Here is a 115,343-nt window from a genome sequence, read left to right on the forward strand (position 1 = left end):
CAAGGCAAGTTCTTTACGTGTTACTCACCCGTCCGCCACCTTACTATCACCGAAGTGAATTCAAGTAGACTTGCATGTGTTAAGCATTCTGTCAGCGTTCATCCTGAGCCAGGATCAAACTCTTCATTAAAACTTTATATTTATTGACTAGGTCAATTATCAACACTTACCGTTATTAAACACCAAAATATGGTTGTTTGCTTGTCATATATCTCTATTCTGTTGTTAATGTCCTTAGTTCCGTATCTCACGGACAAGATTAATTATACCTTAGAAATTAAAATATGTCAACATATTTTTTTATTATTTTTACGAATTTATAGTTTTTCTTTATTTTTCAATACTTTCTATTTTATTTTTTATTTTCTTAGTATATTTCTTTTCAAAATATTCATTAAAATTTTTAAATTATTTAAAAATAATTTTACAATATTAAATAATTATTAATATATTTAATTTAATAATATTATTTCTAAATATATTTTTTAATATCAAAAACTTATATTATTAATTTAAAGTTAATATTACTAAAATTTCTTTAAAATTATTTTAATATAAGAGAAAAATTTTTCAAATATATTAAGATTAAATATTTATAAACCATAATTTTATAAAATTAAAAACTTAAGTAATATTTTTTAATATTTTGTTCAACTATTTTTGCTTGTTATTAAAATTTTTTTATTTTTAAAGTATTTTATTTATTAGTTTCTTATCAAAAATCAAATTATAATTTTCTTAAAATATATAAAAAAGAGTTATTATATTTAAATATAATAACCCTATAAAATTAGTTTTATTTAAAATTTTTCTTATCTTCTAAATATTGGAATTATTTCTTCTTCTTCATCATAAGAACCTGGATAATCTTTCTTAGAAAGTTTATTTTCATATTCTAAGAAATATTTTCCATTTTTAGGAACTGTACAAATAATATTTTCTCCTAAATAAATAATTTTTCCTTCTTGAATAAACATAGCACCACTAAGAAAATCCATTATTCTTTTTTTAGTATTTTCCTCTACATCTGCTAAATTTATATGAACATACTTATTTTCTTTTAAGTATCCTACATATTTTAAACATTCTTCAAATCTTTCTGGTTTAAAAAAAGCTATTTCGCAATCCATGATATCACTCCTATACTCTTTCTATTATTGATATTATTATATCTTTTTCCATTAAATCTGTAGTAAAACCTGCTGCTCTTTTATGTCCTCCACCATCAAAAATTCTTGCAACATTATTTACATCTACTTTTTCTTTACTTCTTAAACTTCCTTTTATCTTTCCATTTTCTTCTTCTTTTAAAAATAACGCCACTTCACATCCGACATATTCTAACATTTTTTCAACAATACCATCAGTTTCATCTTTTTGAATATTCTCTTTAATTATAAAATCTCTACTTAAAGTAAAATATACCAATTTTTTTTCTTTAATTATATTCATTTTAGAAAGTGCTAGTCCTAAAACTTTCATATATCCTAAAGTTCTACTTTTATAAATATGATTTATAATCTTATCTTTATCAATTCCTTTTTCTAATAATTTGCTTGCAACTTCAAAAGTTTCCTTTGTTGTACTTTCATATTGAAAACTTCCAGAATCAGTAGTTATTCCCACATAAAGACATTCTGCTATAGTTTTGTCAATATCAATTTTTAAAATATCTGTTAAAACTTCATATAAAACTTCACTTGCAGAAGAACTTTGTTTAACAAAATTATAATCTCCAAAATTTGAATTACTTATATGATGGTCAATATTTACTAAAAAAGCATCTTTTTTAAATTCTCCAACTCTACCTATTCTTTTAAAATTTGCTGAATCTATAACTATAAAAATATCTGCTTTAGGCTCATCTTTTAAATTAATATATTTTTCAATTTTATCTGCTCCTTTTAAAAATTTATAATTATAAGGAACATTATCTTCTATTATATATCTTATATTTTTTTTAGGATATTTATTTTTTATGGCCCAATATAAAGCTAATCCACTTCCTATTGAATCACCATCTGGATTTACATGAGACGATATAATTATATTTTTACTTTTTTCTAATTTTTCTAAAAACATTAAGTTTTTTCCCCTTTCTTTAAAAAGAAAATTAAAATTTTATTTTGATATTATACCTTAATTTTTTTATAATTTCAAAATTTTTTTATTTCATTAATATTTTTTTTAATTTTTCATAAGAATTTTCTGGATTATGCCCTAATTTTTTAGCCATTAAATTCATAACTACTATTTCTACCATTGCTGCAGCATTTCTACCTGATGACATATAAATCTCAGCTTTATAGACCTCTTTATCTAAAATTTTATCTTTTCCTGTAGAATAATTTACTCTTGTTAAATAATCATCTGATTCTTGTTCTTTAATCTCTATTATAGCTTCTATATTTTTACTTAAAACAACAGAACTCATTCCATAAAGAGTTTTTATATCAATTATCCCTAAACCTCTAATTTCCATAAAAAATGGTAATTTAGAAGCTGTACCTACAACAACTCCATCAGCACTTTTTCTAAACTTCACTAAATCATCTGCCACTAATCTATGCCCTCTATGAATTAATTCAAGAGCTGTTTCACTTTTACCAATACCACTTCTACCTGTTAATAAAATTCCAAAGCCATACATTTCTAAAAATACTCCATGAACTGTTAAAGTATCTGCTAAGCGTTGTTCAAGGTATGTATTTAAACTTGCTATAATTCTTGAAGGATTGCTTTCAGGAGATTTTAACACTATTTTTTTATTTTCTCTTACTAACTCTTTAAAATCTTCTGGTATATTTAGGTCTCCACAAATTATTATTCCTGGAAAATTATATGAAAAATATTTTTTTAAATTTTCATCTCTCTTTTCTTGAGGTAATCTTTTTAAATATTCAAGTTCTACTGAGGTAATAAGTTGTAATCCTTTATTTTCATATATTTCTTCTTCTAGATTAAAAAATCCTGAAAGAGCCATTGCTGGTCTTGTTATACTTGTTGAAGTTATATAATTTTCTTTTAAATACTCTTCTCCATATAATATTTCTAGTGGATTAAATTTTATAAATTCTTCCATAGAAACTTTTTTTTCTTCCATATTTTCTCCTCTTTTTTTTCTTTCTCTTTTCTCTTTTATAATTCTTTGTGACTCTTCCATAAAATATTTTGCAGAATTAACACCCATTAATCTTAGACGAGAATCTATAGTAGCTGTTTCTATAACAACAGCTAAATTTCTACCTTTTCTACCTGGTAAAGTTATTTTTTTAATTGGGTGGTCTAAAATATATTCAAATACTTCATCTACTCCCAATCTATCATAAAACCTTTTTTCATCCCAATATTCTAAATCTATTATTAGTTCTATTCTTTTTCTCATCTCATTGGAAATAATTCCAAAATTTAATGTAAGGTTTATATCTTCTTGGTCTTCTCCCATTAAAAGATAATAATCTCTCTCTGGTTGTACTTTAGCTCTTGTATTAATCCCTATTAAACCTCTATCAGTTTCTTTAACTAAAATATTTTTATCACTTATAAATTTGTGTCCTCTTTCAATTAACTCTATAGTAACACCAATTTTAAGGTCCTTTTCTCCTCTAATTAATACACCCATTCCATAAATATCCAATAAAATAGCATCATCAATTATTGTTTCTCTTCCTAAAATATTTCTTAAAAGATTGTTAAAGTCTCTTATAAACTCTGTAGTTCTATTTTTAGTTCTTAAAACCACCTTATTATAAATCTTAGCCCTTTCTAAAATACTTTCTATATATTTTGTTTTACAACTTAAAATAAGAGCAGGAAATTTATGTGAAAAATATCTATCTAAAATTTTATGTCTCTCTTCTGAAGATAGTCTTAATAAATATTCACTTTCTCTATGTCCCATTACATGAACGGACCTTTTTAATTCTTCTTTATCAACAAAAAATCCTGTAAATTCATATCCAACTCTATGAATTTCATTCATATATATTCTTTGATCCAAATCTCCATCTACTAAAACTTCTAAATTAAAATGTTCTATTATATCTCTAAGAGTAACTATTTTTGGTTCATCTAACACTTTTTCCTCCTAGTTATTTTGATTTATCTATTTTTATTTCTCTTATTATTTTACTATTATCAAGAAAAGAAAGAGTAACTTTCTCAGTCTTATTAGTTGTTTTATTTACAATATTATTTATCTCAAATAAATAAGAAAATTCTTTATAAAATAAAAAACAAACAGCAATTCCTATTATTGTATTTGCTACGAAGAAAAATATTGGTTTTAAAATTTTTAACATAATTCCACTTCCTTTTTAAATTTTTCACATGTATAAAAAGAACCACAAACTATTATTATTTTTTTATTTAAACTTTTTGCATAAGTATAAGCTTCTTGCATATCTTCTATTGATATAAAAACTTTATTTTTATCTGAATAATCATAAAGTTCTTTAGCTGATAATCCTCTAGGATTTTCTTTTAAAGAAGTTAAAATTATATTATTACTCATTTCCTGACAAACCTTTAACATTTCTTTTATTTTTTTATCTTTTAATATTGATACAATAAGAACAACCTCATCTTTCAAATACTCTTTTTCTATTATTTGTTTTAAATTTTTTATTCCATCTATATTATGAGCTCCTTCTAAAATAGTAATAGGATTTTTTCTATAAACTTCAAATCTACATTGCCAAATAACTTCTTTTATTGCTTCTTCTATTATAGACTTCGGAACTTCTAATTTACATAAAGCTTCATAAGCACATAAAAAATTTTTTACTTGATAATCGCCAAATAATGAAAGTTGATATTTTTTATCTTCTAAAAAAATATCTGTATTAAACTTTTCAAAATTTAATTTATAATCTACAGATTTATATTTTTCAATAACATCTACAAAATTTTCTGTTTTTTCTTTTATTGCTTTAAGAAAATCTTCTTGATTATCGCCTATTATTACATAACTTTTCTCTTTTATAATTCCAGCTTTTTCTCTAGAAATTTCATAAATAGTTTTTCCTAAATATTCTATATGGTCTAAAGAAACATTTGTTATTATAGCTATATCTGATTGAACAACATTAGTAGCATCAAATCTTCCTCCCATTCCTACTTCTAAGATGGCATATTCTATTTTTTTTCTAGAAAAATATAAAAACATCATTGCGGTAGTTACTTCAAAAAATGTTGGAGTTATTTTTAATTCTTCTATTTTTTCTTTAACTATTTTATAAATTTCTGATATATCTTTATCTGATATATCTTCTCCATCTACTCTTATTCTTTCATTAAATTTTAAAATATGTGGAGAAGTATATTTTCCAACAGAATAACCTGCTTTTAAAAGAACTGTTTCTATTATTGTAGAAGTCGAACCCTTTCCATTGGTTCCTGTAATATGGATAATTTTATAGTTATTTTGTGGATTTCCTAATGCTTCACAAATTTTTTGTATATTTTCTAAACCTAATTTTATTCCATGTAATGAATAAGAATATAATTCATCTAAAAGTTCTTGCATTTCCAAAATTATCACTTCTCCTCTTTATTCTTAATACTGAAATTATACCATATTTTTTTACTTTTATAGAATATTTTTATAGAATAATCAATTATTTTCCTGTATAATATTTATTAAGAAATATAATCCATTAAGGAGGTACGTTATGGAAAAAAACTTTGTTCATTTACATCTACATACTGAATATAGTCTTCTTGATGGAGTAGGAAAAATAGAAGAGTATATTAAAAAAGCAAAAGATTTAAAAATGAAAAGTATAGGTATAACTGACCATGGAAATATGTTTGGAGCTATTGAAATGTATCAAAAAGCAATTTCTAATGGTATTAAACCTATCATTGGAATAGAGACTTATATAGCTGAGTTTGGTATAGAATCTAAAGAGGGAAAAATATTTCATCTTGTATTACTTGCTATGAATAATATAGGATATAAAAATCTTATGAAAATAAGTTCTTTTGCTTATACAAAAGGTTTTTATTATAAGCCTAGAGTAGATAAAAAATTTTTAAAAGAACATAGTGAAGGAGTTATTGCTCTTTCAGCTTGTATGCAGGGAGAAATCTCAAGAAAAATTTTAGACAATGAAGATGAAGAAAAAATAAATAATTCTGTTAAAGAATATATAGATATTTTTGGAAAAGAAAATTTTTATATTGAAGTTCAAAGTAATGGTTTTCAAGAACAAAAAGAACTTAATAAAAAATTATTAAGTATAGCTCAAAAGTTTAATTTAAAAATTGTAGCTACAAATGATACTCACTATGTCAATAAAGGTGAGGAAGTTTTACAAGATATTTTACTTTGTATTCAAACAGGAACAAAAATTTCTGATGAAAAAAGAATGAAAATTGATACTGATGAACTTTTTTTTAAAAGTCGTCAAGAGATGATAGATTCTTTGGGAGAAGAATATATCGAAGCTATTAATAATACAGAAGAAATTGCTAATCGTTGTAATTTATCTATTGAATTTGGAAAATTTAAGTTTCCTTATTATGAAATTCCAAAAGAATTTTCTTCTACTTACGATTATTTAAAAAATTTAGTTTATAAAGGATTAGAAGAAAGATATCCTCTAGGACTTTCTGATACTATTTTAAATAGAGTTGAATATGAATTATCAGTTATAAAAAATATGGGATATTCTGAATACTTTGTAGTTGTGTGGGATTTTATTAATTTTGCTAAGACTAATAATATTCCTATTGGACCTGGAAGAGGTTCGGCAGCTGGAAGTTTAGTTGCTTATGCACTTAAAATAACAGAGTTAGACCCTTTAAAATATCATTTAATTTTTGAAAGATTTTTAAATCCTGAAAGAATATCTATGCCAGATATTGATATTGATATTTGTCAAGAAAGAAGACAAGAGTTAATAGATTATGTAACAGATAAATATGGTCATGATAAAGTTGCACAAATTATCACATTTGGAACTTTAAAAGCAAGAGCTGCCATAAGAGACATAGGAAGAGTATTAGATGTTCCAATTTCCAAAATTGATAAAGCAGCTAAACTTATTCCTTTCAATTATACTATTAAAGAATCATTAGAGGAAATTCAAGAATTTCATGATTTATATCAAACTGATTCTCAGATAAAAAGAGTTGTAGATTTTTCAAAAAAATTAGAAAATAAAGTAAGACATTCTTCTATTCATGCTGCTGGTATAGTTATCACTAAAGATTCTTTAGATGAAACAGTCCCTTTATATCAAGATAAAGATTCTGTTATAGCTACACAATATCAGATGAAAGAGTTAGAAGAACTAGGACTTCTTAAAATGGATTTCTTAGGACTTCGTAATCTTACGAATATTCAAAGAACTATAGATTATATAAAAAAAGATTTAAATATAGATATAAAACTTTCTGATATTCCACTTGATATAAAAGAAATTTATCAAATGTTATCACTTGGAGATACTTTAGGAGTATTCCAATTAGAGTCTATTGGAATTAGAAAAATTTTAACAAAACTTAAACCAGATAAATTTGAAGATATTATAGCCTTACTTGCTCTTTATAGACCTGGACCTTTAGGTTCTGGAATGGTTGATGATTTTATAAATTGTAAAAATGGAATATCACAAATAAAATATCCTCATGACTCATTAGAAGATATTTTAAAAGAAACTTATGGAGTTATTCTTTATCAAGAACAAGTTATGAGTATTGCCAATCGTATGGCTGATTATACTTTAGGAGAAGCTGATTTACTTAGACGGGCAATGGGAAAGAAAAAATTTAATATAATGAATGAAAATAGAGAAAAATTTATTAATCGTTCATTGAAAAAAGGTTATTCAGAAGAAATTGCCAGTGAAATTTTTGATTTAATTTATAAATTTGCTGGTTATGGATTTAATAAATCTCATTCAGCTGCTTATGCTTTAGTTGCCTATTGGACAGCCTTTTTTAAAGTAATGTATCCAAAATATTATTATGCTGCTTTAATGACTTCCGAGATGAAAGATATAGAAGATATTGCTCTTTATTTACAAGATGCTAAAAAACATGGAATAAAAATAGAACTTCCAAATATTAATAAAGCTGAATCAAAATTTATTGTGAAAGATGATAAAATTATCTTTTCTCTTTCAGCTATAAAAAATGTTGGAGAAAAGGTAGCTGAAAATATAAAAAAAGAATGGGAAGAAAATGGAGATTACAAAACTTTTGAAGACTTTGTAATAAGAACAAAGGCTTATGGAGTTAATAAAAAGACTTTAGAAGCTCTTATCTTCTCTGGGGCTACTGATATTTTACCTGGAAATAGAAATGAAAAATTAATGTCACTTACTAAAACTATAGATTATGCCAACAAAGTTTTAAAAGAGGATGAAATTCAACAAATGAATCTTTTTGGAGAGGCAAAATCTACTATAAATTCTTTTTCTCTTATAAATTCTCCTGATTTTTCTTTAGATGAAAAATTGGAAAAAGAAAAAGAAGTCCTTGGATTTTATTTTAGTGGACATCCTTTAGATAAATATTCTAAGCTTATAAATTCTTTTGACAAGGAGGATATTAAAAACTTAAAATCTGAAAATGACAATAAAGAAATTAAAATTTTTGGTATTTTAAGAAATATAAAAAAAATTGTTACAAAAAATTCTGGAGAAATTATGGGAGCCTTTGAAGTTGAAGATTTTACTGGAAGCATTTCTGGTATTATTTTTCCTAGAAATTTTTCTGAATATCAAAATAATTTTTTAGAAGGAAATAAAGTTTGTATTATTGGAAACATTCAAACTGATTATTTCAATGGAAATGAAAGTAAAAAAATTATTGCTAAAAAAATTTTATTTATAGAAGATATTTTAAATGAAAAATTTTTAAAAGGATATATTCTATTGAAAGAAGAAAATAAAGAAATTTTTCCTAAATTAAAATCAATTTTAAAAAAACACATTGGGGATATTCCTATATTTTTTGCTATTAAGACTAATACTAAAAAAGAAGTAAAACCTTCTAATTTTAAAATTACGATTTCTTTAAATTTTATTGAAGAAATTAATTCTTTATTTGGTGAAGGATGCCTAAAATTTAGATAATTAAGTTGATACTTATATTCATTTGTGATAAAATAATGAGAGATTTTATTTTAAAATTTATAGGAGGAGTCGTGGAAAAAGACAATATTTTAATTGATAATCTAATTGATATATTGAATAAAAATGAATTATCAGAAATAGATTTTCAAGATAAAGATTTAAAAATAAAAGTAAAAAAAGATATTATTGTTGAAGAAATTGTTGAACAAGAAGAAATAATTGAAGAATTTTCTAAAGAAGATGATGATTTTATTTATATAAAATCAAATAATATTGGAAAATTCTTCTTCTATGATAAAACAGGTGTTCCTTTAATTTCTGTTGGTCAAAATATAAAAATAGGTCAAACTATTGGATTTGTATCTACTGTGGGAATTAAAACTCCTATAAAATCAGAAGTTGCTGGTTATGTTGAACAAATACTTCTTAAAAATGGTGAAATAACTGATTATGGAAAAAATCTAATAAAATTAAAAAAAGTTCTTGATTAATATTGAATTAAAGTTATGGAGGAAACAAATTGAAAAAATTACTTATTGCTAATAGAGGGGAAATTGCTGTTAGAATTATAAGGGCTGCTAAAGAATTAGGAATTAAAACAGTTGCTGTTTATTCAGAAGCTGATAAAAATAGTCTTCATGTAAAAATGGCTGATGAAGCTGTATGTATTGGACCAGCTCCAGCTATTGATTCTTACTTAAAAATACCTAATATTATAGCAGCTGCTGAAATAACGGGAGCTGATGCTATACATCCTGGTTATGGATTTTTAGCTGAAAACTATAGATTTGCAAAAATTTGTAGAATACATAATCTTATTTATGTAGGACCTAACCATGAATGTATAAAACAAATGGGAGATAAAGCTACAGCTAGACAAAAAGCTATTGAAAATAATGTTCCTGTAACTAATGGTACTGGAATTATAACTGATATCGAAGCAGCTAAAAAAGAAATTCATGAAAGAATAGGATATCCTGTAATGATAAAAGCCACTGCTGGTGGTGGTGGTAAAGGAATGAGAATAGCTAGAAATGATAAAGAACTTGAAAAAAATATTGTCGCTGCTCAAAATGAAGCTGAAGCTGCTTTTAATAATCCAGATGTTTTTGTAGAAAAATATATTGAAAATCCAAAACATATTGAAATTCAAGTTGTTGGAGATAAACATGGAAATATAATTCATCTTGGAGAAAGAAACTGTTCTATTCAAAGAAGAAACCAAAAACTTATAGAAGAATCTCCATCTTTCAGACTTCCTGAAAAAGTTAGAAAAGCTATGGGAGAAGCTGCTGTAAGATTAGCTAAGTCTATTGAATATGATTCAGCTGGTACATTAGAATTCCTTGTTGATGACCAAAATAATTTTTATTTTATGGAAATGAACACAAGAATTCAAGTAGAACATACTGTTACTGAAGCTGTTACTGGTTTAGACATAATAAAATTACAAATAAGTTTAGCTGAAGGAGATAGATTAAATATATCTCAAGAAGATATTATTCCTTATGGACATGCTATTGAATGTAGAATAAATGCTGAAGATACTGAGAATGGTTTCATTCCTTGTCCCGGAGTTATAACTAAATATGTTGTTCCTGGAGGAATTGGTATAAGAGTTGATTCTCATTCTTATCAAGGGTACGAAATTTCTCCTTACTATGATTCTATGATAGGAAAGCTTATTACTTTTGGTATGGACAGAGATGAAGCAATAGCTAGAATGGAAAGAGCTCTTAAAGAATTTGTTATTGAAGGAGTTGAAACAACTATTCCATTCCATTTAAAAGTTTTAAAAAATGAAAACTATTTAAAAGGAAATATAACTACTGCATTTATTGAAAAGGAATTTGGTTTATAACAACGAATAATAACTATAAAATACAATAAATTAAAGGAGGATTTACTATGAGTAACTTAGGAAATATAAAAATTGCTGATGACGTTGTAAAAACTATAGCAGCAAAAGCTACAGAAGATGTTGAAGGTGTATATAGATTAGCTGGTGGAGTAGCTGATGAGTTTGGTAAAATTCTTGGTAAAAAAAGAGGAGTTAATGGGATTAAAGTAGAAGTTGGAGAAAAAGAATGTAGTATAGATACTTTCATCATCATTAAACATGGATATCCTATATCTGAAGTTGCTAAAAAAGTTCAAGAATCTGTTTTAGAATCTGTTTCTCGTTTAACTGCTTTAAAAGTTATTGAAGTTAATGTTTTCGTACAAGATATTAAAATTGAAGATGACAAAAATGCTAAAGAAGAAAATGAAACAGCTGGAGAAATAGAATAATTTTAAAAGGACGTGATTTTATGATAAAAAATATTATATTTTTCTTTGCATGGATTGGAATATTCTTATTATCTATGTTTGGAATTATTTACATAGTAAGTCCTGAATTTTTAGTATCATTTAATATAAATACTCTTATTGGAAATACTTTTATTTTAACTATTTCTATAGTTTACTTTATTATTTCTTTATTTAGATTTATCACTCTTTTCTCACGAACTAAAGGCTACTCTATTACAAGTTCTCATGGAGAAGTATTAGTATCTACAGAATCTATTAAAAGTATAATCAAAGAAACTTTAGAAGATGATACTGAAATTAAAAATCTTAAAATTTCTTGTGGTAAAAAAGGTAGACATTATAAAGTAACTCTTTTTATAGATATGAATACTCAAAGAAGTATTGCTGAAAAAAGTTCTGAAATTCAACAAAAAGTTAAAGATGAATTATTTAGAAGATTAGAACTTGAAATTCAAATAGTAGAAATTAAAATTTCTAAAGTTTCTATAAAAAATCAAAGTAATTAATGAATAAAAATTTGTGGGGTGATTAAATGCTTGAAGAATTTATATATTCTTTAATAGAAAATAGAAAGAAAATATTTTGGGGAGCAGTATTTTTTGTAATCTCCATATTATTTATTGCTTTCGGTTTATTCTCTACAATTTTTATTGTTGTAATGACTATTATTGGATATCACTTTGGAGATATGGATAATAAAAATATAATAGTAAAACTAAAAAATATGCTAACAAATTTACTTAACAAAATAGATACAAATTAATATAAAGGGGTAAAAATGACTAGAAAAGCTGCTAGAGAGCAATTATTCAAATTAATATTTGAAGCAGAATTAAAAGAAACTTCTTTAAATGAAATTTTTAATTCTTTTTTAAAAAGAGTTTCTGAAGAAGAAATAGAAATTAGTGAAGAATCTTTAAATTTTATAAAAAAATATGCTTTAGGTATTTCTGAACATTCTGATGAAATACTTAAAAAAATTGAAAATACTATGGAAGGTTGGAGTTTTGAAAGAATAGGAAACATTGAAAAGGCTCTTTTAAAAGGTGCTGTATATGAACTTTCTTATGAAAATACTCCTAAAGAAATAGTTATAAATGAAACTGTTGAACTTGCTAAAAAATATGGAGACACTAAATCTTCTGAATTTTTAAATGGTGTATTAGCAAAATTTGTATAAAAATAAAGGGTTGTTACTAAAAATATTGTAATAACCCTTTTTGTTTTTTAATTTTTTATATAAATTTTTTATCTTTCCACTTTCCACTTTTCCATCTAAGTAACATTGCTATTCCTCTAAACCATTCATCAGCTGCATTGGCTACCCAAATTCCTACAAGTCCCCAACCTAATTTTAAACCAAAAATATATGAAAAAGGAACTGCTACTATAAAAATAAATATTATTCCCATAAACATTGGAAATTTTATATCTCCAGCTGCATGAAGTGAATTTATTATTACTATATTAAAAACCCTTCCTACTTCTAAAACTATCATAAGTGGAAAAACTTTTAAAGAAGCTTCTAAAATCTCCTGATTATCTGTAAATATTCTCATTATTTGACTTCTCATAGCCCATACTATAACTGTTACAACAAAAGCTAAAAATATTGAAATATATAAGCTTCTAAAACATTTTTTATATGCTTCATCTGTTTCTCCAGCCCCTACAAGTTGTCCTACTTGAATAGCTGTTCCATGTCCTAATGCTATAGAAAATGTCATTATAAAATTAGCTAAAAGCATTAAATAAGTACGAGAAGTTATCATAACTGTTCCCATAGTATTTATCATTGACATTATTATAAGTTGTCCTACATTCCAAGCTAAATTTTCACCAGCTGTTGGAATACCTATTGATAAAATATTTTTTATTACATGGAATGGAAATGGTTTTAAGAATTTTTTTCTAAACTTAAATTTGCAATAGTGACTCATAACTAAAAATCCTACCACACAACCAATAGCCCTTGAAACTACTGTAGATATTCCAACTCCTGTAGGTCCTAATATTGGCATTCCAAACCAACCAAAAATAAACATTCCATTACCAAAAATATTTAATAAATTTACTCCCATATTTACAAATAACATTTGCTTTGGATTTCCATGGCTTTTCATCACAGCTCCACAAGTAAGAGTCACAGCTTGAAATATACACATTCCACCAACTAATTTAAAATAAGTTTTACCTATTCCTATAAGCTCTAAAGGTAATTTTATTTTCTCTAAAATAAATTGTGAAAATCCAAAATATATTCCTCCTAATAATAAACCTAATACTAAATTTACTATTAAAGAAACTGTTATTACTTCTTGAACCTTTTTCTTATTTTTAGCTCCTATAAATTGAGCACAAAGAATAGTAGTAGCCAAATTTACAAACCCAAAAATAACATTTTGAATATTTAAAACTTGACTTATTCCCCCTACAGCTCCTACAGCAGCATCACTATAATGTTTTAACATTATAGTATCTATATTTCCTACTATAGTTACAAGAAGTAATTCTAAAAAAATAGGGATTGTTAAAGATACCAAAGATTTTATTTTTATTTTACTCATTTTTTCTCCTAAATTTTATTATTCAAAAAAAATAAGGATTACTCCTTTGAGTATCCTCATTTTTTATTTTCCATAGATAATTTTATCAAAAAAATTATTTTTATTCAAGATATTTAAAATTATTTTTTATGATTTTCTACATATGTTTTTAATCTTTCTAAAGCTACTCCTAACCTATCAATTTCAGAAACTAAAGAAATTCTAAAATAATTTTCTAGTCCAAAAGATATTCCAGGTACTAAAGCTACTTGAACTTCTTTTAATACATCCATTGCAAAATCAAAAGAGTTTAAATCTGATATACTTGAATAATCAGCAAATATATAGAAAGCTCCTTTAGGTTTTACAACTTTAAATCCTAATTTAGAAAGTCCTTCAGCCATAAATTCAGCTCTTTCTTTATAGATTTTTCTTACATGTGACCTATCAGAATATTTTGTTAAAGCTGACTCAGCTGCTGCTATTGATACAGCCATTGGTGAACTTAAAGTAAATAATGTTGTATTTAAGAATGGTTTTCTATATTCTAATGGTAATATTGTATAACCTATTCTCCATCCTGTCATTGAGTGAGATTTTGAAAATCCATTTATTATTATTAACTTATCTTTTATTTTATCAAAACTTGCAAATGATGTAAATTTACCAAAAGAAAGTTCACTATAAATTTCATCAGCTACTACAAATATATCTTTATTAGCTAAATAATTAATAATATTATTTATTTCTTCATAATCCATTACATTTCCAGATGGATTACAAGGGTTACAGAATAAAACTATTTTTGTTTTATCTGTAATATATTTTTCTAAAAGTTCTGGTGTTACTTTGAAGTCTGTTTTAGATATGTCAACAAATACAGGTTTAGCATAACACATTTCTATCATTGGTAGATATCCAGCATAAAATGGAACAAAAACAATTACTTCATCATCCACATTTAAAAGTGCTCTAAAACATGAAGATATAGCTTCTGAAGCTCCAACATTAACTATTACATTATCAGCTACAAATGAGCTTCCATATTTTTTATTATAATAATCTGCAATAGTTTTTCTAATTTCTGGCCCTCCTCCTGTTGGTGGATAACCTAATTTATGTGTTAAAGCATAATTACAAGCGTCTTCTACTATTCCTTTTTCTGTAAGTATATCTGGTTCTCCTATAGTTAAATCAATAGAATTTTTATATTTTCTAGATTCTTCATTAAGTAATCTGATTAAAGAATACTTAAGTTTTGCTACATTCTGGTTTATTACCATAAATAAAACTCCTCCTACATTTTGTTTTTTATTTTCTTAAATCATCAACTAATTGAGTTTTTTCTAATGTTTTTTCATCAACAGTTTTTATAACTCTAGCTGGATTCCCTGTTACTACAGCTCCTGCTGGTACATCTTCTATTACTACAGCCCCTGCTCCAACAACAGCTCCTTTTCCAATTCTAACACCTTCTATAACAACAGCATTAGCTCCAATTAAAACTCCATCTTCTACTATAACAGGTGTTGCTGAAGGTGGTTCAACTACTCCAGCTAATACAGCTCCTGCTCCTATGTGACAATTTTTTCCAACAGTAGCTCTTCCTCCTAATACAGCTCCCATATCTATCATTGTTCCATCTCCAATAATAGCTCCTATATTAATAACTGCTCCCATCATTATAACTGCATTGTCACCTATTGTAACTTTATCTCTTATTATTGCTCCTGGCTCTATTCTAGCATTGATATTTCTTATATCAAGCATAGGAACTCCAGAATTTCTTCTGTCATTTTCTATATATACATCTTTTATAGTTTTTTTATTATTTTCTAATATTTTTTCTATTTCTGTTGATTCTCCTATAATTATATAAGAACCATCACCTTTAAAAACTTTAGCTGAAGTTTCTAAATTATTTAATTCTCCGTTTATATAAGCTTTAACAGGTGTTTTTTTAGTAGAATTTTTTATAAATGCTATTATTTCTTCTGCTGTATTTACTCCGTTCATCTGTCCTCCTAATTATAAATTACTAAATATATCTTTCATGCTGTAAAGACCTGGCTCTTTTCCTACAAGAAATTTTGCAGCTTTAATAGCTCCCATTCCAAATATTTTTTTAGAAAGAGCTGTATGTTTTATCTCTATTATTTCATCATTTCCACAAAATAAAACAGAATGTTCTCCAACTATTGTTCCACCTCTAACAACATGAACTCCTATTTCATTTTCTTCTCTTTTTTTAATTCCTTCTCTTCCATAAACTCTTTCCATTTTTTCAGAACAACCTTTTTCTATAACTTCTAACATAGTTTTTGCTGTTCCACTAGGAGAGTCAACTTTTTTATTATGATGTTTTTCTATAAGTTCTATATCATAATTTCCATATAAAATTGGAACTATCCTTTCTAATATATCTTGCATTAAATTTACACCTAAAGACATATTAGAAGATATTAAGATAGGAATTTTTTTAGAAGTTTCTTTTATTTTTTCTAAAACTTCATCAGAGTATCCTGTAGTAGCTATTACTAAAGGAATTCTATTTTTTTCTGAATAATTTAATAAACTTTCTAATCTAGAAAAATGAGAAAAATCTATAATGACATCTCCTTTTTCTGTTGTAAGTTCATCAGCAAAACCTGTAATTTTTATCTCTTTATCTTGAAAAGCTAAGTCTGAAACTACTGTTCCCATAGCTCCTGTTCCATGTATAATTAACTCCATTTTTTTACCTCATGTCTTTCTATTATTCCATATAATTTTTCTTTATTTTCTTGATACATTTCTCCTAGAGGTAATCTACATTGACCAACTTCATATCCTAAATAATTCATTGCCTCTTTTACAGGAACTGGATTTGTTTCTATAAACATTCCATTAGATAATTCATTATATCCTAGTTGTAATCTACAAGCTTCTTTTATATCACCTTTTAAAAAGCTCATTACCATATTATGAATAGTTTCAGGAATAATATTAGCTGATACAGATATCACTCCTTTTCCTCCTACTGATAAAATAGGAACTGTTAAATCATCATTTCCTGAATATATATCAAGTTCTGGAACTTGTCTTGCTACTTCTGTAGTATAAGACATATTTCCACTAGCCTCTTTTATAGCTACAATATTTTCAATACAAGCTAATCTTTTTAAAAGATTTATAGATAAGTTTACACCAGTTCTACCAGGTACATTATACAATATTATTGGTAATTTTACAACTGAGGCTATTGATTTATAGTGTTCATATATTCCATTTTCATTTCCTTTATTATAGTAAGGAGTAACTACTAATAGAGCATCTACGCCTAATTCTTCAACTTTTTTACTAAATTCCACAGCAGTTTTTGTACAGTTAGAACCTGTTCCAGCTATTACTGGTATTCTTTTATTAATTTTTTCTACAGTGAATTTTATAACTTCTAATCTCTCTTCCTCTGTCATTGTTGAAGCTTCTCCTGTAGTTCCAACTACAACTATAGCATCAGTTTTATTTTCTACATGAAATTCTAATAATTCCTCTAATTTTTTATAATTTACTTGATTATCATTTGTAAATGGTGTTACTAGGGCTACCCCTGAACCTGTAAAAATTGACATTTTTTTCTCCTTAAGCTAATTTATTTTTTATATCTCTAAATAATTCGGCTATTTGAACAGCATTAGTAGCTGCTCCTTTTCTTATATTGTCAGCCACAGTCCATAAGTTTACACTATTTTCTGTACTGAAATCTCTTCTTATTCTTCCTACTAAAACTTTATCTTGTCCACTAGCTTCAGTAGCTAAAGGATATTCATTATTTTTAGGATTGTCCACTAATATTATTCCTTCATACTCACCAATAACTTTTTTTACATCTTCTATATCAAATTCACTATTAAGCTCAGCTGTAATTGATACTGAGTGAGAATTTATAACTGGAACTCTTACACAAGTAGCTGTTACAGGTAAATCTGGAAGTTCTAATATTTTTCTTGTTTCATTTATCATTTTTATCTCTTCTTTTGTATATCCATTATCCATAAATACATCTATATGTGGTAAACAGTTATTTACAATTTGATGAGGATATACTTTAGGAGCTAATCCTTTTAATCCATTTTGTAAATCCTCTACACCTTTTTGTCCTGTACCTGATACAGCTTGATATGTATTGTATATTACTCTTTTTAATCCATATTTTTCAGCTAAAGCTTTTAATGGAGCCATACATTGAATTGTTGAACAGTTTGGATTTGCTATAATTCCATGATTTGTAAATGCTGCCTCTTTATTAACTTCTGGTACAACTAATGGAACTTCTGGATCCATTCTCCAGGCTGAAGAGTTATCAACTACTAAACATCCTTTTGAAGCTGCTATTGGGGCATATTTTTTACTTATATCTCCACCAGCTGAAAATAGAGCTATATCAATTCCTCTATCAAAACTATTTTCTGTTAATTCTTCTACTGTATATTCTTTTCCTCTAAAAGTTATTTTTTTACCAGCACTTCTTGCTGAAGCAAATAAATATAACTCTGTTATTCCTAAATCTCTTTCCTCTAAAACTTTTAAAAATGTACTTCCTACTAATCCTGTAGCTCCTACAATAGCAACTCTCATATTTATCCTCCTCAAATTATTCTCTATAAATTAAATTCTTCTGCTACTACTTCTACTGCTTTATTTATATCTTTTCTTTCTATACTACATGAAACACTTATCTCTGATGTTGTTACTTGATAAAAATTTATTCCTGCTCTACTTAAAGCTGAGAAGAATTTACCAGATACTCCAGAGTTATTTATCATTCCTACACCTACTATTGAAATCATTGATAAGTTATCATTATATCCTAACTCTATACAAGGTAATTCCATCTTTATTCTTTCAATAGCTTGGTCTAATAAATATTTTTCTCCTTCTACACAGCTAAATGATATTTTAGCTTTATTGTCATTTGAAACATTTTGAGAAATCATATTTATATTTAATCCCACTTCATTAATTATTGTAAATATTTTTGCTATTTTTTCACTAGAATAATTAATATTTGAAAGAGTTGTTACTATTATCTCTTTTGTTATACTAATTCCTGTTACTAATTTATCCTCTAAAACATCATTCATATCCATTATCCAAGTTCCTCCTGTCTCACTTAAAGTTTTTCCAACAAAAATAGGAATATTATATTTTTTACCAATTTCCACAGCTCTTGTCTCCATTACTCCAGCTCCAAGATTAGCCATTTCCATCATTTCTTCATAAGAAATTTTATCTAAAAATTTAGCATTTTTATAAAGTCTTGGGTCAACACTATAAATTCCCTCAACATCTGTATATATTCTACATTCACATTTTAGAGAAGCAGCTAAGGCAACAGCACTTGTGTCTGACCCTCCTCTTCCTAATGTGGTTATATCTCCATGGTCATTTATTCCTTGAAATCCAGCTACTATAACAACATTATTATCTTTTAAATATTCTTCTATTTTTTCTGTATCAATATTTTTGATTTTACTTTTTGTATGAACTCCTACAGTTTTTACATTAGCTTGATACCCTGTTAATGATACAGCTTTTTGTCCCAAAGAATTTATAGCCATTGATAATAAAGAAACTGTTTGTTGTTCCCCTGTAGATAAAAGAGAATCTAATTCTCTTTGATTTGGTGAATCAGAGATTTCTTTTGCCATAGCAATAAGGGCATTTGTTGTTTTTCCCATTGCTGAAGCAACAACTATAATTTCATTATATTTTGTTTTCTTTAAGTTCACTATATATTCAGCTATCGCTTTAATTTTTTCAATAGTTGCTACACTAGAACCACCATATTTTAATACTACTCTCATATATTATCTCCTTTTTCATTTTAAAATAAAAAACCAACAGACTTATCTGTTGGTTTATATTTCATTTTGAGATAATATAATTTATTTTTAGTATCACAACAATGAATAACACAACAGAAAGCACAACATTGAATATCAATGACAGTTATATGGATATTCTCCATATTCCCAACCTAAAAATCCTCCCTATAATTTTTAGATTTCGGCAAAATCCCCTTTCATTATATCTCAAAGTTAGGTAACTCAACATAATTACTTTTGTCATTTGCTCCTCAATCCGTTTCCTATTTTATTGTTGTCATTTTATAACAATTTCTATAAAAAATAAAATATAAATTTTATATCTTAAACTATATATTATATAAATTTATTTTTTATAATTTTTATTGTTTTATAGATTTTTTTTTGCTATAATTCTTATTAATTAATTTATGGAGGTTTTTATGAATAATATAATTTTAAATAATATAGATAAATATAATGATTGGTTTATAAAAGTTAGAAGAGATTTACATAAAATTCCTGAGTTAGATTTTGATTTACCAAAAACAATAAAATATATTTCTTCAACTTTAGATGAACTTAATATAAATTATAAAACAAATATTGGAAAAAGTGGAATTGTAGCTGATATCCCTGGAAAAGATTCTTCTATTACTATTGCTTTAAGAGGAGATATTGATGCTTTACCAATATTAGAAAATAATGATTTTGAATTTAAATCTGAGCATATTGGAAAAATGCATGCCTGTGGTCATGATGTTCATAACACAGTTTTATTAGGAGTAGCCAAAATTTTATCAGAAATAAAAGATGAAATTCCTTGTAATATCAGACTTATTTTTCAACCAGCAGAAGAAACTACTGGTGGAGCTCTTCCCATGATAGAGGATGGAGTTTTAAAAAATGTAAATGCTATATTTGGACTTCATGTTGACCCTTTTGTAAATGTTGGAAGTATAGGAATTAAATATGGGCCTATGTTTGCCTCTTCTTGTGGAGTAAAAATAAAAGTTATAGGAAAAAGTACTCATGGAGCTTTTCCAAGTGAGGGGGTTGATGCTATAGTTACTACAGCTCAAATTATTAGTTCTATTCAATCTATTGTTTCAAGAAATACAGATGCTAGAGAATCTGTAGTTATAACTTTTGGTACTATTAATGGTGGAACAAAAGAAAATATAGTTGCTGGAGAAGTTGAAGTTACAGGAATTTTAAGAACTCTTTCTACTGAAAGTAGAGAATACAATAAACAAAGAATCAAAGAAATGGCTGAATTTGTAGCAAAAGGATATGGAGCTACAGCTATTGTTAATTTTAGAAATAGTTATAATGCTTTAATAAATCATGATGAATATGTAGATATTGTTAAAGAAGTTGGAAATGAAGTTTTAGGAAAAGAAAATGTTATTACTAAAAAATATTCAGAAATGGGAGCAGAAGATTTTTCTTATTATCTCGAAAGAGTACCTGGAGCTTTCTTTTATTTAGGTATTAGAAATGAAAGTATTGGTGCTTGTGAACCATTACATAATGATAAATTTATGATAGATGAAAATGCTATTAAGGTTGGAGTAAAAGTCCAAATAGCTAATATTTTTAAAGCTTATGAAAATTTAAAAAATAATTTAAAATAAAGGGGAAAATATGTGGGAAATCTTAGAAATAATCTTTTTTATAATATTATTAATATTTATTTTTCAAAATATGAAAAGGAGAAATAAAATTAGAGCTGGAGAAAAACTTACAGGAAAAATTGTTGAAGTTACTCCTCTAAAAAGACTGATAATTGAAATTGGAAATAAAAAAGAAAAAAAGAAAGTTCAAACCTTAGAATCAGGTTTATTCCAATATTCTAAAAAAAATATTGGTGAAAAAATTGAAGTTTATTATAACAAAGAAATCTACAATAAGTGTTCCTTAGTAGAATTTAATAAATGGGACTTAAAAAAATCTATAAAATTTTTCTTAATTTTTGTTATAATTTATACTATCATTTGGATTTTTATTAATATTTTATAAAAAAAAGGATTGTTATTTTAATGTACCTAAAATTCTTAAATATCTAAGTAATAGGATACTTATTATAACAATCCTTTTATTTCTAAATCATAAAATTTTTATTATTCTAAATTAATTCTCTATTTTTATATTTATAAAATAATTTTAATTTTTAACTATTTATCACTTTTAGGTAAATCTCCTATAGTACAAATACGCCCATTTCTTCTTCCTATATCATTTATAATTTCATCATATTTATCTCCATCTTTTGTAATTCCACAAGCACTTTTAGCTATATTTTGAAGATGTTTCCAATCTGTAAATGAACGAGCCATTACTGTAGAAGCTTCTTGATTTCCTCCACCATGAAGAGCCATTGCTGTCCAGTTTGAACCTCTAACCATATGTTCTATAAAACGAACTGCTCTTAATCTATCAAATGAATCATATTCTGGATTTCCAGGATTGAAAGCCCTTCTACAAATTTCTCCAATTTCTGGTGAACGCATATCAAACTCTGAAGGAGCTGTTTCTCCAAAACCAGCAATAATATCTCTAGCATAACGAACAGCATCAAATGGTATTTTTGTACATGTATATTTACATGTATGAGATAATAATGGATTAGGAATCCAGAAACCACTTGGATGTTTAAATCCTTCAATTCCTGAAGCTATTGATAAAGCATATACAGTTTCAGCAATCATAGCCATTTCTGTAAGTTTTGTTTTTATATGTCCAGCTTTTTGAACTCCTACCATCTCGGTTATTAAACTTGCAGCTCCACAAAGAGCTGTACATCCACCAGCTTTACATCCACCAGCAGTTAAACGGTGAACAGCTGTAAAATAACTTAAAAGACGGCCAACATATTTTGTTTCTCCACACATAAATACCCTTTCATTAGGTACAAATACTTTATCAAAATAAACCATTGCTTGATGGTCAGCATATTTTTTACCTAAATCTATACCTTCAATATCTCCACCTATTTCAAAAAATCTTTTATCTTGAGGAGTACGTCCTAAAACAAAAGTGATGTTTGGAGAATCGGCTGGTATAGCACAAGCTAAAGCAAAGTCTTTATCTTCTGGTTGCATAGCTGTTGTAGGTACTATAATAATTTCATGTGCAAACAAAATACCAGTTTGATTACATTTATATCCACTAATTATAATACCATCATCTCTTATTTCATCAATATGAACATAAGAATTTCTATCTGGTTGTTTATGTGGTGGTAAAGTTCTCAATCCTTTTACATCAGTAACTGTAACTGTACAAGTTAAATCATTCTTTTGAACATAATCTAAAAATTTCATAAATCTATCAAAATAATTAGTACCTAAATCTTGGTCCATATCATAAGTACATGGTCCTAAACCAGCAAAAGCTTCTGAACCTGTACAACGATGAGTACAACATCCTATAACTTCAGCCAATGCTCTAGCTGCTCTTGTTTTTCTATTGGCATCTTCTGGAGAACTTAATGGTGCATTATAAATACTTACATCTTCTCCGTTTAAATGAGATTTAACAGTTATTAAATCTTTCCAACTAGGATTACTTTGTAATTCATATACCTTAGATATTGCATTAAAACTAGCAGATAATACAGGATATGTAGTCAAGTCTTCTATTTTTTCTCCTAAAAACCAAACATTCATAGGCTTTCTTGCTCTTATGCTATTTTGATATTGTTCTCTTGTCATTAGTCCCATAATCATACCTCCTTTTAATCCAATTAATCAATGTATAAATTTTACTTTTTGACGCAAAAAAAGATTTAAAAGTTTTGTTTTTGCATTTTTTATTTAATTTTTACACAATTTTCTAAAACCATGAAAATAAAATATTATAAATCTTCTTCTTCTTTTCCTAATCTTTTTCTTTCATACATTCTTCCCATATAAAAAGCTATAATTCCAACTCCTATAGCTGTTTGAAGACAGAAAAATAAACTTTCTACCTCTCCAGGTAACTCTCCTCCTATTGCTTTTTCTAAAATAGGAGTAAACCATGGTTCATACTCATTATTTATATTTTCTATCATTGTACTACCTGCATTATCAGAACCACCAAATTTTGCATTTTTTAAAATAAAAAGAGGAGTAAATACTGTTAATATCACTATAATTAATAAGGTAACCACTATTTTTTTATCTTTTTTCATGAGCTTCTCCTTTAAAATCCTATATTTCTTAATTCTTTTCTAGCGTAATTTTCAAGACCAATCATAATAATAACTGTTAATATTCCTTCTACAATAGCAAGAGGTATTTGAGTTGGAGCAAAAACTCCTAAAAATTTTATGCTTGAAACTAAAACTCCTCCATCTGTTGAAGGGAAAGCAAAGGCTAATTGAAGACTTGTCACACAATATGTTATTAAATCTCCTAACATAGCTCCAAAGAATATGGCTATTCTTTTATTAACTTTCAATTTTAATAATAATTTATAAATAACAAAAGTTACTATAGGTCCTACTATACACATAGAAAATATATTAGCACCTAAAGTAGTAAGCCCCCCATGAGCTAAAAGTATAGCTTGAAATAATAAAACTATAGTTCCTAACACACTTACTGCTAATGGTCCAAATAATATTGCTCCTAAACCTACTCCTGTCATATGTGAGCAACTTCCTGTTACTGATGGAATTTTTAAAGAAGAAATTACAAATATAAAAGCTCCTGACATAGCTATTAAAGTTATATTTTTTCTATTAGCTTCTATACTTTTTCCTAATCTTTTAGTTCCTAAATATAAAAATGGAATAGAAATAATTCCCCAAGTTATACAAAAATTTAATGGTAAATATCCCTCCATTATATGCATTCCATAAGAATTTAGAGATATAACAAGCATCAATAAACAAATAATAAAAATATTTTTATCTGTTTTCATTTTTTCCTCCTAGTATATTTTTTATTTCTTTCATAGTTTTTGGAAACTCATCTTTATTCAATAAGCCTCTTGATTGTAATTCTTCTGATATTTCAAATAATATAGGTTTTCTCAAGTAAAGTTTTTGCAAAATCTCCTGATTTTTAAATATATTTTCTGGAATGTCACTAGCAATTACTTTTCCATCTGAAAAAATTATTATTCTATCAGCAAATTTATAAGCAAAATCTATATCATGAGTTGAAATAATAAGAGTTTTTCCCTCACTATTTAATTCTTCTAAAGTAATTTCTAATTCTTTAATACTTTTTTGGTCTAGCTCTGAGGTAGGTTCATCAAAAATAATAATTTCAGGTTCCATTACCACAATGTCAGCTATAGTTAGTCTTTTTTTCTCACCTCCACTTAAATAATGTGGTGGTGTCTTTAAATATTTTTCTAAATTGAATTTTTTACCTATCTCTACCACCTTTTTTTCTACTTTAGAATTTTCTTCACCTATATTTAAAAGTCCAAAAGCCAATTCATCAAATACTGTTGTACCTATTATTTGACTATCAGAATTTTGAAAAACAATTCCTATATTTTTTCTTAAAAAATTTATATCTTTTTTATTTTTTTCTATTTTTCTCCCTTTAAAAAAAATCTCTCCACTATCCGGTATGTATACTCCATTTATATTTTTAAAAAAAGTTGTCTTTCCAGACCCATTATTTCCAAGTACAGCTACTTTTTCCCCTTGAAAAATTTCTAAAGATATTCCATCTAATACTTTTTTATTTTCTTCATAGGAATATGTTAAATTTTCTATTTTTAAAATTATATCTTTCATCAATTCCACCTATTTTTTTCAAAAATAAATACTAAAATCAAAAATACAATAGACAATAGCATACAAATAAATATCTTCTTTTGAAATTTTTCCTTTCTCTCAAAAAATATCAATTTTCCATTATAATTTCTTGCTTCCATTGCTTCATAAAAAACTATACTTTTCCTAAATGAAATTAAAAAAATATTAGAAATTATTTTACCAAAAGAGTTTAAAGATAATTTATAATTTATAAAACCAAGTCTTGATTCTATAGCTACTCTCATTTCATAATAAGTATTTAATAATATAAAAATATATCTATAAGTTAAATACATTATTTCTATTATAATATCTGGCATTTTTATTTTTCTTAAAACTTTTATTATTTCTTCAATAGAAGTTGAATATATAAGCATATACATTGAACTAATGCCACTTAAGACTCTAAAAAAGATTTCAATACTTTCATATAATTTTTCTTTTGTAAAATATATATAATTATTAAGAAAATAAAAATTATAATCTCCTATTTTTTCTTTTGAGATATTAATATTTATAACAATTATTGTAAAAATTAAAAATAAAAAGGGAATTTTCCAAGAATCTATATATCGTTTTATAGGAATTTTTCCAAGATATATTGTTATATAATTGGTAATTAGAAATATAAAAAGTGATACTAGAATATTATTTAAACCAACAGATAAAAATATTAATATTATTGGATAAAAAACTTTTAAGTATGAATTCCAATCTCTTATTTGAGATTTATAACTATAATATTCAAAATATTTTTCTCTTTTATCCACAGAATAATTATTTTTTCTTTTTAATATAAAATATAGAAAAAATATTGTAAGAAATATTATTAATAACTTCATTTTTCTCCTAAAAAAAAGCACACAACCCTAAAAGAATTGTGTGCACTAAAAAATCATACTAATTATTCACAGTATGTTATTCCTATATTTCCCCACCCAAAAATATAGTTTCTATTATGCGACCTGACTTATATAATTTCTTATAATCACAGTAGGGGTAAGCCTGTATCAGATTTCCACTGATTTCCACATTCTAAAGTTTTATTATAATCTATTATTTTTTGTTAGATTTTCTCCAAATTTTCATTTTTTCAGCTTCTCTTATTAACTCTTCTCTAAATTCTGGATGAGCTATATTAATTAAAGCTTCTGCTCTTTGCCAAGTAGTTTTTCCTTTTAAGTTAGCTTTTCCATACTCTGTTACAACAAAATGAGTATTTGCTCTTGTATCTGTTACTATTGTTCCTTCTGTTAAAGTAGGACGAATTCTTGATTGTAATTTTCCATCTTTTGTTTTAAATGATGAAGAACAACAAATGAAACTTTTTCCACCTTTTGATAAGTAAGCTCCCATAACAAAGTCTAATTGTCCTCCAGCTCCACTTATATGTTTTGTTCCAGAAGATTCAGCATTTACTTGTCCAAATAAGTCTAAATCTACAGCGTTATTGATAGATATAAAATTATCTATTTGAGATACAACTCTTACATCATTTACATAATCTACTGGAGCTGCCATAATTTCTGGGTTATCATTTAGATAATCATATAAATCTTGTCCTCCAGCTGCGAAAGCAAATGTTTGTCTATATCTGTCTATTGTTTTTTTAGAACCTGTTATTTTTCCAGCTTTTGCCATTTCAACAAAAGAGTCAACATACATTTCTGAGTGAACTCCTAAATCTTTTAAATCTGATTTAGCTATTAATGACCCAACAGCTGTAGGCATTCCTCCAATACCTAATTGAATACAACAACCATCTTGTAATTCCTCAACTATTAATTTAGCAACAGCATTATCTACATCAGTAGCTTCTCCTGGTCCTGGTAATATTGAAACATTAGGATTATCTCCCTCTACTATCATATCAACTTGTGATACATGAATTGCATGCTCATATCCTCCATGACAAACTGGTAAGTTTTTATTTACTTCAACTATAACCACTTTAGCTGTTTCACAAACTGCCATTGAATGACTTGGACTTACACTAAAGTTAAAATATCCAAATTTATCCATTGGAGTAACTTGTAATATTGCCACATCTATTTTTTGAAATCCTTGTCTATAGAATCCTGGAACTTCTGAATATCTAATTGGAGAATAGAAAGCTTTTCCCTCTCCTACTCTTCTTCTTTCAATTCCACTTGCATGCCAAGTATTCCATGTAAAGTGATTTTCTCCACCTTCAACTTTAAATATTTCTGGTTGTTTTAATAAAACTCCTCCAAAAATATTTACATCCTCAACTTCCATTATTCTTTTAGCAAAAGCTCTGTCTACTGCATCTGTAGTTGTTCCACACCAACCATAGTCTACAAAATCTCCTGATTTTATAACTTTTGCTGCTTCTTCTGCTGATACTAATTTGCTTTTATATTCATTTTCAAAACTTGGTAACAAAGTAATACCCCCCTCTTTTGTCTTTGATATTTTTATTTTATCACAAAAAACTTAACAATACAAGTATCCATATCTTACTTCTTAAAAATGTTCTTCTAATCTTTTTCTAAACTCTTGTGAGTTTAATGGTATTTCAATTTCTTTCTTTTCCCAAGAAGAAAGATAAGCACCATTTATTATATATAGAGATTTTAAAGCATCTTTTGGAGTACATAATATTTTTTTATTATTTTCTAAAGCTTCTATAAAATTATTTACAATTCCTGCTTGTTGAATTCTATTATCACTGTCATCAAAATATAATTTAGTTTCTACATAAGAAATTTTTCCAAATAATTCTTTTGTAGTTTTAGAATACTCTCTCTCATCTATTTCTAATTTTCTAAAAATTAATTCAGAATCATCATTTAAAATTATTTGCCCTTTACTTCCTATTATTTCTAATCTATTTGTTCCTGGAAATTCTCTAGAAGAAGCTATAAATTGTCCTGTAGCACCATTTTCAAATTCTAATTGAATTGTAACATCATTTTCTACTTGTATGTCTCTTTCTTTTCCACAATAACAAAATCCAGTAACTTTGACAATATTTGGTGATATCCAAACCAATAAATCTAATTGATGAGAAGCTTGTGTCATTAAAAGTCCTCCCCCTTCTCCTTTATAACTTCCTCTCCAAGAACCAGAATCATGATAGGCCTGTGTTCTATAAAGATTAGTTATAATCCAACAAACTCTTTTAATCTCCCCTACTTCTCCATTTTCTACTAGTTCTTTTATTTTATTAAATGCTTTACTTGTTCTTCTACAATAAAGAACTCCACTTTTTATATTTTCTTTTTCATCTAATAATTTTACAAGTTTTTCAACCTCATCAGAATACACACCAATAGGTTTTTCTATTAATGGATGAATATTTTTTTCTACTGCCTTTATTGCCATGTTAGGATGTAAAAAATGTGGAGTACAAATCATTACCATATCTATTAAACCACTGTCTAACATTTTTTCATAATCTGTAAATAAAGTAACATTCTTAAGAGAATATTTCTCACATATATCTTTCATATGTATTTCATTTCTACTTGAAAAAGCTATTACTTTACAATTTGTTATTTTATTTTCAACTATTAATTTTATATATTCTTCTGCTATTGCCCCTATTCCTGCTATTCCTATCCTTACCATATTTTTCCTTTCATACTTTGATTTATATTAAATATTTTTACATTATAACATATTTTTATCTCTAAATAAAAATTTTATTTTAATTTTCTCTTACTTATTATATTTAATCTAAATTTCTATTATTAAATATTTTATGTTATACTATATTATAATAATAAGTTATAGAGGTGAATTTTTTATGCTAAAAACTAAAACTATTGTCCTTGATAATAAGGAAAGTATTGTTTACAGAGAATATGGAACTGGTAATGAAATATTAATCTTCATTCATGGAAACATTTGTTCTGGAATATTTTTTGAGCCTTTTTTAAATTATTTTAACAAAAATAAATATAGAATCTTAATACCTGATTTAAGAGGTTTTGGAGAAAGTAGTTATTTAACTAAAATTAATAGTATTTCTGATTTTTCAGATGATTTAAATGATTTTTTTTCTAAATTAAATATAAATAATTTTACTTTACTTGGTTGGTCAGCTGGTGGACCTATATGCATGAATTATTCTTCCTCTTATCCTATGAAAGTTAAAAGTTTAATACTCATTAATAGTGTTGGAGTTAATGGTTACCCTATGTATGATGAAAATGGAAAAAAATATATATCAGTTGAAGAAATTAGTCAAGAAAAATCTCAAGTTCTACCTGTTCTAAATGCTATTAAAAATCAAGATAAATTATTTATAAAAAATTTATGGAATAATGCAATATATATTTATAAAAAACCTAATTGTCAACAATCTGAGATAGAAGTTTCAGCTTCTTTAAAACAAAGAAATCTTCCAGAAGTATATCTTGCTTTATCTAATTTTAATATGACTTCTATTTTATTTCCTAATATTCCATCTTTAATTATATTTGGAGATAGTGATTCTATCATTAAAAAAGAAGATATTTTTCTTACTGCTAAATATTTAAATACAAATAACATAATAAAAATTTTAAATTGTGGACATTCTCCTTTTATAGACTCTCCTAATGAGCTTTTTAAATATATAGATAATTTTATTAAAAATTTTAAATAAAAAATTATGATTTTATATATAATAAAAAAGAAGTTATAATATTTCAATAACTTCTTTTTTATTCTTTACTTATCTAATAAATATAATTCTATTATATTAACCATATGGTCTCTTAATCTTCTATAATAGTTTAACATATCCATATAACCTATACTTTGGGATACAGAAATTCCTAATTTAGAAACATTTTGTAAATGAATATCTCTTCCTTTTCTAAATTCTTTTAAAACTTCATTTGCTTTTTCATTAGCTATAACAAATTTTGTTTTATCTTTATTTATATATCCTTGATTAATTAACTCATATATTTCAACAATACCCTTATTTAAAACTTTTAATCTAATTCTTTCATTTTCTGTAAGCTTTATTTCTGAATCAGCAAATTTATTTAAAACTTTACCAATTCTTACTCCATAATCACTTATAGTTTCATATTCATCACAAATTTCTATATTTTTTCTAGTATCATCTTTCATCTCATCATTTATTTCAGAAGTTAATACTAAATAGTTAATATCTGTAATCTCTTTTTGATATAAATCCATTCTCTCTTCAATAACTTGTAATTTTTTTAATTTATCTTCTGATAAAAATCTTTGTTTATTAGTATCAAAGAAATCTGTTAAAATTTTTAACATATCTTCAATTTCTGTATGCATATTTAAAACTTCTTGTCTAGATTGTTCTATAACAACTGATGGAGTCTTTAACATCAATTTATCTAATTGAGTTACTTTCTTCTCTATATCTACACCATCATCTTTAACTATTTTACATAAAAATTTAGCTAACTGTCCAATAAATGGTGTAAATAATATAACATTTATTACATTAAACATAGTATGAGCTGTTGCAATTCCTAATGTTAAATTAGAAGTAGGATTTACTAAAAAATCTAAGAACTCTAAATAATATGGAAATATACTAATAGCCCAACAAACCCCAACTATATTAATTATAGAATGAGCATAAGCAGCTCTTTTTGCATTAGAATTAGCACTAAGAGAAGCTAAAAAAGCTGTAATTGTTGTTCCTACATTCTCTCCTAATACTAAAGCTACAGCTGTAGGATAATTTATTAATCCTTGTGCTGCTAAAGTAATAGTTATCCCTAAAGTTGCTGATGATGATTGAACTATTGCAGTTATTAAAGCTCCAACTATAGCTGCTTTTAAAGCTCCAAAATATGAGTCAGCATTGAATAAACTAAATAAACTTACAAATTCTGGCATACTTCTAATTGGTTTTAATCCATTACTCATTAACTCTAATCCAAAGAAAATCAATCCTAATCCCATTACTGTTAAAGCTCTTGTTTTCCATTTCTCACTTTTAGAAAACATATGGAATATTGCTGCTGCTCCAGCCATTGGTAAACCATATTTTCCTATATTTAAAACAAGAATCCAACCAGTAATAGTAGTACCTATATTAGCTCCTAAAATTAAACCCAAAGCTTGTTGTAAAGTTAATAAAGAAGCATTAACAAATCCTATTGCCATTACAGTACTTACTGATGAAGATTGAACAAGCATTGTTACAAACATACCAACAGCCACAGCTAAAAATCTATTAGTTGTTAAAACTGTTAATATTTTTTTTAACCTTTTACCAGCAATCTTTTGCATCCCACTAGACATATTATCCATTCCATATAAGAATAGACCCAGTCCACCTACAACTTTCATTACAATTTCTAAATACATTTTTCCTCCCAAGTTATTTTTTTGTATTTATTTTAATTTTTATTAGAAATGATATTATATGATTAATTTTTTATTTTATCCTTTTAACTCTTTTATATTTTCTAAAATCTTATCATATTTATCTTGATATTCTTTTTGAATTCTTCTATCTCTTTCTAAAATATGTGCAGGTGCTTTTGATGTAAATTTCTCATTTGATAATTTAGCATTTATTTTTTCTAATTCTTTAGAAACTTTTTCTAATTGAGCTTCTAGTTTTTTAATTTCAGCATCAATGTCTAAAAGTCCTGTAAGTACCATATAAACTTCTGAATCTTTTGCTACTCTAAATCCACTTTGAGTAGGTTTTTCTATATCTTTTCCATATGCAATTTCTTCTAAATTACAAAGTTTTGTTATGAATTTATAATTTTCTTTTATTATATTTAATTCATTTTCATTAGATGATTTTATAACAACTTTAGCAAATTTAGCTGGTGAAATTCCTGCTTCAGCTCTAATATTTCTTAATGAAGATACTATTTCTTGAATATATTCAAAAGCTTTATCTACATTTTCATCAACTAATTTTTCATCACATACTGGATATTTTTGTAACATAACAGTTTCTCCAGATACTTTAATTATTTGCCAAATTTCTTCAGTTAAGAATGGCATAAATGGATGTAAAAGTCTCATTCCAGCTTCTAATATTGTCCATAATACATATTGAGCTGTTATTTTAGAATCCTCATCTTCAGAGTTATATAATCTTATTTTAGCTAATTCAACATACCAATCACAGAAATCTCCTCTTAAGAACTCATATACTGATTTTGCTGCTTCATCTAATTGGAATTTATCTAACTCTATTGCTACATTTCTACTTGTTTCATTTAATCTTGAGAATATCCACTTATCAACTAATTCATATTTTAATTTAGATTTATCTACTTTTGTTACATCAAAGCCATCTAAGTTCATTATAACAAATCTTGATACGTTCCAAATTTTATTAGCAAAGTTTCTTCCCATCTCTAATAATTTTTCAGAGAAGTGTACATCTTGTCCTTGAGATGTATTATAAAGCATTGTAAATCTTATAGCATCAGCTCCATATTTATCTATTAAATCTAATGGGTCTGGTGAGTTTCCTAAAGATTTAGACATTTTTCTTCCAATTTCATCTCTTACTATTCCATGTAAATATACATTATGGAATGGTTTATCTCCTTGAGTATACTCTCCAAACATTATCATTCTAGCAACCCAGAAGAATAATATATCTGCTCCTGTTACTAATGTTGATGTTGGATAGAACATCTCTAATTCTTTTGTTTTTTCTGGCCAACCTAAAGTTGAGAAAGGCCATAAAGCTGATGAGAACCAAGTATCTAAAACGTCTTTTTCTTGTTCTAATGTAACGTCTTTTCCATAAAATTCTTTTGCTTGAGCATAAGCTTCTTCTTCTGTATGAGCTACAAATATTTTTTTATCTGGTCCATACCAAGCTGGTATTCTATGTCCCCACCAAATTTGTCTTGAAATACACCAATCTCTAATATTCTCTAACCAGTTGTAGTAAACTTTTTCCCATCTCTTAGGCATTATTTTTACTTCACCATTTCTTACAACTTCTAGAGCTTTTTCAGCTAATGGTTTCATTTTTACAAACCATTGATTTGATACTCTAGGCTCTATAGCTGTATGACATCTATAACAAGTTCCTACATTGTGAGAATATGGTTCAAATTTTACTAAATATCCTTGTTCTTTTAAATCTTCTCCAATAACTTTTCTTGCTTCAAATCTATCTAATCCAGAATATTTTCCATATCCTTCTACTATTTTAGCGTCATTTGTAAATACATTGATTATTGGTAAATTAAATTTATTTCCTATTGCAAAGTCATTAGGGTCATGAGCTGGAGTTATTTTTAAAGCTCCTGTTCCAAATTCCATATCAACATATTTATCAGCAATAATTTCAATTTCTCTTCCTATTAATGGAAGGATTGCTTTTTTACCAACAAATTTTTTATATCTTTCATCATCTGGATGAACAGCAATAGCAACGTCTCCAAGCATTGTTTCTGGTCTAGTTGTAGCTACTATTAAATATTCATCAGTATCCTTTACTTGATATTTAATATGCCAGAATCCACCAGCTTGGTCTTCAAATTCTACCTCATCATCAGCTAAAGCTGTACCACATCTTGGACACCAGTTTACCATATATTCACCTTGATAAATTAGTCCATCATTATATAATTTTACAAATATATCTCTTACAGCTTTAGAAAGTCCTTCATCCATTGTAAATCTTTCTCTATCCCAATCAAGTGAAGCTCCTAGTTTTCTTAATTGAGAAGTTATGATTCCACCATGTTTTTCTTTCCATCTCCATGTTTCCTCAATGAATTTCTCTCTTCCTAAATCTTCTTTTTTTAATCCTTCTTCAGCTAATTTCTTTTCAACTTTATTTTGAGTAGCTATTCCTGCATGGTCCATTCCAGGCATCCATAAAGTGTTAAATCCTGACATTCTCTTATATCTTATTAAAGTATCTTGAATGCTGTTATTTAAGATATGTCCCATGTGTAATATTCCTGTTACATTTGGTGGAGGAATCATTATTGAATAACTTTCTTTTCCTTCATCCATTGTAGCTGCAAAATATTTTGATTCTTCCCAGTGTTTATACCATTTTTTCTCTATTTCACTAGGAGAATATATTTTTTCTAACTCCTTCATTGAAACTTTGCCTCCTATATTTTAAAATTTTTAATTTATTTATTATTTTGTAGTTTCTTCTTCTGTATGTGGATTATATTCTTCTATAATTTCTCCAATAAAATCTAAAATTTCTTGTTTTCCACTATTTTTTAGTGAAGAATGGAAAAATACATCTTCATTTGAAAATTCCAATTTTGTTCTAATATCTTTAAGACATTTAAATTTTTCATTATTAGATACTTTATCCATTTTAGTAAAAATAATTTTATAAGGAACGTTGAAGTGTTCTAACCACTCCAACATCTCTATATCTTCACCACTAGGTACTCTTCTTATATCTAAAAGTACAAAAACAAGTTTTTTTCTATTACTTGCTAAATATCTTTCCATTGTTTGTCCCCATTCAGCTTTCATAGCCTTAGGAACTTTTGCAAAACCATAACCAGGTAAATCTACAAAAAACACATCTCTATTGATTAAAAAATAATTTATAAGTTGTGTTCTTCCTGGAGTTTTACTTGTTCTAGCAAGTTTATTTCTTCCAGTTATACTGTTTATTAAAGAAGATTTTCCTACATTTGACCTACCTACAAAGGCAAACTCTATATTTCCAATCTCTTCTGGATAATCCTTCTCATATACAGCTGACTTTACAAATTCTGCTTGTTTTATTATCATTTTTTCTCCTATAATAATCACTAGTCTTGTTTAAAAACTAACTTCTCAACATCATCATAAGTTTTAGCATAATGAATTGTAATATCTTTTTTAACTTCTGCTGGAATTTCATCAGCATCCACTCTATTGTCTTCAGGTAATATTACTTCTCTTATGCCAGCTCTATAAGCTCCTATAACTTTTTCTTTAACTCCACCTATAGCTAATACTTCTCCTGTTATTGTAATTTCTCCTGTCATAGCTATATCTTGTCTTATTTCTCTTCCTGTTAAAACAGATAATATTGCTGTAGTAATAGTGATTCCTGCTGATGGTCCATCTTTTGGAGTAGCACCTTCTGGGAAGTGTAAATGAATATTTTTATTTTCTAAGAAATCTTTTTCATCAATATTATATTTTTTGAAATTAGATTTTACATAAGTAAATGCAACTTCTCCAGATTCTTTCATTACATTTCCTAAAGTTCCTGTTAGGCTTAATTGTCCTTTTCCAGGTATTAATACTCCTTGAACCTCTAAAGTAACTCCACCTACTGAAGTCCAAGCAAGTCCATTAACTATTCCTACTTTATATTCTCTTTCTTTTAATTTTTCAGGTCTAAACTTAGGTTTTCCTAAATATTTTTCAAGATTATTTACATTAATAGTTAATTTATCAACTTTTTCTTTAACTACTTTTCTAGCAATTTTTCTATATAATGAATTTATTTCTCTTTTTAAATTTCTAACTCCAGCTTCTCTTGTATATTCATTTATTATTTTTAATATAACTTTATCTGAAATAGAAATTTTTATATCTTTTAATCCATTTTCTTCTTGAATTTGTTTAATTAAATATTTTTGAGCTATATGTAATTTTTCATATTCAGTATATGAAGAAAGATGAATTATCTCCATTCTATCTATTAACGGACCAGGTATATTTCTTAAATCATTAGCTGTTCCTAAGAAAAATACTTCTGATAAATCAAATGGAACATCTACATAATGGTCTTCGAAATGGATATTTTGCTCAGGGTCTAATACCTCTAACATTGCTGATGCTGGGTCCCCTTTAAAATCGCTTGCCATTTTATCTAACTCATCTAATAATATAAATGGATTTTTAGTTCCTGCTAATTTCATAGCTTTCATTATTCTTCCTGGCATAGAACCAATATATGTTCTTCTGTGTCCTCTTATTTCAGCTTCATCTCTAACTCCACCTAAAGAAACTCTTACAAATTTTCTTCCCATAGCCTCAGCTATTGATTTAGCTATTGATGTTTTTCCTACTCCTGGAGGTCCAACAAGACAAATTATAGTTCCTCTCATTTTTGGATTTAATTGTTTTACAGCTAAATAGTCTAGGATTCTATCTTTTACTTCTTTTAAACCATAATGGTCTCTATCTAATATTTCAGCAGCTTTTTCTATATCTAAGATATCTTTTGACATTTTTTTCCATGGCAAATCTAAAAGAACATCTATATAGTTTCTTGAAACTGACGCTTCAGCTGAAAAAGCTGGCATTTTACTCATTTTCTTTAATTCTTCATCAATTTTTTTCTTTACTTCAGCTGGTAATTTAGCTTTTTCAATTTTTTCTTTTAAATCTGAATTTTCTTCTTCTGGAGTATAATCATGAATTTCATCTTTCATAGCATTTATTTTTTCTCTTATATAATATGCCTTTTGAGCTTCATTCATTTTATTTCTTACTTTGTCTTCTACTTTTTTCTCAATTTCATTAATTTCAATCTCTTTTGATAGTATATCAAGAATTAAATATCCTCTTTCTTTAGTATCAAAGCTTTCTAATATTCTTTGCTTTTCTTGATTATCTATATAAAGATTATTAGCTATAATATCTAAAGCTCCATTAATATCTTTTGTAGATTTTAAATTAATTAGAAGTTCTGGTAAAACTTTTCCACCTAATTTACTGTATCTTTCAAAATATTCTAAAACTTTTCTATATACTGCTGTTGTTTCTTTATTTTCTGTATTTACACATTCAATTACTGAGTATTCAGCCTCATATTCTCCATCAACTTCTCTTGGATTTATAATTGTTACTCTATTTTCAGCTTCTACTAATAATTTTATTGTATTATTTGGCATTTTTACAGTTTGTAATATATTAACTATTACTCCTATATCATAGACATCTTTTGGTAATTCTGGATTTTCTACTAAAGAATCTTTTTGCATACCAAATAACATTTTACTATCTTCATTATCCATAACTCTTTCAAGAGTTTTGATGCTTTTATCTCTTCCAACATATACAGGAGTTACAACTCCAGGGAAGATAACTAAATCTCTAGTGGGTAAAAACGGTAATTTATTGTTCAATAGTTTCTCCTCCTCTTTTTATAATTTTTACTTTGTGATAATCATCAAGACTATCTACATCTACAATAACTTTTTCTACATCTTTCATAGATGGAATCTCAAACATAAGTTCCATCATTGTATTTTCTAATATAGCTCTAAGCCCTCTAGCTCCTATTTTTCTAGCTAAAGCTCTTTTTGCTACTTCTCTTAAAGCTTCTTCTGTTATTTCTAATTCTATATTTTCCATTTCAAAGAATTTTTTATATTGTTTTACTATGGCATTTTTTGGTTCCACTAATATTTTTAATAAAATATCCTCACTTAAGTTTTCTAAAGTTGTAATAAGTGGTAATCTTCCTACTAATTCAGGAATAATTCCTCTTTTTACTAAATCTTCTGGAGTTACTTTAGCAAATACTTTTCCCTCTTCTCCAGCTTTTTCTTTAGTCACATCTCCACCAAATCCCATATTTTTATTTAAAGTTCTCTTATTGATAACTTTTTCTAATCCTTCAAAAGCTCCACCAACTATAAATAAAATATTTTTAGTATCTATTTCTATAAGTGGTTGATTTGGATGTTTTCTCCCACCTTGTGGAGGTACTTGAGCCTTTGTTCCTTCTATTATTTTTAAAAGAGCTTGTTGTACTCCCTCTCCTGAAACATCTCTTGTTATTGAAACATTTTCAGATTTTCTTGCTATCTTATCTATTTCATCTATAAAAACTATTCCTTTTTCTGCTGCTTCTACATCATAATCAGCTGCTTGTAAAAGTCTTACTAAAACGTTTTCTACGTCATCTCCAACATATCCAGCCTCTGTAAGAGTGGTAGCATCAGCTATAGCAAAAGGTAAATTTAAAATTTTAGCCAATGTTTGAGCCATTAAAGTTTTTCCTGAACCTGTAGGTCCTATTATTAAAACATTAGATTTTTGTAATTCTATATCTTTAGAATCATTTTCTTCTAAATTTTTTATTCTTTTATAATGGTTATATACAGCAACTGATAAAACTTTTTTAGTTTCCTCTTGCCCTATTACATATTCATCTAATTTAGCTTTAATCTCTTTTGGGGTAAGTATCTCGGTTTTAGTAATATTGTTATTTTTTATATCTTCTAAATCTATTTCATCTTCTGGATATAATATATCATAACAAGCTTCTATACAGTTATCACAAATATATACTCCATTTCTACCTGAAAAAAGTTCATTAACTTCACTTTGAGGTCTTCCACAAAAAGAGCAAACAGGTTTATTATCCATTATATCACCTCTTTCTCCTAATCTCTACTAGTAAATACTTTATCAATAATTCCATACTCCAAAGCTTCAGTAGCTGTCATAAAATTATCTCTTTCAGTATCTTTAAGTATTTCTTCTTTTGTTTTTCCACAATTTTTAGCTAAGATTTCACTTAATTTATCTTTTATTTTTAATATCTCTTTAGCTTGAATTTCTATATCTGTAGCTTGTCCTTGAGCTCCACCTAAAGGTTGATGTATCATTACTCTTGAATTTGGAAGAGCATATCTTTTTCCTTTAGCTCCTGCTGATAAAAGAAAAGCTCCCATACTAGCTGCTTGTCCTATACATACTGTTTGTACATCAGGTTTTATATAATTCATTGTATCATATATTGCCATTCCTGAAGTTACCACTCCACCAGGACTATTTATATACATAATAATATCTTTTTCTGGGTCTTCTGCTTCTAAAAACAATAATTGAGCTACAATAGCATTTGCTACATTGTCATTTATCTCTGTTCCTAAAAATATTATTCTATCTTTTAGAAGTCTTGAATATATATCATAAGATCTTTCTCCATAACTTGTATTTTCTATAACTATTGGATTATACATATTTAACCTCCTTTTTATCTTTAGGCAAAAGATAAAAGTTTTTTTATCTTTCACTTAAAGGGACATTGGAGATAGTCCAATGTCCTAATAAAATTATTTTGCATTAGCAACGATGAAATCAATAGCTTTATTTAAGATAATTTCATTTTTTACATTAATTTCAAAGTTTTCAAAGTTTTTATTTTTTACTAACTCTTCTTTTAATGATTCAGCTGTCATACCATACATTTTAGCTATATCTTCCATTTTGTTGTTAAATTCTTCTTCAGTAGCTTCGATTTTTTCAGTTTCAGCTATTTTATCAAGGATTATATCCATTTTAACTTTGCTTTCGCTCATTGGAGCTAATTGATTAAATATAGCTTCGTGAGTCATTCCTGTCATTGATAAGTAAGATTTTAAATCCATTCCTTGAGCCATTAATTGTTGCTCTAATTCTGCTAATCTTCCTTCAACTTCTCTATAAACTAAAGATCTAGGTACTTCAAAGTTTGTTCCTTCTACAACTTTCTTTAATAAAGCTGCTCTGTATTGATTTTTAGCATTTTCAGTTTCTCTTTTTTCAACATCTTCTCTTGTTTTTGCTTTCATATCTTCAACAGATTCATATCCTAAAGTTTTAGCAAATTCATCATTTAATTCAGGAACTTTATCAAATTTTATAGCTTTTACTTTTACTTTGAATACAGCAGGTTTTCCAGCTAATTCTTTAGCATGATATTGTTCAGGGAAAGTAACATTAACTTCTCCTTCTTGTCCAACTTCATATCCTACTAATTGGTCTTCAAAAGTATCGATGAAAGAGTGGCTTCCTAATTCTAACATATGAGTGTCAGCTTTTCCACCTTCAAATGGAACTCCGTCGATAAATCCTTCAAATGATAATTCTACTGTATCTCCCATTTGAGCTTTGTGTCCAGCTTCATAATCAGTTAAAGTTGATTTTCTTTTTAAGATGTTTTGGATTTCAGTATCTAATCTTTCATCAGTCATTTGGAATTCAACTTTTTCAGCTTCTAATCCTTTGTATTGTCCTAATTCAAATTCTGGGAATACATCTACATGTACTACTAATGTAGCTTCTTCTTCAACTTTTAAACTTCCATTGTATAATGGGCTTACAGGTTTTAAGTTTTCATTTTTTATAACTTCACCAAAGAATTTTTTTATGATTTCATCACAAACTTGCTCTTCAGTTTCTTTAGCATATTTAGCTTTGATTTGCTCTAATGGAGCATGTCCTTTTCTAAATCCTGGGATTTCAACATCCTTTTGAGCTTTTGTTAATACAGCTCCTTCAATTGGATTGTACTCTTCTTTAGTTAAAGTCATTGTAACTTCTAAAGCAGATTTTTCAAGTTTTTTAATTTCGTATTTCATTTTTCCTCCTTAGTTTGTTTATATAAAACTTTTTATATTTGCTTTATACTTTTAACCCTGATATTATATCTATCTTTTCCTTTGATATTTATTTTTTCAGGATAATAAACTATTTTTACTTTTTTATTTAAATCTATATTTTCAATTTCATTAGAAAGATTGAAAGCTATAAAAGAAAATTCTTTTCCTTCTTTTTCTAACATTCCATTAAAATGCCTATCTTCAACACCGAATTTTTCTATCCATTTTATTTTAATGTTTTCATCTAAAAATAAAGGCTGTAAATTTTCAAGTCCATATGGGGAAAGTTTTTTCATATCTTGAATTAACTCTTCATCTATAGAAGTTACTGATAATTTCATATCCACCTCTATAATTTTTTCCTCTTTCTCCTTATCTATCTTTTCAATCTCTTTTGAAAACATCTCTTCTATTTCTGGTAAATCTTCTGTTCTAGCTATAAATCCCGCCGCTAAATCATGACCACCATATCTTACTAATTTTTCCTTTATCTTTGTAAAAATATTAAAAATATTTATTCCTGCTACACTTCTACATGAAGCTTTTCCAACTCCATTTCCTGTAGCAATTAAAATAACTGGTAATCTATATTTTATCGAAAGTCTTGATGAAACTACTCCAATTACACCTGGATGCCATTCTTCTGAAGTTAAAAAGATATATTTTAAATTCTTATAATCAGATTTTTGTTTTAAAAACTCTATTGCTTCATCATAGATTTTTTTCTCTAATTTTCTTCTAATCTTATTCATCTTTTTCATTTCTTCAATGATATTATATATTTTAAATTCATCTTCTTCTATAAAGAAATCAGCACCTACTTTTGACACTCCTATTCTTCCTAAAGAATTTATAAGTGGTGATATAAAATAACTTACATCTGTAGTAGTAATATTTTTATTTTGGAATTTAAGATATTTTAAAAGATAAATAAGCCCTTTTACCTTGGTATTTTTAAGAATTCTTAATCCATTACTTATTATTATTCTATTTTCATCTATCATAGGGACAACATCAGCTACTGTCCCTATCATAACTATATCTAAATACTTATATAATATATCTTCTGATTTGCCTAATTTTATTAGTAGAGCTTGTGCTAATTTTAAAGCTACTCCTGCTCCTGAAAGGTACTTAAACTTATAATTTTCACTTAGTTTTGGATTTATCATTATATATTCTTCATCAAACTTATCTTTTACAGATTTATGATGGTCTGTAACAATAATATCTATTCCAATACTCTTAGCATATCTTATATCTTCAATGGAATTAGCTCCTGTATCTACAGTAATAACCAATCTTCCATCTCTTTTCCTCATATAATCAGCTGTTTTTTTATCAAAACCATAAGTTTCTTCCATACGACTAGGAATATAATAACCTGTATCTATTCCTACTTCTCTAAATACTCTAACTAGGAAAGAGGCTGCACTTATTCCATCTACATCATAATCTCCATAAATATATACTTTTTCATTTCTATTCTTTTTTTCTATGATTTTTTCAACAGCTTCTTCCATTTTTTCAAAATCAAATGGGTTTCTAAGTAGTGACATACTTGAATCAATAAATTTTTCTACTTCGTTTTTTTCTGAAATTTTCTTATTTAACAAAAGTTTGGTTAAAATTTTTGATGTTTTCCACTCTTTTGATTTTTCTTCTATGATAGAATCTGATACTTCACTTAACTTCCATATCATCATCCATCATTCCTATTCCTGTTGAATTTTCAAATCATCTAATAATTTTGAAATTTTAACAGCATATTCTATTGAATCATCTATTTTTACTCTAATTTCTGGTACATATCTTAAGGCTAATTCTTCTGATATTTTTTTTCTTAAAAATCCCTTTATTTCATTAAGTCCTTCTTCAACTTTTGCTTTATTTACCTCACTATTTTCATCTGAATATATAGTAAAATATAAATCAGCAAATTTTAAGTCCTCTGTTACTCTAACTTTTACTAAAGAAACCAATCCTTTTACCTTTGGGTTTTTTACATCCTCTAGTAAAGTTTTTGATATAACTCTTAGTACTTCTTTTTCTATTGCTGCTAATCTTTGTTTTCTCATAGTTATCATCTCCTTTACTAGGCTTTTACTACTTAGTTAAATTAGTTAAAGTTCTTTTTACTTCAACCATATCAAATGCTTCTACTATATCTCCATCTTTGATGTCATTGAAGTTTTCTATTCCAAGACCACATTCTTGTCCTGCTACAACCTCTTTTGCATCATCTTTAAATCTCTTAAGTGACGCTAACTTTCCTTCATAAACTATAGTTCCATTTCTTACTATTCTTATATTAGAATCTCTTCTAACTTTTCCATCTACAACTACACAACCAGCTACATTTCCAACTTTAGCAACTTTAAAGATTTGTTTTATCTCTATTCTTCCTAAATATTGTTCTTTATATTCTGGTTTTAACATTCCTGTTAAAGCTTTTTCAATATCTTCTATAATTTCATAAATGATTGAAGATGTTCTAACTTCTATTCCAGAAGTTTCAGCTTCTTTTATAGCTTTTGTTGTAGGTCTAACATTAAATCCTATTATAATTGCTTGTGATACTTCAGCAAGTTTTATGTCACTTTCTGTAATAGCTCCTGGAGCTGATTGAATAACATTAACAGCCACTTCATTATTGTTTAATTTCATTAATGAATCTTTAAGAGCTTGAGCTGAACCTTTGGAATCTGCTCTTATAACTAAGTTAAGTTCTTTAACTTCTTGATTTTCTAAGCTTTCTGATAATGACTCAAGAGTTATAGTTCTCTTAGATTGCTCTCCTAATCTTCTTTCTTTAGCCATCTCTTCAACTATTCTCTTAGCATGTTGTTCATTTTGAATTACATAAACAGTATCTCCAGCTTCTGGAACACTATTAAATCCTATAATCTCTACAGGTTGAGACATTTCTCCTCTGTTTATTTTATTTCCTTTATCATCTATAATTGCTCTTACTTTTCCGTAAGATTCTCCAGCAACTACAACATCACCTATTTTAATATTTCCTTCTTGAATTAATATGTCTGCTACTGGTCCAACTTTAGAATCTAGTTTTGATTCAAGAACAACAGCTTTTCCTCTTTTCTTAGGGTTAGCTTTTAATTCAAGAATTTCAGCTGTAATAAGTATTGTTTCTAGTAAAACGTCTAAGTTTATCTTAGCTTTTGCTGAAACTTCTACAAATTCAACATCTCCTCCCCATTCAACTGAAACAAGTTCATGTTCCATTAACTCTTGTTTTACTCTCATAGGGTTAGCTTCTGGTTTATCAATTTTGTTTATAGCTACAATTATTGGTACTCCAGCTGCTTTAGCATGGGAAATGGCCTCTATTGTTTGTGGCATTACTCCGTCATCTGCTGCTACTACAAGAATTGCTATATCTGTTACTTGAGCTCCTCTAGCTCTCATATCTGTAAAAGCTTCGTGTCCTGGAGTGTCAACAAATGTTATTTTCTTTCCATTTTTTACAACTTGGTAAGCTCCAATTTTTTGAGTGATTCCTCCAGCCTCTCCTTCAACTACTTGTGTACTTCTAATAGCATCAAGTAATGAAGTTTTTCCATGGTCAACGTGTCCCATAATTGTAATAACAGGAGCTCTCTCTTCTAAATCAGATTCTTTATCTTCTATTTCAAGAGCAAATTTATCTCCAAAAGCTAATTCTTCTTGTTCTTCTTCCTCTACTAATACATCATAATCAGCTGCTATTTCTTCAGCTAACTCAATATTTATAGGGCTATTTATTGTAAACATTTTTCCTTTTAAGAATAATTTTTTAATTATCTCAGAACTGTTTACATTTAATTTCTCAGCAAAATCACCTAAAGTCATTTCACCTTTCATTTTTATGATTTTTATTCCGTCTTCTTCTACTACTTTTCCAACTTCAGTATCAGCTTTTTTAACAACGAAATCTGTTCTTCTTCCTTTTTTCTTTTTCTTATTTTTTTCTTTTCTATCATCATCAGAAGATTCATCATTATTTTTTTTATTTTTCATATTTTTATTTTTAGATTTTTTCTTTTTCTTATGTTCTACTACTTCATCATCTTCTTCTGGTTCTTCTTTAACAAAATGATTTTTTATTTTATCAACTTGTTCTTCTGTAAGTCCTGCTAAATGAGATGTCACCTCTATCCCTAATTCTTGAAGTAAATTTAAGAAGTCTTTATTTCCCATCTCATATTTTTTTGCCAACTCATGTACCCTTACTTTACCTACCATTTATACCTCCTTACTTACTGTTTTCAATAAGTCCTCGAGCTACCTTTTTATTTTTTATGGCAATGACATTAATTTCGTCTTTTCCAAATATCTCTCCTAACTGACTTTTATTTCCATAATGTACATAAGAGATATTTTTTTCTTTCAACTTATCTATAAGTTTTCTGTTATTTCTTTCACTTATATCTGTTGCAATTACTACAAAATTTATTTTTTCTATTTCTTCTAATATCATATTTATTCCAAAAACAAGTTCTTGTGAGTTTTTCATTGCTTTTAGAATCTTAAGGTAATCCTTTGACTCTTTTTTTAATAAATTAACCATTTTTAAAAGGTCTTCTATTGAAACCTTTATTTTTTTATGTTTTGAAAGTCTATTAAGACAATTATGTTCCTTACAAATATATTGTCCTCTAGACTGAACTATTTGTTTTTCATCTAAAACATAAATCCCATCTTTTTCTACTATTCTAAAAAGTTGTGATTTTTCTTTTTTAGACTTGCAAATTATACAAGTTCTTTCAGGTTGATTACTCATTTGCTCCCTCTACATCTTTAGTAGATTTTTTTTCTAAAACTTTAATATCAACTCTCATCCCTGTTAATTTTGCTGCTAATCTAGCATTTTGTCCATTTTTACCAATAGCTAATGAAAGTTGAGAAGGTTCTACCATTACTCTTGCTGTAGTTCCATCTTCTAAGATTTCTACACTATTAACTTTTGCTGGACTTAATACAGCTGATACAAATTCTTCCATTGAATCTTTCCATTCAACTATATCTATTTTTTCTCCATTTAACTCATCAACTATATTTTTTATTCTAAGTCCTTTTTGTCCAATACAAGCTCCTATAGTATCTATATTTTTATCTTTTGAATATACAGCTATCTTAGCTCTTGAACCAGCTTCTCTAGCTACTGATTTTATTTCTATTAAGCCTTCAGCTATTTCAGGAATTTCTAATTCGAATAATTTTCTTAATAAACCTTCATTTTTTCTAGAAATTACAACTCTAGGGAATTTATTAGTTTTTTCAACTTCAGCTACATAAACTTTTATTCTTTCTCCAACTCTATATACATCAGCTGGTGATTGTTCCATAGTTGGTAGAAAAGCTTCTGTCCCATCAAATTCTATAAAAATACTTCTTTTTTCATCTATTCTTCTGATAATTCCTGTCATAATATCAAATTCTTTAGCTTTAAACTTTTCATATATATTAGTTCTTTCAGCTTCTCTTACTTTTTGAATAACTATTTGTTTTCCATTTTGAATTGCATTTCTTCTAAATTCTTCACAATTTACAGGAACTTTTACAATATCTCCTATTTTACAATTTTTCTTTGTAACTTCTTTTGCATCAGCTGGACTGATTTCAAGTGCAGCATCATATACATCATCTACTACTTTTTTAATTTCGTAAACTTTTATCTCTCCACTTTCTCTGTCAATCTCAACTTGAACATTTTCTTCTTCACCAAAATGTTTTTTATAAGCTGCCAAAAGAGCTTGTTCAACTGTTTCTAATAAACTTTCTTTACTAATTCCTTTTTCTTGTTCTAGAGTAGCTAGTGCTTCAAGAAAAATTTTTCCATCTTTTCCTTTCATTATTTTCCTCCTAAAGTAGACTTATAAATTAAATATTTTTGAAGTCATATACTAAATTAGCTTTTCTAATTTCTTTAAATGGTATTTCTAACATTTCTTTGTTGGTTTTAAGAAAAACAGTTTCATTTTCAAATTTTTCTAAAATTCCTTCAAAATTTTTATTTTCATTTATTTTATGTTTTAAACTTACTTTTACTTTGTTTCCTACAAATCTAACATAATCTTTTTCTTTTTTTAATGGCCTTTCCACTCCAGGAGAAGAAATTTCTAAGAAAAATTTTTCATCGATAATCTTATCAATATCATCTTCTACTGCAACACTAACCTTAGCACAATCATCTAATGAAACCTCTTTATCTAAGAACTCAATATAAATTCTTACATAAAAATATCCACCTTCTTGAAGATATTCAATATCAACTAATTCTAGTCCTTGTTCCTTCAATACAGGTAAAACAATCTTTTCAATTTTTCCTATTATTTCATTTGTATTTTCTTTTGACAATCATGTCACCTCACTTTCATTTTTAGCCATAAATAAAGAGTGGGTTGCCCCACTCTCTCCACAAGCTAGTATAATTAATCTATCGTATTATATCATAATTTTTCAAAAAAATCAAATTATTCTTTAATAAAATGATTATTTTTTATTGTAGAATTTTTATTTATGTTGAGCAATTTATCTATCTTTTTGTTATTTTCTTCATGAATTTTTTTTAGACTTTTTTTATTAAAAAAAAGTTTTATATAAAAGTATTTTTCATTGACAAAAAATATTTAAAAGTGTTAAAATACTTTTATATAAAAGTATTTTCAGGAGGTAATTTTTATGAAAAAAGAAACTTTCTCAAATAAAATCAGTAATATTAGATATTGTTGTAATTCCTTAATCAATCAAGAACTTGCTAATTATGGTTTTCCAGAATTACAATCATCTTATGGAGCAATTATCTATACTCTTTTTAATTATCATCCTCTTACTATGAAAGAATTAGCTGAAAAAGTCCAAAGGGACCCTTCAACTCTTACTGTTTTAGTTAGGAAATTAATTGAAAAAGGTTACATAAAAAAAATTGATAACGAAAAAGATTCACGTTCTAAATTAATTATACTTACTGAAAAATCATATAAAGCAAAAAAAGTTTTTGATAAAATTTCTAAAAAATTAAATAGTGTTATTTGGGAAGATTTTTCTGATGAAGAAATAAAAAATCTTTGTGATGGTTTAGAAAAAATTCATAAAAATTTAAAAACTTTTAATAAATTAGAAAATAATGGGAGGTAATTTATGAAAAAATTATTATTATTTTTTATTTTAATAACAGGAATATTATTTACAAGTTGTGGAGAAGAGAAAAAAACTAATGAAAATAAACCTTTAATTGTTGGTATGGAACTTGCATATCCTCCATTTGAAACTAAAGATTCTAATGGAAATCCTACAGGAATAAGTGTAGATTTTGCAAAAGAATTTGGGAAATTTATAGGAAAAGATGTAAAAATAGAAAATATAGCTTGGGACGGACTTATTCCATCTATTCAAACAAAAAAAGTTGATATGGTAATTTCATCTATGACTATAACAGAAGAAAGAAAAAATATAGTAGATTTTTCTATTCCTTATGCTAATTCTCTTTTAGGAATGTTAATAAATAAAAACTCTCCTATTAAGGATGCTCAAGACCTGAATAAAAATAATATAACTATAGCAGTAAAAACAGGCTCTACTGGATTTATTTATGCTAACAAATATCTAACTAATGCTAAGATAACTTCTTTAGCTGATGAAAGTGCTTGTGTTACTGAAGTTATCCAAGGAAAAGCTGATGTATTTTTATATGACCAGCTTACTATATATAGAAATTGGGAGAAAAATCAAAATACTACTAAAGCTGTATTTATCCCTTTCCAAAATCCTGAAAAATGGGGTGTTGCTGTTAGAAAAGGAGATACAGAACTTTTAAATAAAATGAATGAATTTATAGAAAAATTTAATAAAGAAGGTGGCTTTGATAAGTTAACAGAAAAATATCTATCTGAAGAAAAAGAAAACTTTGATAAATTAGGCTTCAAATGGTTCTTTGATTTAGATGAATAGGAGATGATTAAAATAAAAAATTTATTTTTAGTTACTGATAAAAAAATATCTCTCTCAAAATTTTTAATAAATATTTTTATTTTAGGAATAATAATTTTTTCTGTTGGATATTTTTCATTTAAAAAAATAGGACTTACTCTTGATTTTAGTTTTTTAATTCTTTTAAAATCAAGATTGATAAAAGGTTTTCTTATGACTTTTTATATAAGTCTTGGAAGTTTTATTTTAAGTTCATTGATAGGTATAATTACTGTATTATTCCAAAAGTCTAATATAATTATTCTAAAATATATTTCTCTTTTATATGTAAAATTTATAAGAGGAACCCCCCTTATTATGCAAATCTATTTATTTTTCTATATAATTGGTACTGCTTGGGGAATTGAAAATAGATTTATTGCCGGAATAATAATTTTATCTACATTTGAGGGAGCATATATTTCTGAGATTTTAAGAGGTAGTTTAGATTCTATTGATAAAAGTCAATTAGAAATTGGAAAATCTGTAGGATTTACTAAAAAACAAACTTTTAAATTTGTTATTTTTCCTCAACTAATGGCTAGAACTATGCCAGCTCTTACAGGGCAATTTGCTTCTATTGTAAAAGATTCATCACTTTTATCTATAATAGCTATAATAGAATTAACTCAAACTATGAGAGAAATTTCAGCTACAAATTTTAAATTATTTGAATCTTATATGGCTTTAGGATTACTTTATCTTGTATTTACTCTTCCACTTTCATACATAAGTGAGAAACTAGAAAGGAGGTTTAAATATGAAAGTTAATCTAAAAAATCTTTCTAAAAGTTTTGAAAATAAAAGAACAGTTTTAAAAAATATTAATTTTCATGAAGAGGTCCATTCACTTGCTATTATAGGTCCATCTGGTGGAGGAAAGTCTACCCTTTTAAAAATAATTGGTGGACTTATTAATCCTACTAGTGGAGAAATAGAGATAGATGGAAATAAATTATCTTTTTCTGAAAATGAGCTTTTTAAATATAGAAAATCTATTGGATTTATATTTCAACAAGATGGACTCTTTAAACATATGACAGTTCTTGAAAATATTATTATTCCTCTTATACATGTTCATGGTTATGGTGAGGAAGAAGCAAAAGAAAAAGCCTTATCTCTTTTAAAAAGATTTGGACTTGAAAAAGAAATAAATAAAAAACCTTTTGAATTGTCTGGTGGACAAAAACAAAGAGTTGGCATTGTTAGAGCTTTAGCTCATAGACCTAAATTTTTATTATTTGATGAACCAACCTCTGCCTTAGACCCTGAATATACTGTAGAAGTTTTGGATATCATAAAAGAACTTAAAGATGAAGGTATTGATTTTATAATAGTAACTCATGAAATGGGATTTGCTAGACATGCTTGTGATAAAGTTTGTTTTTTATATGATGGAGATATATTAGAATATGGAGATAGCTCAGAAATTTTCACTAATCCTTCGTCTAAAGAATTGAAAAAGTTTTTAGGAAAAATTTTAGAATGGAATATATAATTTTTAGGAGGGATTTATGAAAAAGAAATTTGCTTTTATTTTAATGGGAAAAGATTATTCTGAAAAAGATAATGCTACTTTTGAAACTGAAAATTGTGTAACATATATCTGTACTGTAAGGAGTTTTGAAGAAGCTTATAAAAAAGTTTTAGAATTAAAAGAAGAAGGAGTTGGGGCTATAGAAATTTGCGGAGCTTTTGGAAAAGAAAGAGCTGAAAAAATTATAGAACTCACTGATAACAAAGTAGCTGTTGGATATGTGGTTCATGACCCTAAACAAGATGATTTATTTATGAAATTTTTTGGTAATTAAAAATTTATATTTTTTAGTATTATTTTAGATGTAGACAAAAAACAATTTTTTTGTCTACATTTTTATAATAACTCGATAATAATTTTATATAAATTTCTTCATCAATACTTTTACTTTACCCTTTTTATTTTCTCCCAATTCTTTAGAAAAAATAAATTTTCCAACTTTTTTAATAGTTATAACATCATTTTCTTTTACTTCTACAGATTTATCTCTTTGAATATTATAATTTAACATTACTAATCCCTCTTCTATAAGAGTAACTGCCTTTTGTCTAGAAGTATTAGCAATTTCAGAGACCACACTATCAAATCTAACTGACGGGATAGTGATAATTATTTCTTGAAACTCACTTTTAGGAATTTCATTTTCATCTATTTCAAATATTTTTACAGGAACATTTGAAACTTTTTCAAGCTCATCTAAAAAACTAAACTTTTCTTTATAAATAACTCCATAAGCAATATTATCCTTTACAATCAAATCTCCTAAAATCTCCCTTTTTATTCCAAGACTCATTATTGTTCCTAAAAAATCTTTATGAAGCAACTCTCTAAATTTATTTTTTCCATCAATTTTAAAATAAGTGAGATTAAATTCTGGCATATCTTGAGAAAAATTTTCAGGAATAATAATTATATTTTTCTTTTCACTATCCTCTCTCAAACCTTTAAATAAAAATCTCACATTATTAATATTTGTTTTTTCTAAAATACTCCAAATATTAGGAGGATAAAACTCCTCTGTTTCTATATAATAATCTATATTGTTAGCAAGTTCTATATTTTCCCACAACTTTACAATTAAATCTTTATTTTCTTCCTTAAAAAGATTCAAAAAATTCTTCTTATCCATATTTCTTCCTTTCCTTTTTTCTAAATTATATCACAGACTTTTCCCTTTTCCACAACTATTATTTTATAATTTTTACTCTTTTATAAATTCCATAATTATGGTATCATATAATATAAAATTACATTAATATAATTGAGGTAAAAATTATGAAAAAAATTATAATAATCATGCTTATGTTGTTGGGGATAAATTCTTTTTCTTATGATTTCCCTTTGAAAGACCCATATATTGCCACAGTATTTGGTTCTTCTACTCTTATGACACAGGGAGTTATTGAGAAAATACCATTAAAACTTTATAGAACTGAGCTTATCTCTACTAGAGAAATTCCAGAAAATTTAGAATATCAAAAAGGATATAAATTTTCTGTAGCTTTACAAAAGAAAAAAGCTCCTCTTGTATTTATATTATCAGGTACAAGTTCCAGTTCTACATCATTAAAGACTCAATATTTCCAAAGAATTTTTTATACTGCTGGATACCATGTAGTTGGTATTTCATCTATTACTAATACAAATTCATTGGTTGCTCTTTCTTATGAAAAAATACCTGGAAATTTAATGAATGATGGAATGGATATTTATAGAGGATTACAATACATTAAAAATTTAGTAGAGAAAAAAGCCCAAGTTGAAGATTATAGTATTATGGGATATAGTTTAGGAGGAACTCACTCTGCTATAATATCTTTTATTGATAGTAAGGAAAAAGTATTTAATTTTAACAAGGTATTTATGTTAAATCCTGCTGTAAATCTTTATGAATCAGCTACTATATTAGATAATATGTTTGTTGAAGGTACTGATAATAATGTAGATAATTTCTTTATAAAGGTAAATAGTCTTATGGGATTACTTTCTAGTTATAGAGATGGATTTAAAGATATTTCTGGTAATCCTTATGAAGTTTTAAAAGCTCTTAATGTTACTGAAAAAGATTTAAAAATGGGGATAGGTTTTGTATTTAGACTTAATTCCATTGATATTAACTTTTTAACCGATTATGTTAATGATATGAAAGTTTATTCTGATAGAAAAATTGAAAAATATGAAAATATGGGTAAATATTTTGAAAAAATAAATTTTGCTAATTTCCAAGATTATATTGATAGAATAGCTTTACCTTATTATCAACAACATTATAAGAAAAATTTAACTAAAAAAGAGTTATCTAAATTTACAGATTTAAAAATGATAGAGGATTATTTGAAAACTGCTAAAAATATTAGATGTGTAACTAATAAAGATGAAATTATCCTTACAAAAAAACATTTTGATTTCTTAAAGAAAACTTTTGGTAAAAACTTATATATCTACCCTTATGGAGGACATTGTGGAAATATGTTCTATCAAGAAAATGTAGATTATATGCTTAAGTTTATGAAAGAGGGGAGATAATTATGAAAAAATTATTTAAGATAACTTTATTAGTTTTAATTTCTTCTTTTATGATTTCATGTTCATCAGTAGATAAAAAAGTAAAAGTATCTAATCAAGAATATATAGAACTTCAAGTGGAAGAAGATAAAAATATATTATTTGGTAAAACAGATTATCTTTCTCCACTTAATAGAAGGTTTTATGCTTTTAATCGTTTTGCTGACAGAACTGTTATCTATCCTGTAATGACAACTTATGATTACTATGTACCTAATTTTGTACAAGATAGACTTAAAAATTTTGTTAGTAATTTTGGAGATATTAGGAATACAACAAACCTTTTATTACAATTTAGAATATTAGAAGCTGTAGAATCTACTTTTAGATTTGCTATTAACTCAACAATAGGACTTTTAGGGATGTTTGATGTTGCTAGTGAAATGGGAATTAAAAAATACCAAGAAAGTTTAGGAAATACTTTAGCTTACTACGGAGTGGGAGAAGGATTTTATATTATGGCTCCTTTAATTGGACCTACTACTTTAAGAGACAGTATTGGACTTGGGGCTGAAGGATATGGTCTAGCTGAACTTGACCCATATGATGTTATTAATATAGATGTAGGAACTATTTGGTTTTCTACTTTAGTTGGTTTTCAAATGAAAAAAGATGCAAATGTTTATTTTGGGGAATCTGATTATATATTTGAATATGAATATCTTAATTATTTAAGTTCAAAATTGAGAGAACTTAATTTACAACAAGCAAAAACTACGAGAAAAAATATTTTTTAATTTATAGAAAGGATAAAAATGGAAGTATCTATACTTGGAAGTGGAAGTGGTGGAAACTCTACTTTTGTAAATATCGATGGTGTTAAAATTTTAGTTGACGCTGGTTTTAGTGGAAAAAAATTAGAAGAAAAATTAAATAATATAGGAGAAACTCTTACTGAGATAAAAGGAATTCTTATTACACATGAACATACAGACCATATTCAAGGAGCTGGTATTGTTTCAAGAAAATATAATATTCCTATCTATATAACAAAAGAAAGTTATTTAGCAGGAAGTGCCAAATTAGGAAAAATCTCAGAAGGTAATTTAATATTTATTGATACCTTTGAATTTATTATAAAAGAAAAAATAAAAGTTCAACCTTTTGATGTTATGCATGATGCTGAAAGAACTGTTGGGTTTAGAATAGAGGAAATTTCTTCTGGAAAAACTTTAGGAATATCCACTGATATTGGATATATTGATACCCGTGTAAGAGCATTTTTTAGAGATGTAAATATTATGATAATTGAATCGAATTATGATTATCAAATGCTTATGGACTGTAATTATCCATGGGATTTAAAAGATAGAGTAAAAAGTAGAAATGGACATCTTTCAAATAATGATGCTGCTAGATTTATATGTGATAATTATTCTTCTAATTTAAAAAAAGTATATCTTGCTCATATAAGTAAAGATAGTAATAAATTTTCTATTGTTTCTCATACAATAACAAGTGAAATGAATAGAAGAAATATCAGTATTCCTGTTGAAATAACAACTCAAGATACTGTTACAGAACTTTATAAATTATAATACAATGAGGTGATACTTATGGAAAATAAAAAAGAACTGTGGGAAGATCTTTCTTTTGAGATAAATAAATTTCCTAAAATTCGTGAATCCCTAGAAGAAGATGAGGAAACTTTTGTAGGTAGTGGAAATAAAAATGCTAATCTTCTTTTTATTGGAGATGAAAATGACCTCTATGAAAACGAAGATTTAAAAGTTTCAATAGGCTCTACTGGAGAATTTTTGATAAGACTTTGTGATATGGGAGAATTTATTCCTGAAGATTACTACATAACTACTCTTACAAAATGTAAAATAAAATATAAAGATTTTTTCTCTGATGAACAAGATTTCTTAAAAGAATTACTTCATATGCAAATTGCTCTTATTGAACCAAAAATCATTGTAACTTTAGGACAATATTCAGCTGAGGCTCTACTTGGTAGAGAAGTAGACTTTGTAAAAGAAAGAGGAAAACTTATAGATTGGAAGGCTGGAATAAAAGTTTTAATAACTTATGATGTTAAATATATAAAAGAGGTTCGTGAAAATAGTGGTAAAAAATCTAAAGCACCTCTTGAATTTTGGAAAGATTTACTTCTTGTAAAAAAAGAATTAGATATTTTAAATTCTACTAATAATGAGGAAGAAAGTAACAATGAATAATGAAAGAAAAAATACTCTTAGAAAAGAAATTAAAAGAAAAAGAGAATCTTTATCTTTAGAAGAAAAAAATTTATTAAGTAAAAAAATAATATCTAATTTTTTAAATGAAGATATTTTAAAAAATTCTAAAACTATTATGAGTTATATGTCTTTTAAAAATGAAGTTGAAACCAAAGAATTAAATAATTTTATAAAATCTCAAGGAAAAACTTTAATATTACCAAGAATTATTAATAATGAAATAGTTCCTATAAAAGATGAAGGAAATTTTTTCTCTGGAGTTTTTGGAGTTACAGAACCTATTGGAGAAATTTTTAAAGAAAAAATAGATTTAATAATAGTCCCTGGTATTGTTTTTAACAACTTAGGAGATAGAATTGGTTTTGGAAAAGGGTATTATGATAGATTTCTTTCTAATCCTCTTTATAATGATTCTTTTAAAATATCTCTAGTTTACTCTTTTCAAATAGATAATAGCTTTTCTGGTGATATATTTGATAAGAAAGTTAATAAGCTTATAACAGAAAAAGAAATAATAGAAATTTTATAAGTGGTTAGTTTAAAATATTGAAAATTTTAAATTATTGTGCTAAAATAACTAGAAAGGATTTTTTATTTAGGAGGATTTTAATGTCAGGACATAGTAAATGGAATAACATACAACATAGAAAAGGAGCTCAAGATAAGAAGAGAGCTAGTTTATTCACTAAATTAGGAAAAGAATTAACAATAGCTGCTAGAGAAGGTGGAGGAGACCCTTCTTTCAACCCAAGACTTAGACTTGCTATTGATAAAGCTAAGGCTGGAAATATGCCTAAAGATATATTAGAAAGAGCTATTAAAAAAGGAACTGGAGAATTAGGAGGAGTAGACTATATCGAAATGAGATATGAAGGATATGGACCAGCTGGAACAGCTTTCATAGTTGATGTAGTTACTGATAATAAAAATAGATCTGCTTCTGAAGTTAGAACTGCATTTTCAAGAAAAGGTGGAAACTTAGGAGCTGACGGAGCTGTATCTTGGATGTTCAATAAAAAAGGAGAAATTATTTTCTTAGCTGAACATATAGCTGATTCAGAAGAATTTATGATGGTTGCTTTGGATGCTGGAGCTGAAGATATAATTGAAGAAGATGGAGAATTCCAAGTTTTAACAGACCCAGCTGAATTCCAAAATGTTCTTCAATCTTTAACAGATGCTGGATATAAATATGATGAAGCAGAAATTACTATGATACCAGAAAACAAAGTTGCTATTACTGATTTAGATACAGCAAAAAAAGTTATGGTTTTATATGATGCTTTAGATGATTTAGACGATGTTCAAGAAGTTTACTCTAACTTCGATATTCCAGATGAAATAATGGAACAATTAGACTAATAAAAATTATATTTATAATTAAGAGGAAGATTTCAACTTTTGTTGTTTTCTTCCTTTTTATTTTACTTTAAAAAAATTTTTTCTATAATTAAGTTTATTATTGACATTAAAAACAGCTTATGATAGAATTATTAAAATTATTAATCCATATAGAGAGATTGAAGGACAGGCCTTATGATATCTCAGCAACCTACTGTAAATAGTGTGGTGCTAATTCCTGATAGATGGTAAGTATATACAAATCAAACTTCTTTTATCTATCAGATTAAAAGAAGTTTTTTTATTTTGGAGGTATAAATGAAAATAGCAGAATTATTTACTAAAAAACAACCAACAATATCTTTTGAAGTTTTTCCACCTAATAATATATATACTCTAGAAGATGTTTATCATGCAATTGATGAATTATCCATTTTAAAACCAGATTTTATGAGTGTTACATATGGAGCTGGTGGAAGTACTAGAAGAAATAGTGTGTCTATAGCCTCGAAAATTAAAAATGTAAATAAAATAGAAGCTCTTGCACATCTTACTTGTATAGGGGCTAAGAAAAATGAAATTGATAAAATTTTAGAAGAATTAAAAAACAACAATATTGAAAATATTATGGCTTTAAGAGGAGATATTCCTCAAAATGGAAATATTGAAAAAGGAGATTTTTTATATGCTAGTGATTTAATAAAACATATAAAAACTAAAGAAAATTTTTCAATAGGTGGTGCTTTTTATCCTGAAGGTCATCAAGAAACTAATGATATTTTAGACCTTTTTAATTTAAAAAATAAAATAGAAAGTGGTACAGATTTTTTAATTTCACAAATCTTTTTTGATAATGAAAAATTTTATGAGTTTAAAGAAAAATTAAAAAAATTAAATATAGATATTCCATTAATTGCTGGAATAATGCCAATAACAAATGGTAAACAAATTAGAAAAATAACTTCTATGTGTGGTTGTAGTATCCCTCCAAAATTAAAAAAAATATTAGATAGATATGAAAATAATCCAATAGCCATGAGAGAAGCTGGAATTGCTTATGCTATGGAACAAATTGTAGAATTAATTTCTGATGATGTTTCTGGAATACATATCTATACAATGAATAGAGTAGAGGCTTCTAAAAAAATAATGGAAAATATTGGAAGTATCTTAAGAAAGAGAGATGAAAATAATGGATATTAGAGAAGATTTAAAAAAGAAAGTATTAGTTTTAGATGGAGCTATGGGAACAGCCATTCAAAACTATAATTTAACTTCAGAAGATTTTTTAGGAAAAAAAGGTTGTAATGAAATTTTAAATTTAACTAGACCTGATATTATAAAAGATATACATAAAAAATATATAGAAGCTGGTGCTGATATTTTAGAAACCAACTCTTTTAACTGTAACTGTATTTCTTTAGAAAAATATAAAATAGAAGATAAAGTTTATGAACTTTGTAAAAAAAGTGCTGAGTTAGCTAAAGAAGTAATTAAAGCTAGTAATAGGAAAATATATCTTGCTGGTTCTATTGGACCTACAAGTAAATCTCTTACTATTCCTAGTGGAAAAAATCCTTATGATAGAACTTTGGATTTTGATACTTTAAAAGAAGCATATAAAGAACAAATAAGAGGATTAATTGATGGAGGAGTAAACCTTTTACTTATAGAAACAATTTTTGATGGACTTAATGCTAAGTGTTGTGTAATAGCTGCTGAAGAAATTATGAAAGAAAAAAATATAAAACTTCCTATAATGATTTCTGCTACTGTAAATAAAGAAGGGAAAATATTCACTGGTCAAAGTATTGAATCTCTAATTGTATCTTTAGACAGAGATTCTATTATCTCTTATGGTTTTAACTGTTCTTTTGGAGCCAAAGAATTAATTCCTCTTATTCAAAAATTAGGTAAATTTATTAAAAAGCCAGTATCTTTATACCCTAATGCTGGTCTTCCAAATGAAAATGGAGAATATGATGAAACCCCTGAAATAACAGCAAAACATTTAAAAGAATTAGTAGATAAAAAAGAAATAAATATTTTAGGTGGTTGTTGTGGAACTACTTTTGAGCATATAAGAAAAATATCTGAACTTGTAAAAGAAAAAGAGCCTAGAAAATTTCAAGAGAATTTTAAAATTACTGGATATTTATCAGGAAATGAAATATATAATTTTGAAAATAAATTTACTATAGTAGGAGAAAGAAATAATGTAGCTGGTTCTAAAATTTTCAAGAGTTTGATAGTAGAAAAAAATTATATTAAAGCTTTAGATATTACAAGAAGAGAAATAGAACAAGGAGCTAAAATAATAGATATAAATATGGATGATGGACTCCTTGAATCTGAAATTGAAATGGAAAAATTCTTAAGAATAATTCAAAATGATAATGAAATATCAAAATATCCTGTAATGATAGATTCTTCCGATTTTTCTGTAATTAAAAGAGCTCTTAAAAATATTCCTGGGAAACCTGTTGTAAACTCAATAAGTTTAAAAGAAGGGGAAGATAAATTTATTAAGAAAGCTCTCCTTATAAAAAAATATAATGCTTCTGTAATAGTTATGGCTTTTGATGAAAATGGACAAGGGGTATCCTATGAAAGAAAAATAGAAATTTGTTCAAGAGCATATAAAATATTAAAAAATCTTAATTTTGCTGATGAAGACATTATTTTTGATTTAAATATACTTGCTATTGGTACTGGAATGGAAAATGATAACTATAATGGTTTAAATTATTTAAAAGCTTGTAAATGGATTAAAGAAAATTTTAAAAATGTAGGAGTTATCGGAGGTCTTAGTAATCTTTCATTTGCATTTAGAGGAAATAATCTTCTAAGAGCAGGAATACATTCTATCTTTTTAGAAGAGGGAAAGAAAAGAGGATTAAATTTTGCTATTTTAAATCCTGGAGAAAAAGTCCCTTTATTAACTGATGAAGATAAAAATATTATAAAAGATTTAATCTTTGGAAAAAAAGAAAGTTTAGAAAAGATTTTCACTCTTCATCTTCAAAATAAAAAAGAAGAAATTTTACCTACTAAAGAATTAACTTTAGAAGAAAAAATCAAAAAAGCTTTAATAATAGGGGGAACTCCTGAATTTGAAGAAAATATAAAAGATGCTTTAAAACTTTATTCACCTCTTGATATAATTCAAAATATATTAATGGAGGGAATGAAAGAATTAGGAGAACTTTTTGAAAAAGGAAAAGTTTATTTACCTCAACTTATTCGTTCTTCAGAAGTAATGAATAAAGCTGTAGAATTAATTACTCCTTATCTTGAAAAAAATGAAAAAATAAACTCTAAAGGAAAAATTGTTATGGCTACAGTTGAAGGAGATGTTCATGATATAGGAAAGAATATTGTAGGAACTGTCTTAAAATGTAATGGATATGATATTATAGACGTTGGTGTTATGGCTTCTAAAGAAAAGATTTTTCAAGCTGTAAAAGAAAATAATGCGGATTTAGTAACTTTAAGTGGACTTATAACACCTTCTCTTAAAGAAATGGAAAAAGTCTTAAAATATTTTCAAGAAAACAATATGGAAATTCCAATATTAATAGCTGGAGCAACTACTTCTCCTCTTCATACTGCTTTAAAATTAGAACCTTTTTATCAGGGAAAAACTTTACATGTCCATGAAGCTATAGATACATTACAAGCAGCTAATAAAATTTGCTCTTTAGAAAAAAATAATTTCTTAAAAATAAAAACAGAAGAATTATATAATTTAAGAAGATTATATAATGATAATAAAAAAGAAAATAAAACAGCAAATACTAATCTTACTTCTCCTCCTATTATTCCAAAAGAAATTGGAGATAAATATTTAGAAATTAATTTAGAAGACTTAGAAAAATATATAAATTTAGATATTCTTCTCCTTACTTTAAAAGTAAAAAATACATCTGAAGAAGAAAAAGTAAAAAAAGAAATAAACTATATTTTTTCTAAAATGAAAGAAGAAAATAAGAAAGTAAAGTGTGTTTACGGAATTTTTCCTAGTAAAAAAGTATCTAATAAATTATTAATTGAAGATGAAGTAATAGCTGAAAAAGAAGATTTTATTTATAATTTTGTAAATGATAATGACTATATTGGAGTTTTTGCTGTTTCATTTAAAAGTAATATATTCGTGGAAAAAGAATATTTAAAAATTTTAGAAGAACTTTTAAATACAAGAATTGTAGAAGCTGGTGCTGAATATTTACAAGAATATATCAATAATAATATTTGGAATATAAATATTAGACCAGCTATAGGTTATCCTACTATTCCAAATCATTCTCTAAAGAAAAATATTTTAAAAATTTTGAAAGGAGAAAGAGTAGAAATATCTCTTACTTCTAATTATGCAATGATTCCTCTTAGTAGTGTTTGTGGCTTATATTTTGCTAATCCTAAAAGTTATTACAAAAAATAAAGGGAGTATTCCCTTTATTTTTTAATTATTTTTCAATATTATTTTCTGTAATATATTTTTCTATTTCACTTCCTGTAGCAAACCATGGAGTATCTTTAGAAAGCATAAATTCAAATAATTCTTCTAAAATTCCAATTCTACCTGGTGTTCCTATGGTTTGAGGGTCTAATTGCAATACATAACAAAGCCCTTCCTTGTGATATCCTATATACTCATTTTTCCAATTATTTAAAACTTGTGTATAATTAGCTATCCTTCCTTGTCCTTTTGGAAATGCTGGTCTATAGTTAAAAGCAAAGTATGGAAAATCAAATAATGCCCAATGAATTGGTATTTCTACTAAATTTCCATTAAATAATTTATGAATATAAGGACAATCATCATTACTTAAATTACTTGAATATGTAAATCCATTTTCTTTTGCAATTTCAAGAGTTTCTTTAGTAAGCTCTCCCTCTGGAGCTCTAAATCCTTTTGGATAATCACCCAAAATATTTTTTATACTCTCCATTCCTTTCCTAAAAACTTCTTTTTGCTCATCTTTTGTCATTAAACCAAAGTTTTCATGTTCATATCCATGAAATCCTATTTCATGTCCTCTTTTAACAATTTCTTTTATATCTTCTGGATATTTTTCTACTACTTTTCCTAGAGTAAAAAATGTTGCTTTTATATTATATTTATCAAATAAATCTAATATTCTAGGTAATCCTCTCAACATTCCATATTGTCCCATTGACATTGTTTTTGGTCTATTAATACAATCAGGAGATAATGAAAGCCAAAAAAATTCAGCATCAAGATTTACACTTACCATTACTACACAACTAGAATTATTTTTCCATCTCATTACTTTTCCTCCTTTCCATTCTCAATATACCAATTTGCTATTTCACTTCCTGTAGCAATCCAAACATCATCTTTTTCTAAAATATGTTTTATTAATTTTTCTAATATTTGAATATGTCCTGGAGTTCCAATAACTTGAGGATGCATCATTGGTACAAAACAAAGTCCATATTTATAATATCCATCAAATTCTCTTGTAAAATTATCTAATACTTGTTCATATCCTGATATTCTATCTAATCCACTTGGCTCTTCTGGAAAATAATTATATGCCATAGCAACATAGTCATCTAATTCCCAATGAGTAGGAATTTCTATAAAATTAGTTTTTTTATTTTCAATGATAGTATTATATGGTCTGTCATCACCACGCATTGAACTAGAATATAAAAAACCTCTTTTATATAATAATTTTGGAGTTTCTATAGCCCAATCTCCTGAAGGAGTTCTAAAACCTTTAGCTTCTTTATTAATTATTTTTTTATAAATCTTTTGTGTTTTTTCTATTATTTCAATTTGTTCTTCTACTGTTTTATCAAAAAATCTTTCATGAGTATATCCATGATGTCCTATTTCATGTCCCTCTTCGTCAATTTTTTTTATTAATTCAGGATTATCTTCTGCTACTTTTCCTGGTACAAAAAATGTTGCTTTTATATTATATTTTTTTAATAAATTTAGTATTCTTTCAACTGCCCTTTTAGGTCCATATTGTCCTATTGAAATAGACTTTATGTATTTTTCTCCATTAGGATATCCATCATTTCCATTTTTCCAAGTTGTATCACTATCCAAATCAAAACTAAACATTACAGCACATTTAGAATTTTCTTTCCATTCCATGCTATTTTCTCCTTACTAAAAAATATCATTTAATTTATAACTTTTTAAATTTTCTACTTCTTTTTCTATAAATTTATCTACAGATTCTATATGAGAATTTATACTTTTTTCTGAAGGTCCTCCTATTGTAGTTCTTTTTTCTACACATTTTTCTATACTTATTTCTTCATAAATATCATTTTCAAATAATTCTGAATAAGTTTTATATTCTTCCATAGAAAGATTATCTAAAGTTTTTTTATTATCAATACAATAAGCAACTATACTTCCAACAATTTTATAAGCATCTCTGAAACTCATTCCTTTATTTGTTAAATAGTCAGCCACATCAGTAGCATTTATAAATCCATCATGACAAGCTTTTAACATATTTTCTTTTAAAGGTTTTGTTGTAGATATCATTCCATTGAAAACATCTATACATTTTTTTACTGTATCAATAGCATCAAATAAAGCTTCTTTATCTTCTTGCATATCTTTATTATAAGCTAGTGGAATTCCTTTCATTGTTGTTAATATGCTCATCATATCTCCAAAAACTCTTCCACTTTTTCCTCTTATAAGTTCAGCAGCATCTGGGTTTTTCTTTTGAGGCATAATGCTACTTCCTGTTGAAAATTTATCACTTAATTCTATATAAGAAAAATCATTTGAAGAATAAACTACTATTTCTTCACAAAATCTTGATAAATGTACCATTATTATAGATAAGTCACTTATGAAACTCATAACATGGTCTCTATCTGATACTCCATCTAAACTATTTGCTATAGGTCCTTTAAATCCTAATACTTTACTTGTATATTCCATATCTAATGGATAAGAAGTTCCAGCAAGAGCAGCTGAACCAAGTGGAGAATAATTTGTTAATTCAAAAGTATTTTCTAATCTTTTATAATCTCTTTTAAACATTTCTACATAAGCTAATAAATAATGAGCAAAACTTATAGGTTGAGCTTTTTGTAAATGTGTAAATCCTGGCATATAAGTTTTTACATTTTCTTTAGCCATTTTAATTAAAATTTCTATTAATTCCATTAAATATGATTGTACTTTTTTTATCTCATCTTTTATATAAAGTTTTAAATCTAAAGCACATTGGTCATTTCTACTTCTTCCTGTATGAAGTTTTTTTCCTATATCTCCTATTCTATCAATAAGATTTTTTTCTACATTCATATGAATATCTTCGTATTCAATAGAAAATTTAATTTTTTTACTTTCTATATCTTCTAATATTTCTCTCAAAGTTTTTTCTATAAGTTCAGCTTCCTCTACTGTAACTATTCCTTGTTTACCTAAACCTCTTACATGAGCTATACTTCCCATAATATCATAATAAGCTAACTTATCCTCAAATTGAATTGTAGAATGAAACTCTAAAATTGAATTACTTGCTTTTTCTTTAAAACGTCCTGAAAAATATTGCATTTTTTACCCCTTTCTAAAAACTTTAATTTATAACATTTTTTCTAAAAATTGACGAGCTCTATCTGTTTTTGGATTTGTGAAAAATTCCTCTGGTGTTGTATCTTCTAATAGATATCCATCTGATAAGAAACATATACGATTAGAAACTTCTCTAGCAAATTTCATTTCATGAGTTACAATTATCATAGTGATTCCTGTTTTTACTAATCCTCTTATAACCTCTAATACTTCTTTTACCATTTCTGGGTCTAAAGCTGATGTTGGTTCATCAAATAAAAGAACATCTGGTTCCATAACAAGGGCTCTAACTATAGCAACCCTTTGTTTTTGTCCTCCTGATAATTTATCAGGATATTGGTCTTTTTTATCTTCAAGTCCTATTTTTTTCAATAAATCTATAGATTTTTTTATTGCTTCCTCTTTATTCATTCCTTTTACATTTACAGGAGCATATATCATATTTTCTAAAACTGTCATATGTGGGAAAAGATTAAAATGTTGAAATACCATTCCTACTTTTTCTCTAATTTTCATTATATCAGTTTTTTTATCTGTAATATCTGTACTATTAATTAATATTTTTCCATCTGTTGGAGTTTCTAAAAGATTTATACATCTTAATAATGTTGATTTTCCAGAACCTGAAGGTCCTATTATTGCTACTATTTCACCTTTTTTTATATTTAATGATATATCTTTTAAAACTTCTAAATTATTAAATTTTTTCTTTAAATTTTTAATTTCTATCATTTTTTCTTAATCTCCCTTCTAATACATTTGCAAAACTTGTTAAAATCATAACTAAAACATAATACATTAAAGCAACTATTATGAATGGCTCAAAGGCTAAATATGTAACATTCATTACAGTTTGTGAAGCACGCATCATATCAACAACTCCTATTGTAGAAACCAAAGATGATTCTTTTAATAAAGCTATCATTTCATTTACTAATCCTGGTAAAACTACTTTTACAGCTTGAGGAATTACAATATCTTTCATCATTTTATAATATGGTACTCCTAAAGCCATTGCTGCTTCATATTGTCCTCTATCTATAGATTGAATTCCTCCTCTTAATATTTCTGAAACATAAGCTGCTGAGTTTAATCCAAATGTTATTACAGCTGCATTAAGAGTTGGGATTTTATATCCTATAAGTTGAGGTGTAGCAAAATATACTAAGAATAGTTGTACTAATAATGGTGTTCCTCTAAATACTGATGTATAAATATTTGCAAATATTTGAAGAGGTTTTATTTTAGAAACTTTTACTAAAGCTAAAATTGTTCCTAATACAATTCCAGCCACTGCTGAAAGAAGAGTAAATTTCAATGAAATTACTAAACCATTTACAAATAATTTTTTATATTCTAATACTCTTCCAAAATGTAATTTTAATCCTTCATCTTTTATTTCATTATTATCTGAAACTTCATCTATTTTACTACTTTCATTTACTTTTGTAAATTCTTCTCCCATCCATTTTACAACTAATTTTTCTATTTCTCCAGATTCTTCTAATTCTGTTAAAGCTTTATTAAATATTTCTACTAATTCAGAGCCTTTTTGACATCCAATAGCATAAGAATCTGTAGATTTTACTTCTGATTCTGGAAGAACATGAAACTCTAAATTATTATATTTTTTCATAAATTCAGAAGCTTGTGAAGCATCTATTATAGCTGCATCAACTCTTTCATTTAATAATTCTTGCATTACTAAAGGACTGCTATTTAGTAATGTAACTTTTCCATCTTTAACTCTTTCAGCTATATTAGCATAATTTGTTCCAAATGTTGTTGCTATTTTTTTACCTTCTAATTTTTTTAATGAATATAAATTTTTATCTTTTAAACAAATTATAGCTGTTTTTGGATAAAAATAATCTTTTGTAAAATCTATATTCTCTTTTCTTTCTTCTGTAGGAGATATTCCTGATAAAACAAAATCAGCTCTTTTACTTTGTAATGCTCCTACTAAACCACTAAACTCCATATTATTTACTTCATAAGTAAATCCTAATTTTTCTGATAAAAGTTTTGCTATATCCATATCAAAACCTATTATTTCTTCTTTTCCATCTTCATTTAATTCTACTGATTCAAAAGGTGGAAAAGTAGCATTAACTGCCATTATTAAATGTTTTCCTGATAATGGTTTTGCTTTAAGATTTGTTATAAAACTTTCTCCTTCTTCTCCTAACCATTTTTTTGCTATTTCACTTAATTTTCCATTTTCTTTTAATGTTACTAATGCTTTATTAAATTCTTCTGTTAATGGAGAATCTTTTTGACATGCTATTGCAAATGATGAATTACTTGCTGGCGATTCTTTTTCTGATAATATATGATATGTTAATTTAGGTTGTTCTTTTACAAATTCTACTGCATGACGTCCATCTACTATAGCTCCTTCTACACGTCCACTTAATACTTCTTGTACTGCTACTACACTATTTTCTAAAGATACTAATTCTGCTCCCTTTACACCTTGAGCTATTTTTTCATAATTTGTTCCAAATGTTGTAGCTATTTTTTTACCTTCTAAACTTTTTAATGTTGAATATTCTTTATCTCCTTTTAATGATATTATTGCTATTTTTGGAAAGAAATATCCATTTGTAAAATCTACACTTTTCTTTCTCTCTTCTGTTGGTGACATTCCTGAAATTATGAAATCTACCCTTTTACTTTGTAGTCCTCCTATTAAACTACTAAATTGTGTATTCATTATCTCATAAGTAAATCCTAATTCTTCTGATAAAGCTGTTGCTAAATCTACATCAAATCCCACTACTTTATTTTGTCCATTTTCATCTAAGGTAACATATTCTAATGGTGGAAAATTAGCACTTGTTGCCATTACAAAATGTTTTCCTTCAAAAGTTTTTTTATTTTCAGCAATAGTATTTGTAAAAAATCCTACAAATACAATTAACATTGCTAAAAATTTTAAAATTTGTTTTTTTAATAATTCGTTCATTTACTCCTCCTAAAAAATAATTAAATTTTATATATTACCATTTCCCCAAGAACGATTTTTCTCTTCTGGAAATGGATATGAGACTTTACTATGGGCTAATTTTTGATAATATATTAACTCTGCCATTAAAACTAAATTAAAAGCTGGATCTATAACTGGAATATTCAATTCTTTTGATATTTCTTCTGCCATTCCTAAAAAACTTAAACATCCTAATATTATAACTTCTGCTCCATCTTCTATTACTTTTTTACTAGTTTCTAGTAAAAGTTTTTTTAAATTTTTTTTATCTTTATGTATATTTTCCAATGAAGTATTTATACTTCTAATAGAACAAAGTCTTGTAAAATCTACTCCTGAATTTCTCACAAATTCTTTTTTTTCAGGAATTCTTCTATCAAATGTGGTTATTATTGAAAAAGAATATCCTAATCCACAAGCTATTTGTAAAGAACACTGTCCTCCTCCAATTACAGGAATTTTTAATAATTCTCTACATGCTTCAATAGCTGGGTCACTTAAACAATAAATAGCTACTACATCATACCCTTCTTTTTCTGCTTCAATAGCTATTTTTATTATTTCTCCAGAAGCTAAATATACATCTGTTTTAGAATCAATTTCAATATTCCCATTTTTAGGACAATCCATAGAAATAATCGTATCTTTTCTTACTACAGTTTTTAATATTTTTATCCTTTCATCTAGCTCTTTTCTTGTTAGTCCAGCATCTGGATTAATAATTTTTAATTTCATACTTCACTCCTATCTATTTTTTGGGTAATAAAAAAAGCCAGTCAGTTTTTCAAAAACTAATCTGGCTTTAAATTTCTAATTTAACAAAATTAATAAGTATTTAAACTTTCTTTAATAATAATTAAAAACAAAATGCTATATAAGTTTTGGAAATGACAAAATAAAACGATATTCTTTTTTCATTATATTTTGTTTCCTTGACCTTAGGTTTAGCATTTTTCTCCTCCATTTATTTTTATTTGATAAGAATTATATTACATTGTTTTTTAAATGTCAATAATTTTTTTGTTTTTTTATATAAATTATTTATATTGACAATTTTTATTTTTAATAATAAACTATAAAAAAAGATTAGGAGGATTATATGGCAAATCCAAAAACTGCTCTTGAGCTTATGCAAGCTAGATACGAAGCTTATGTTCAAGGAGATATAGATTTTATAAAGAAGACTCATGATCCAAAAACTGCTAAAGGAATTAATTGGAAAGATGCTGAAGAATGGTCTAAAAATTCTCTTTGGTTTGGACTTGAAATTATTGAAACTATAAGAGGTACTCAATTTGATACTGATGGTATTGTTGAATTTAAAGCTTTTTACAAGGATAAAATATCTGGTAAAGAATTTATTCATCATGAGAGAAGTTACTTTGTAAAAAAAGGTAGACATTGGTATTATAAAGGTTGACTTCCAATAGATTAATTTTTAAGAGAAATTAGGAAAAATATGGAATTAGAAAATTATCAAAAAGAATTGAATAAAATTTTAAAAGGCTGCGATATTTGTAAAGCTAAAATGTGTAACTTCTGTCCTAATGGAAAAAGAAAGAAATTTTTAAAAGAAAAAATAAAAAAACTTTCTTCCCCAAAAAAATTTTTTTGAAAAAATTAAAAAATATATTTAAGTAATAAAAAAAGAGATGTTTATAACTTACAACATCTCTTTTATTTTTATAATATTATTTATTTTATCCTATTTTGATGAATAGTTAGGCGCTTCTTTAGTTATTTGGATATCATGAGGATGACTTTCTTTTAATCCTGCTCCTGTTATTTTAACAAATTTTCCATTTAATTGTAAATCTTTTATTGTAGGAGTTCCACAGTATCCCATACCTGCTCTGATTCCTCCACATAATTGGAATACTACGTCTTTTAAATCTCCTCTATAAGCAATTCTTCCTTCGATTCCTTCTGGAACTAATTTTTTAGCATCATTTTGGAAATATCTATCTTTAGAACCTCTCTTCATAGCTGCTAAAGAACCCATTCCAACATAAACTTTATATCTTCTTCCTTCATATATAATTTCTTCTCCTGGAGCTTCTTTAGTCCCAGCTAAAATTCCTCCTAACATTACACAGTCAGCTCCTGAAGCTAAAGCTTTAACTATATCTCCAGAAAGTTTAATTCCTCCGTCAGCTATAACTCCAATTCCTCTATCTTTACATACTTGATACACATCATTTACAGCTGTTAATTGAGGTACTCCAACTCCAGCTACAACTCTTGTTGTACAAATAGAACCAGGTCCAATTCCAACTTTTACAGCATCAACTCCAGCCTCTATTAAAGCAAGAGCAGCTTCAGCTGTAACTATATTTCCAGCTATTAAATTTAAATTAGGAAAAGCTTCTCTTATTTCTCTAACTCTTCTAATAACTCCAGCTGAATGTCCATGAGCTGAATCCATTGTAATTACGTCAACTCCAGCTTCTACTAAAGCTTTAACTCTTTCTAAAGTATCATTTCCAATTCCAACAGCTGCTCCTACTCTTAATCTTCCATGTTCATCTTTACAAGCATTTGGATATTCAACAATTTTATCTATATCTTTTATTGTAATTAATCCTTTTAAATATCCTTTTTCATCAACGATAGGTAATTTTTCTATTCTATTAGATAATAAGATTTCTTTTGCTTGGTCTAAAGTAGTTCCAACAGGAGCTGTAATTAAATTTTCTTTTGTCATTACATCTTCTATTAATGTATCATAATCTTTTCTATATTTTAAATCTCTGTTTGTGATTATACCTATTAATTTTCCATCTTCTTCTACAACAGGTAATCCAGAAATTTTATATTGCCCCATTAAATCATCAGCATCTCCTAAAGTTTTATCTTTAGTTAATGTAATAGGATTTTGAATCATTCCACTTTCATTTCTTTTTACTTTATCTACTTCTTTAGCTTGTTCTTCAATTGTCATATTTTTATGAATAAATCCAAGTCCACCTTGTCTAGCTAGAGCTATGGCTAAATCAGCCTCTGTAACAGTATCCATAGCAGCACTAACTATTGGTACATTTAATGTAATATTTTTAGTAAGTTTTGTTTTTAAATCAATATCTTGTGGTAATACATGTGACTCTGCTGGTATTAACAATACATCATCAAAAGTAATAGCTTCCTTAACTATTTTTCCATTCATATTATCCATTTCATTTTCTCCTTATACGATAATTAAAATTTTTAAACAAAGAGGCTGTAATTATATGCAGCCTCTATTTAGAATAATTTTTAAATAATAATATATTATATCATATCTTTAGCACCTATGTCACGTCTAAAAAATAATTTTTCACATTTTATTTTTTCAACATCATCATAGGCATTTTTCATAGCTTCTTGTAAATTTTTTCCTTCTCCAACAACTATTAAAACTCTTCCACCATTTGTTAAAAGTTTTCCATTTTCTATTTTTGTTCCCATATGGAAAATTTGAGATTTTATATCATTTGATATTATAATTTCGGCATTTGATGTAGAACTTGCTGGATATCCTTCTGAAGCCATTACTACTCCACAAGTAGTTGTTTCCTTCCACTCAACAGGAGTTTCTTTATTATCCATTATATCAAGTATAAGTTGAACTAAATCACTTTCCATTCTAGGTAAAATTGCCTCAGCTTCTGGGTCTCCAAATCTAGCATTAAATTCTATAGTTTTAACCCCATCTTTTGTGTCCATAATTCCAGCAAAAATAAATCCTGTAAATGGTAGCCCCTCTTCTACAAGTCCTTTTAAAGTAGGTCTTATAATTTCATTTACACTTGCTTCAATAATATCTTTTGTAACTCTTTTTACTGGAGAATAAACTCCCATTCCACCTGTATTAGGTCCTTTATCTCCATCAAAAACTCTTTTATGGTCTTGTCCAATTTCTAATGGAATAACTTTATCATTATGAGCTAAAGCTATAAGAGAAAATTCAAATCCGTCAAGATAATCTTCTATTACAACTCTATTTCCTGGAATATCAAAGGCTATATCTAAAGCTTCATAAGCCTCTTCTATTTTCATAGCTACAGTTACACCTTTTCCAGCTTTTAACCCATCTTCTTTTATAACAATAGGAGCCCCTTTTTTATTTACATACTCTAAAGCATCTTTTTTATTGTCAAAAGTTTTATAAGCCCCTGTAGGAACATTATATTTTTCCATGATTTTTTTAGCAAAATCTTTACTACTTTCAAGTCTTGCCACATCTTTTTTAGGTCCAAATATTTTTAAACCTTTTTCTTCAAAGGCATCAGCCACACCTAAAGCCAAAGTTGTTTCAGGTCCTACAACTGTTAAATCTATTTTTTCTTCTAAAGCAAATTTTACTAATCCTTCGATATCATTATCTTTTATATTTACATTTACTCCAAATTCTTCAATCCCTGGATTTCCTGGAGCTACATATACTTTTTCAACTAGTGGACTTTGATTTATTTTCCAAGCAAGAGCATGTTCTCTTCCACCTTTTCCTATAACTAATACTTTCATTTTATCTCCTCACTCAAATATTAATGTTTGAAATGTCTCATTTTTGTGAATACCATAGCTATACCATGTTTATTACATTCATCTATTGAAAGTTGGTCTTTTATAGAACCACCAGGTTGAATTATTGCTTTTATTCCATATTCTATTGCTAATTGAACAGTATCTGGCATTGGGAAGAAAGCATCAGATGATAAGTAAGCCCCACGAGATTTCTCTCCAGCTTGTTCTAAGGCTATCTTAGCTGCCCCTACCCTATTCATTTGTCCAGCTCCAACACCTAAAGTTTGATTATTTTTACTTACAACTATAGCATTAGATTTTACATTTTTTACAACTTTCCATCCAAATAATAATTCTTCAATATCCTCTTTAGTTGGTTGTGTTTCAGTAACACAAACTAAGTCATCAGCTGTTATTTCTCCAAAGTCTATATCTTGGATAAGTATTCCATCATTAACTCCAACTACTTTTTTCTTATTATAAATTTCTTTTGTAATATCTAAAGTCATAAGTCTTATATTTTTTTTAGCCATTAATATTTCTAAAGCTTTATCTGTAAATCCAGGAGCTATTACTATCTCCAAGAATAATTTATGTAATTCATTTGCTACATCTACATCTATAATATCATTAACAGCTACAATTCCTCCAAATATAGAAATAGGGTCAGCTGTATAAGCTCTATCCCAAGCTTCTTTTAATGTATCTCCTATTCCAACTCCACAAGGATTTGTATGTTTTACAGCTACTACAGCTTTTTTACCAGAATTTAAAAATTCTCTTAAAATTTCAATAGCTCCATTAGCGTCTTGAATATTATTATATGATAATTCTTTTCCATGTAATTGTTTTGCACTTGCTAAAGAATATCCTGTCATAGGAGAGGCATAGAAAGCAGCTGATTGATGAGGATTTTCTCCATATCTTAAATCTTGAACTTTTTCATAATTTAAAGTTAATTTTTCTGGATATTCAATTCCTAATTTAGAAGTTAAATATCCAGCTATTAAAGAGTCATAAGCTGCTGTAGTTCTAAATACTTTAGCTGCTAATTCACATCTAAACTCTAAAGTTGTATCTCCATGTTCTTTTATCTCATCTAATACTCTTTGATAATCAGCTGGGTCAACACAAACAGTTACAAATTTATGATTTTTAGCTGCTGACCTTAACATACTTGGACCACCAATATCTATATTTTCAATTAATTCTTCGTGAGTTCCACCTTTTTTAAGAGTTTCTTTAAATGGATATAGATTTACTACAACCATATCTATTAATTCGATATGATTATCTACTAAGTCTTTCATATGCTCTGGATTATCTCTTACACAAAGAAGTCCTCCATGTACATTTGGATGTAAAGTTTTTACTCTACCATCCATCATTTCAGGGAATTTTGTTATATCAGAAATTCCTAAAGTTTTTATTCCTGCTTCATCTAAAGATTTTTTTGTTCCACCTGTTGATATTATTTCATATCCTAAAGTAACTAATTCTTTTGCAAATTCAACTATTCCTGTTTTATCTGAAACGCTTATTAAAGCTCTTTTCATTTTAAATCCTCCTAAAAATTTTTACATAAATTTTTTAATGTTTCTGGATAAATTCTATGCTCTATTTTATGAATCTCTTCTTCTAATTTTTCTAAATCCCAATCTTTTTCAATTACTAATTTTTCTTGATAAATTATCTTTCCACTATCTACACCTTCATCTACATAGTGAATAGTAACTCCTGTTTCTTTAGCTCCAGCTCTAAAAGCATCTCCTATACCATCTTTTCCAGGGAAATTTGGTAAATAAGCTGGGTGAATATTTATAATTTTATCTCTATACTCATTTAATAATACTGGAGATATTATTCTCATATAACCAGCTAAAGCTATTAAATCTATATTATTTTCTTTTAAAATTTCTATTATTTTTTCTTCATATTCTTTCTTTGAAGGAAAAGTTTTAGGAAGTACCACATAACATGGTACTCCTAATTTTTTTGCTCTTTCTATTGCATAAGCTGACTCTTTATCAACTATTAAAAGTTCTACAGAGTAAAGTTTTTCTTCATAGTTTCTACTTGTTTCAACTATACTTTGGAAATTTCCACCATTTCCAGAAGCAAATACAGCTACTCTTACCATACTAAGTCTACTCCCTCTTTACCTTCTACTATTTCTCCTAATAATACAGGTTTTTCTCCTAAAGATTTTAAAACTTCCATAGTTTTTTCAACTTTATCTTCATCAACAACTATCATAAATCCAATACCCATGTTAAATACATTGTACATCTCTTCTTTTGGTATTTGTCCTACTTCTTGTAAGAATTTAAAGATTTTTGGAGTATCAATTACTTTTGTATCTAATTTCGCTTGTAATCCTTCAGGTATAATTCTAGGTACATTTTCATAGAATCCTCCACCTGTTATATGACACATTCCGTTAACTTCAACTTCTTGTAAAAGTTTTTTGATAGTTTTTACATATATTCTTGTAGGAGTAAGTAAAGTTTCTCCTAAAGATTTTCCATCAAATACATCTTTATATCCATTTAAATCTAATTGATTATCTTTCATAACTATTTTTCTAACAAGAGAGAATCCATTTGAATGAACTCCAGTTGAAGGAAGTCCTATTACTTTATTTCCTTTTTTAACTTTTTCTCCTGTTATTAATTTTGATTTTTCTACAACTCCAACACAGAATCCAGCTAAATCATAATCTCCAACTTCATACATATCTGGCATTTCAGCAGTTTCTCCACCAATTAATCCACATTCTGAAAGTTCACAACCATCAGCTACACCTTTTACAATTTGCTCTATTTGTTCTGGGAAGTTTTTACCTACAGCAACATAATCTAAGAAAAATATTGGCATAGCTCCTTGAACTAATACATCATTTACACACATAGCTACAACGTCTTGTCCTATTGTGTCATGTTTATCCATTTTGAATGCTAACATTAATTTTGTTCCAACACCATCAGTTCCACTTATTAATACAGGTTCTTTATATCCTAAAGCTGATAAATCAAACATTCCTCCAAAAGCTCCGATACTATCTATTACACCTTTAACTTTTGTTCTTGCTACATGAGATTTTATTCTTCTAACTGATTCATATCCAGCCTCTAAGTTTACTCCTGATTCCATGTATTTTTGGCTGCTCATATTGTTTTCCATATATTCTTTACTCATTTTTTAAGTTCTCCTTTAGTATTTTATAATTATTTTTTAAAGAAATTTACACCGTTAGCAAATATATCTTGCATTTTTTCAAAATAGATATTTTGGAATACTCCCTCTTCATAACGTTCTGAGTGTCCCATTTTTCCTAAGATTCTTCCATCTTTTGAAGTTATTCCTTCTATTGCATAGTAAGAACCATTTAAGTTATATTTAGGGTCTAAAGTAGGATTTCCTTCTAAATCACAGTATTGAGTTGCTACTTGTCCATTTTTAAATAATTCTTCAGCAAACTCTTTACTTACTACAAATTTTCCTTCTCCATGAGATAGAGCTATTGAATGAACATCTCCAATATTGAATGATGATAACCAAGGTGATGAATTAGAAGCTATTCTTGTTGTAGCCATTCTTGAAACATGACGGTTAATATCATTTCTAAATAATGTTGGAGAATTTTCATTTAACATATCCATATCTCCATAAGGTAATAATCCTGATTTTATTAAAGCTTGGAATCCGTTACAAATTCCTAACATTAATCCTTCATTAGCTAAAAATTTATTTATACTTTCTTTTACTTTTGGATTTTGTAAGATATTTGTTATAAATTTACCTGAACCATCTGGCTCATCTCCAGCACTGAATCCTCCAGGAATTGCTATAATTTGACTTTCAAGTATTTTTTTAGAAAGTTCATCTATACAAACTTCCATATCTTTAACTGTTAAGTTATTTATTACAAATATTTCTGATTTTCCTCCAGCTCTATCAAAGGCTTTAGCTGTATCATATTCTGAGTTTGTTCCTGGGAAAGCTAGAACTAATACTTTTGGAGTATCGTATAATGTAGAAGCTTTTTGAATCATGTTTCCTTTCTTTTCAGTAGGTTTTATTGCTTCTCCATTAGCTTTTTTACCAGCCTCATATGGATATATTTTTCTATATCTTTCTTCCCAAATAGTTATTGCTTCATCTATTGAAAGTATAGCTTCATTAATTTTTATTGAATGGCCTTGAACTTTTCCAAGTAAAATTCCAAAATCTAATTCTTTTGTAGATTCTACAACTATTGCTCCAGGCATTAAATCAAATAAGTTTTCTTTAATTTCTACAACTATACCTAATTTATTTCCAAATGTCATTTTCATTAATGCTTCAGCTACTCCACCAAATTTTACTACTGATGAAGAAATTATATTTTTAGCTAGTATTTCTTTTCTAACATTTTTAAAGTTTTCTTTTACAGAATCATAAACAGGAGTGAAATCTCTATTATATTCTGGTTTTACTAAATAGATATAATTTCCTTCTCCTTTAAATTCAGAAGAAATTATATTTTGAGTTTTTTCTGTTACTACAGCAAAAGAGATTAATGTAGGTGGTACATCTATATCTTTGAATGTTCCACTCATACTATCTTTTCCACCAATAGCTGGAGTTTCAAACTCAACTTGAGCTTCAATAGCTCCAAGTAATGCCATAAATGGTTTACCCCATCTACTTGGAGTTTTTCCTAATCTTTCAAAATATTCTTGGAATGTAAGTCTTGCTTTAGAGTAATCTCCTCCAACAGCTGTAACTTTGGCAAGAGATTCAATTACAGAATATATAGCTCCTAAATATGGAGATTTTTCTGAAATATATGGATTAAATCCAAAAGTTAATATTGAAGCTGTATTTGTAAATCCTTTTGTTGGGAATTTTTGGATACTTGCTTCACTTTCTGATAATTGATATTTTCCTCCATAAGGCATATGAACTGTTGATCTACCAACTGTAGCATCAAACATTTCTACCATACCTCTTTGAGAAGCTACATTCATATCTTTTAATGTTTCAACTAATTTATATTTTAATTCTCCCTCTTTAGAAGATTTGAATACATCTACTACTTCTGGAGCTATTACTTCTACATCTTGTTCTTGTCTAACTCCATTTGTATCTAAGAAACTTCTAGCTATATCAACTATTGTTTCTCCTCTAAATTTAATAACAAGATTTTCTTTGGCTGTAACTTTAGCCACAACACTTGTTTCTAAGTTTTCTGCCTTCATTAATTCATTGAATTTTTCTACATTTTCTGGAGCTACTACAACAGCCATTCTCTCTTGAGATTCACTAATTGCTAATTCAGTTCCACTAAGTCCTAAATATTTTACAGTAACTTTATCTAAGTCAACTTCTATTCCTCTAGCTAACTCTCCAATAGCAACTGAAACTCCTCCAGCTCCAAAGTCATTTGATTTTTTAATAAGTTTTGTAACTTCTGGATTTCTGAAAGCTCTTTGAATTTTTCTCTCTATAGGAGCGTTTCCCTTTTGAACTTCTGAAGAACATTTAGTAAGTGATGAATCGTTATGCTCTTTTGATGAACCTGTAGCTCCTCCTACTCCATCTCTTCCTGTTTTTCCTCCAAGAACTATAATTATATCTCCAGGAATTGGTTCTTCTCTTAATACATATTCTTTTTTAACAGCTCCAACTACAGCTCCAACTTCCATTCTTTTTGCTTTATATCCATTGTGATAAATCTCTTTTACAAAAGTTGTAGCAAGTCCAATTTGGTTTCCATAAGAAGCATATCCATGAGCTGCTCCTTTAGAAATTCTTACTTGTGGTAATTTATTTTCTAATGTATCTTCTAATTTTTCACAAATATCTCCAGCTCCTGTAACTCTCATTGCTTGATATACATAAGCTCTTCCTGATAATGGGTCTCTTATAGCTCCACCTATACAAGTACTAGCTCCTCCAAATGGTTCTATTTCTGTTGGATGGTTATGAGTTTCGTTTTTAAACATTAAAAGCCATCTTTCAGTTTGTCCATCTACATCTATATCAACTTCAACACTACAAGCATTTATTTCTTCAGAAACTTCCATATCATTAAGTTTTCCGATTTTTCTCATATATTTTCCACCAATAGTTCCCATATCCATTAAAGTCATAGGTTTTCTATTTCCGTGTACTTCTTCTCTTAATTTTAAATATCTTTCATAAGCTTTTTGAATAGCCTCTGTCATTTGCCCTTTTTCTATTTTTACATCTTTCAAGAAAGTTTCAAATGTTGTATGTCTACAGTGGTCTGACCAATAAGTATCTAAAACTTTTATTTCTGTTTCTGTTGGATTTCTTTTTTCACTTCTAAAATATTTTTGGATATGAGCTAAATCTTCTAAAGTCATAGCAAGACCATTTACTGTTAAATATCTTTCTAATTCTTCCATTGTATAGTCATTAAATCCTTCTAACACTGGTACAGGCTCAACTTTAACATCTTCTGTATTATCTAATACAGTTAAATCTTTTTCTCTTGTTTCAATAGGATTAATTAAATATTTTTTAATTTTTTCTAATGATTTAATTTCTCCCTCAAGAACAACTATTTTTCCACTTTTAATTTTAACTGTATCTTTACTATTTAAAAGAACTAAAAATTGTTCTGCCGAATCAGCTCTTTGGTCATATTGTCCTGGTAAATTTTCTATAGCTATATATGTTTTTCCAGATAAATCAATTTCTTCATATACATTATCTGTAACTCTTTCTCCTAAAACTTTATTTTTTAAAAGCTCAACATCATCTTCATCACAATTAAATACATCATAAACATTGATTAATTGAACTTTTTCAAGTCCTGTTTCGTAAAGATTTTCTTGTAATTCTCTTAATATTGATTCTCCTTCTACTTGAAAACCTGGTTTTTTAGAAACAAAAATTCTTTTATCCATCTTTCCTCCAAATTAATATATATAAATTTTTTTGCTTATGTGTTTACTTACTTAATTCTATTGCTCTTGCTAAAAGTTTTTCTACATCATCACCAATTAAATTAAGATGTCCCATTTTTCTATCAACTTTAGCTTCTCCTTTTTTATACATATGAAGAAACTCATTTTCTCTTAATTTTGCACTTTCTATTCTTTCAACATCTTGTCCTAAAATATTTAACATAACACTTTTGTGTAATAATTTTGGGTCTTGTAATTTTCTTCCACAAATTCCCTCAATATGTAAATCAAATTGAGATTTATCACAACCATCTAAAGTATAATGAGCTGAATTGTGAGGTCTTGGAGCCATTTCATTTACATAAATTTCTCCATCTTTTCCATAGAAATATTCAATAGCTAGAGGTCCTACAAAATTTAATCCATCTATGATTTTTTTTGTAATATCTTTTACTTTTTCTTGAATTTCTTCTGATACTCTAGCTGGAGCTATTGTTATATGAAGAATTCCTTTTTTATGTATATTTTCTACAACAGGAAAAACTCCAATAGTTCCATCAGTACTTTTAACTGCTATACAAGATAACTCGCATTGAAAATCTACCATTTGTTCTAAGATATACTCTCTTTTTTCTAAATCTTTTTTTGCTTTTTCTAAATCTTCAGGAGTTTTTATTACCCATTGACCTTTTCCGTCATATCCTCCCATTGAAGTTTTTAATATAGCTGGATATCCGATCTCTTCAATAGCTTTATCTAAAGTTTTTTCATCAAGAACTTCCACAAATTTTGCTGTTTTTATTCCCAAAGCATTTATACTAGATTTTTCTCTAAATCTATGTTGACTAATATATAGTGGTCTTATTCCTTGAGGTACATATCCACCATTATCTTCTAATATATCTATTGATTCAGAAGTAACATTTTCAAACTCATAAGTTATAACTGATGATTCTTTTGCTATTTCTAATAAAGCTTCTCCATCATCATAAGGTTTTACTAAATGTTTATCTGTTACATATTTTGCACAAGCTGATGGAGAGGGTTCTAATACCATTGTTTTGTATCCTTGTTTTCTAGCACTTTCACAAAGCATTTTTCCTAATTGCCCTCCACCTAAAATTGCTATTGTGCTTCCTTTTTCAATTAACATTATAATTCTACCTCACTTGTTTCTAAAACTTGGTCTCTTTGTTCTCTTCTAAATTCATCAACTTTTTTAGCCACTTCTTCATCCATAAGAGCTATAATTTCACTAGCCAATATACCAGCATTTTTAGCTCCAGATTCTCCTATTGCCAAAGTTCCTACAGGAATTCCACCAGGCATTTGAACTATTGAAAGAAGAGAATCTTGTCCACTTAAAGCTCTTGATTTTACAGGAACTCCAAGTACAGGTAAAGAAGTTAAACTTGATACCATTCCTGGTAGATGGGCAGCTCCTCCAGCTCCTGCTATTATTACCTTTAATCCTCTTTCTTTAGCAGTCTTAGCATATTCAAACATCAATTCTGGTGTTCTGTGAGCTGAAACTATTTTTACTTCATAATCAACTCCAAATCTTTTTAACATTTCTACAGCTTTTTCCATTGTAGGAAGATCTGAACGACTTCCCATTATTACACCAACTCTAGGCATCTAAACCCTCCTTAAACTTTTAGTAAAGATATTTAAAATTTATAATAAAAAATGCACTATGAAATTTGGACACACTTATCTTGTCCATATTTTTCATAGTGCACACTTATACACATATTATTTATATAATTACAATTATTCCTCTTTCTTTTTTTAAGAAAAACAAAAAACACCTTTTTATCTCCTTTATTTTAAAAATGATTACACCAATCATTAAAACAAAACGAAAGAAGTCTATATATTTTTAATCACTTATAGTCTGTAAATTTAAGGTTTACAGGTAGAAACTCGTTGTCCATATTACAACCATTATATAAGCTTCTTTGAGGTCTAATTTTAAGAATAAGATAGAATATCATATTTTTTTATTTTTTTCAAGAAAAATTATAAATTTTTTATACTTTTTAAGAAAATGTTATTTTTTTCAGTATCTTTTATTGCTATCCTTACAAAATTATTACTCAAAAATTTAAAATTAGAACAATTTCTCACAAGAATATTTTTTTCTAATAATCTTTTTTGAAATTCCTCTGCTTTCATGTTTTTTATCTTTAGTAGTACAAAGTTTGTATAGGTTTCATAGACTTCAATATAATCTACTTTTTTTAACTCCTCTACAAATCTCACTCTCTCATTTTTTATCCAATTATCTGTTTTTCCTATGTATTCTTTATCTTTTAATATAATTTTCCCACTTAAATCAGCAAAAGCATTTACTGTCCAAGGCTCTTTTATAGAATTTATCTTTTCTATAATTTTGTTATCATAAGTTATTCCATATCCAAGTCTTATTCCTGGTAAAGCAAAATATTTTGTTAAAGCTCTTAAAATAAATATATTTTTACTTTTTAGAGTATTTAAAGTTTTTTCTTCCCAACCCTCAACAAATTCTAAAAAACACTCATCAACAAATAATTTTATATTATTTGTTTCTAAAAATTCATTTAATTCTTCTAATATTTCTTTTTTGACGAAAGAACCTGTTGGATTGTTAGGGTTACATAAAACTATTAACTGATAATTAATAGCCTCTCTTTTTAATTTTTCTACATCTAAATAAAAATTCCTTTTTTCATTTTCTATATTTTCATCTAATTTAAAATATCCTATCTCACAATCTATATTTCTTAAAGCTCTCTCATATTCTGCAAAAGTTGGGGAAACTATCAATGCTTTTTTAGGAAGTAGTGCCCTCATATAAAGAAATAAAACTTCTGTTGCTCCGTTTCCTACAATTATATTATCACTTGATATATGATTGTACTCTCCTATACTTTCTCTTAATTCTACATAGTGAACATCAGGATACCTTTCTAAAAGAGATATATTATTTTTTATTCCCTCTTCTAAAGATTTTGGTACTCCTAAAGGATTTATATTTGAGCTATAATCTAAGATTTCTCTTTTTCCCTCTCTTTGAAATTTATAAATATTTCCTCCATGTATATCCATTTAATTCTCTCTTTTCTCCATAATATAATTTTTTAATAATATTTTATTTCTTTCTACAAATTGTTCTTTGATAACTTTATAACCTCTTTTTATAAAAAATGTTTTTGCTGTTATAGAAGCATGAGTATATATCAACTTTTTATTTATTTTCTTTTCCAATTCATCACAAATCATTGTAGCTATTCCCATCTTTTGAAAATCTTTATGTACATATAATCTATCTAAATATCCATCTTTGTTAATATCTCCAAATCCAACTATTACACCATTATTTTCAGCAACAACAGTATAATTTTCTGAAAGAGAAATATTCCATTTTTCTATATCTATATTTTTAGGAGCCCATACATCTAACTGTATCTTTGTATAATCTCTCTTATTAATATTATGTACTGTATTATAAAAAAGTTCTATTATTTCTTTACAGTCTGAAGATTTATATTTTCTAAGTTTTATAAAATTTTGTTCTACATCTACTAAATAATATTTTTTATCTTGTGAAAATATTTGGAAAATATCCTTTTTATAATTTTTGTCTATTAAAATATAATTACAATTATATTTTTTACATTCTCTTAGATTTTTTTCATTTTCTCTAATAAGAAAATCTTTAGTACAATAAGAATCATCTAATCTTTTTTCTACTACATTAGCATACTTCAATATTTTTTCAAAATTATTTTCAATATATTTTCTAGTCATTATTAGACAATAATATTTTATATTTTCTAAATATTGTTTATCAAAATCTTTTTTCCAATTAAAAGGGATATAAAGGCCCTCTACTATTAAATCTTGTTTGTTCTCAATAGCTGTTTTTATAATTTCTTTTATAATCTCCCAAAGATATGAAGTTAGTTTTTCATCATCTTCTACTGTAAAATTTATATTTTTACTTCTTATTAATCCCATTTTTATATGGTCTATTGATAAATAAGGAAATTTATATTTTTCTAATAATTTTTGAGCTAATAAAGTTTTTCCTGTATGTGAAGTTCCAGTTATTAAAATTATCATAAAACCACCTTTATTAATTGAGATAAGATCAGAAATACAATTAGTCCTATTCCAGATGAAATATATAAAAGTTTTCTAGCATTTTTTATATCATCTAAAATAAAATCTCTTTTTTTATCTCCTATTGTAGGTTTATCATAGATTTTTCCAAAATAACTTGTTTTACCACCAAATTGTAAACCTAAAGCTCCAGCAAAGGCAGCTTCTCCATGTCCAGAATTTGGGCTTCCATGATTTAATCTATCTCTTAGAAATATTCTCCAAGCATTTTTATAATCCATTCTTAAAATAAAAGCTCCTATTGGAATAATAACTCCCCCAGCTATCCTTGCTGGAAGAAAATTAGCCACATCATCAACCTTGGCTCCTATCATTCCAAAATCTATATATTTTTCATTTTTATATCCTAACATTGAATCTATAGTATTTATAGCCTTATAAGTCATAGCAAAAGGTAGGGCTAAAGATATATCATTATAAGTAAAAAAACTTCCAACTATAGCAAAAAACATAGGGGCAATAACTCCATCAACAGAGTTTTCTGCTATGGTTTCTACTACACTTCTTATTACTTGTTGTTCGTCCATTTTTCCTGTATCTCTACTAACTAAATAGGAAACTTCTCTTTTTGCTCTCTCAATATCATTAGATTTTAAAATTTCATATATCTTTTTTCCCTCATCAGCTAAACATTTTGTAGCTAAAGTTGTATAAAGAAAAAATATTTCAGTTATCTTTGATATTGCTAAAACATATGAAACTCCAAAGGTTATTGTTAAAACTAAAAATACTAAAATTCCACCAGTTAATTTTTTATTTTTAAAATTATATAATTTTTTTTCTAAAAAACTTATTAATTTTCCTATAACTCTTACAGGGTGATAAAAAAATTCTGGGTCCCCTAAAATTAAATCTAATACATAAGCTATAAAATATCTAGTAGCAAAAATCATCTGTTTCCTCTCTATTTAGTATCTTGTAAATATAATCTACATCTAAATTTTCTCTTAAAAGTTTTTCTAATTTTTCAAATTGTTTTTCTCTATACTCTTCAAAAGATAAATTTCCACATCTTTTTTTAATGTCTTCACTATCTCTTTTAGAAATAAGTCCATCTTCATCTTCTATATCTATAATCTCATAAGGAACAACTCCTAAAACCTTTGTTTTAGTAAGTCTTTCAATTTCATTTATACCTTTTTGTAAAATATCTTTTTTTCCACGAAATTTATTTATTATTATCCCTTTAAGATTTCTTTTTTCTTCTTCATTAAATAAAGTATATGTCCCTATTATTGAAGCAAAAACTCCACCTCTATCTATATCAGCTACTAAAATAAAAGGAGCATTAGCTATTTTTCCCATAGATGTATTTACAATATCATTTTCTTTTATATTTATCTCTACAGGACTTCCTGCTCCTTCTAATACACAAATTTCATATTTTTTAGGATAAGTTTCATAAATTTTCTGCAGATATTCTCTATATTTCACTTTTTCAGATGAATATTTTTCCCCTGTAGTAGTTTTTTCATACTCACCATTTAAAATAATATCTACAATTCCATTTCCCTTTGGAATTATAAGAATAGGATTCATCCAAGATTGTGGTTCTTTTTTACAGGCATAAGCTTGCAAAACTTGTGAGATTGCAATTTTTTTATTATTTCCAATTTCACAGGAGTTTCTTGACATATTTTGGCCTTTAAAAGGCACTACCTCATGACCATCACTTGTAAATATTCTACAAAGTCCCGTTGTTATAAGACTTTTCCCAGCTCCTGAAGATGTTCCTAGTATCATTATATTTTTATGTTTTTCTCTCATTATTCCCTCTAAATTTTAAATCTTACTCTTGATAATATCTCTACAGATTTTCTTGAATTTTTAAAAGTATTTACTTTTGACTCTAATTCTCCACTTTCTATTAAATTTAAAAACTCATCTAACTCATAAACCATTTGATTACTATCTTGTTCTACAGTTAAATTTTCTTCTGTTCCATCTCTTAAGATAAGTTTAATACTTCTCATTTTAGAAATATCATCTATAAGGATACTTCCCTTTTCTCCTAAAATCTCATTAGGTAAAAAAGTTTGAGTTATTTTAGAATGAATTATTGTAATAATTTTATCACTATAAGTTAAAAGCATTGTACCTGTACCATCTACACCTGATTCTACAAGATAATTTCTAGCTGTAAAAGAAAGTGGTTCTCCAAATAAATCTAAAGATACATATAAAGGATAAATTCCTAAATCAAAAGATGAACCACCATGAAATTTAGTGTCAAATACATTTGTTAATTCTCCATTTTTTAATAAATCATATCTTGAAGAGTATTGAGAAAAATTAAATACTACATTTCTAATTTCTCCTATTCTATGTAAATTATCTTTTAAAACTTTCATATTTGGTAAAAAAGTTGTTTTCATTGCTTCCATATATACAACTTTATTTTTTTCAGCTATTTTTATATTTCTATCAAAAATTTCTAAATCTGTTGTTATAGGTTTTTCACAAATTACATGTTTCTTATTAAGTAAAAATATTGTTGTCTGCTCTCCATGTAATGAGTTAGGTGAAGCAATATATACAGCATCTATATCAGAAGATTTTCCCATTTCTTCTAAATCTGTAAAAATTTTTCCTCCTACTCCACAATTTTTTTGAAATTCTAAGGCTGTTTCCTCTTTTCTTGAATAAATAGCTCCTACTTCACATTTAGGATTTCTTTTTATAGCTTCTACGAAATCTTTACTTATCCAATTTGTACCTATTATTCCAAATCTTATCATAATTATCCCTCCTAGTAAAAATATTGTGTTATTCAAAAAAATTTATTGCAAAATTCCAAAAATTTTTATAGGCTATTTTCTCTATATCCTCTTTTGTATAACCTCTATTTAAAAGTTCTTGTATAATATTTTGACTTTTAGAAGCATCTTCTAAATCTATAGGATTTGTATCACTATGTCCTTCTAAATATTCACAAAAATCAAAACCAAAAGCTACATGATTTATTCCTACTAAATTTACTAAATAATCTATATGGTCTACTAAATCCTTTAAAGTTGGTCTTTTATTAAAATCTACATCTTCTACTTTAACAGGATTAGAATACTCACATTTTTTTATAAAACCAACATAAGCATTAACTCCTATAAGTCCACCTTTTTGTGCTATAGCTTTAATTTGTTCATCTGTTAAATTTCTAGGAACATCACAAAGAGATTTACAATTTGAATGGGAAGCTATTATTGGTCTTGTTGTAGTATTGTATATATCCCAGAAAGTTTTTTCATTAGCATGAGAAACATCTATTATCATTCCCAATTTATCCATTTTTTCTATAGCTTTCTTTCCTAATTCTGTAAGACCTCTCTCTTTATCTCCTAAAACTCCTGTTCCTAGAGAATTTTCTTCATTCCAAGTAAGAGTAGCATGTCTAAATCCTAAATTATAAAATGTATCTAACCAATCAAGATTATTTTCTACAACTCTTAATCCCTCTATTCCCATTAAAACATTTATTTTTTCAAAATTTGGATTTAAAAAATCTTCTTTAGATTTTAAAATATGAAATATATCTTCATTACTGTTTATCTCGTTCATAGTGGCATTAATCATCAACATCATTTCTTTTTCAACTTGCTCTTTTTCATATTTTGAATCAAGCCAAGCTACAAATATTCCACCAAAAATCTCTCCTTTTTTCAATCTTTCTAAGTGAAAATTTTTAAATCTATCTTTTTCTATTCCGTCTTTTTTCTTTCTATGAATGTCATACCATATATCAGCATGTAAATCAAATATTTTCATATAACCTCACTATATATCTAAATCATCAATATCTATTGAGTTTAAAAGTCCCTTTAAAGTTTTTAATTCATCTTTTGTGAAAGTTAAACCTTTTCCCATTTTTTCGTGATTTTCATCCCAATCTCTTATATCTACTTTAGCTTTTCTTCCATTCCATGAAATTATATTTACTTCTTTTTTCCAACCTTTTGAACCTTCTCCTATAATTCCTAATTCTTCTATAATATCAAATTTTATTTCTGCCATTTTGTCTCCTCCTATTTCCTCTTATATTTTAATTATACAATATCATTAATTTTTTTAAAAATTTTTTTTATAATTTTTCATTGACAAAAAGTATTTTTTATTATTTAATTAAACTAATAAACTAATTATTTTAAGGGCGAGGTTTGTTTATGAAAAAAATATTTTTTGGAGCAATGATTTTTATATTCCTTTGTGTTTTTCTCAAGGAATTTTTTGTGGGATTTGAAAATTTCTATCCTCATTTTATTTCTTTAGGATTAGGGGTTTTAATTTTTTCAGTTTATTTTTTTGCCAAGGGAATGCAAAGAAATATCTCTCTACTTTGTTTTAGTATTTCCCTTTTACTTCTTAGTCAGAATTTTGATACTAAATTACTCTATAAAAGTTTAGAGAAAAGTGTTGGAATTATTTGTATATTTACAGTAATACCACTTCTTACATTTCCTATTGAAAAAGGTGATTATTCTCATTCAATTAAGAATTTTGTAAGTAGATTTAGTAAAAATAATAAATTTATTTTTACTATTTTATCTCTTTTTCATTGGATACTTACAATAATTTTAAATATTCCATCTATTCCTATAATGCAAGAAATTATACAAAAAAATAATTTTTCTAAAAAATATCTTACTAGAATGTATACTGCTGGATATTGTTGTTTTATGATATTTTCTCCTTATGATGGGCTTCTTAATATGATACTTATTATGTATTCTGTAAAACATTATCAATATTTCCCTTATGCACTTTTCATGTGTTTATTTATTGTAGGATTATCTTCTATTCTTCTTTCTTTTTCCGAAAAAGAAGTAGAAGATAAAAATCAAATTATTGAAAAATTATCTTCCTTTGATAAAAAGAAAATCTTTTCTCTTGTAGGAAATATAATATTTTTAATATTTGTAACAATCTTAGGAGATTATCTATTTACTTTTAAAAATCCTATGTTATTTATATCTCTAATAGTTGTTGGATATTCTCTATTTTGGAGTTTCCAGAATGCTAATTTCCAAGAATATAAAACTCAATTTAAAACTTATATTGAAAAAGCTACTAATTTTGGAACTATAATAGTTTTTTTAATATCTACAAACTGTTTAGGAGAAATCATTCAAAATATTTCTATTGGTGAGATTATAGAAAAAGGATTTTTAAAAATAATGTTTTTACCTAGTTATTTTTTAATACTTACTTTAATTCTTTTTACTGTAGTTTTAGCATTAGTAGGAGTCCATATGTTAATTCCTGTGGCTGCTATTCTTATGATTGTAAAACCTGAATTTTTAGGAATATCTCCTGCTTCATATCCTCTTGTTATAATGTGTTGTTGGATATCAGCTATGTCTATTTCTCCTTTTGTACCATTTCCTGCTGTTGTAGCTCAAACTATTGACGAGGATATACTAAAAGTAACTTTTAAATATAATAAAATTTATTCTATCCTTTTAATTTTATTATGTCCAGCTATAATATTATTATTAAATAAAATTTTATAGCTTTAAAAGAGTTATGAAATAATTCTTTTTATTTTACTGAACTATAAATAAAATTAATTAAAATAATTATTTTTAATAATGAATAATAATATTTTGTCTAAAAAATAATAAAAAAGAATTATTTTAAATTATTCTATAAAAATTTTATTTTTTCTAATATTTTCAACACTTTATTTATATTTTTTATGTAATTTTATAATAATTATATTTTGTCTAATTCCTTATTAAATTAAACTATATATAATATATATTTGTAATATATGTGAAATTTATGATATATTTTATTTGCTTTTTATTATTATATGTATATTTTTTAAGGAGGAAACATTTAAATGATATTAGAACTTACTAGTATCCAAACTATGACACTAGCTATAATAGTTTTATATTTAGGAAAATTTATTAATAATACTTTTAGATTTTTAAAGGAAAATTGTATTCCAGATGCTGTAACTGGAGGAACTATTTTTTCTATTATCACTTTAATAGGGCATGAAACTCATCTTTTTTCATTTATATTTGAAGATTCTTTAAGAGAAATTTTTATGATTGCATTTTTTACAACAGTTGGTTTTTCAGCTAGTATAAAACTTTTAAAAAAAGCAGGACTTCCTGTTCTTATGTTTTTAATAGCTGCTGTTGGACTAACTTTCTTCCAAAATATTGCTGGAATTCTTATGGCAAAACTTTTAAAAGTTAATTTATTAATTGGTTTAGCTACAGGTTCTTTAGCTACAACAGGAGGCCCTGGTACAGCTGGAGCTTTTGGTCCCATTATGGAAAGTTTCGGAGCTCCTGGAGCTACAATGGTAGCCATGGCTACAGCTACTTATGCTTTAATAGCTGGTAGTGTTATAGCTGGTCCAATTTGTAAAAGATTAATAGAAAAACATTCTCTTTTAGAGAAACACAAAAATTCAAATAGTTTTTCATCAACTGAAAATAAAAATGAATTTCTTATTACAAAAAAAGTTATCCCTACAGGTTTTCAAATTATTATAGCTATGGGAATTGGAAGTTTAATTTCAAGCTTTTTAAATAGTTTAGGTCTTGTTTTACCTTCATATATTGGGGCCATGTTTGCTGCTGCTTTAATGAGAAATATTTCTGATTATACAGGGAAGTTTGAGATTGATTTAAATATAGTTTCTACAGTAGGAAGTTTTACCTTGGCAATGTTTTTATCAATGACTCTTATGGCTTTTAAACTTTGGGAATTAAAAGAATTAGCTCTTCCTCTTATATTAATGTTAATAGGACAAACTATTCTTATGGGAGCTTTTGCTTATTTTATTACATTTAATATTACAGGTAGAGATTATGATGCTGCTATTATCACAGGAGGACATTGTGGTTGTGGTTTTGGTACTACTCCAAAGGCTCTAGCTAATATGGAGGCTCTTACTGAAAGATATCTTCCATCACCAAAGGCTTTCTTTGTTATACCTATAGTTGGAAGTTTATTTATAGATTTCTTTAATGCTGGTATAATTACATTTTTTATAAATTTAGTAAAATAATAGTTTAAAATAAAAAAATACACTATTTTCTTTAATAAAAGATTCTAGTGTATTTTTTATTATTTTTATCTTTTCTTTAAAATTAATCCTTTTAGGATTTCAGCCATTAATTCTTTTCCAGCTTCTTCATTTAATATATTATCTATTATTTCTTCATAAGAAATTTTTAACTCTTTTAATTCCCCACAATCTTCTGTAAGAGAAATTCCATTTTCTTCTGGAGTTATTGTAAGTATATGAGGACATTCAGTATATTTTTCATCACCTAATAACAAATAATTTAACTTTTGACTTAAATCTTTATTCATCATAAATCCTCCTCTATTCTTTTATATTCTAAATTATACCATATTTCTCATTAAAAATAAAGAATTTATTTTTGAAATTATTACAATTTAATTTTTTATAAAAAAATACACCTTTATCTTAAAAATTTAGGTGTATAATTTACAAAATATTTTAATCAAATAATTCTTCTAAAGAAAATACTAATTCTTCTCTCTTCTCTTTAAAGTTTTTCAATTTTCTAATAGGAAAATCACTTCCATAAAGTTTAACAAATATATTTAGAATTTCAGTGTCTAAATTATCTTTTCTAACTTTTTTCTTATCATATAAAGGAGCTCTTTTTTCAATTTCTCCCTCTATATTAAGAAGTAACATATTTTTTCTTACTCCAACAATCTCTACTTCTCTACATTTATCTTGATAAGCAGCTTCTAAATTTTGAGCTTTTCTTTTTTCAGCATTTTGTCTTCTATTTTCAGTTCTTTGTTTAATAGCTTTTTCTTCTAAAATTCTTTTTTGCTTTCTTTTAGCTTTAATAACAGAATATTCTTTTCCCTTTGGTTTATTTTTACTTATAACTTCCATTTTTTCACCTCTCTTACGTAAACACAAATACAAAAATTTTGGCATAACGATTAATTATACCATAAAAAACAAAAAAATTCTATTAATTTCTAAAAAATCTCATGAAATATTTTAGAAAATATAGTATAATATTATGTACGAGTGTGTAAAAAAATTAGATAGGAGAATGTATGGATAGAGAAGTAATTATTGTAGGAGCTGGACTTGCTGGTAGTGAGGCTGCTTATCAACTAGCTCAAAGAGGAATACATGTAAAACTTTATGAAATGAGACCAAAAATTTCTACAGAAGCCCATAAAACAGAAAATTTTGCTGAACTTGTTTGTAGTAATTCTTTAGGGGGAGACCATTTAGGAAATGCCAGTGGACTTATGAAAGAGGAGCTTAGACTTTTTGGTTCTTTACTTATTAAAGTAGCTGATGAATTTAGAGTACCAGCTGGACAAGCTCTTGCTGTTGATAGAACTCTTTTTTCTGAAAAAGTAACTGAAATTTTAAAAAATCATCCAAATATAGAGATTATTAATGAAGAATTAAAAGAGATTCCAATGGATAAAATAGTTCTTTTAGCAAGTGGACCTCTTACATCTTTTGAACTTTCACAAAACATTAAAAATCTTACAAAAGATGAATATTTATATTTCTATGATGCTGCTGCTCCTATTGTAACATTTGAATCAATAGATAAAGAAAAAGTATATTTCCAATCTCGTTATGACAAAGGAGATGGAGAATATATAAACTGTCCAATGACAGAGGAAGAATACAATAGATTTTATGAAAATTTAATTACAGCTGAAAGAATACCTCTTAAAAAATTTGAAGAGGAAAAATTATTTGAAGCTTGTATGCCTGTTGAAAGGATAGCAGGACGTGGAATAAAAACTCTTTTATATGGTCCATTAAAACCAAAAGGACTTACAAACCCTAGAACAAATATGAGAGATTATGCAGTAGTTCAACTTAGACAAGATGATAAAGAGGGAAAAATGTATAACCTTGTAGGTTTCCAAACTAATCTTAAATGGGGAGAGCAAAAGAGAGTATTTTCAATGATACCTGGACTTGAAAATGCTGAATTTGTAAGATATGGAGTTATGCACAGAAATACTTTTATAAATTCTCCAAAAGTTTTAACTACATCATTAAATCTTAAAGAATATGATAATATATATTTTGCTGGACAAATTACAGGTAGTGAAGGATATGTATGTGCTATAGCTACAGGACTTATGGCAGCAATAAATATTTATAATAGATTAGAAGGAATAGAGCCTTTAGTATTAGAAGATGTATCTTCAATAGGAGCTATTATTAAATATATTACAGAGGAGAAAAAAGACTTTCAACCTATGGGACCAAATTTTGGTATGATTAGAGATTTAGAAGGTAAAAAAATCAGAGATAAAAGAGAGAGATACAATAAAATTTCTCAAAGAGCTATTGAATATTTAAAGGAAAATTTTCCTGAATATATAAAATAAAATATGATAAAATGTTATTATGGAGGTGATATTTTGGAAAAACTTATAAAAGATTTTTTGTTCTATTCAGAATTTACAATTAGAAAAAAAGATAGTAGTATAAAATCTTTAAAAAAAGATTTAGAACAACTTCTAGAATATTCCCTTGAAAATAATATTACAGATATTAAAAAAATATCATCTACTGATATTAGAGATTTTTCTCTAAAACTTCAAAGAGATAATGTTACTAAAAGAAGTCTTAGTAGAAAATTGTCATCTATTAGGGTATTTTTTAGGTATCTTATGGATAATAAAATCATTGATAGAAACCCAATGACACCAATAAAGACACCAAATTTTAATATAGAAAATCCTGAGATTTTATCATTAGATGAAATAAATATTTTAAAAAATTCTATGGATACTTCTAAATGTAATGGTATAAGAGATAGACTTATTTTAGAATTACTTTTTTCCTCAGGGATAACACCTATTGAACTTATAAATCTAAGTGAAAGAGCTATAAAGATAGAAGAAAGAGAGGCTATTATTTCTAATGGAAAAGAGATTAGACGGGTATTTTTTAGTGAAACTACTAGAAAATATTTAAAATTATATTTAGAAGCTAAAAAAATAAAGTATAAAGATAAATATAATGAAGATATTATTTTTGTAAATGGTTCTGGAGATAGATTAAGTGATAGGTCCTTAAGAAGATTATTAGTTAGATATGGAAAGAGAGCAGGTATTCAAAAAGAGGTAAATCCATTTATATTTAGACATACTTTTGGAGCTTATATGCTTTCTCATGGAATGAGCATCTATCATTTAAAAAAACTTATGGGACACTTAAATATAGAAACAACTAAAATTTATCAAGAACTTATAAAAAAACCTATTGTTTTAAAAAGTTTAAATATTATAGATAGTAATTCATAAAAATGGAGGTATATTTTTGTGGAAAAAATGAAAGCAACTACAATTTTGATTGTAAAAAAAGGTGAAAATGTAGCTATAGCTGGAGATGGACAAGTTACTTTAGGAGATACTATTGTAAAATCAAAGGCTAGAAAAATTCGTAAAATAAAAGAACATAATATTCTTTTAGGTTTTGCTGGAATAGCTTCTGATGCCTTTGTGTTAGAAGAAAAATTTGAACAATACCTTGATGAATATAGAGGTAATTTAAAAAAAGCAGCTGTTGAATTAGCAAAAGATATTAGAAATGATAAATTCCAAAGAGTTATGGAAGCAGCCCTTGTAGTTGGTGGAAAAGATGGAATTTATTCTATATCTGGTAACGGTGATATATTAGAACCTGAAGAAGATTTAATTGCTATTGGTAGTGGTGGAAACTATGCTTATGCTTCTGGGTTAGCCCTACTAAAACATACAAATATGACAGTTTCTGAAATAGCCCGTGAATCTTTAAATATAGCTAGTTCTATATGTATATATACAAGTTCTAATATTATAGTAGAAGAAATTTAATTTTTGGAGGATATATGGCAAAATTCTGTGTAGGTTGTGGAGTAGAATTACAAGGAATTGATAAAAATAAAGAGGGATTTTTACCTTTATCTGTTTTAGAAAAAGAGGAAAATCAAGTGAAAGATTTATATTGTCAAAGATGTTTTAAAATAAAAAACTATGGAGAATATATACCTATTACTCTTACAAGAGCTGATTATAGAAAAGAAGTTCATGAAACTTTAAAAGAAGCTGATGTAGCTGTGGCTATATTTGATGCCATAGATTTTGAAGGTTCTTTTGATTATGAAATTTTAGATATTTTAAGAGAGATGGATTCAATAGTAGTTTTAAATAAAATAGATTTAATCCCTGATGATAAACACCCATCAGAAGTAGCTGATTGGATAAAATATCGTCTTGGTGAAGAAGGAATAGCTCCTCTTGATGTAGCTATTGTAAGTAGTAAAAAAGGTTATGGAATAAGTGGAATTTATAAAAAACTTAATCACTTTTTCCCTGATGGTGTAACTGCTATAATCTTAGGAGTTACAAATGTAGGAAAATCTAGTATTATAAATAGAATTATTGGAAAAAATATAGCTACTGAATCAAAATATCCTGGAACTACATTAAAAAGTTCTAAGAAAAAAATTACTAATGGAAATATAACATTAATAGATACTCCAGGATTAATTCCTGAGGGAAGATTTTCTGATTTAGTTTGTGAAAAATGTAATCTTGATATAGTTCCATCAATGGAAATTTCAAGAAAAACATATAAGACTGGAAAAGATAGAGTAATATTTATAGGAGGACTTGTAAAAATAAGAGTACTTAGTGAAAATGAATTTGACCCTATTTTCTCTGTGTATGCTTCTAAAAATATAACTTATCATGACACAAATTTAGAAAAAGCTCAAGAGTTAGAAACTTCTAATAGAAGAGATTTATTCTATCCACCTTGTGAAGAATGTTATACAAATCCAGATTTAAAAGATTTAATAACAGAAGAATTTGTAGTAGAAAGTGGGGAAGAATTAGTTTTTAAAGGACTGGCTTGGTTATCTGTAAAAAGAGGTCCTCTTCACTTAGAAATTACTTATCCTAAAAAAGGTGAAATTATCACTAGAAGAGCATTTATTAAACCAAAAAGATAATAGGTGATGATATGACGCTTAATTCTTTAAAAGAAAAAGGATATTATATTGAAATTGTTATTATTATAGTATCTATTATATTTTTAGGAATTTATTTTTTAAAACCTAGTTTTTATGAAATAAAGTATGTAAAAAAGGCTGAAATTGTAGAAAAAAATCTTATAGAACTTAGAGTAGCTCTTGAAAAATACTATCAAGTAGCTGGACATTATCCTGAACTTACTAAAGAAGGAGCTGCTGATAATTTAAGAATTTTAGATTATACAAATAAAAAAGGAATTCTTATTTCTTTTGCTGATATTTATGGAAGTGATTCTTTAAAACCTACAGAAGATACAGAAAAATTAATAAGAACTAATAAAGTCATAGATACAAATGATTTTAAAAATGCTGAATTAAATGGTGGTTGGTTGTATGACGCATCTGGTAAAACAGGAGAGATTCATCCAAATTTACCCCAAAATGCTTATTTTCAAAATATTATTTGGACTAGAAGATAAATAGGAGGATAAATGAAATACGATATAATTTTTCTTGGTGGTGGACAAGCTGGAATATTTGGAGCTTATAAAGCTATAACAAAAAATCCAGATTTAAAAGTTTTAGTAATTGATAAAGGAAAAATGTTAAAAAATAGAGTTTGTCCAAAGGAACTTACAGGAAAATGTGCTAACTGCCCTACTTGTGCTATTATTTATGGAATAAGTGGAGCTGGAGCTTTCTCTGACTCAAAATTTAATATGGATTATAAAGTTGGAGGAGATGTACACAAAGTTACAGGAAAAGAAATTGTTAATGAAACTATAAAAGATGTTGTAAATATATATAGAAAATTTGGATTTAATGAAGAACCTGCTGGTCTTAAATATAATCCAGCTATGATAGAGATAAAAAGAAAATGTATAGAAAATAGAGTTCAACTTATTGATACTCCTACTATGCATTTAGGAACTGATGGTTCTAGAAAATTATATACAAAACTTATAGATTTTCTTTTAGAAAAAGGTGTAGAATTTAAAGTTGAAAGAGATATAGAAGAACTTCTTATAAAAGATGGAAAAATTTATGGAGCTAAAGTTTTATACAAAGGTGAGCCTGAGGAATATTATTCTGATAATGTTTTACTTGCTATGGGTAGAAGTGGAGCTCAAAAAGTTATGGAAATGTGCCATAAATCTGGAGTTAAATGTTCTAATGGAGCTATTGACGTAGGTGTTAGAGTAGAAATTCCTGATATTGTTATGAAAGAAATAAATGAAAATTTCTATGAAGCTAAAATGATATATTATTCAAAAACTTATAAAGATAAAATGAGAACTTTCTGTAGTAATCCTAGTGGATTTATAGCTATGGAAAAACATGCTGATGATGTAGTTTTAGCCAATGGACATGCTTATAAAAATAAAAAATCTCAAAATACAAACTTGGCTTTATTATGTACAAAAACATTTACAGAACCTTTTGATAAACCATTTGAGTATGCCACAGCTATAGCAAAAATGTCATCAATGCTTACAGGTGGAAAACTTCTTCTTCAATCTTATGGAGATTTAAAAGAGGGAAAACGTTCTACTGAAGAAAAATTAGAAAGACTTAATATTGTCCCAACTACTTCTGATTATGTAGCTGGAGATATTTCTCTTGCTTGTCCAAAGAGAATATTAGATAATATTATCGAATTTATAGAAGCTCATGATAAAATTACTCCAGGATTTGCTTCTGCTGATTTACTTCTTTATTTCCCAGAAATAAAATTCAGAAGTACAAGAATGGATATTGATTCTAATATGATGACTAATATAGATGGACTTTATGCTGCTGGAGATGGTTCTGGTTATGGTAGTGGATTAAATATTGCTGCTGTAATGGGGATATTGGCTGTTAGACATATGCTAACTAGAATATAAAGGAAGGAAATTATGTTTTTACCTACTACTTTAGAAGAAGTAAAAAAATTAGGTTGGGATTCTCTTGATGTAATTCTTATATCAGGAGATACCTATATTGATTCATCATATAATGGAACTGCTCTTATTGGAAAATGGCTAGTAAAAAATGGCTATAAGGTTGGAGTTATTGCTCAACCTGATATAAATTTTCCAGATGATATTACTCGTCTTGGTGAGCCAAAACTTTATTGGGGAGTTTCTGCTGGTTGTGTTGATTCAATGGTAGCCAACTATACAGCTACAAAAAAAAGAAGACATAAAGATGACTTCACTCCTGGTGGAGAAAATAATCGTCGTCCTGATAGAGCTTCAATAGTTTATACAGGACTTATTAGAAGATTTTTTAAAAATAGTAAAACTCCTATTGTGTTAGGGGGAATAGAGGCAAGCCTTAGAAGAATTACTCATTATGATTATTGGTCTAATAATCTTCGTCGTTCTCTTATTTTTGATGCTAAAGCTGATATTCTTTCTTATGGAATGGGGGAGAAATCTATGCTTTCTCTAGCTGATGCCATAAAAAATAATAAAGATTGGAGAAATATTCGTGGACTTGCTTATATCTCTAAAGAAGCAAATCCAGACTATATTACAGTTCCATCTTTTGAAGAATGTGTTGAAGATAAATTTAAATTTATAGAGATGTTTAATATTTTCTATAAAAATTGTGACCCAATTACAGCTAAAGGATTAAATCAAAAACATGGAGATAGATGGCTTATACAAAATCCACCATCTGAAACTTTTTCTCAAGAATTACTTGATGAGATTTATGGTTTAGATTATGAAAGAGATGTTCATCCATATTATAAAGCTCAAGGTTTTGTAAGAGCTATTGACACTATAAAATATTCTCTTACAACTCATAGAGGTTGTTATGGGGAATGTAATTTCTGTGCTATTGCTATTCACCAAGGGAGAACAGTTTCATCTCGTAGTGAAGAATCAATACTAAAAGAGATAAAAGATATTACTAAGGATAAAAAATTTAAAGGTCATATATCAGACTTAGGTGGGCCTACTGCTAATATGTATCAAATGGAGTGTAGTAAAAAATTAAAGTTTGGAGCTTGTAGTGATAAAAGATGTCTTTATCCAAATGTTTGCCCAGCTCTTAAACCTAACCACAAAAAACAAATTGATATTTTGACAAAAGTAAGAAATCTTGATAAAATAAAAAAAGTGTTTATTGCTTCTGGTATAAGATATGACTTAATACTAGGAGATAAAGTAAATGGTGATAAATATTTAGAGGAGATTGTAGCTCATCATGTATCTGGACAGATGAAAATTGCTCCAGAACATACAGAAGATAAAATTCTTGATTTAATGGGAAAACCTGGAAAAAATGAACTTATTAAATTTAAAAGAAGATTTTATGAATTAAATAAAAAGTTAGATAAAAAACAATTTTTAACTTACTATTTAATAGCTGCTCATCCAGGTTGTAATGAAAAAGATATGTTAGATTTAAAGATTTTTGCTTCTGAAGAATTAAAAATAAGTCCTGAGCAAGTCCAAATCTTTACACCTACACCATCTACTTATGCTACTTTGATGTATTATACAGAAATAAATCCTTTTACAGGAAAGAAAATATTTGTAGAAAAGGATAATGGTAAAAAAGAAAAACAAAAAAATATTATTATTCCTAAACCTACATTAAATAAAGATAAAAAAGTTTTATCAAATAAATCTGATAAAAATAATTTTAAAAATAAAAATTTCAAAAAAACTAGATAATAAATTTAATTTCATATCTTAAATCCTGAACCCTTTAAGATAAAAAACTTAAATTTTTATTATAAAAAATTTGTATAAAGGAGGAAATATGAAACCAATTGTTGCTATTATTGGAAGACCTAATGTTGGAAAATCTACTCTTTTTAATAAGCTAGTTGGAGATAGAGTTGCTATTGTTGATGACCAACCAGGTGTTACAAGAGATAGACTTTATAGAGACACTGAATGGAATGGAAGAGAATTTGTTTTAGTTGACACTGGAGGACTAGAACCTAGAAATAATGATTTTATGATGACAAAAATAAAAGAACAAGCTGAGGTTGCTGTTACTGAAGCTGATGTAATTTTATTTGTTGTTGATGGAAAAGCTGGACTTACAGCTTTAGATGAAGAGGTAGCTTACTATCTTAGAAAAAAAACAAAACCTGTTATTCTTTGTGTAAATAAAATAGATAACTATACAGAACAACAAGATGATTTAATAGATTTCTGGGCTTTAGGGTTTGATAATCTTATAGGAATTTCGGCTGAACATAAAACAAACTTAGGAGATATGTTAGACTTAGTTGTTGAATTAATAGATACTGTTGAAATTCCAGAAGAAGAGGAAGATGGATTAAAAATTGCTATCATTGGAAAACCTAATGCTGGAAAATCTTCTCTTGTTAATAAATTATGTGGAAAAAATAGAGCTATTGTAAGTAATATTGCTGGAACTACAAGAGATGCTATTGACACTCCTGTAATGTTCAATGAAAATAAATATATTTTGATTGATACTGCTGGAATTAGAAGAAAATCTAAAGTTGAAGAAGCTTTAGAGTATTATTCAGTATTAAAAGCTTTAAAAGCTATAAAAAGAGCTGATGTATGTTTCTTATTATTTGATGGTAAAGAGGGACTTACTGAACAAGATAAAAGAATAGCTGGTATTGCTCATGAAGAAAAGAAACCAATAGTTATAGTTGTTAATAAATGGGACTTAATAGAAAAATCTAAGGATACTATGAAAGAGATGAAAGAAAGTTTACTTGCTGAGTTACCTTTCCTTTCTTATGCTCCTATTGAATTTATTTCAGCTTTAACAGGACAAAGAACTATAAATCTTTTTGAAATAGCTGATAATATTTATGAAGAATATACTAGAACTATCTCTACAGGACTTCTTAATACTGTTATTAATGAAGCTGTTATTATGAATCCACCACCTACAAGAAAAGGTAGAGTTACTAAAATCAATTATGCTACTCAAGTTGGTACTGCACCACCTAAATTTGTTTTATTCTGTAACTATCCAGAGCTTGTACACTTCTCATACTCTAGATATATAGAAAATAAATTAAGAGAAGCATTTGGATTTGAAGGTTCTCCAATAGAAATTGCTTTTGAAAAGAAAAATTAATTTTTTAAATTTTAAGCTGTTATAAAAATTTATAACAGCTTTTTTTATAATTTTATAAAATATTTTGTTCATATTTTAGTAATTTTTCTATTGTCATTTTCATGTCACACTCCTAAAATAAAATTGTTTTAACAAATAAAATAAGAGGTGATATTTATGAAAAAACAAATTTTAGCAGGATTATTTATTCTTTCCACAATAGCTTTAGCACATCCAACAAAGATACAAGGAACTCACAAATATAAAAAACAATTTGAGTGTTCTCAATATAGTAATTTTAAATCAAAAAAAATGTCTAATTGTTTAAGTCCTGAATTACAAAAAGAAGTAAAAAAAACTAACTTAGAAATTCAAGAAAAAGAGATTCAAGTAAAAAGACTTATATTAGAAGAAAAAATAGATTGGAATAAAGTTGAAGAACTAAATAAAGAAATTGCTTTAGAAAGAGCTAAACTAAAAACAAAAATGCAAAAATATTTTGTAGAAAATCCAATTCCTGAACCAATTAAAGTTCGCCAAGTTGAAGAAAATCCTTTAAAAGTTCAAAATAAAGAATAATTTGACATAAATTTGACATAGATTTTTTTTAAACTTAATATATAAATTATATATTTGTTCCATTGCCTAAAAAACTTATTATATAAAATGTACGTATAACTTAAATCTATTAAGTATATAATTTATAAAAATTAAAAAATAGGAGATGATAGCTTTCTTCTCCTATTTTTGTTACAATTATAATATAGATAAACTTATAAAAATTTTCAAGGAGTTTTTATGGAAAATAAAGTACTTATTGTTGAAGATGAAGTAAAATTAAGAAGAATAATGAAAGATTTTCTACAAAAAGAAAATTATAAAGTTATTGAAAGTGGTGATGGAATAGAAGCTGTAGATTTATTTTTTTCTGAAAAACCTGACATTATAGTTCTTGATGTTATGTTACCAGGGCTTAATGGTTTTGAAGTTCTAAAAGAAATAAGAGAAATTGATAAAACAATTCCTGTAATTATGCTTACAGCTCGTGGAAATGAAGATGATGTATTAAAAGGTTATGAATTAAAAGTAGATGAATATATTGTAAAACCAGTAAGCCTTAAAGTTTTAGTTGCAAAAATTAAAGCTTTTTTAAGAAATAAAACTACTTTCGAGACTATAATTTTTGGTGGACTTAACATTAATGTGGAAAGTATGGAAATCTCTTTAGATGGAATTCCTATCGATTTATCTTCAAAAGAATTTGAATTGCTTATGTTTTTAATAAAAAATAGAAATCAAGTTCTTACTAGAGATAAAATTATTACTTCTCTTTGGGGATATGATTATGAAGGAGATTTAAGAGCAGTTGACTCTCAAATAAAAAGACTTAGAAAAAAATTAAATGGAAGATATATTGTTACTGTAAGAGGAGTAGGTTATAAAATAGAGGAGGAATAATATGAAAATTAAAACTAAAATACTTTTACTTACCTCCTCGATTATTACAGTTATTTTAGTCTCAATATTAGGATTTAATCAATTTGCTTTTGAAAAATATTATCTTAATATAAAAAAGAAAAAACTTCTTTCTGTTGTAGATTTTATAAAAAAGCCTGATTTTTTTGTAGATTTTACAAAATTAGAAGAAGAAAATAATATTAAAATTTTTCTTACAAAACATGAATTTTTAGATGAAAGTAATTTTCCTCTAACTAAAAATGAAATTAAAGATATTTTTGAAAATGAAGATATTATTTATAAAATCACTAATGAAAAATATTCACCAGATAAAAAATTATTACTTGTTACAAAGTATGATAAAGAACTTTTAATGGTTATGGTTTCTCCCCTAAGTACTGTTATAGAACCAGTTGAAATAATAAATGGAATTTATATAAAATTAATTTTATTTGCTTTGGCTTTTGGTTATCTTATGTCATTATTACTTACAAAAATTTTAAGTAATCCTATTATTTCTATGGGAAATACTGCTAAAAAAGTAGCTGAGCTTGATTTTTCTGAAAGATTTAATTTTTCTAGTAATGATGAAATAGGAGAGTTAGGAAGAAACCTTAATATAATGGAAGAAAATCTTAAGAAAAATTTTGAATTATTAAAAAAAGATATAGAAATAGAAAAAGAAAATGAAAAAACTAGAAAACAATTTATATCTAATATAAGCCATGAATTAAAAACTCCAATAGCTATTATTAATAACTATACAGAGGGACTTCGTGAAGGGATAGCTGATGATGAGGAAACAAGAAATTTTTATTTAGATACTATTTTAGAAGAAACTGAAAATATGAGTAATCTTGTTAATTCATTATTATTTTTATCCCGTTCTGAAAGAAACTTTATGGAATTTAATACCACAAATTTTGATATAAAAAATATTATTAATAACGAAATAGATAGATTAAGCAAAATATATCCAAATAAAATTTTTACAAGCAATTTTAAAGGACATAAATTTATAGGAGATGCTAATACCTTCTCTGTTATTATTAGAAATCTTTTAGAAAATGCTTGTAAATATTCAGAAGATGATTTTATTTATATTTCTACTGATAATAATGGTTTTAAAATCTCAAATAAATCTTCTATTGATGAAAGTTTAATAGATAAAATTTGGATACCTTTTTATAGAATTGATTCTGTTAGAGATAGAGCTTCTGGTACAGGGTTAGGACTTGCTATTGTAAAAGAATTATTAGAAAAACAAAATTTTAAATTTGGTGCTTTTAAAGAAGATGATAATCTTGTATTTTGGATAAAAGGAGGAGAAAAATGAGACTATTAATAATTGGTATACTACTTGTTAATATGCCTTTTTTTTCTTTTGCTAAAGAATATTTTTCCAAAAAAGAATCTACTCGTCATGAGGTAGAAAAAATTATAGAAGAATTGCCTAAAGACAAAATTAATGAACTTCTTTTAATAAGAAAAAATATCATTGAAGATGAGATTGAATTTAAAAATAAATTAATCTCCTTAAGGTCTTTATCTAATAAAGCTATGCAAGAAAGAAATGAAGTAGAATATAAAGCTATTCTTTCTCAAATTAATGTATTAAAAAACGAAAGAAATATTGTAAGAGCTATTTATAAAAAACAAATAGAAAATATCTTACAAATTGAACTTCCTATAAATATTTATATGGAAGAAGAAAAATTTGAATATAAAGTGAGTATATAAAAAGTTGGGGTTATTGTACAATTCAATAACCCCATTTTTTATAAATTTTTCTTAAATTCAAAAGTTTTAAATATTTTTTTAGAGGTACTTTTAAATTGTTGAAAATCTAAAGTTTGAGCTCCATCAGACAATGCACAACATGGATTTTCATGAACTTCTATCATACAACCATTAGCTCCAGCCATAATACCAGCTAAAGTAATTGGTTCAACTAAATCTCTTATTCCTGTCCCATGACTTGCATCAATTAAAATAGGAAAATGACAAATTTCTTTTATAAGAGCAATGGCATTTATATCTATTGTATTTCTTGTCATTCTTTCAAAAGTTCTAATTCCTCTTTCACAAAGAATAATATTTTTATTTCCATAAGCAATCAAATATTCTACAGCCATTAAAAACTCTGTAATAGTAGCACTCATACCTCTTTTTAAAAGTATTGGTTTATCAACTTTTCCCAAATCTTTTAACAATGAAAAGTTTTGCATATTTCTTGTCCCAACCTGTAAAATATCAGCATATTTACAAATCATATCTATATTTTTTCCGTCCATTATCTCAGTACAAAGAATTAATCCATATTTATCACAAGCCTCCCTCATATAGATTAATCCCTCTTCCTCTAATCCTTGAAAATCATATGGAGAAGTTCTTGGTTTAAAAGCTCCACCTCTTAAAATTTTTCCACCATTTTTCTTTATTTCTTTAGCTATCTTCATAACCATCTCTCTATTTTCTACAGAGCATGGTCCTCCTATAAGAACAAAATCATCTCCACCAATTTCTACATCTTTAACTTTTATAACAGTATCTGATTTTTTAAACTCTCTACTAGAAAATTTATAAGGAACTGATATCTCTAAAATATCATCTATGACATCTTTTATCTCTTGATTATTCAAAAGTTCCTCTTTTAGATTTAATTTTTGATTTCCTAAAATCCCAAATTTTCTAATACCATTATCTTCAATATCTAAAACTCCAAGTTTTCTTTCTTCTATAAACTTTTTTATTTTATTTAACGATATCTCTTGTGTATTCTCTTTAAATTTTATATACATTATATTCCTCTTTCTATTTTAGTCTATTTTATATTATATAACTTTTTATTGAAAATCACAAAGTTTTTTCACAATATTTTCTTAAAAAACAGTTTTCACATCTTTCTTTTTTTAGTTCTTCAGTATTAAAATAATTGTTTAAAATTTTATTAGTAACAATATCAAAATTTTTAATAGTTTCAGTTATAGCTTCTTGACTAATATCTATTTCAAGTAATTTTCTATCTTCTCTTTCATTGATATAAAATAACCTAGCTCTTTTTACAGATTTTTTATACTTTTCACCTATTAAATAAGCATATATTCTAAGTTGTGCTTCATAACTACTTATATCTTGTGTTACTCTTCCTGTTTTAAAATCAATTATTTCAATTTCTCCATCTTTTTCAAGTACCAAATCAGCTATTCCCTCTATAATATAATTATCTCTTATAAAGGAAATTTTTATTTCATTTTCTTTTATAAAACTTGTTATATTTTTATATTCTGTAAAATATTTTATGATATTTTCTAGAAGTTTTGAAATAATTTTTTCATCTATTTTTATTGTATTTTGTCTTAAAATATTATTATAATTTTTATAATATTCCTCTTTAATTTCTTCAACTGTTATTAAATTATTTCTCTTTAAATTCTTATTTATATATTCTAAAGTATCATGAGCCAATACTCCGACTATAGCTTCTCTTGTGCTTTTTTCCACAAATTTATATTTTCTAAAGAAATTATATAATAGAGGACATTTTTCATATAAAGCTATATGAGAAGTAAAAGAAAATATATCTTTTCTTTTACTTTCATCTATTTTATCTATTTCCAATCTATGATATTTAAAATTCTCACTTCTTATATCATTTAATTCATCATAGACTTTTTTAAATATTGATTTAGGAACTTTATAATCTCCTTGACTTTCTATACATGTTAAAGCTAATAGATTTTTTGCTCTAGAAAATCCAGTATAATATAATCTATAAAAATCATAAATATCTACCTTTGATTTTGGCTCAAACTCCTCTAATATCTCAAACTCTAATTTTTTTTGTGGAGTATCAAAGACATGAGGTTCATTATCCAAAGAACCAATTATAACTATTGGAAATTCTAATCCCTTAGCTTGATGAATAGTTAAAAATGATACTGCTCCTTTTGGAGTTTCTTCGCTTTCATATTCATGGAGTTTTATTTCTTTTAAATATTTCAAATGGTAATTAAAAAAATAATCACTTACTTTCTTTAAATTTTCTCTATTAATATCTTTAATTTTACAAAGTATATCAAATTTTAATAAAATATCTGAAAATATCCCCAAATTATAAGTTGTTCTATTTTGTAAAATATCTTCTTCAAAAAGATTTATATATTTTAAAAAACATTTAAAATTAAAAAGATTATAGAATATGTCTAAAAAACTTCCTATTTTTTCTTGAGAATTTTCATTTTCTACCATATCAGTTATTTTTTCTCTAATATCTTTTATATACTCTACAGCCTCTTCATCTAATACTATTTCTTTTCTAGCATATATATAACATTCATTATAATATTGTTCTAAAAGATAGTCTTTTCCTTGATGAAAAATACAAAGTAAAAAACCTATCACAAATCTTATCTCATCTCTTTCAAAAAAATTTCCAGAACGAGGACAATAAACTTTTATTCCATTTCTTTCTAAATATTCTACTAAATATTTTATCTTACTATCTTTAAAACTTCTAAATAAAAAAGCTATTTGATTGTAATCATCTATTTTTCTACTAGCTTTTAGATAACTTATAAATTTATATATTTTTTCATTCCACTGTCTTTGAGAGCCATTTACAGATATTTTTACCACTCCACTACATTGGTTTATATCCTCTCTACCTGAAATAATTTCCTTTTTATATCTCCAATTATCCCAATTTGTTCCTTCCATCCAGTTTTCACAAAACTCTATTATATCTTGATTAGAACGATAATTTATATTAAGCTCTACTTTTTTACATTCTCCCTCTTTAAAGTTTTTTTGAAACTCTAATATATTTCTGACAGTTGCTCCACGAAATCTATATATTCCTTGGTCATCATCACCTACTACACAGATATTTTTTCTATCTCCCGCTATCAGAAAAAATAATTTTTCTTGTATTTTATTAGTATCTTGATATTCATCTATCATTATATACTTTATTTTTTCTTGTAACTTTCTTAATACTTCTGGATTTTCATTTAAAATTCTATAACATTCTAATTGAATATTTGAAAAATCTACTCCATTTTCCTCTCTCAAAAGCTCCACATATCTTTTATGTAATCTTTTTAAAAATTTTATATTCTCATCAGTAGTATCTACAATTTTCTTATTAGATAACCCCTCTTCATTTATTCTATCTATCCATTTTTGAAATTCTCCAGCTTTTTTCCAAGCTCCACTACTTTCTGTAGTCAATATAAATTCTCTATATCCCTCTATTTTTTCAAACTCTTTAATTTTTGAATAAATAAAAAATCTCTGCTCTAAATCATCAAATATTTTATAATTTTTTTCTAAAAATGAATATTCTAAATTTTCATCAATTATTCTTAAACAAATGGAATGTATAGTTCCAATATACATTCCACTTATATCCATAGTATTTTTTATTTTCTTAGATATTCTACTTATAAGTTCCTTTGAAGCTTTTTCTGTAAAAGTAGCAAGTAAAATATTTTCTGGCTCAACTTCTTTTTGATTTAATATATGAGCCACTCTCTCTATCATTGTTTTTGTTTTTCCGGAACCAGGACCAGCTATAACCAAAACAGGTCCATCTATTTGATTTACAACTTCCTTTTGTCTTTCATTAAGATTTTCCATTGCTAGTCCTCACTTTCTTTCTAAAATTCTTTATTTTTTAATATAAATCTATAATAAATATATGTACATAAAGGAATTAACCAAATATATACAGCAAAAGGAATAAATTGTACATTACTGATTCCAAGCATTGTACAAGGTACATAACAAGCTATATTTGTTGGAGTGATTGCTGGTAATACAATAGCTGTATTTTCTATATCCTTTGCTAAATCTTTTCTCTCTATTTTTTTATCATCATAAACACTTTCTATAATTTGTTCTGTCATTATAACAGCAATAGTTTGATTGGCTCCTACTATTCCTGTTATTATACTTACTAAAACTGTATTTTTAAATAATTCCCCTCTAGTTTTAACATTTTGAATTTTTGATTTTATATAATTTAAAATATTAAGTTGTTCAAAAACTCCAACTAAAGAACAAGATACAATTATAAGAGCTGAAGCATTTAACATTGATTTTACCCCTCCACCTTTTATAATTGTTTCTAAAGATGTTCCATTAAATTTATAAAAACCAAGTAATAAGTATTCAAATATTTTTAAAATATTTTCTCCCTGTACAAATATAGCTACTATTGAAGCTAAGATTATACTTACTGCCATAGATTTTCTTACATTTATTCTAAGCAAAGAGAAAATAATTATAGATATTACAGGGATAAATATAAATCTTACATCTATGTTATAAACATCTTCTAATAAAACTAAAAGATTACTTTCACTTGTATTTAAAACATAATTTTTTGAAAGGAAAATATAAAAAATGCTTGTTAAAATATATGGAATTATCATTGATTTTATCATATTTTTTAAGTTTGTATAAATATCTATTCCTGTAAGACTAGCCACAAGATTGGCACTTGAAGAAAGTGGTGACCATCTATCTCCAAAATATATTCCTGAAATTATTGTAGCTCCCACTATATTTACATCTATATTTCCACTTCTAGCAATAGCCATAAGAGCTACTCCTATTGTACTTACTGCTCCAAAGGAACTTCCTAAGAAAAAAGCTACAATACTTGTTATTAAAAATGAGAAAAATATAAAAAGATTAGGATTTATAAATTTTATTCCATAATAAATAATTCCTGGTATTGTTCCTGAAGCTAACCAACTAGCTGTCAAAGCTCCAACAAACATAAATACCATTAAAACTATTTTAGATTTTTTACTATATTCAATAGATACATTTACTATAGAATCTATTGTATTTTTCTTTTTTAAAGATAAAAGTATAAATAAAAAATATACTCCCATCACAATCAGACCTAAAGTAAATTTTGTCCAAAATACATAAAAAAATATCAATCCAAGTAACCCTAAAAAACCTATTTTTTTCATCTTTCTCCCCCATACTAAACTTTTAATATCATACACCAAATTGGTATAGTTATCATTGATAATATTGATGTTACCAATATACATTGTGTTGCAAAATCTACATCACCATTATATTTACTAGCTAGTATTGCTGATGTACTAGCTGCTGGCATTCCTGTTATCAATACTTGAACTCCAATTATGATATCATCAAAATTTAAAAGTTTTCCAACAATAAAAACTATTAATGGTAAAATTATAAGTCTTATACTTGAAAAAAATAAAATTATCTTTGAAAAGAAATCTTTAACATTTTTCATTTCTCCAAGTATAACTCCCACTAACATCATTGAAAAAGGTGTTGTAGTTTTCCCAATACTTTTTATAGCTCCTCCTAAAAATTCTGGAAAAGATATTTGAAATACCATTATTAAAATTCCTATATAAACAGTTACTAAACAAGGATGAGTAAGAATTTTTTTAATCAATTCTTTTTTAGAACTTGCATTGGTAAAATAAGCTAAACCTACTGACCATAAAAGAGCTCTTTGAGATATTAAAGATATAGCTCCATACATACAACCAATACTTCCATATATTCCATCTATTACAGCTATTCCCATAAAACCAGCATTTGAAAGAACTGTTACATATTTTAAAACTTTTTGTTTTTCTATATCTTGATTTCTATATATAAAAAAATTTATTCCAATAGCAAAAAATTGTATTCCTAAAGCTAAACAAAATAACTTTACAAAATTTACTAAAATATTCATATCTAACTCTGTTCTAAAAGAATCTATTATATTACAAGGAAGTATAATATTAATTAATAAATCTGTCATTACTTCCCCAGAAGTTTTAGGTATAATATTTTTCTTTCTTGCAAAAAAACCTGTAAGTATTAATAAAAACAACATTCCTTGTAATGAGATTATTTTATTAAAATCCATACCCTCACTTCCTTATTAAGTCTTTAAAAATCCCTTTATATCTCATTTTACTACATTTTTTTTCTTTTATCAATTTTTTAATAAATATTATATTTTATTTCTATTTTTTATGATAAAATATTTATGTATGAATTTTTTATTATGGAAGTGATTTATTTTTATGGAAACAATGAAAGCTAGTGAACGTTTGGGAACTGAACCTATTGGTAAATTAATTTTAAAACTTTCTATTCCAGCTGTTATAGCTCAAATAGTAAATGTTCTTTATAATATTATAGATAGAGTTTATTTAGGACATATTGAAGGAGTTGGGACTTTAGCTCTTACAGGAATAGGAGTTACTTTCCCTATAATTGTTGGAATATCAGCTTTTAGTGCTTTTGCTGGTTATGCTGGTGCCCCCCTTTCATCTATAGAATTAGGAAGAAAAAATTATAAAAAAGCTGAAAAAATTCTTGGAAATAGTGTCACTATTACTTTATTTTTTACTTTAATTATTCCCACAATAGTTTACATATTTAGAGAACAACTATTATTTAGTTTTGGAGCTAGTGAAAATATCTTACCCTACGCTTTAGATTATCTTAATATATATTTAATTGGAACCATTTTTGTTTTAATCGCCCTTGGACTTAATCCTTTCATTTCTAGTCAAGGTTTTCCAAAGGAAGCAATGTTTTCTATTCTTATAGGTGCTATTACAAATCTTATACTAGACCCTATTTTCATTTTTCAATTTCATATGGGAATTAGAGGAGCAGCATGGGCTACTGTTATTTCTCAAGGATTTAGTGCCTGTTGGATATTCTTCTTTCTAACCTCTAATAAATCAGTTATAAAAATAAAATTAAAAAATCTTATTCCTGATTTTAAAATTATAAAAAATATTCTTGTATTAGGTACCTCATCTTTTACAATGCAAATAACAGAAAGTATGTTAGGAGTAACTTTAAATAAAAGTCTTCAAATTCATGGAGGAGATTTATATGTAGGAGCTATGGCTATAGCTCAAAGTATAATGCAACTTATCTCTATCCCAATAAGAGGATTTACTTATGGTTCTCAACCTATAGTAAGTTATAATTTTGGAGCAAAAAATAAAGAAAGAGTTATGAAAGCTACCAAAATTATTGTTGGATATGCTACTTTTATTCTAGGTTTTTCTTCTCTATTAACAATAATATTTCCAGAATTTTTCTCATCAATGTTTACTAAAGACCCTGAACTTCTTGCTCTAATGGGAAAAACTCTTCCAGTTTATATGGGAGGAATGGTAATATTTGGAATACAAAATGGAGGACAAGCTGTATTTTTAGGAATTGGACTTGCTAAAACTTCAATATTCTTAGCATTATTTAGAAAAATTTTGCTTCTTATTCCTTTAGCTTTAATTTTACCTAATTATATGGGCGTTATGGGAGTTTTCTATGCAGAATTTATATCTGATACTCTTTCTGCTATAACAACACTATTTATATTTGTATTTATTTTTAAAAAAGTTGTAGATAAAAATATGCAATAAAATTTTATTTATAAAAATATTAAAAGGACTGTTATATTCTAACAATCCTTTTATTTTTATTTATTTAATTCTTCATAAGATTTTAAACCATAACTAGATTTTGCCTTTATTACTGCTCTATTTATAGCTTTTCCCATTACATAAGCTCCTAAACTTCCGATTATATCCACTGTAGTTTCTACTTCTCCTGTTCCTATAGTAAATATTGTATCTCCATCTAAAGATGTATGTACAGGACAAATTGCTCTTGCATATCCATTATGTGCCATTGAAGATATTTTTGTAGCTTGAGCTTTTGTTAAGTTTCCATTTGTAATTATACACCCTATTGTTGTATTTGTATTTTGAAATACATCTACATCTTTTCCTAAATCTTCCCACATAAGCTCTCTTGTACTTAATATTTTAGTTTTCTCCTCATTTAAAATTCCAGCTAATGGTTTATTAGTATTTACATCAATTACATCTCCTATAGCATTTACACTTACAATAGCTCCAACTTTTAATCTTCCAACTTGTACACAATAAACTCCAAGTCCTGATTTCATTGCTCTATCCATTCCCCTATATTTTCCAACAGAAGCCCCTGTTCCAGCCCCAAAATTTCCTTCTTGGATATTATTTTTTTCAGAATTACAACAAGCTTCATATCCCATATTTTTATCAGGTCTAATTTTAGAATTTCCAACAGCTAAATCAAAAAGAGAAGCTCCACAAACAATAGGTACAACTCCTACTCCAACTTGAAATCCTACTCCTCTTTCTTCTAAATATTTCATAACTCCACTAGATGCTTCTAATCCATAAGCACTTCCACCAGATAATACAATTCCATGAATTTTTTCTATAGTATTTATAGGATTTAAAAGTTCTGTTTCATGAGAAGCAGGTCCTCCACCTCTTACATCTACTCCAGCACAACCACCTTTTTCACATAAAATTACTGTGCAACCTGTTCCAGCTTCAAAATTTTGGGCATTACCTATTTTTATTCCATCTATTTCAGTTATATTTATCTCTTTCATTTTTCCCTCCTTTTTATATTTTAATTATATAAAAATTTTTATTTTTCTTCAATATTCACTTTTTATCAAAAAATAAAAAAGCAGTCAGACAACTGACTGTTTTTTATTTATTTTATTACAAGTTCTACAGGACAATGGTCAGACCCTAATATTTCTGTGTGAATTTTAGCTGACTCTAATCTTTCTTTTAAACTTTCTGATACTACAAAATAATCTATTCTCCAGCCAGCATTTCTTCCTCTAGCATTAAATCTATAAGACCACCACGAATAAACATCTGTTACATCTGGATAAAAATAACGGAAAGTATCTATAAATCCATCATTTACTAAATTATCAAATTTTCCTCTTTCTTCATCTGTAAATCCAGCATTTCTTCTATTTGCTTTAGGATTTTTTAAATCTATCTCTTTATGAGCAACATTCAAATCTCCACAGAAAATTACAGGTTTTTTCTTTTCTAAATTTTTTAAATAATTTTTAAATTCATCTTCCCAAACCATTCTATAATCTAATCTCTCTAATTCTGTTTTAGAGTTTGGAGTATATACTGTTATAAAATAATAATCTTCAAATTCTAAAGTTATTACCCTTCCTTCTTTATCATGTTCATCAATTCCTAAGCCATAAGATACACTTATAGGTTCAACTTTAGTAAAAATTGCTGTTCCTGAATATCCTTTTTTTTCAGCATAATTCCAATATTGATGATACCCCTCTAATTGTAAATCAATTTGTCCCTCTTGTAATTTTGTTTCTTGAAGGCAAAAAATATCTGCATCTACTTCTTTAAAAAAATCCATAAATCCTTTTGTTACACAAGCTCTAAGCCCATTTACATTCCACGAAATAAACTTCATACTTCTCCTTTATACATCTAATTTCAAAAATAAGTTTAAAAATTTTCCTACTCCACTATCTTCATTTGATTTAGTATTATATCTTACATTTTCTTTTACTAAATCTTTAGCATTTTCTACAGCCACAGAATAATTTACATCTTTTAACATAGCCAAATCATTTTCGTTATCTCCAAAAACCACTATTTCATCTAAAGCTATTCCCATATCATTAGTTACTATTTTTAGAGCATTTCCTTTACTAGCTTCTTTATTTACTATATCCATTACACTGTCACCAGATTCAAAAATATTTACTTTATCTAAATATTTTTCCTCTACATAATCTCTTAATTTTTTAAATTTTTCTTTATCTCCATAAAAAACTAATTTTTGGTAATCTTCTTTTAAAATATTTTCTTTTTTCTCATCAAAAACAAAATTAAAATTTTTATTTTCTAATGAAAATTCTCTATAATATTCTGTATCTAATTGAGAATAATAGATATTTTTTCTACTTGTAGCACTATAATTTAATCCAACCTCTTTAGCTTTTAAGAAAATATCATAAGATACCTCTCTATCTATTGAAGCTTCATATATAATTTCATCTTCTTTATAAACTCTTGCTCCATTTAGACAGATAAAATATTTAATATTTGGAATATCTTTTAATAAATCATTTATACTTGTTCTATCTCTTCCAGAAGCTGCTATAAATTCTATTCCCTTAGCTTGAGCTTTTAATATTGCTTCTCTATTTATATCAGTTACTTTCTTTTCTTTTGTTACAAAAGTTCCATCTAAATCACTAGCAATAGCTTTTACTGGAAAATCATCTTCTACTACACCTAAATCAATATATTTTTGTAAATAATCTTTTATATATCCATTATAAACTTCTGGCATATATTGAATAATTGGTCTCATTCTTTTTAAAATTTTACTTTTATTAGGTTTGAATTTTCTCCAAGTATGAGCATCAGATGTTACATTTTGAATAAATCCTTGGAATCTATCACAAGCATTAGCAAATTTTGATTCATCAGTTTCCATATTTTCAAATTCATACCATAGATTTAGATACTCTTCTTTTTGGTCTTCAGGCAACATTCCAAAAGTTATATTTGCACTTTCAACCTCTTTTTTATATTTTTCTTCTGGTGAAAATTCTCCATAAGCTGGTGTATCTCCAGCTAAAATCTCTACTATATCATGAATTAATATCATTTTTATCACTCTTGACATATCAACTTCTTTTTTATAATACTCTCTTAGTATAAAAGCTGAAGTTGCCATATGCCATGAATGTTCTGTGTCATTTTCTCTTCTAGTTCCATTTAGTACAAGACTTTGACGAAGAATTCCTTTTAATTTATCAATTTCTATTAAAAAATCTATTTGTTTTTTTAGTCTATCCATCTTTCCTCCTTATCCTAAATTAAATTATATCATAATTTTTTTTTATTGTTAAGATTTCAAACTAAAAAAGAATTTTTCTGTTAATTTATTGAAAAGATTTAATTTTATTTATATAATCTAATATATTAATATTATTTCAAGGAGGAAAATTGAAGTTAGATTTTATTTTAAATTTTGATATTGTTATAGTAGGTAGTGGAATTGCTGGATTAGTTTCAACTAAAGAAGCTGTAAAAACTGGTAAAAATATTTGTTTAATTACAAATGGAAATTTTGGTGGTGGAGCTAGTTATTTTCCTTTAAAAGGTACTTTAGGAATTCAATCTACTTTAAATAATGAAGATAGAGAAAAATTTTTAGAAGATATAAAAAATATTGGAAACAAAATGGAAAATGAAGATTTAATAAAAACTTATATAAATGAAATCCCTGATAATATTTCTTCATTAAAAGAAATTGGTTTTGAACCTTGGTTAAGAAATGATAGAAGACCAGCTTGTTTTGCTAAATATCCTAGAGATATTTATCTTATAAAAGATTGGGAAAAGGCTAGAGAAAAAGGTAAAGAGATATTTTCAAACTTTGAAAACTTAAAAATATTTGAAAACACATCTATAGTTAAAATTATAAAAGATAATGAAAAAATTATCGGAGGAATCTTTAAAAATAAAGATAAATTTTTTGGTATTTCTTCGCCTATTATCATTCTTGCTACAGGTGGAATAGCTGGGAATTTTAAACATAAATTATATCCAGAAGATGTTAACGGAATAGGACATATTGTAGCTTTGGATTCTGGAGCAGAAGTACAAAATATGGAGTTTATTCAATTTATCCCTGGTTTTTTAAAACCAAAGTATAATACTTTATTTGGTGAACATACTCTTAAATACTGTGAAGGAATGTTTGACTTAAATAACAATTTAATTTTTGATGGTATAAATAATCCTGAAAATAAAAATTTATGGATAGAAAGAAGTGGTTATGCTCCTTTTAGTTTTGATTTTGAAAGTCATAAAATAGATTTAAAAATGATAAAATCTTTAGATAATGAAGGGGTAATTTTAAAATATTCAAAAGATTTATATAAAGATGAGGGAGAATTTTATAAAGTTTATTTAAGTTGGTTAAAAGATACTATGGGAATAGATATGTGTAAAGATGAGGTTATAATTACTCCTTTTGTCCATAGTTGTAATGGAGGTATAAAGATAAATAATAATTCTGAAACCTCTGTAAAAGGATTATATGCAGTTGGAGAAATATCTTCTTGCATTGAAGGAGCTAATAGATTAGGTGGAAATTCTGTTGGTGGTTCTTTAGTCTTTGGTAAAAGAGCTATAATTTCAGCCATAAACTACTTAAAAAATTCTGATTTTAAAGAATATTCTCTCTTAGATTTTCAATTAAAATTTAATGATTGGCTAGATTCTTTAATAGATGGAAAAAATATTTTATCT

General features: G+C 26.6%; 104 protein-coding genes, 1 rRNA gene and 3 riboswitches (1 of these 108 running past the window's edge). Of the genes, 41 read left to right on the forward strand and 64 right to left on the reverse strand.

What is annotated here, in order from left to right:
- The 6 genes from T364_RS0103180 to T364_RS0103205 form a co-directional block, all read right to left on the reverse strand.
- A 16S ribosomal RNA gene (locus T364_RS0103180) occupies positions 1-130 on the reverse strand; the annotation flags it as partial.
- 682 nt (positions 131-812) lie between these two features.
- Entirely contained in the window at positions 813-1,130 is a 318-nt protein-coding gene (locus T364_RS0103185; RefSeq protein WP_027128295.1) for a cell division protein SepF, read from the reverse strand.
- Between the two features lie 10 nt (positions 1,131-1,140).
- The gene (locus tag T364_RS0103190; RefSeq protein ID WP_027128296.1) at positions 1,141-2,082 is read right to left on the reverse strand and encodes a DHH family phosphoesterase; all 942 of its coding nucleotides are present in this window, start codon (positions 2,080-2,082) and stop codon (positions 1,141-1,143) included.
- 85 nt (positions 2,083-2,167) lie between these two features.
- Positions 2,168-4,078: an HPr(Ser) kinase/phosphatase gene (hprK, locus tag T364_RS0103195; protein WP_051532627.1), complete on the reverse strand. Its 1,911-nt coding sequence runs from the start codon at positions 4,076-4,078 to the stop codon at positions 2,168-2,170.
- Between the two features lie 13 nt (positions 4,079-4,091).
- Positions 4,092-4,301, reverse strand: a complete 210-nt coding sequence (locus tag T364_RS0103200; RefSeq protein WP_027128298.1) for a hypothetical protein — start codon at positions 4,299-4,301, stop codon at positions 4,092-4,094.
- Positions 4,295-5,533: a bifunctional folylpolyglutamate synthase/dihydrofolate synthase gene (locus T364_RS0103205; protein ID WP_027128299.1), complete on the reverse strand. Its 1,239-nt coding sequence runs from the start codon at positions 5,531-5,533 to the stop codon at positions 4,295-4,297. The genes T364_RS0103200 and T364_RS0103205 overlap by 7 nt, the downstream gene beginning before the upstream one ends.
- Positions 5,534-5,672: 139 nt before the next feature.
- On the opposite strand from T364_RS0103205, the gene T364_RS0103210 reads away from it, so the two are divergent.
- The 7 genes from T364_RS0103210 to nusB all read left to right on the forward strand — a co-directional run bounded on the left by T364_RS0103210 (position 5,673) and on the right by nusB (position 12,579).
- Positions 5,673-9,086, forward strand: a complete 3,414-nt coding sequence (locus T364_RS0103210; protein ID WP_027128300.1) for a DNA polymerase III subunit alpha — start codon at positions 5,673-5,675, stop codon at positions 9,084-9,086.
- Positions 9,087-9,157: 71 nt separating this feature from the next.
- Positions 9,158-9,577 (forward strand): acetyl-CoA carboxylase biotin carboxyl carrier protein, encoded by a 420-nt coding sequence (locus T364_RS0103215; RefSeq protein ID WP_027128301.1) that lies wholly within the window; start codon positions 9,158-9,160, stop codon positions 9,575-9,577.
- Positions 9,578-9,606: 29 nt separating this feature from the next.
- On the forward strand, positions 9,607-10,947 hold the full coding sequence (gene accC, locus T364_RS0103220; RefSeq protein ID WP_027128302.1) for an acetyl-CoA carboxylase biotin carboxylase subunit: 1,341 nt from the start codon (positions 9,607-9,609) through the stop codon (positions 10,945-10,947).
- 47 nt (positions 10,948-10,994) lie between these two features.
- The gene (locus T364_RS0103225; RefSeq protein ID WP_027128303.1) at positions 10,995-11,378 is read left to right on the forward strand and encodes an Asp23/Gls24 family envelope stress response protein; all 384 of its coding nucleotides are present in this window, start codon (positions 10,995-10,997) and stop codon (positions 11,376-11,378) included.
- A gap of 20 nt (positions 11,379-11,398) precedes the next feature.
- Positions 11,399-11,905 (forward strand): alkaline shock response membrane anchor protein AmaP, encoded by a 507-nt coding sequence (amaP, locus tag T364_RS0103230; protein WP_027128304.1) that lies wholly within the window; start codon positions 11,399-11,401, stop codon positions 11,903-11,905.
- A gap of 26 nt (positions 11,906-11,931) precedes the next feature.
- Positions 11,932-12,162 carry a DUF2273 domain-containing protein gene (locus T364_RS10390; RefSeq protein WP_051532628.1) on the forward strand — a complete coding sequence of 77 codons (231 nt, stop codon included), beginning with the start codon at positions 11,932-11,934 and terminating at the stop codon, positions 12,160-12,162.
- 15 nt (positions 12,163-12,177) lie between these two features.
- Positions 12,178-12,579: a transcription antitermination factor NusB gene (gene nusB, locus T364_RS0103240; RefSeq protein ID WP_027128305.1), complete on the forward strand. Its 402-nt coding sequence runs from the start codon at positions 12,178-12,180 to the stop codon at positions 12,577-12,579.
- Between the two features lie 55 nt (positions 12,580-12,634).
- Here the strand turns inward: nusB and T364_RS0103245 are convergent, their stop codons facing one another.
- From T364_RS0103245 to T364_RS0103275, 7 genes are all read right to left on the reverse strand, one after another.
- Positions 12,635-13,966: an MATE family efflux transporter gene (locus T364_RS0103245; RefSeq protein ID WP_027128306.1), complete on the reverse strand. Its 1,332-nt coding sequence runs from the start codon at positions 13,964-13,966 to the stop codon at positions 12,635-12,637.
- A gap of 119 nt (positions 13,967-14,085) precedes the next feature.
- Positions 14,086-15,228, reverse strand: coding sequence for a pyridoxal phosphate-dependent aminotransferase (locus T364_RS0103250; protein ID WP_027128307.1), 1,143 nt, complete (start codon positions 15,226-15,228; stop codon positions 14,086-14,088).
- 28 nt (positions 15,229-15,256) lie between these two features.
- The gene (gene dapD / locus T364_RS0103255; RefSeq protein WP_027128308.1) at positions 15,257-15,961 is read right to left on the reverse strand and encodes a 2,3,4,5-tetrahydropyridine-2,6-dicarboxylate N-acetyltransferase; all 705 of its coding nucleotides are present in this window, start codon (positions 15,959-15,961) and stop codon (positions 15,257-15,259) included.
- A 12-nt stretch (positions 15,962-15,973) separates the two neighbouring features.
- Positions 15,974-16,678, reverse strand: a complete 705-nt coding sequence (dapB, locus tag T364_RS0103260; protein WP_027128309.1) for a 4-hydroxy-tetrahydrodipicolinate reductase — start codon at positions 16,676-16,678, stop codon at positions 15,974-15,976.
- On the reverse strand, positions 16,669-17,556 hold the full coding sequence (gene dapA / locus T364_RS0103265) for a 4-hydroxy-tetrahydrodipicolinate synthase (RefSeq protein ID WP_027128310.1): 888 nt from the start codon (positions 17,554-17,556) through the stop codon (positions 16,669-16,671). The genes dapB and dapA overlap by 10 nt, the downstream gene beginning before the upstream one ends.
- A 10-nt stretch (positions 17,557-17,566) precedes the next feature.
- On the reverse strand, positions 17,567-18,562 hold the full coding sequence (locus T364_RS0103270) for an aspartate-semialdehyde dehydrogenase (protein WP_081775656.1): 996 nt from the start codon (positions 18,560-18,562) through the stop codon (positions 17,567-17,569).
- Positions 18,563-18,585: 23 nt separating this feature from the next.
- On the reverse strand, positions 18,586-19,791 hold the full coding sequence (locus tag T364_RS0103275) for an aspartate kinase (RefSeq protein ID WP_027128312.1): 1,206 nt from the start codon (positions 19,789-19,791) through the stop codon (positions 18,586-18,588).
- Between the two features lie 110 nt (positions 19,792-19,901).
- Positions 19,902-20,075: riboswitch (Lysine riboswitch) on the reverse strand.
- A gap of 159 nt (positions 20,076-20,234) precedes the next feature.
- Between T364_RS0103275 and T364_RS0103280 the strand changes: the two genes are divergently transcribed.
- Together T364_RS0103280 and T364_RS0103285 are read left to right on the forward strand one after the other, a co-directional pair.
- The gene (locus tag T364_RS0103280) at positions 20,235-21,428 is read left to right on the forward strand and encodes a M20 metallopeptidase family protein (protein ID WP_027128313.1); all 1,194 of its coding nucleotides are present in this window, start codon (positions 20,235-20,237) and stop codon (positions 21,426-21,428) included.
- Between the two features lie 10 nt (positions 21,429-21,438).
- Complete coding sequence (locus tag T364_RS0103285) at positions 21,439-21,813, forward strand: hypothetical protein (RefSeq protein ID WP_027128314.1); 375 nt, start codon at positions 21,439-21,441, stop codon at positions 21,811-21,813.
- A 155-nt stretch (positions 21,814-21,968) separates the two neighbouring features.
- On the opposite strand, the gene T364_RS10395 is transcribed toward T364_RS0103285, so the two are convergent.
- From T364_RS10395 to T364_RS10400, 7 genes are all read right to left on the reverse strand, one after another.
- A complete protein-coding gene (locus tag T364_RS10395) occupies positions 21,969-23,516 on the reverse strand; it encodes a 4-hydroxyphenylacetate 3-hydroxylase N-terminal domain-containing protein (protein ID WP_051532629.1) in 1,548 nt (515 codons plus the stop codon).
- Between the two features lie 134 nt (positions 23,517-23,650).
- Positions 23,651-23,968: a cobalt ECF transporter S component CbiN gene (locus T364_RS0103295; RefSeq protein WP_027128315.1), complete on the reverse strand. Its 318-nt coding sequence runs from the start codon at positions 23,966-23,968 to the stop codon at positions 23,651-23,653.
- A gap of 11 nt (positions 23,969-23,979) precedes the next feature.
- Complete coding sequence (locus T364_RS0103300; protein WP_027128316.1) at positions 23,980-24,702, reverse strand: energy-coupling factor ABC transporter permease; 723 nt, start codon at positions 24,700-24,702, stop codon at positions 23,980-23,982.
- Positions 24,689-25,534, reverse strand: coding sequence for an energy-coupling factor ABC transporter ATP-binding protein (locus T364_RS0103305; protein ID WP_027128317.1), 846 nt, complete (start codon positions 25,532-25,534; stop codon positions 24,689-24,691). Before T364_RS0103305 ends, T364_RS0103300 begins: the two co-directional genes overlap by 14 nt.
- A complete protein-coding gene (gene cbiQ, locus T364_RS0103310; protein ID WP_027128318.1) occupies positions 25,534-26,397 on the reverse strand; it encodes a cobalt ECF transporter T component CbiQ in 864 nt (287 codons plus the stop codon). The genes T364_RS0103305 and cbiQ overlap by 1 nt, the downstream gene beginning before the upstream one ends.
- A gap of 214 nt (positions 26,398-26,611) precedes the next feature.
- Positions 26,612-27,961: a butyryl-CoA:acetate CoA-transferase gene (locus tag T364_RS0103315; protein WP_035945284.1), complete on the reverse strand. Its 1,350-nt coding sequence runs from the start codon at positions 27,959-27,961 to the stop codon at positions 26,612-26,614.
- Between the two features lie 81 nt (positions 27,962-28,042).
- Positions 28,043-29,149, reverse strand: a complete 1,107-nt coding sequence (locus tag T364_RS10400) for a Gfo/Idh/MocA family protein (RefSeq protein ID WP_051532630.1) — start codon at positions 29,147-29,149, stop codon at positions 28,043-28,045.
- Positions 29,150-29,327: 178 nt separating this feature from the next.
- On the opposite strand from T364_RS10400, the gene T364_RS0103325 reads away from it, so the two are divergent.
- The gene (locus T364_RS0103325; RefSeq protein WP_027128320.1) at positions 29,328-30,170 is read left to right on the forward strand and encodes an alpha/beta fold hydrolase; all 843 of its coding nucleotides are present in this window, start codon (positions 29,328-29,330) and stop codon (positions 30,168-30,170) included.
- A gap of 65 nt (positions 30,171-30,235) precedes the next feature.
- Here T364_RS0103325 and T364_RS0103330 read toward each other — a convergent pair whose 3' ends face one another.
- From T364_RS0103330 to T364_RS0103390, 13 genes are all read right to left on the reverse strand, one after another.
- On the reverse strand, positions 30,236-31,876 hold the full coding sequence (locus tag T364_RS0103330; protein WP_027128321.1) for a Na/Pi cotransporter family protein: 1,641 nt from the start codon (positions 31,874-31,876) through the stop codon (positions 30,236-30,238).
- 75 nt (positions 31,877-31,951) lie between these two features.
- Positions 31,952-34,609 (reverse strand): valine--tRNA ligase, encoded by a 2,658-nt coding sequence (locus T364_RS0103335; protein ID WP_027128322.1) that lies wholly within the window; start codon positions 34,607-34,609, stop codon positions 31,952-31,954.
- A gap of 42 nt (positions 34,610-34,651) precedes the next feature.
- The gene (gene yihA, locus T364_RS0103340) at positions 34,652-35,269 is read right to left on the reverse strand and encodes a ribosome biogenesis GTP-binding protein YihA/YsxC (RefSeq protein ID WP_027128323.1); all 618 of its coding nucleotides are present in this window, start codon (positions 35,267-35,269) and stop codon (positions 34,652-34,654) included.
- Positions 35,270-35,289: 20 nt separating this feature from the next.
- Positions 35,290-37,605 (reverse strand): endopeptidase La, encoded by a 2,316-nt coding sequence (gene lon / locus T364_RS0103345; RefSeq protein WP_027128324.1) that lies wholly within the window; start codon positions 37,603-37,605, stop codon positions 35,290-35,292.
- Positions 37,595-38,854, reverse strand: coding sequence for an ATP-dependent Clp protease ATP-binding subunit ClpX (gene clpX / locus T364_RS0103350; RefSeq protein ID WP_027128325.1), 1,260 nt, complete (start codon positions 38,852-38,854; stop codon positions 37,595-37,597). The genes lon and clpX overlap by 11 nt, the downstream gene beginning before the upstream one ends.
- Positions 38,855-38,871: 17 nt before the next feature.
- The gene (clpP, locus tag T364_RS0103355; RefSeq protein ID WP_027128326.1) at positions 38,872-39,453 is read right to left on the reverse strand and encodes an ATP-dependent Clp endopeptidase proteolytic subunit ClpP; all 582 of its coding nucleotides are present in this window, start codon (positions 39,451-39,453) and stop codon (positions 38,872-38,874) included.
- Between the two features lie 93 nt (positions 39,454-39,546).
- Complete coding sequence (tig, locus tag T364_RS0103360) at positions 39,547-40,833, reverse strand: trigger factor (RefSeq protein WP_027128327.1); 1,287 nt, start codon at positions 40,831-40,833, stop codon at positions 39,547-39,549.
- A 32-nt stretch (positions 40,834-40,865) separates the two neighbouring features.
- Entirely contained in the window at positions 40,866-42,560 is a 1,695-nt protein-coding gene (gene recJ / locus T364_RS0103365; RefSeq protein ID WP_211249023.1) for a single-stranded-DNA-specific exonuclease RecJ, read from the reverse strand.
- A gap of 9 nt (positions 42,561-42,569) precedes the next feature.
- Positions 42,570-42,932, reverse strand: a complete 363-nt coding sequence (gene rbfA / locus T364_RS0103370) for a 30S ribosome-binding factor RbfA (protein ID WP_027128329.1) — start codon at positions 42,930-42,932, stop codon at positions 42,570-42,572.
- 28 nt (positions 42,933-42,960) lie between these two features.
- Positions 42,961-45,099, reverse strand: coding sequence for a translation initiation factor IF-2 (gene infB / locus T364_RS0103375; RefSeq protein ID WP_027128330.1), 2,139 nt, complete (start codon positions 45,097-45,099; stop codon positions 42,961-42,963).
- A 10-nt stretch (positions 45,100-45,109) separates the two neighbouring features.
- Positions 45,110-45,637, reverse strand: a complete 528-nt coding sequence (locus T364_RS0103380; RefSeq protein WP_027128331.1) for a DUF448 domain-containing protein — start codon at positions 45,635-45,637, stop codon at positions 45,110-45,112.
- Complete coding sequence (nusA, locus tag T364_RS0103385) at positions 45,630-46,709, reverse strand: transcription termination factor NusA (RefSeq protein ID WP_027128332.1); 1,080 nt, start codon at positions 46,707-46,709, stop codon at positions 45,630-45,632. Before nusA ends, T364_RS0103380 begins: the two co-directional genes overlap by 8 nt.
- 28 nt (positions 46,710-46,737) lie before the next feature.
- Positions 46,738-47,214: a ribosome maturation factor RimP gene (locus T364_RS0103390; RefSeq protein WP_027128333.1), complete on the reverse strand. Its 477-nt coding sequence runs from the start codon at positions 47,212-47,214 to the stop codon at positions 46,738-46,740.
- Positions 47,215-47,538: 324 nt separating this feature from the next.
- Here T364_RS0103390 and T364_RS10405 point away from each other — a divergent pair, with 324 nt between their 5' ends.
- The 5 genes from T364_RS10405 to T364_RS0103415 are packed head-to-tail and all read left to right on the forward strand — an operon-like array spanning position 47,539 to position 50,636.
- Entirely contained in the window at positions 47,539-47,994 is a 456-nt protein-coding gene (locus T364_RS10405; protein WP_051532631.1) for a MarR family winged helix-turn-helix transcriptional regulator, read from the forward strand.
- Positions 47,995-47,997: 3 nt separating this feature from the next.
- Complete coding sequence (locus tag T364_RS0103400; RefSeq protein ID WP_027128334.1) at positions 47,998-48,807, forward strand: transporter substrate-binding domain-containing protein; 810 nt, start codon at positions 47,998-48,000, stop codon at positions 48,805-48,807.
- Between the two features lie 3 nt (positions 48,808-48,810).
- Positions 48,811-49,596, forward strand: a complete 786-nt coding sequence (locus T364_RS0103405; protein ID WP_051532632.1) for an amino acid ABC transporter permease — start codon at positions 48,811-48,813, stop codon at positions 49,594-49,596.
- Positions 49,586-50,323: an amino acid ABC transporter ATP-binding protein gene (locus T364_RS0103410; RefSeq protein ID WP_027128336.1), complete on the forward strand. Its 738-nt coding sequence runs from the start codon at positions 49,586-49,588 to the stop codon at positions 50,321-50,323. Before T364_RS0103405 ends, T364_RS0103410 begins: the two co-directional genes overlap by 11 nt.
- Positions 50,324-50,339: 16 nt before the next feature.
- On the forward strand, positions 50,340-50,636 hold the full coding sequence (locus tag T364_RS0103415) for a DUF6506 family protein (RefSeq protein ID WP_027128337.1): 297 nt from the start codon (positions 50,340-50,342) through the stop codon (positions 50,634-50,636).
- A gap of 84 nt (positions 50,637-50,720) precedes the next feature.
- On the opposite strand, the gene T364_RS0103420 is transcribed toward T364_RS0103415, so the two are convergent.
- Positions 50,721-51,491 carry a YlmH family RNA-binding protein gene (locus T364_RS0103420; protein ID WP_035945288.1) on the reverse strand — a complete coding sequence of 257 codons (771 nt, stop codon included), beginning with the start codon at positions 51,489-51,491 and terminating at the stop codon, positions 50,721-50,723.
- A gap of 146 nt (positions 51,492-51,637) precedes the next feature.
- Between T364_RS0103420 and T364_RS0103425 the strand changes: the two genes are divergently transcribed.
- The 8 genes from T364_RS0103425 (at position 51,638) to metH (ending at position 60,910) form a co-directional block, all read left to right on the forward strand.
- Complete coding sequence (locus T364_RS0103425) at positions 51,638-52,888, forward strand: hypothetical protein (RefSeq protein ID WP_027128339.1); 1,251 nt, start codon at positions 51,638-51,640, stop codon at positions 52,886-52,888.
- 2 nt (positions 52,889-52,890) lie between these two features.
- Positions 52,891-53,664 carry an MlaA family lipoprotein gene (locus T364_RS10410; RefSeq protein WP_051532633.1) on the forward strand — a complete coding sequence of 258 codons (774 nt, stop codon included), beginning with the start codon at positions 52,891-52,893 and terminating at the stop codon, positions 53,662-53,664.
- Positions 53,665-53,682: 18 nt separating this feature from the next.
- Positions 53,683-54,465 (forward strand): MBL fold metallo-hydrolase, encoded by a 783-nt coding sequence (locus T364_RS0103435; RefSeq protein WP_027128340.1) that lies wholly within the window; start codon positions 53,683-53,685, stop codon positions 54,463-54,465.
- 18 nt (positions 54,466-54,483) lie between these two features.
- Positions 54,484-55,107 (forward strand): uracil-DNA glycosylase family protein, encoded by a 624-nt coding sequence (locus tag T364_RS0103440; RefSeq protein ID WP_035945290.1) that lies wholly within the window; start codon positions 54,484-54,486, stop codon positions 55,105-55,107.
- Entirely contained in the window at positions 55,100-55,657 is a 558-nt protein-coding gene (locus T364_RS0103445) for a 5-formyltetrahydrofolate cyclo-ligase (protein ID WP_027128342.1), read from the forward strand. Before T364_RS0103440 ends, T364_RS0103445 begins: the two co-directional genes overlap by 8 nt.
- 80 nt (positions 55,658-55,737) lie before the next feature.
- Positions 55,738-56,490 (forward strand): YebC/PmpR family DNA-binding transcriptional regulator, encoded by a 753-nt coding sequence (locus T364_RS0103450; protein WP_027128343.1) that lies wholly within the window; start codon positions 55,738-55,740, stop codon positions 56,488-56,490.
- 142 nt (positions 56,491-56,632) lie between these two features.
- Positions 56,633-56,738: riboswitch (SAM riboswitch) on the forward strand.
- A gap of 49 nt (positions 56,739-56,787) precedes the next feature.
- Positions 56,788-57,672, forward strand: coding sequence for a methylenetetrahydrofolate reductase [NAD(P)H] (gene metF, locus T364_RS0103455; protein WP_027128344.1), 885 nt, complete (start codon positions 56,788-56,790; stop codon positions 57,670-57,672).
- Positions 57,659-60,910 (forward strand): methionine synthase, encoded by a 3,252-nt coding sequence (gene metH, locus T364_RS0103460; protein ID WP_027128345.1) that lies wholly within the window; start codon positions 57,659-57,661, stop codon positions 60,908-60,910. The genes metF and metH overlap by 14 nt, the downstream gene beginning before the upstream one ends.
- A 25-nt stretch (positions 60,911-60,935) precedes the next feature.
- Here metH and T364_RS0103465 read toward each other — a convergent pair whose 3' ends face one another.
- From T364_RS0103465 to T364_RS0103490, 6 genes are read right to left on the reverse strand one after another with little or no spacing between them, the layout of a single operon-like run.
- Positions 60,936-61,760 carry a polysaccharide deacetylase family protein gene (locus tag T364_RS0103465; RefSeq protein WP_027128346.1) on the reverse strand — a complete coding sequence of 275 codons (825 nt, stop codon included), beginning with the start codon at positions 61,758-61,760 and terminating at the stop codon, positions 60,936-60,938.
- Positions 61,760-62,602 (reverse strand): polysaccharide deacetylase family protein, encoded by an 843-nt coding sequence (locus T364_RS0103470; RefSeq protein WP_027128347.1) that lies wholly within the window; start codon positions 62,600-62,602, stop codon positions 61,760-61,762. The genes T364_RS0103465 and T364_RS0103470 overlap by 1 nt, the downstream gene beginning before the upstream one ends.
- A 15-nt stretch (positions 62,603-62,617) precedes the next feature.
- Positions 62,618-64,033, reverse strand: a complete 1,416-nt coding sequence (argH, locus tag T364_RS0103475) for an argininosuccinate lyase (protein ID WP_027128348.1) — start codon at positions 64,031-64,033, stop codon at positions 62,618-62,620.
- 27 nt (positions 64,034-64,060) lie between these two features.
- On the reverse strand, positions 64,061-64,783 hold the full coding sequence (locus T364_RS0103480) for an amino acid ABC transporter ATP-binding protein (protein WP_027128349.1): 723 nt from the start codon (positions 64,781-64,783) through the stop codon (positions 64,061-64,063).
- Entirely contained in the window at positions 64,770-67,019 is a 2,250-nt protein-coding gene (locus tag T364_RS0103485) for an ABC transporter substrate-binding protein/permease (RefSeq protein ID WP_051532634.1), read from the reverse strand. The genes T364_RS0103480 and T364_RS0103485 overlap by 14 nt, the downstream gene beginning before the upstream one ends.
- Positions 67,020-67,046: 27 nt before the next feature.
- Complete coding sequence (locus T364_RS0103490) at positions 67,047-67,775, reverse strand: aspartate/glutamate racemase family protein (RefSeq protein ID WP_027128351.1); 729 nt, start codon at positions 67,773-67,775, stop codon at positions 67,047-67,049.
- A gap of 364 nt (positions 67,776-68,139) precedes the next feature.
- On the opposite strand from T364_RS0103490, the gene T364_RS0103500 reads away from it, so the two are divergent.
- Both T364_RS0103500 and T364_RS11180 read left to right on the forward strand, forming a co-directional pair.
- A complete protein-coding gene (locus tag T364_RS0103500; RefSeq protein WP_027128352.1) occupies positions 68,140-68,460 on the forward strand; it encodes a YchJ family protein in 321 nt (106 codons plus the stop codon).
- Between the two features lie 39 nt (positions 68,461-68,499).
- Positions 68,500-68,655 (forward strand): hypothetical protein, encoded by a 156-nt coding sequence (locus tag T364_RS11180; RefSeq protein ID WP_169733515.1) that lies wholly within the window; start codon positions 68,500-68,502, stop codon positions 68,653-68,655.
- A gap of 90 nt (positions 68,656-68,745) precedes the next feature.
- On the opposite strand, the gene guaB is transcribed toward T364_RS11180, so the two are convergent.
- The 15 genes from guaB to T364_RS0103580 all read right to left on the reverse strand — a co-directional run bounded on the left by guaB (position 68,746) and on the right by T364_RS0103580 (position 86,638).
- Positions 68,746-70,203 carry an IMP dehydrogenase gene (guaB, locus tag T364_RS0103510; RefSeq protein WP_027128353.1) on the reverse strand — a complete coding sequence of 486 codons (1,458 nt, stop codon included), beginning with the start codon at positions 70,201-70,203 and terminating at the stop codon, positions 68,746-68,748.
- 104 nt (positions 70,204-70,307) lie between these two features.
- On the reverse strand, positions 70,308-71,543 hold the full coding sequence (gene purD, locus T364_RS0103515) for a phosphoribosylamine--glycine ligase (protein ID WP_027128354.1): 1,236 nt from the start codon (positions 71,541-71,543) through the stop codon (positions 70,308-70,310).
- A 20-nt stretch (positions 71,544-71,563) separates the two neighbouring features.
- Positions 71,564-73,099 carry a bifunctional phosphoribosylaminoimidazolecarboxamide formyltransferase/IMP cyclohydrolase gene (purH, locus tag T364_RS0103520; protein ID WP_027128355.1) on the reverse strand — a complete coding sequence of 512 codons (1,536 nt, stop codon included), beginning with the start codon at positions 73,097-73,099 and terminating at the stop codon, positions 71,564-71,566.
- Positions 73,100-73,110: 11 nt separating this feature from the next.
- Positions 73,111-73,683, reverse strand: a complete 573-nt coding sequence (purN, locus tag T364_RS0103525; protein ID WP_027128356.1) for a phosphoribosylglycinamide formyltransferase — start codon at positions 73,681-73,683, stop codon at positions 73,111-73,113.
- Positions 73,677-74,741, reverse strand: coding sequence for a phosphoribosylformylglycinamidine cyclo-ligase (gene purM / locus T364_RS0103530; protein ID WP_245596563.1), 1,065 nt, complete (start codon positions 74,739-74,741; stop codon positions 73,677-73,679). Before purM ends, purN begins: the two co-directional genes overlap by 7 nt.
- A 29-nt stretch (positions 74,742-74,770) precedes the next feature.
- On the reverse strand, positions 74,771-78,463 hold the full coding sequence (locus tag T364_RS0103535; RefSeq protein WP_027128358.1) for a phosphoribosylformylglycinamidine synthase: 3,693 nt from the start codon (positions 78,461-78,463) through the stop codon (positions 74,771-74,773).
- 43 nt (positions 78,464-78,506) lie between these two features.
- The gene (gene purK, locus T364_RS0103540; RefSeq protein ID WP_035945295.1) at positions 78,507-79,616 is read right to left on the reverse strand and encodes a 5-(carboxyamino)imidazole ribonucleotide synthase; all 1,110 of its coding nucleotides are present in this window, start codon (positions 79,614-79,616) and stop codon (positions 78,507-78,509) included.
- Complete coding sequence (gene purE / locus T364_RS0103545) at positions 79,616-80,101, reverse strand: 5-(carboxyamino)imidazole ribonucleotide mutase (protein ID WP_035945296.1); 486 nt, start codon at positions 80,099-80,101, stop codon at positions 79,616-79,618. The genes purK and purE overlap by 1 nt, the downstream gene beginning before the upstream one ends.
- A gap of 235 nt (positions 80,102-80,336) precedes the next feature.
- Positions 80,337-80,438: riboswitch (purine riboswitch) on the reverse strand.
- Positions 80,439-80,485: 47 nt separating this feature from the next.
- Entirely contained in the window at positions 80,486-81,553 is a 1,068-nt protein-coding gene (locus T364_RS0103550; RefSeq protein WP_027128361.1) for a pyridoxal phosphate-dependent aminotransferase, read from the reverse strand.
- A complete protein-coding gene (locus T364_RS11265; RefSeq protein ID WP_245596580.1) occupies positions 81,554-82,570 on the reverse strand; it encodes a GNAT family N-acetyltransferase in 1,017 nt (338 codons plus the stop codon).
- Complete coding sequence (gene cbiB, locus T364_RS0103560; protein ID WP_027128362.1) at positions 82,567-83,523, reverse strand: adenosylcobinamide-phosphate synthase CbiB; 957 nt, start codon at positions 83,521-83,523, stop codon at positions 82,567-82,569. The genes T364_RS11265 and cbiB overlap by 4 nt, the downstream gene beginning before the upstream one ends.
- On the reverse strand, positions 83,507-84,397 hold the full coding sequence (locus T364_RS10420) for a cobyric acid synthase (protein WP_035945298.1): 891 nt from the start codon (positions 84,395-84,397) through the stop codon (positions 83,507-83,509). Before T364_RS10420 ends, cbiB begins: the two co-directional genes overlap by 17 nt.
- Before the next feature lie 8 nt (positions 84,398-84,405).
- Entirely contained in the window at positions 84,406-85,368 is a 963-nt protein-coding gene (locus T364_RS0103570) for a Gfo/Idh/MocA family protein (RefSeq protein WP_027128363.1), read from the reverse strand.
- Between the two features lie 28 nt (positions 85,369-85,396).
- Positions 85,397-86,392 carry a dipeptidase gene (locus T364_RS0103575; RefSeq protein ID WP_027128364.1) on the reverse strand — a complete coding sequence of 332 codons (996 nt, stop codon included), beginning with the start codon at positions 86,390-86,392 and terminating at the stop codon, positions 85,397-85,399.
- Between the two features lie 9 nt (positions 86,393-86,401).
- The gene (locus tag T364_RS0103580; protein WP_027128365.1) at positions 86,402-86,638 is read right to left on the reverse strand and encodes a YdbC family protein; all 237 of its coding nucleotides are present in this window, start codon (positions 86,636-86,638) and stop codon (positions 86,402-86,404) included.
- Positions 86,639-86,787: 149 nt separating this feature from the next.
- Between T364_RS0103580 and T364_RS0103585 the strand changes: the two genes are divergently transcribed.
- Both T364_RS0103585 and gltS read left to right on the forward strand, forming a co-directional pair.
- A complete protein-coding gene (locus T364_RS0103585; protein ID WP_027128366.1) occupies positions 86,788-88,134 on the forward strand; it encodes a hypothetical protein in 1,347 nt (448 codons plus the stop codon).
- A 332-nt stretch (positions 88,135-88,466) separates the two neighbouring features.
- Positions 88,467-89,654, forward strand: coding sequence for a sodium/glutamate symporter (gltS, locus tag T364_RS0103590; protein ID WP_027128367.1), 1,188 nt, complete (start codon positions 88,467-88,469; stop codon positions 89,652-89,654).
- A gap of 65 nt (positions 89,655-89,719) precedes the next feature.
- Here the strand turns inward: gltS and T364_RS0103595 are convergent, their stop codons facing one another.
- Together T364_RS0103595 and T364_RS0103600 are read right to left on the reverse strand one after the other, a co-directional pair.
- Positions 89,720-89,965, reverse strand: a complete 246-nt coding sequence (locus T364_RS0103595; RefSeq protein ID WP_027128368.1) for a hypothetical protein — start codon at positions 89,963-89,965, stop codon at positions 89,720-89,722.
- 148 nt (positions 89,966-90,113) lie between these two features.
- On the reverse strand, positions 90,114-90,527 hold the full coding sequence (locus T364_RS0103600) for a hypothetical protein (RefSeq protein ID WP_027128369.1): 414 nt from the start codon (positions 90,525-90,527) through the stop codon (positions 90,114-90,116).
- 170 nt (positions 90,528-90,697) lie between these two features.
- On the opposite strand from T364_RS0103600, the gene trmFO reads away from it, so the two are divergent.
- From trmFO to T364_RS0103660, 12 genes are all read left to right on the forward strand, one after another.
- The gene (gene trmFO / locus T364_RS0103605) at positions 90,698-92,011 is read left to right on the forward strand and encodes a methylenetetrahydrofolate--tRNA-(uracil(54)-C(5))-methyltransferase (FADH(2)-oxidizing) TrmFO (protein ID WP_027128370.1); all 1,314 of its coding nucleotides are present in this window, start codon (positions 90,698-90,700) and stop codon (positions 92,009-92,011) included.
- Between the two features lie 33 nt (positions 92,012-92,044).
- Positions 92,045-92,932 (forward strand): tyrosine-type recombinase/integrase, encoded by an 888-nt coding sequence (locus T364_RS10425; protein WP_245596588.1) that lies wholly within the window; start codon positions 92,045-92,047, stop codon positions 92,930-92,932.
- Positions 92,933-92,959: 27 nt separating this feature from the next.
- Complete coding sequence (gene hslV, locus T364_RS0103615) at positions 92,960-93,484, forward strand: ATP-dependent protease subunit HslV (RefSeq protein ID WP_035945318.1); 525 nt, start codon at positions 92,960-92,962, stop codon at positions 93,482-93,484.
- A 14-nt stretch (positions 93,485-93,498) separates the two neighbouring features.
- Entirely contained in the window at positions 93,499-94,623 is a 1,125-nt protein-coding gene (gene yqeH / locus T364_RS0103620) for a ribosome biogenesis GTPase YqeH (RefSeq protein ID WP_027128372.1), read from the forward strand.
- Between the two features lie 11 nt (positions 94,624-94,634).
- Entirely contained in the window at positions 94,635-95,123 is a 489-nt protein-coding gene (locus T364_RS10430) for a hypothetical protein (protein WP_051532635.1), read from the forward strand.
- 12 nt (positions 95,124-95,135) lie between these two features.
- The gene (locus T364_RS0103630) at positions 95,136-96,530 is read left to right on the forward strand and encodes an NAD(P)/FAD-dependent oxidoreductase (protein WP_027128373.1); all 1,395 of its coding nucleotides are present in this window, start codon (positions 95,136-95,138) and stop codon (positions 96,528-96,530) included.
- A 9-nt stretch (positions 96,531-96,539) separates the two neighbouring features.
- Complete coding sequence (locus T364_RS10435; RefSeq protein WP_211249024.1) at positions 96,540-98,315, forward strand: YgiQ family radical SAM protein; 1,776 nt, start codon at positions 96,540-96,542, stop codon at positions 98,313-98,315.
- An 88-nt stretch (positions 98,316-98,403) separates the two neighbouring features.
- On the forward strand, positions 98,404-99,717 hold the full coding sequence (gene der, locus T364_RS0103640) for a ribosome biogenesis GTPase Der (protein ID WP_027128374.1): 1,314 nt from the start codon (positions 98,404-98,406) through the stop codon (positions 99,715-99,717).
- A 156-nt stretch (positions 99,718-99,873) separates the two neighbouring features.
- Positions 99,874-100,275, forward strand: a complete 402-nt coding sequence (locus T364_RS10440; RefSeq protein WP_035945303.1) for a hypothetical protein — start codon at positions 99,874-99,876, stop codon at positions 100,273-100,275.
- A 219-nt stretch (positions 100,276-100,494) separates the two neighbouring features.
- Positions 100,495-101,154 (forward strand): response regulator transcription factor, encoded by a 660-nt coding sequence (locus tag T364_RS0103650; RefSeq protein ID WP_027128375.1) that lies wholly within the window; start codon positions 100,495-100,497, stop codon positions 101,152-101,154.
- Between the two features lies 1 nt (position 101,155).
- Positions 101,156-102,490, forward strand: coding sequence for a sensor histidine kinase (locus tag T364_RS0103655; protein WP_027128376.1), 1,335 nt, complete (start codon positions 101,156-101,158; stop codon positions 102,488-102,490).
- Positions 102,487-102,894, forward strand: a complete 408-nt coding sequence (locus T364_RS0103660) for a hypothetical protein (protein WP_027128377.1) — start codon at positions 102,487-102,489, stop codon at positions 102,892-102,894. Before T364_RS0103655 ends, T364_RS0103660 begins: the two co-directional genes overlap by 4 nt.
- 38 nt (positions 102,895-102,932) lie before the next feature.
- Here T364_RS0103660 and aroF read toward each other — a convergent pair whose 3' ends face one another.
- From aroF to T364_RS0103680, 4 genes are read right to left on the reverse strand one after another with little or no spacing between them, the layout of a single operon-like run.
- Positions 102,933-103,955 (reverse strand): 3-deoxy-7-phosphoheptulonate synthase, encoded by a 1,023-nt coding sequence (gene aroF, locus T364_RS0103665; protein WP_027128378.1) that lies wholly within the window; start codon positions 103,953-103,955, stop codon positions 102,933-102,935.
- A gap of 55 nt (positions 103,956-104,010) precedes the next feature.
- Positions 104,011-106,794, reverse strand: a complete 2,784-nt coding sequence (locus T364_RS0103670; RefSeq protein ID WP_027128379.1) for an ATP-dependent DNA helicase — start codon at positions 106,792-106,794, stop codon at positions 104,011-104,013.
- 20 nt (positions 106,795-106,814) lie between these two features.
- Positions 106,815-108,143, reverse strand: a complete 1,329-nt coding sequence (locus tag T364_RS0103675; protein ID WP_027128380.1) for a Na+/H+ antiporter NhaC family protein — start codon at positions 108,141-108,143, stop codon at positions 106,815-106,817.
- 14 nt (positions 108,144-108,157) lie between these two features.
- A complete protein-coding gene (locus T364_RS0103680; RefSeq protein ID WP_027128381.1) occupies positions 108,158-109,075 on the reverse strand; it encodes an AEC family transporter in 918 nt (305 codons plus the stop codon).
- A 160-nt stretch (positions 109,076-109,235) separates the two neighbouring features.
- Between T364_RS0103680 and T364_RS0103685 the strand changes: the two genes are divergently transcribed.
- On the forward strand, positions 109,236-110,597 hold the full coding sequence (locus T364_RS0103685; protein WP_027128382.1) for an MATE family efflux transporter: 1,362 nt from the start codon (positions 109,236-109,238) through the stop codon (positions 110,595-110,597).
- A gap of 56 nt (positions 110,598-110,653) precedes the next feature.
- On the opposite strand, the gene T364_RS0103690 is transcribed toward T364_RS0103685, so the two are convergent.
- The 3 genes from T364_RS0103690 to T364_RS11030 form a co-directional block, all read right to left on the reverse strand.
- The gene (locus T364_RS0103690) at positions 110,654-111,622 is read right to left on the reverse strand and encodes a P1 family peptidase (RefSeq protein ID WP_027128383.1); all 969 of its coding nucleotides are present in this window, start codon (positions 111,620-111,622) and stop codon (positions 110,654-110,656) included.
- A gap of 107 nt (positions 111,623-111,729) precedes the next feature.
- A complete protein-coding gene (locus T364_RS0103695) occupies positions 111,730-112,482 on the reverse strand; it encodes an exodeoxyribonuclease III (RefSeq protein WP_027128384.1) in 753 nt (250 codons plus the stop codon).
- Between the two features lie 9 nt (positions 112,483-112,491).
- Positions 112,492-113,883, reverse strand: a complete 1,392-nt coding sequence (locus T364_RS11030) for a Cof-type HAD-IIB family hydrolase (RefSeq protein ID WP_081775660.1) — start codon at positions 113,881-113,883, stop codon at positions 112,492-112,494.
- 149 nt (positions 113,884-114,032) lie between these two features.
- Here T364_RS11030 and T364_RS0103710 point away from each other — a divergent pair, with 149 nt between their 5' ends.
- A protein-coding gene (locus tag T364_RS0103710) for an FAD-binding protein (RefSeq protein WP_027128386.1) crosses the window boundary here: on the forward strand, positions 114,033-115,343 show its 5' portion. Its footprint extends 324 nt past the window's final position; only the first 1,311 of its 1,635 coding nucleotides appear in the window; its start codon is at positions 114,033-114,035; the stop codon falls past the right edge of the window.

Origin of the sequence: Fusobacterium perfoetens ATCC 29250, from assembly GCF_000622245.1 — a bacterium.
Lineage (GTDB): Bacteria > Fusobacteriota > Fusobacteriia > Fusobacteriales > Fusobacteriaceae > Fusobacterium_B > Fusobacterium_B perfoetens.

What these genes read in the sequence shown, in the direction of transcription:
- T364_RS0103185 (WP_027128295.1), bottom strand. Translation starts at nt 1,130, where the DNA reads ATGGATTGCGAAATAGCTTTTTTTAAACCAGAAAGATTTGAAGAATGT.
- T364_RS0103190 (WP_027128296.1), bottom strand. Translation starts at nt 2,082, where the DNA reads ATGTTTTTAGAAAAATTAGAAAAAAGTAAAAATATAATTATATCGTCT.
- T364_RS0103200 (WP_027128298.1), bottom strand. Translation starts at nt 4,301, where the DNA reads ATGTTAAAAATTTTAAAACCAATATTTTTCTTCGTAGCAAATACAATA.
- T364_RS0103210 (WP_027128300.1), top strand. Translation starts at nt 5,673, where the DNA reads ATGGAAAAAAACTTTGTTCATTTACATCTACATACTGAATATAGTCTT.
- T364_RS0103225 (WP_027128303.1), top strand. Translation starts at nt 10,995, where the DNA reads ATGAGTAACTTAGGAAATATAAAAATTGCTGATGACGTTGTAAAAACT.
- amaP (WP_027128304.1), top strand. Translation starts at nt 11,399, where the DNA reads ATGATAAAAAATATTATATTTTTCTTTGCATGGATTGGAATATTCTTA.
- T364_RS10390 (WP_051532628.1), top strand. Translation starts at nt 11,932, where the DNA reads ATGCTTGAAGAATTTATATATTCTTTAATAGAAAATAGAAAGAAAATA.
- nusB (WP_027128305.1), top strand. Translation starts at nt 12,178, where the DNA reads ATGACTAGAAAAGCTGCTAGAGAGCAATTATTCAAATTAATATTTGAA.
- T364_RS0103245 (WP_027128306.1), bottom strand. Translation starts at nt 13,966, where the DNA reads ATGAGTAAAATAAAAATAAAATCTTTGGTATCTTTAACAATCCCTATT.
- T364_RS0103250 (WP_027128307.1), bottom strand. Translation starts at nt 15,228, where the DNA reads ATGGTAATAAACCAGAATGTAGCAAAACTTAAGTATTCTTTAATCAGA.
- dapD (WP_027128308.1), bottom strand. Translation starts at nt 15,961, where the DNA reads ATGAACGGAGTAAATACAGCAGAAGAAATAATAGCATTTATAAAAAAT.
- dapB (WP_027128309.1), bottom strand. Translation starts at nt 16,678, where the DNA reads ATGGAGTTAATTATACATGGAACAGGAGCTATGGGAACAGTAGTTTCA.
- dapA (WP_027128310.1), bottom strand. Translation starts at nt 17,556, where the DNA reads ATGTCAATTTTTACAGGTTCAGGGGTAGCCCTAGTAACACCATTTACA.
- T364_RS0103270 (WP_081775656.1), bottom strand. Translation starts at nt 18,562, where the DNA reads ATGAGAGTTGCTATTGTAGGAGCTACAGGATTAGTAGGAAGTACATTT.
- T364_RS0103275 (WP_027128312.1), bottom strand. Translation starts at nt 19,791, where the DNA reads ATGAGAGTAGTATTAAAATATGGTGGTTCTAGTGTAGCAACTATTGAA.
- T364_RS0103280 (WP_027128313.1), top strand. Translation starts at nt 20,235, where the DNA reads ATGAATAATATAATTTTAAATAATATAGATAAATATAATGATTGGTTT.
- T364_RS0103285 (WP_027128314.1), top strand. Translation starts at nt 21,439, where the DNA reads ATGTGGGAAATCTTAGAAATAATCTTTTTTATAATATTATTAATATTT.
- T364_RS10395 (WP_051532629.1), bottom strand. Translation starts at nt 23,516, where the DNA reads ATGGGACTAATGACAAGAGAACAATATCAAAATAGCATAAGAGCAAGA.
- T364_RS0103295 (WP_027128315.1), bottom strand. Translation starts at nt 23,968, where the DNA reads ATGAAAAAAGATAAAAAAATAGTGGTTACCTTATTAATTATAGTGATA.
- T364_RS0103300 (WP_027128316.1), bottom strand. Translation starts at nt 24,702, where the DNA reads ATGAAAACAGATAAAAATATTTTTATTATTTGTTTATTGATGCTTGTT.
- T364_RS0103305 (WP_027128317.1), bottom strand. Translation starts at nt 25,534, where the DNA reads ATGAAAGATATAATTTTAAAAATAGAAAATTTAACATATTCCTATGAA.
- cbiQ (WP_027128318.1), bottom strand. Translation starts at nt 26,397, where the DNA reads ATGAAGTTATTAATAATATTTCTTACAATATTTTTTCTATATTTTATA.
- T364_RS10400 (WP_051532630.1), bottom strand. Translation starts at nt 29,149, where the DNA reads ATGGTAAGGATAGGAATAGCAGGAATAGGGGCAATAGCAGAAGAATAT.
- T364_RS0103325 (WP_027128320.1), top strand. Translation starts at nt 29,328, where the DNA reads ATGCTAAAAACTAAAACTATTGTCCTTGATAATAAGGAAAGTATTGTT.
- T364_RS0103330 (WP_027128321.1), bottom strand. Translation starts at nt 31,876, where the DNA reads ATGTATTTAGAAATTGTAATGAAAGTTGTAGGTGGACTGGGTCTATTC.
- T364_RS0103335 (WP_027128322.1), bottom strand. Translation starts at nt 34,609, where the DNA reads ATGAAGGAGTTAGAAAAAATATATTCTCCTAGTGAAATAGAGAAAAAA.
- yihA (WP_027128323.1), bottom strand. Translation starts at nt 35,269, where the DNA reads ATGATAATAAAACAAGCAGAATTTGTAAAGTCAGCTGTATATGAGAAG.
- clpX (WP_027128325.1), bottom strand. Translation starts at nt 38,854, where the DNA reads ATGGATAATAAACCTGTTTGCTCTTTTTGTGGAAGACCTCAAAGTGAA.
- clpP (WP_027128326.1), bottom strand. Translation starts at nt 39,453, where the DNA reads ATGTATAATCCAATAGTTATAGAAAATACAAGTTATGGAGAAAGATCT.
- tig (WP_027128327.1), bottom strand. Translation starts at nt 40,833, where the DNA reads ATGAAATACGAAATTAAAAAACTTGAAAAATCTGCTTTAGAAGTTACA.
- recJ (WP_211249023.1), bottom strand. Translation starts at nt 42,560, where the DNA reads ATGATGATATGGAAGTTAAGTGAAGTATCAGATTCTATCATAGAAGAA.
- rbfA (WP_027128329.1), bottom strand. Translation starts at nt 42,932, where the DNA reads ATGAGAAAACAAAGATTAGCAGCAATAGAAAAAGAAGTACTAAGAGTT.
- infB (WP_027128330.1), bottom strand. Translation starts at nt 45,099, where the DNA reads ATGGTAGGTAAAGTAAGGGTACATGAGTTGGCAAAAAAATATGAGATG.
- T364_RS0103380 (WP_027128331.1), bottom strand. Translation starts at nt 45,637, where the DNA reads ATGAGTAATCAACCTGAAAGAACTTGTATAATTTGCAAGTCTAAAAAA.
- nusA (WP_027128332.1), bottom strand. Translation starts at nt 46,709, where the DNA reads ATGAAAGGAAAAGATGGAAAAATTTTTCTTGAAGCACTAGCTACTCTA.
- T364_RS10405 (WP_051532631.1), top strand. Translation starts at nt 47,539, where the DNA reads ATGAAAAAAGAAACTTTCTCAAATAAAATCAGTAATATTAGATATTGT.
- T364_RS0103400 (WP_027128334.1), top strand. Translation starts at nt 47,998, where the DNA reads ATGAAAAAATTATTATTATTTTTTATTTTAATAACAGGAATATTATTT.
- T364_RS0103405 (WP_051532632.1), top strand. Translation starts at nt 48,811, where the DNA reads ATGATTAAAATAAAAAATTTATTTTTAGTTACTGATAAAAAAATATCT.
- T364_RS0103410 (WP_027128336.1), top strand. Translation starts at nt 49,586, where the DNA reads ATGAAAGTTAATCTAAAAAATCTTTCTAAAAGTTTTGAAAATAAAAGA.
- T364_RS0103415 (WP_027128337.1), top strand. Translation starts at nt 50,340, where the DNA reads ATGAAAAAGAAATTTGCTTTTATTTTAATGGGAAAAGATTATTCTGAA.
- T364_RS0103420 (WP_035945288.1), bottom strand. Translation starts at nt 51,491, where the DNA reads ATGGATAAGAAGAATTTTTTGAATCTTTTTAAGGAAGAAAATAAAGAT.
- T364_RS0103425 (WP_027128339.1), top strand. Translation starts at nt 51,638, where the DNA reads ATGAAAAAAATTATAATAATCATGCTTATGTTGTTGGGGATAAATTCT.
- T364_RS10410 (WP_051532633.1), top strand. Translation starts at nt 52,891, where the DNA reads ATGAAAAAATTATTTAAGATAACTTTATTAGTTTTAATTTCTTCTTTT.
- T364_RS0103435 (WP_027128340.1), top strand. Translation starts at nt 53,683, where the DNA reads ATGGAAGTATCTATACTTGGAAGTGGAAGTGGTGGAAACTCTACTTTT.
- T364_RS0103440 (WP_035945290.1), top strand. Translation starts at nt 54,484, where the DNA reads ATGGAAAATAAAAAAGAACTGTGGGAAGATCTTTCTTTTGAGATAAAT.
- T364_RS0103445 (WP_027128342.1), top strand. Translation starts at nt 55,100, where the DNA reads ATGAATAATGAAAGAAAAAATACTCTTAGAAAAGAAATTAAAAGAAAA.
- T364_RS0103450 (WP_027128343.1), top strand. Translation starts at nt 55,738, where the DNA reads ATGTCAGGACATAGTAAATGGAATAACATACAACATAGAAAAGGAGCT.
- metF (WP_027128344.1), top strand. Translation starts at nt 56,788, where the DNA reads ATGAAAATAGCAGAATTATTTACTAAAAAACAACCAACAATATCTTTT.
- T364_RS0103465 (WP_027128346.1), bottom strand. Translation starts at nt 61,760, where the DNA reads ATGAGATGGAAAAATAATTCTAGTTGTGTAGTAATGGTAAGTGTAAAT.
- T364_RS0103470 (WP_027128347.1), bottom strand. Translation starts at nt 62,602, where the DNA reads ATGGAATGGAAAGAAAATTCTAAATGTGCTGTAATGTTTAGTTTTGAT.
- argH (WP_027128348.1), bottom strand. Translation starts at nt 64,033, where the DNA reads ATGCAATATTTTTCAGGACGTTTTAAAGAAAAAGCAAGTAATTCAATT.
- T364_RS0103480 (WP_027128349.1), bottom strand. Translation starts at nt 64,783, where the DNA reads ATGATAGAAATTAAAAATTTAAAGAAAAAATTTAATAATTTAGAAGTT.
- T364_RS0103485 (WP_051532634.1), bottom strand. Translation starts at nt 67,019, where the DNA reads ATGAACGAATTATTAAAAAAACAAATTTTAAAATTTTTAGCAATGTTA.
- T364_RS0103490 (WP_027128351.1), bottom strand. Translation starts at nt 67,775, where the DNA reads ATGAAATTAAAAATTATTAATCCAGATGCTGGACTAACAAGAAAAGAG.
- T364_RS0103500 (WP_027128352.1), top strand. Translation starts at nt 68,140, where the DNA reads ATGGCAAATCCAAAAACTGCTCTTGAGCTTATGCAAGCTAGATACGAA.
- T364_RS11180 (WP_169733515.1), top strand. Translation starts at nt 68,500, where the DNA reads ATGGAATTAGAAAATTATCAAAAAGAATTGAATAAAATTTTAAAAGGC.
- guaB (WP_027128353.1), bottom strand. Translation starts at nt 70,203, where the DNA reads ATGAATGGAAAAATAGTTAAGGAAGCTATTACTTTTGATGATGTATTG.
- purD (WP_027128354.1), bottom strand. Translation starts at nt 71,543, where the DNA reads ATGAAAGTATTAGTTATAGGAAAAGGTGGAAGAGAACATGCTCTTGCT.
- purH (WP_027128355.1), bottom strand. Translation starts at nt 73,099, where the DNA reads ATGAAAAGAGCTTTAATAAGCGTTTCAGATAAAACAGGAATAGTTGAA.
- purN (WP_027128356.1), bottom strand. Translation starts at nt 73,683, where the DNA reads ATGGTAAGAGTAGCTGTATTTGCTTCTGGAAATGGTGGAAATTTCCAA.
- purM (WP_245596563.1), bottom strand. Translation starts at nt 74,741, where the DNA reads ATGAGTAAAGAATATATGGAAAACAATATGAGCAGCCAAAAATACATG.
- T364_RS0103535 (WP_027128358.1), bottom strand. Translation starts at nt 78,463, where the DNA reads ATGGATAAAAGAATTTTTGTTTCTAAAAAACCAGGTTTTCAAGTAGAA.
- purK (WP_035945295.1), bottom strand. Translation starts at nt 79,616, where the DNA reads ATGTTAATTGAAAAAGGAAGCACAATAGCAATTTTAGGTGGAGGGCAA.
- purE (WP_035945296.1), bottom strand. Translation starts at nt 80,101, where the DNA reads ATGCCTAGAGTTGGTGTAATAATGGGAAGTCGTTCAGATCTTCCTACA.
- T364_RS0103550 (WP_027128361.1), bottom strand. Translation starts at nt 81,553, where the DNA reads ATGGATATACATGGAGGAAATATTTATAAATTTCAAAGAGAGGGAAAA.
- T364_RS11265 (WP_245596580.1), bottom strand. Translation starts at nt 82,570, where the DNA reads ATGATAATTTTAATAACTGGAACTTCACATACAGGAAAAACTTTATTA.
- cbiB (WP_027128362.1), bottom strand. Translation starts at nt 83,523, where the DNA reads ATGATTTTTGCTACTAGATATTTTATAGCTTATGTATTAGATTTAATT.
- T364_RS10420 (WP_035945298.1), bottom strand. Translation starts at nt 84,397, where the DNA reads ATGAGAGAAAAACATAAAAATATAATGATACTAGGAACATCTTCAGGA.
- T364_RS0103570 (WP_027128363.1), bottom strand. Translation starts at nt 85,368, where the DNA reads ATGATAAGATTTGGAATAATAGGTACAAATTGGATAAGTAAAGATTTC.
- T364_RS0103575 (WP_027128364.1), bottom strand. Translation starts at nt 86,392, where the DNA reads ATGAAAATATTTGATTTACATGCTGATATATGGTATGACATTCATAGA.
- T364_RS0103580 (WP_027128365.1), bottom strand. Translation starts at nt 86,638, where the DNA reads ATGGCAGAAATAAAATTTGATATTATAGAAGAATTAGGAATTATAGGA.
- T364_RS0103585 (WP_027128366.1), top strand. Translation starts at nt 86,788, where the DNA reads ATGAAAAAAATATTTTTTGGAGCAATGATTTTTATATTCCTTTGTGTT.
- gltS (WP_027128367.1), top strand. Translation starts at nt 88,467, where the DNA reads ATGATATTAGAACTTACTAGTATCCAAACTATGACACTAGCTATAATA.
- T364_RS0103595 (WP_027128368.1), bottom strand. Translation starts at nt 89,965, where the DNA reads ATGATGAATAAAGATTTAAGTCAAAAGTTAAATTATTTGTTATTAGGT.
- T364_RS0103600 (WP_027128369.1), bottom strand. Translation starts at nt 90,527, where the DNA reads ATGGAAGTTATAAGTAAAAATAAACCAAAGGGAAAAGAATATTCTGTT.
- trmFO (WP_027128370.1), top strand. Translation starts at nt 90,698, where the DNA reads ATGGATAGAGAAGTAATTATTGTAGGAGCTGGACTTGCTGGTAGTGAG.
- hslV (WP_035945318.1), top strand. Translation starts at nt 92,960, where the DNA reads ATGAAAGCAACTACAATTTTGATTGTAAAAAAAGGTGAAAATGTAGCT.
- yqeH (WP_027128372.1), top strand. Translation starts at nt 93,499, where the DNA reads ATGGCAAAATTCTGTGTAGGTTGTGGAGTAGAATTACAAGGAATTGAT.
- T364_RS10430 (WP_051532635.1), top strand. Translation starts at nt 94,635, where the DNA reads ATGACGCTTAATTCTTTAAAAGAAAAAGGATATTATATTGAAATTGTT.
- T364_RS0103630 (WP_027128373.1), top strand. Translation starts at nt 95,136, where the DNA reads ATGAAATACGATATAATTTTTCTTGGTGGTGGACAAGCTGGAATATTT.
- der (WP_027128374.1), top strand. Translation starts at nt 98,404, where the DNA reads ATGAAACCAATTGTTGCTATTATTGGAAGACCTAATGTTGGAAAATCT.
- T364_RS10440 (WP_035945303.1), top strand. Translation starts at nt 99,874, where the DNA reads ATGAAAAAACAAATTTTAGCAGGATTATTTATTCTTTCCACAATAGCT.
- T364_RS0103650 (WP_027128375.1), top strand. Translation starts at nt 100,495, where the DNA reads ATGGAAAATAAAGTACTTATTGTTGAAGATGAAGTAAAATTAAGAAGA.
- T364_RS0103655 (WP_027128376.1), top strand. Translation starts at nt 101,156, where the DNA reads ATGAAAATTAAAACTAAAATACTTTTACTTACCTCCTCGATTATTACA.
- T364_RS0103660 (WP_027128377.1), top strand. Translation starts at nt 102,487, where the DNA reads ATGAGACTATTAATAATTGGTATACTACTTGTTAATATGCCTTTTTTT.
- aroF (WP_027128378.1), bottom strand. Translation starts at nt 103,955, where the DNA reads ATGTATATAAAATTTAAAGAGAATACACAAGAGATATCGTTAAATAAA.
- T364_RS0103670 (WP_027128379.1), bottom strand. Translation starts at nt 106,794, where the DNA reads ATGGAAAATCTTAATGAAAGACAAAAGGAAGTTGTAAATCAAATAGAT.
- T364_RS0103675 (WP_027128380.1), bottom strand. Translation starts at nt 108,143, where the DNA reads ATGAAAAAAATAGGTTTTTTAGGGTTACTTGGATTGATATTTTTTTAT.
- T364_RS0103680 (WP_027128381.1), bottom strand. Translation starts at nt 109,075, where the DNA reads ATGGATTTTAATAAAATAATCTCATTACAAGGAATGTTGTTTTTATTA.
- T364_RS0103685 (WP_027128382.1), top strand. Translation starts at nt 109,236, where the DNA reads ATGGAAACAATGAAAGCTAGTGAACGTTTGGGAACTGAACCTATTGGT.
- T364_RS0103690 (WP_027128383.1), bottom strand. Translation starts at nt 111,622, where the DNA reads ATGAAAGAGATAAATATAACTGAAATAGATGGAATAAAAATAGGTAAT.
- T364_RS0103695 (WP_027128384.1), bottom strand. Translation starts at nt 112,482, where the DNA reads ATGAAGTTTATTTCGTGGAATGTAAATGGGCTTAGAGCTTGTGTAACA.
- T364_RS11030 (WP_081775660.1), bottom strand. Translation starts at nt 113,883, where the DNA reads ATGGATAGACTAAAAAAACAAATAGATTTTTTAATAGAAATTGATAAA.